The 86,547-nt window shown below is 65.9% G+C and carries 83 protein-coding genes and 1 pseudogene (1 of these 84 cut by a window edge); 35 read left to right on the top strand and 49 right to left on the bottom strand.

Annotated features, from left to right (window positions below; translation table 11 throughout):
- From AS031_RS12480 to AS031_RS12470, 3 genes are all read right to left on the bottom strand, one after another.
- Positions 1 to 256, bottom strand: a 256-nt coding sequence (locus AS031_RS12480; protein WP_141688815.1) for a DUF3618 domain-containing protein, incomplete at its 3' end; no start/stop codon positions are given.
- Entirely contained in the window at positions 253 to 681 is a 429-nt protein-coding gene (locus AS031_RS12475) for a phage holin family protein (RefSeq protein ID WP_058268461.1), read from the bottom strand. The genes AS031_RS12475 and AS031_RS12480, both read right to left, overlap by 4 nt.
- Positions 678 to 1,571 (bottom strand): hypothetical protein, encoded by an 894-nt coding sequence (locus AS031_RS12470; protein ID WP_058268460.1) that lies wholly within the window; start codon positions 1,569 to 1,571, stop codon positions 678 to 680. The genes AS031_RS12475 and AS031_RS12470 overlap by 4 nt, the downstream gene beginning before the upstream one ends.
- Positions 1,572 to 1,865: 294 nt before the next feature.
- Between AS031_RS12470 and AS031_RS12465 the strand changes: the two genes are divergently transcribed.
- The gene (locus tag AS031_RS12465; protein ID WP_058268459.1) at positions 1,866 to 2,444 is read left to right on the top strand and encodes a MarR family winged helix-turn-helix transcriptional regulator; all 579 of its coding nucleotides are present in this window, start codon (positions 1,866 to 1,868) and stop codon (positions 2,442 to 2,444) included.
- An 11-nt stretch (positions 2,445 to 2,455) separates the two neighbouring features.
- Here the strand turns inward: AS031_RS12465 and AS031_RS12460 are convergent, their stop codons facing one another.
- From AS031_RS12460 to AS031_RS12415, 10 genes are all read right to left on the bottom strand, one after another.
- Positions 2,456 to 2,791 carry a hypothetical protein gene (locus tag AS031_RS12460; protein ID WP_058268458.1) on the bottom strand — a complete coding sequence of 112 codons (336 nt, stop codon included), beginning with the start codon at positions 2,789 to 2,791 and terminating at the stop codon, positions 2,456 to 2,458.
- 41 nt (positions 2,792 to 2,832) lie between these two features.
- Entirely contained in the window at positions 2,833 to 4,089 is a 1,257-nt protein-coding gene (locus AS031_RS12455) for an FAD-binding protein (RefSeq protein ID WP_058268457.1), read from the bottom strand.
- 94 nt (positions 4,090 to 4,183) lie between these two features.
- Positions 4,184 to 5,074 (bottom strand): pentapeptide repeat-containing protein, encoded by an 891-nt coding sequence (locus tag AS031_RS12450; protein ID WP_058268456.1) that lies wholly within the window; start codon positions 5,072 to 5,074, stop codon positions 4,184 to 4,186.
- A gap of 202 nt (positions 5,075 to 5,276) precedes the next feature.
- Positions 5,277 to 7,010: an amidase gene (locus AS031_RS12445; protein WP_058268455.1), complete on the bottom strand. Its 1,734-nt coding sequence runs from the start codon at positions 7,008 to 7,010 to the stop codon at positions 5,277 to 5,279.
- Positions 7,007 to 8,110, bottom strand: coding sequence for an agmatine deiminase family protein (locus tag AS031_RS12440; RefSeq protein ID WP_058268454.1), 1,104 nt, complete (start codon positions 8,108 to 8,110; stop codon positions 7,007 to 7,009). Before AS031_RS12440 ends, AS031_RS12445 begins: the two co-directional genes overlap by 4 nt.
- Positions 8,111 to 8,222: 112 nt before the next feature.
- The gene (locus AS031_RS12435) at positions 8,223 to 8,930 is read right to left on the bottom strand and encodes an alpha/beta fold hydrolase (protein ID WP_058268453.1); all 708 of its coding nucleotides are present in this window, start codon (positions 8,928 to 8,930) and stop codon (positions 8,223 to 8,225) included.
- Between the two features lie 46 nt (positions 8,931 to 8,976).
- Positions 8,977 to 10,140 (bottom strand): ribosome small subunit-dependent GTPase A, encoded by a 1,164-nt coding sequence (gene rsgA, locus AS031_RS12430; protein ID WP_058268452.1) that lies wholly within the window; start codon positions 10,138 to 10,140, stop codon positions 8,977 to 8,979.
- Between the two features lie 293 nt (positions 10,141 to 10,433).
- Positions 10,434 to 11,474 (bottom strand): hemolysin family protein, encoded by a 1,041-nt coding sequence (locus tag AS031_RS12425; protein ID WP_058268451.1) that lies wholly within the window; start codon positions 11,472 to 11,474, stop codon positions 10,434 to 10,436.
- A complete protein-coding gene (locus tag AS031_RS12420) occupies positions 11,467 to 12,825 on the bottom strand; it encodes a hemolysin family protein (RefSeq protein ID WP_058268450.1) in 1,359 nt (452 codons plus the stop codon). Before AS031_RS12420 ends, AS031_RS12425 begins: the two co-directional genes overlap by 8 nt.
- 125 nt (positions 12,826 to 12,950) lie before the next feature.
- A complete protein-coding gene (locus AS031_RS12415; RefSeq protein WP_058268449.1) occupies positions 12,951 to 13,187 on the bottom strand; it encodes a zinc-ribbon domain-containing protein in 237 nt (78 codons plus the stop codon).
- Positions 13,188 to 13,349: 162 nt separating this feature from the next.
- On the opposite strand from AS031_RS12415, the gene AS031_RS12410 reads away from it, so the two are divergent.
- Complete coding sequence (locus tag AS031_RS12410; protein ID WP_058268448.1) at positions 13,350 to 14,501, top strand: GGDEF domain-containing protein; 1,152 nt, start codon at positions 13,350 to 13,352, stop codon at positions 14,499 to 14,501.
- On the opposite strand, the gene AS031_RS12405 is transcribed toward AS031_RS12410, so the two are convergent.
- From AS031_RS12405 to AS031_RS12395, 3 genes and pseudogenes are all read right to left on the bottom strand, one after another.
- Positions 14,498 to 15,619: a Gfo/Idh/MocA family protein gene (locus AS031_RS12405; RefSeq protein ID WP_058268447.1), complete on the bottom strand. Its 1,122-nt coding sequence runs from the start codon at positions 15,617 to 15,619 to the stop codon at positions 14,498 to 14,500. The two genes, AS031_RS12410 and AS031_RS12405, sit on opposite strands and share 4 nt — an antisense overlap.
- Positions 15,604 to 16,302, bottom strand: a complete 699-nt coding sequence (locus tag AS031_RS12400; RefSeq protein WP_058268446.1) for a ThuA domain-containing protein — start codon at positions 16,300 to 16,302, stop codon at positions 15,604 to 15,606. Before AS031_RS12400 ends, AS031_RS12405 begins: the two co-directional genes overlap by 16 nt.
- Positions 16,299 to 17,527 (bottom strand): annotated as a pseudogene (locus tag AS031_RS12395) (Gfo/Idh/MocA family protein). Before AS031_RS12395 ends, AS031_RS12400 begins: the two are co-directional and overlap by 4 nt.
- Positions 17,528 to 17,649: 122 nt before the next feature.
- Between AS031_RS12395 and AS031_RS12390 the strand changes: the two are divergent.
- Positions 17,650 to 18,678, top strand: coding sequence for a LacI family DNA-binding transcriptional regulator (locus AS031_RS12390; protein WP_058268445.1), 1,029 nt, complete (start codon positions 17,650 to 17,652; stop codon positions 18,676 to 18,678).
- Between the two features lie 925 nt (positions 18,679 to 19,603).
- Positions 19,604 to 20,020: a hypothetical protein gene (locus AS031_RS12385; protein WP_141688814.1), complete on the top strand. Its 417-nt coding sequence runs from the start codon at positions 19,604 to 19,606 to the stop codon at positions 20,018 to 20,020.
- A 42-nt stretch (positions 20,021 to 20,062) separates the two neighbouring features.
- Here the strand turns inward: AS031_RS12385 and AS031_RS12380 are convergent, their stop codons facing one another.
- Positions 20,063 to 21,562, bottom strand: coding sequence for a SulP family inorganic anion transporter (locus AS031_RS12380; protein ID WP_058268443.1), 1,500 nt, complete (start codon positions 21,560 to 21,562; stop codon positions 20,063 to 20,065).
- Between the two features lie 176 nt (positions 21,563 to 21,738).
- On the opposite strand from AS031_RS12380, the gene AS031_RS12375 reads away from it, so the two are divergent.
- Both AS031_RS12375 and mptB read left to right on the top strand, forming a co-directional pair.
- A complete protein-coding gene (locus tag AS031_RS12375; RefSeq protein WP_058268497.1) occupies positions 21,739 to 22,128 on the top strand; it encodes a MerR family transcriptional regulator in 390 nt (129 codons plus the stop codon).
- 114 nt (positions 22,129 to 22,242) lie between these two features.
- A complete protein-coding gene (gene mptB / locus AS031_RS12370; RefSeq protein WP_058268442.1) occupies positions 22,243 to 23,832 on the top strand; it encodes a polyprenol phosphomannose-dependent alpha 1,6 mannosyltransferase MptB in 1,590 nt (529 codons plus the stop codon).
- Here mptB and AS031_RS12365 read toward each other — a convergent pair.
- Both AS031_RS12365 and AS031_RS12360 read right to left on the bottom strand, forming a co-directional pair.
- Positions 23,829 to 25,106 (bottom strand): glycosyltransferase 87 family protein, encoded by a 1,278-nt coding sequence (locus tag AS031_RS12365; protein ID WP_058268441.1) that lies wholly within the window; start codon positions 25,104 to 25,106, stop codon positions 23,829 to 23,831. The two genes, mptB and AS031_RS12365, sit on opposite strands and share 4 nt — an antisense overlap.
- 7 nt (positions 25,107 to 25,113) lie before the next feature.
- Positions 25,114 to 26,457, bottom strand: coding sequence for a glycosyltransferase family 87 protein (locus AS031_RS12360; RefSeq protein ID WP_228379625.1), 1,344 nt, complete (start codon positions 26,455 to 26,457; stop codon positions 25,114 to 25,116).
- A 294-nt stretch (positions 26,458 to 26,751) separates the two neighbouring features.
- On the opposite strand from AS031_RS12360, the gene AS031_RS12355 reads away from it, so the two are divergent.
- On the top strand, positions 26,752 to 26,955 hold the full coding sequence (locus AS031_RS12355) for a hypothetical protein (protein WP_058268440.1): 204 nt from the start codon (positions 26,752 to 26,754) through the stop codon (positions 26,953 to 26,955).
- Between the two features lie 31 nt (positions 26,956 to 26,986).
- On the opposite strand, the gene AS031_RS12350 is transcribed toward AS031_RS12355, so the two are convergent.
- On the bottom strand, positions 26,987 to 27,250 hold the full coding sequence (locus AS031_RS12350; protein ID WP_058268439.1) for a DUF3072 domain-containing protein: 264 nt from the start codon (positions 27,248 to 27,250) through the stop codon (positions 26,987 to 26,989).
- A gap of 324 nt (positions 27,251 to 27,574) precedes the next feature.
- On the opposite strand from AS031_RS12350, the gene AS031_RS12345 reads away from it, so the two are divergent.
- From AS031_RS12345 to AS031_RS12335, 3 genes are all read left to right on the top strand, one after another.
- The gene (locus tag AS031_RS12345; RefSeq protein WP_058268438.1) at positions 27,575 to 28,774 is read left to right on the top strand and encodes a pyridoxal phosphate-dependent aminotransferase; all 1,200 of its coding nucleotides are present in this window, start codon (positions 27,575 to 27,577) and stop codon (positions 28,772 to 28,774) included.
- Positions 28,771 to 29,730 (top strand): 2-hydroxyacid dehydrogenase, encoded by a 960-nt coding sequence (locus AS031_RS12340; protein WP_058268437.1) that lies wholly within the window; start codon positions 28,771 to 28,773, stop codon positions 29,728 to 29,730. Before AS031_RS12345 ends, AS031_RS12340 begins: the two co-directional genes overlap by 4 nt.
- Positions 29,731 to 29,921: 191 nt before the next feature.
- On the top strand, positions 29,922 to 31,415 hold the full coding sequence (locus AS031_RS12335) for an FAD-dependent monooxygenase (RefSeq protein WP_058268436.1): 1,494 nt from the start codon (positions 29,922 to 29,924) through the stop codon (positions 31,413 to 31,415).
- Positions 31,416 to 31,547: 132 nt separating this feature from the next.
- On the opposite strand, the gene AS031_RS12330 is transcribed toward AS031_RS12335, so the two are convergent.
- Positions 31,548 to 32,348: an IclR family transcriptional regulator gene (locus AS031_RS12330; RefSeq protein WP_058268435.1), complete on the bottom strand. Its 801-nt coding sequence runs from the start codon at positions 32,346 to 32,348 to the stop codon at positions 31,548 to 31,550.
- Between the two features lie 120 nt (positions 32,349 to 32,468).
- Here AS031_RS12330 and AS031_RS12325 point away from each other — a divergent pair, with 120 nt between their 5' ends.
- The 8 genes from AS031_RS12325 to AS031_RS12290 all read left to right on the top strand — a co-directional run bounded on the left by AS031_RS12325 (position 32,469) and on the right by AS031_RS12290 (position 39,677).
- Positions 32,469 to 32,978, top strand: a complete 510-nt coding sequence (locus AS031_RS12325; RefSeq protein WP_058268434.1) for a tripartite tricarboxylate transporter TctB family protein — start codon at positions 32,469 to 32,471, stop codon at positions 32,976 to 32,978.
- Between the two features lie 2 nt (positions 32,979 to 32,980).
- Positions 32,981 to 34,483: a tripartite tricarboxylate transporter permease gene (locus AS031_RS12320; protein WP_058268433.1), complete on the top strand. Its 1,503-nt coding sequence runs from the start codon at positions 32,981 to 32,983 to the stop codon at positions 34,481 to 34,483.
- A 50-nt stretch (positions 34,484 to 34,533) separates the two neighbouring features.
- The gene (locus tag AS031_RS12315) at positions 34,534 to 35,544 is read left to right on the top strand and encodes a tripartite tricarboxylate transporter substrate binding protein (RefSeq protein ID WP_058268432.1); all 1,011 of its coding nucleotides are present in this window, start codon (positions 34,534 to 34,536) and stop codon (positions 35,542 to 35,544) included.
- A gap of 29 nt (positions 35,545 to 35,573) precedes the next feature.
- Positions 35,574 to 36,203: an RraA family protein gene (locus AS031_RS12310; RefSeq protein WP_058268431.1), complete on the top strand. Its 630-nt coding sequence runs from the start codon at positions 35,574 to 35,576 to the stop codon at positions 36,201 to 36,203.
- Positions 36,204 to 36,235: 32 nt separating this feature from the next.
- Positions 36,236 to 37,015, top strand: a complete 780-nt coding sequence (locus tag AS031_RS12305; RefSeq protein ID WP_058268430.1) for an NAD(P)-dependent oxidoreductase — start codon at positions 36,236 to 36,238, stop codon at positions 37,013 to 37,015.
- Between the two features lie 79 nt (positions 37,016 to 37,094).
- Positions 37,095 to 38,432 carry a TRAP transporter large permease subunit gene (locus AS031_RS12300; RefSeq protein ID WP_058268429.1) on the top strand — a complete coding sequence of 446 codons (1,338 nt, stop codon included), beginning with the start codon at positions 37,095 to 37,097 and terminating at the stop codon, positions 38,430 to 38,432.
- 10 nt (positions 38,433 to 38,442) lie between these two features.
- Complete coding sequence (locus AS031_RS12295) at positions 38,443 to 38,697, top strand: hypothetical protein (protein WP_058268428.1); 255 nt, start codon at positions 38,443 to 38,445, stop codon at positions 38,695 to 38,697.
- Entirely contained in the window at positions 38,694 to 39,677 is a 984-nt protein-coding gene (locus AS031_RS12290) for a cyclase family protein (RefSeq protein WP_058268427.1), read from the top strand. Before AS031_RS12295 ends, AS031_RS12290 begins: the two co-directional genes overlap by 4 nt.
- Positions 39,678 to 39,680: 3 nt before the next feature.
- Here the strand turns inward: AS031_RS12290 and AS031_RS12285 are convergent, their stop codons facing one another.
- Positions 39,681 to 40,628, bottom strand: coding sequence for an EamA family transporter (locus tag AS031_RS12285; RefSeq protein WP_058268426.1), 948 nt, complete (start codon positions 40,626 to 40,628; stop codon positions 39,681 to 39,683).
- 69 nt (positions 40,629 to 40,697) lie between these two features.
- Between AS031_RS12285 and AS031_RS12280 the strand changes: the two genes are divergently transcribed.
- The 4 genes from AS031_RS12280 to AS031_RS12265 all read left to right on the top strand — a co-directional run bounded on the left by AS031_RS12280 (position 40,698) and on the right by AS031_RS12265 (position 45,042).
- The gene (locus tag AS031_RS12280) at positions 40,698 to 41,555 is read left to right on the top strand and encodes a LysR family transcriptional regulator (protein ID WP_058268425.1); all 858 of its coding nucleotides are present in this window, start codon (positions 40,698 to 40,700) and stop codon (positions 41,553 to 41,555) included.
- Positions 41,556 to 41,658: 103 nt separating this feature from the next.
- Entirely contained in the window at positions 41,659 to 43,011 is a 1,353-nt protein-coding gene (locus AS031_RS12275; protein ID WP_058268424.1) for an MFS transporter, read from the top strand.
- A gap of 193 nt (positions 43,012 to 43,204) precedes the next feature.
- On the top strand, positions 43,205 to 43,870 hold the full coding sequence (locus AS031_RS12270) for a GntR family transcriptional regulator (RefSeq protein ID WP_058268495.1): 666 nt from the start codon (positions 43,205 to 43,207) through the stop codon (positions 43,868 to 43,870).
- Positions 43,867 to 45,042 carry an MFS transporter gene (locus AS031_RS12265; RefSeq protein WP_058268423.1) on the top strand — a complete coding sequence of 392 codons (1,176 nt, stop codon included), beginning with the start codon at positions 43,867 to 43,869 and terminating at the stop codon, positions 45,040 to 45,042. The genes AS031_RS12270 and AS031_RS12265 overlap by 4 nt, the downstream gene beginning before the upstream one ends.
- Positions 45,043 to 45,213: 171 nt before the next feature.
- On the opposite strand, the gene AS031_RS12260 is transcribed toward AS031_RS12265, so the two are convergent.
- Positions 45,214 to 46,197, bottom strand: coding sequence for a trypsin-like serine peptidase (locus AS031_RS12260; protein ID WP_058268422.1), 984 nt, complete (start codon positions 46,195 to 46,197; stop codon positions 45,214 to 45,216).
- 137 nt (positions 46,198 to 46,334) lie between these two features.
- Complete coding sequence (locus AS031_RS12255) at positions 46,335 to 46,907, bottom strand: MOSC domain-containing protein (RefSeq protein WP_058268421.1); 573 nt, start codon at positions 46,905 to 46,907, stop codon at positions 46,335 to 46,337.
- A gap of 60 nt (positions 46,908 to 46,967) precedes the next feature.
- Between AS031_RS12255 and AS031_RS12250 the strand changes: the two genes are divergently transcribed.
- Entirely contained in the window at positions 46,968 to 47,939 is a 972-nt protein-coding gene (locus AS031_RS12250; protein WP_058268420.1) for an alpha/beta hydrolase, read from the top strand.
- Here the strand turns inward: AS031_RS12250 and AS031_RS12245 are convergent.
- The 3 genes from AS031_RS12245 to AS031_RS12235 form a co-directional block, all read right to left on the bottom strand.
- Entirely contained in the window at positions 47,936 to 50,326 is a 2,391-nt protein-coding gene (locus AS031_RS12245; RefSeq protein ID WP_058268419.1) for an ATP-binding cassette domain-containing protein, read from the bottom strand. The genes AS031_RS12250 and AS031_RS12245 overlap by 4 nt on opposite strands.
- Before the next feature lie 81 nt (positions 50,327 to 50,407).
- Positions 50,408 to 50,827: a VOC family protein gene (locus AS031_RS12240; protein WP_058268418.1), complete on the bottom strand. Its 420-nt coding sequence runs from the start codon at positions 50,825 to 50,827 to the stop codon at positions 50,408 to 50,410.
- Entirely contained in the window at positions 50,824 to 51,273 is a 450-nt protein-coding gene (locus tag AS031_RS12235) for a helix-turn-helix transcriptional regulator (protein WP_058268417.1), read from the bottom strand. The genes AS031_RS12240 and AS031_RS12235 overlap by 4 nt, the downstream gene beginning before the upstream one ends.
- Positions 51,274 to 51,494: 221 nt before the next feature.
- On the opposite strand from AS031_RS12235, the gene AS031_RS12230 reads away from it, so the two are divergent.
- The 5 genes from AS031_RS12230 to AS031_RS12210 all read left to right on the top strand — a co-directional run bounded on the left by AS031_RS12230 (position 51,495) and on the right by AS031_RS12210 (position 58,143).
- Complete coding sequence (locus AS031_RS12230; RefSeq protein ID WP_058268416.1) at positions 51,495 to 51,890, top strand: CBU_0592 family membrane protein; 396 nt, start codon at positions 51,495 to 51,497, stop codon at positions 51,888 to 51,890.
- 141 nt (positions 51,891 to 52,031) lie between these two features.
- Positions 52,032 to 53,048: a sugar phosphate isomerase/epimerase family protein gene (locus AS031_RS12225; RefSeq protein ID WP_058268415.1), complete on the top strand. Its 1,017-nt coding sequence runs from the start codon at positions 52,032 to 52,034 to the stop codon at positions 53,046 to 53,048.
- Positions 53,049 to 53,239: 191 nt separating this feature from the next.
- Complete coding sequence (gene ppsA / locus AS031_RS12220; protein ID WP_058268414.1) at positions 53,240 to 55,648, top strand: phosphoenolpyruvate synthase; 2,409 nt, start codon at positions 53,240 to 53,242, stop codon at positions 55,646 to 55,648.
- Entirely contained in the window at positions 55,648 to 56,499 is an 852-nt protein-coding gene (locus AS031_RS12215) for a pyruvate, water dikinase regulatory protein (RefSeq protein ID WP_058268413.1), read from the top strand. The genes ppsA and AS031_RS12215 overlap by 1 nt, the downstream gene beginning before the upstream one ends.
- Positions 56,500 to 56,634: 135 nt before the next feature.
- The gene (locus AS031_RS12210; protein WP_058268412.1) at positions 56,635 to 58,143 is read left to right on the top strand and encodes an LCP family protein; all 1,509 of its coding nucleotides are present in this window, start codon (positions 56,635 to 56,637) and stop codon (positions 58,141 to 58,143) included.
- Positions 58,144 to 58,348: 205 nt separating this feature from the next.
- On the opposite strand, the gene AS031_RS12205 is transcribed toward AS031_RS12210, so the two are convergent.
- From AS031_RS12205 to AS031_RS12190, 4 genes are all read right to left on the bottom strand, one after another.
- Positions 58,349 to 58,582, bottom strand: a complete 234-nt coding sequence (locus tag AS031_RS12205) for a hypothetical protein (protein ID WP_058268411.1) — start codon at positions 58,580 to 58,582, stop codon at positions 58,349 to 58,351.
- Between the two features lie 309 nt (positions 58,583 to 58,891).
- On the bottom strand, positions 58,892 to 59,482 hold the full coding sequence (gene leuD / locus AS031_RS12200) for a 3-isopropylmalate dehydratase small subunit (RefSeq protein WP_058268410.1): 591 nt from the start codon (positions 59,480 to 59,482) through the stop codon (positions 58,892 to 58,894).
- A gap of 11 nt (positions 59,483 to 59,493) precedes the next feature.
- Positions 59,494 to 60,894 carry a 3-isopropylmalate dehydratase large subunit gene (leuC, locus tag AS031_RS12195; protein WP_058268409.1) on the bottom strand — a complete coding sequence of 467 codons (1,401 nt, stop codon included), beginning with the start codon at positions 60,892 to 60,894 and terminating at the stop codon, positions 59,494 to 59,496.
- Between the two features lie 83 nt (positions 60,895 to 60,977).
- A complete protein-coding gene (locus tag AS031_RS12190; protein ID WP_058268408.1) occupies positions 60,978 to 62,339 on the bottom strand; it encodes an SLC13 family permease in 1,362 nt (453 codons plus the stop codon).
- A 712-nt stretch (positions 62,340 to 63,051) separates the two neighbouring features.
- Between AS031_RS12190 and AS031_RS12185 the strand changes: the two genes are divergently transcribed.
- A complete protein-coding gene (locus AS031_RS12185; protein ID WP_058268407.1) occupies positions 63,052 to 63,867 on the top strand; it encodes an IclR family transcriptional regulator in 816 nt (271 codons plus the stop codon).
- Here the strand turns inward: AS031_RS12185 and AS031_RS12180 are convergent.
- The 8 genes from AS031_RS12180 to AS031_RS12145 all read right to left on the bottom strand — a co-directional run bounded on the left by AS031_RS12180 (position 63,854) and on the right by AS031_RS12145 (position 73,861).
- Positions 63,854 to 64,780, bottom strand: a complete 927-nt coding sequence (locus tag AS031_RS12180) for a hydroxymethylglutaryl-CoA lyase (protein WP_058268406.1) — start codon at positions 64,778 to 64,780, stop codon at positions 63,854 to 63,856. The two genes, AS031_RS12185 and AS031_RS12180, sit on opposite strands and share 14 nt — an antisense overlap.
- A complete protein-coding gene (locus AS031_RS12175) occupies positions 64,777 to 66,021 on the bottom strand; it encodes a CaiB/BaiF CoA transferase family protein (RefSeq protein ID WP_058268405.1) in 1,245 nt (414 codons plus the stop codon). Before AS031_RS12175 ends, AS031_RS12180 begins: the two co-directional genes overlap by 4 nt.
- Positions 66,022 to 66,036: 15 nt before the next feature.
- Positions 66,037 to 67,497: a GntP family permease gene (locus tag AS031_RS12170; RefSeq protein ID WP_323338470.1), complete on the bottom strand. Its 1,461-nt coding sequence runs from the start codon at positions 67,495 to 67,497 to the stop codon at positions 66,037 to 66,039.
- 248 nt (positions 67,498 to 67,745) lie between these two features.
- Entirely contained in the window at positions 67,746 to 68,873 is a 1,128-nt protein-coding gene (locus tag AS031_RS12165; protein ID WP_257122384.1) for an MFS transporter, read from the bottom strand.
- Positions 68,874 to 68,953: 80 nt separating this feature from the next.
- On the bottom strand, positions 68,954 to 70,966 hold the full coding sequence (locus AS031_RS12160) for an aconitate hydratase (protein WP_082642001.1): 2,013 nt from the start codon (positions 70,964 to 70,966) through the stop codon (positions 68,954 to 68,956).
- An 80-nt stretch (positions 70,967 to 71,046) separates the two neighbouring features.
- The gene (locus AS031_RS12155) at positions 71,047 to 72,126 is read right to left on the bottom strand and encodes an ABC transporter substrate-binding protein (RefSeq protein ID WP_058268402.1); all 1,080 of its coding nucleotides are present in this window, start codon (positions 72,124 to 72,126) and stop codon (positions 71,047 to 71,049) included.
- 29 nt (positions 72,127 to 72,155) lie between these two features.
- The gene (locus AS031_RS12150; protein WP_218918359.1) at positions 72,156 to 73,019 is read right to left on the bottom strand and encodes an ABC transporter permease; all 864 of its coding nucleotides are present in this window, start codon (positions 73,017 to 73,019) and stop codon (positions 72,156 to 72,158) included.
- The gene (locus AS031_RS12145) at positions 73,016 to 73,861 is read right to left on the bottom strand and encodes an ABC transporter ATP-binding protein (protein WP_058268401.1); all 846 of its coding nucleotides are present in this window, start codon (positions 73,859 to 73,861) and stop codon (positions 73,016 to 73,018) included. The genes AS031_RS12150 and AS031_RS12145 overlap by 4 nt, the downstream gene beginning before the upstream one ends.
- A gap of 169 nt (positions 73,862 to 74,030) precedes the next feature.
- Between AS031_RS12145 and AS031_RS12140 the strand changes: the two genes are divergently transcribed.
- Positions 74,031 to 74,663: a flavin reductase family protein gene (locus AS031_RS12140; protein ID WP_228379624.1), complete on the top strand. Its 633-nt coding sequence runs from the start codon at positions 74,031 to 74,033 to the stop codon at positions 74,661 to 74,663.
- Positions 74,664 to 75,028: 365 nt separating this feature from the next.
- On the opposite strand, the gene AS031_RS12135 is transcribed toward AS031_RS12140, so the two are convergent.
- The 3 genes from AS031_RS12135 to AS031_RS12120 all read right to left on the bottom strand — a co-directional run bounded on the left by AS031_RS12135 (position 75,029) and on the right by AS031_RS12120 (position 77,840).
- The gene (locus tag AS031_RS12135) at positions 75,029 to 75,745 is read right to left on the bottom strand and encodes a hypothetical protein (RefSeq protein WP_141688813.1); all 717 of its coding nucleotides are present in this window, start codon (positions 75,743 to 75,745) and stop codon (positions 75,029 to 75,031) included.
- A gap of 114 nt (positions 75,746 to 75,859) precedes the next feature.
- Positions 75,860 to 76,465, bottom strand: coding sequence for a hypothetical protein (locus AS031_RS12130; RefSeq protein WP_058268398.1), 606 nt, complete (start codon positions 76,463 to 76,465; stop codon positions 75,860 to 75,862).
- Positions 76,466 to 77,273: 808 nt separating this feature from the next.
- Positions 77,274 to 77,840, bottom strand: coding sequence for a recombinase family protein (locus tag AS031_RS12120; RefSeq protein ID WP_058268396.1), 567 nt, complete (start codon positions 77,838 to 77,840; stop codon positions 77,274 to 77,276).
- Positions 77,841 to 78,015: 175 nt separating this feature from the next.
- Here AS031_RS12120 and AS031_RS12115 point away from each other — a divergent pair, with 175 nt between their 5' ends.
- The 4 genes from AS031_RS12115 (at position 78,016) to AS031_RS12105 (ending at position 80,163) form a co-directional block, all read left to right on the top strand.
- Positions 78,016 to 78,324 carry a DUF4193 domain-containing protein gene (locus AS031_RS12115; RefSeq protein WP_058268395.1) on the top strand — a complete coding sequence of 103 codons (309 nt, stop codon included), beginning with the start codon at positions 78,016 to 78,018 and terminating at the stop codon, positions 78,322 to 78,324.
- Positions 78,325 to 78,620: 296 nt separating this feature from the next.
- Positions 78,621 to 79,577 carry a hypothetical protein gene (locus AS031_RS12110; protein ID WP_228379623.1) on the top strand — a complete coding sequence of 319 codons (957 nt, stop codon included), beginning with the start codon at positions 78,621 to 78,623 and terminating at the stop codon, positions 79,575 to 79,577.
- An 8-nt stretch (positions 79,578 to 79,585) separates the two neighbouring features.
- On the top strand, positions 79,586 to 79,717 hold the full coding sequence (locus AS031_RS20255; RefSeq protein WP_257122383.1) for a hypothetical protein: 132 nt from the start codon (positions 79,586 to 79,588) through the stop codon (positions 79,715 to 79,717).
- Positions 79,718 to 79,824: 107 nt separating this feature from the next.
- Entirely contained in the window at positions 79,825 to 80,163 is a 339-nt protein-coding gene (locus tag AS031_RS12105; protein ID WP_074446964.1) for a DMT family transporter, read from the top strand.
- A 67-nt stretch (positions 80,164 to 80,230) separates the two neighbouring features.
- Here AS031_RS12105 and aztD read toward each other — a convergent pair whose 3' ends face one another.
- The 4 genes from aztD to aztB are packed head-to-tail and all read right to left on the bottom strand — an operon-like array spanning position 80,231 to position 84,552.
- A complete protein-coding gene (aztD, locus tag AS031_RS12100) occupies positions 80,231 to 81,466 on the bottom strand; it encodes a zinc metallochaperone AztD (RefSeq protein ID WP_058268393.1) in 1,236 nt (411 codons plus the stop codon).
- 37 nt (positions 81,467 to 81,503) lie between these two features.
- A complete protein-coding gene (gene aztC / locus AS031_RS12095; RefSeq protein ID WP_058268392.1) occupies positions 81,504 to 82,415 on the bottom strand; it encodes a zinc ABC transporter substrate-binding protein AztC in 912 nt (303 codons plus the stop codon).
- The gene (locus tag AS031_RS12090; RefSeq protein WP_058268391.1) at positions 82,412 to 83,662 is read right to left on the bottom strand and encodes a hypothetical protein; all 1,251 of its coding nucleotides are present in this window, start codon (positions 83,660 to 83,662) and stop codon (positions 82,412 to 82,414) included. The genes aztC and AS031_RS12090 overlap by 4 nt, the downstream gene beginning before the upstream one ends.
- Positions 83,659 to 84,552, bottom strand: coding sequence for a zinc ABC transporter permease AztB (gene aztB / locus AS031_RS12085; RefSeq protein WP_058268390.1), 894 nt, complete (start codon positions 84,550 to 84,552; stop codon positions 83,659 to 83,661). The genes AS031_RS12090 and aztB overlap by 4 nt, the downstream gene beginning before the upstream one ends.
- 54 nt (positions 84,553 to 84,606) lie before the next feature.
- Between aztB and AS031_RS12080 the strand changes: the two genes are divergently transcribed.
- Positions 84,607 to 85,233: an ATP-binding cassette domain-containing protein gene (locus tag AS031_RS12080; protein ID WP_228379622.1), complete on the top strand. Its 627-nt coding sequence runs from the start codon at positions 84,607 to 84,609 to the stop codon at positions 85,231 to 85,233.
- A 408-nt stretch (positions 85,234 to 85,641) separates the two neighbouring features.
- On the opposite strand, the gene AS031_RS12075 is transcribed toward AS031_RS12080, so the two are convergent.
- From AS031_RS12075 to AS031_RS12065, 3 genes are all read right to left on the bottom strand, one after another.
- Positions 85,642 to 85,860: a YegP family protein gene (locus AS031_RS12075; protein ID WP_058268388.1), complete on the bottom strand. Its 219-nt coding sequence runs from the start codon at positions 85,858 to 85,860 to the stop codon at positions 85,642 to 85,644.
- Positions 85,844 to 86,104, bottom strand: coding sequence for a hypothetical protein (locus AS031_RS12070; protein ID WP_141688812.1), 261 nt, complete (start codon positions 86,102 to 86,104; stop codon positions 85,844 to 85,846). Before AS031_RS12070 ends, AS031_RS12075 begins: the two co-directional genes overlap by 17 nt.
- Before the next feature lie 264 nt (positions 86,105 to 86,368).
- Positions 86,369 to 86,547: the 3' portion of a hypothetical protein gene (locus AS031_RS12065; RefSeq protein WP_058268386.1), read on the bottom strand. The gene runs 49 nt beyond the window's last position; the window shows 179 of its 228 coding nt (coding positions 50-228); its start codon lies off the right edge, out of view; it ends in the stop codon at positions 86,369 to 86,371.

Raw genomic sequence — 86,547 nt, 5'->3', positions numbered from 1 at the left:
TGTCGCCGGTGTGGTGGAGGGCGTTGCCGGCGTGTCCGGTGCCGGTGCCGGCGGCGTTATGCACGCGGGTGGTGGTGTGGTCTGCTGCTCCCATGACTTTCTCCTTCACGCCGGTCACGGCGTCTTTGAGCTTGTCTGTTTGGCGGTGGACGATGTTGGACGGGGTGACTTTGTCCGCGACGGCGTCGACGTTGGTGCCCAGGCGTGCCCGGGTTGCTTCAATGTCTGCGCGGATTGCGTCCGGGTTCTCGCTCATCGGTTTACCTCACCTGGTTTGAGGGTTGGGGGGATTTCGGAGAGTGTTTCGCCGGTTTGGGGCAGTCCCTTGATCTGTTTGAGTTCCTTCCGGCCGATACTGGCCAGGATGGCGGCGATGATGCCCCAGATCGCGGCGACGATCACGGCGGCCCAGCCCAGGGGCATGAGGGCACCGAGGGCGAACATCAGGGCCAGGGACAGGAAGATCAGGACGAAGTGGCCTGCGACGCCGGCGCCGGCGAGCATGCCGCTGCCTTTGCCGGCGCGGGTGGCCGATTGCTTGAGTTCGGCTTTGGCCAGTTCCACTTCCTGCCGCATCAGGGTGGACAGGTCCCGGGTCACATCACCCAGGAGCTCGCCCAGCGAGGCGTTGTCCGCTTTCTGATGCGCCAGGTCCGGCGACTCAGGAATCTGGCTGCTCACAGCTGGCGTCCCTCCGTGGAGCGGTAATCGCCCTCCGTGGTCCGGTAGGAGCCGTCCTCGTCGCGGAAGGGATCGTCGTCGTAGCGCAGCGGTGTGTCCTCCGCCGTGCCGCCCGGCAGTGTGCTGGTGGATGACGGTGCCCCGCCGGCAACCGTGGGCTCGTTGAACAGGTCATCTGTTCCGGCGGCGTAGACGGTCTCCGGGTGGATCGGGGCGGCAGGAGCGGCGTGGCCCGCACGGTGGGCCGGGGCCGTTGCCTGGCCGGTGAGGCCGGACCGTCCGGTTGCGGTTCCCGTCGATTCAGGGGCGCCGGCGGCGAGGCTGCGGGTCAAGCGGCCCGCCAACAGCCCTGCTCCGGCCGCGAGCAGCAGGAAGGTGCCGGGCTTGTTGCGGGCGAACCGCTGGACCTCGCCGAGGAGGTCTCCCGGCTCACGGTTCTCCAGCCAGGAAGCCACGGACTCGCTGCGCTGTGCGGCTTCCCGGATGAGGTCGCTGGCCACGCCCTGCTGGTCCGGGGCGCTGGCCATGCTGTGCAGCTGGCCGGAGATGTTGCGGATTCCCTCGGCAGCTTTCTGCTGCTGGGTGCCTGCCTGGCTGGTCAACCCGGACTTGGCCTGGTGCAGGAGGTCCTGTGCACTGGACTTCGCCTCGGCAGCTACATTAGCGGCCTCTTCCTTGGCCGTGTGTGCAATATCCTGCGCAGCGGTTGCCGTTTGGCCGGCCACGTTGGACGCTTCCTGCTTGGCCGTCTCGGTCTTGGACGTGCCGCCGGCAGTGGTGCCGGCGGCAGATGCGGTGCCGGACGTCGCGGTGAAGTCATCCTGGACGGGTGCCGCGCCGTAGGGATCCGCGGGGGTGCCGGGAGTCTGGGGCCATTGGTTCTCTGTCATCGGGCTCTCTTTCCTCAAGTTCAGCTGTCGATCAAGAACCAGCAATGCTGGCGTTTAGTAAGCAAGGTTACTAATTAGATAGTAAGCACACTTTGCTTTTGGTTCGCAAGGGGTGGCTGGAATGGTTTTCGGTTGCGGTGAGGTGCTCCGACCGGTGCGCCTTTGGCGGAGGGGGGCTGGCGGCGAATGGATGATAAGGCTGCTTGCCATTATGATGCTAAGCATGCTTATTGTGGGACGGTAGCGACGCAGGGCGATCCCGAACTTTGCCACCTACAGGAAGGGCGCGGCCCGATGACCAGCAATCTTGACCCGGATGCCCGGAGCAGTTACCGCCTGATCACTTTGGCGGCCCGCATGGTCCAGCGGCGGCAGGACGATGCCCTGGCACCCCTTGGTTTAACACGTGCTGCAGTTATTGCACTGGAGGGCCTGTCCCAAGGCCCCCTCAACCAGGAACGCCTCGCGGATGCCATCCGCGTGCAAAGCCAGACGCTGGGGAGGGTGCTGACCCGGCTGGAGGGCGACGGATTCATTACCCGGACCCGGCAAACCGCGGACCGGCGCCAGTTAAAAGTGGAACTGACCCCGGAAGGGGAGGCGGCGCTGGAGGCCGCGCGCCAGGCGGAGATCGATGCTTATCCCGATGATCCCGACATCGGCTGGGGCGTTCTCCGCGAGGAGCTCGCCAAATTCGTCAAGGCCGCTCCGGCGGGCAGGAAACCGGACGTGGTGCCCTTTGTGGCGCCGGAACGCCGGACACACGGGCAGACAGGGCATGAAAGGCGCCATCATGACCGCGCCAAGCATGACCAGGCGGGACACCCGCAGCCTGGGAACGGTGGACTGCGCGGCCTGGATCAGTCCCAGTAAAGCCTCCGGCGCTATGCTGCGCAGGCGTCCTGGAGGGCCTTGACGGAGTCCGCCGGCACCTGGTCCCCGGCCTCGGCAATCTCACCCAGCGGCGTCGTGATGTCTTCAGGCACTCCGGCGGTGCGCGCTGCGGACACCAGGCCGGCCAGCACCTGCTTGTCCTCGAGGCTTACCAGTCCGTCCTGGACCACGGCGCAAATCTGCCGGTTTACTTCGTCTGCGGCCGCCGTGGCGACTTTGGATGCGGCGTCATTCGCCGCGCTGGTGGCGGCCTCTTCCACGGCTCCGCAGCCGGCGGTCAGGAACAGGGCAGGGACGGCGGCCAGGGCGGCGAGGCGGCGTTTCATCCTCCCAGCCTAGCGGCCCAAGTAGTCCCCCGCGGCGACTGTCAGCGGCCGCTGGCCGCCGGAACGCCGAGGACGCTGTCCAGCAACGCGTTCCTGAACTTGCCCTCCGGATCATGCGCGGCGGCAAGGGTGCGGAAGCCGGCAAAGCGCGGGTACAGCTGCTCCCAGTCGTAGCCCGCGGGCGTGAAGAGCTTGCCCCAGTGCGGGCGGGCCCCGAACGGGCGCAGCGCCTCCTCAAGCTCAGGCAGGAGGGCCTCCACCTCAGCCTGGCGACGCCGCCAGGTGAAGTGCAGGGCAACGCTGTCCTGCCGGTGGAACGGGCTCAGCCAGAATTCGTCGGCCGCGGCAGTGCGGATCTCGGAGACCAGCAGCAGCGGAGCCAGCCTGGCCGCCAGTCCGCGGACCGCATCGATGGCGGAGGGTGCATGGTCCAGGGGCAGGATGAACTCGCTCTGCAGTTCCTCGCCGTTGCTCGGGGTGAACTCGTGCCGGAAATGCGGCAGCCGGTCCAGCCACGGGCCGGCCTCATCCATCTGCGCGGTGCAGTTAACGGCGGACATGTCCGGCAGCGGGTGCCGGGGCCGGGTGGCTGCAGTCGCGCCGAAAAGATCCGCCAGGGGCGGCTCGTCGTCGAGCGCTTTCAGCCACACCTGGCTGACGTCCTGGTCAGCGTAGGTGGTGAAAAGGCTGACGCTGTAGGCGCTGGACATCAGCCGCCGGAAGTTGCCCAGCGCGGCGTCCCAGGGGAGGTCCTCCAGCACCCGCTGCCGCATCCGGAAGCTGGGCCGGACGGACAGTTCGACGGCGGTGACCACCCCCAGCGCCCCCAGGCCCACGACGCTGGCCAGGAAGTCGTCCCCGTCCGCGCGGGACAAGGCCACCACGTCCCCGGACGGGCGGACCAGCTCCACCGCCTGCACCTCCCCGGCGAGGGACTGGTTCCGGAGGCCCGAGCCGTGGGTTCCTGTCTGGATGGCGCCGGCCACGGAGATGTGCGGAAGTGACGCCAGGTTGTGGATGGCCAGCCCTGACTCCTCCAGGGTGCGGCACAGGGCGCCGTAGCTGACGCCACCACCCACCCGGACGGTGTGGCGGTCTCGGTCGATGTCGATGGTCTGCGGCAGCCCGTCCAGGAGGACGTGCACGCCGTCGGTGTCGCCTATGCGGTTGAAGGAGTGACGTGAACCAAGGGCTTTGACCCGTGCTGAGCCGGCAACCAGTTCCGCCAGTTCCGCCACAGATCCCGGCCGCTGGACCGCAGCGGAGGAGTAGTCGAGGTTTCCTGCCCAGTTCTTCATCGAGTCGGTTCTCTCCTGTGGGGTCCGGGTGCCTCTCCACTGTCAGCGCTCACAACCGGGGTGTCAAGGCACTTCCACGGGGTGGTCGTGACCTTTACTCCGTCCAGTGGGAGGGCCGGGACAGCGCGGGTGGAAGCCGCGTGCCCGCGCTGCCCAGGGCTGAGGTGACCTGCGCCTGGGTGAGGAAGAGGGCACCGGCCAGGTCGGCGTCGTCGAGCCTTGCATCCCGCAGGTCCGCGCCCAGCAAATCGGTGGCTGTCAGGTCGGCGCCCCGCAGGTCCGCCGCGATCAGTACAGCGCTGCGCAGGTTGGCCCCGCACAGCTGCCTTCCGCGGAGCCTGGCACCGGCGAGGTCGGCACCGGCATGCAACGGCGGGCTGTTCCCCGCGGAGGCTCCCCTCCCGGCGAAAGCTCCCCGGCCGCCGTCGTCCGCCCCGTAGCCGGCCCGGACTTCCTCGCTCACGGTCCACAGCAGGCGCGCGGTGCTCTCGTGGAGGCCGTCCAGGTCCAGGCCGAGGACGCTCCGGGTGCCCGACGCGGCCGCAGCCGCCAGCCGGGCCCGAAGGTCCTGCACTTCCCCAGCGAGCTCCGGGCTGTAGGTCAGGTCCTGTGCCTGCGCCAGGTGCCAGAGCATTTCATGCAGCTGCTTGACCGCCCTGAACGCGGCGAACATGGCTGGCTGCGAACCCGGCTCCTCGCGCCAGCTGACCCCGCCGAAGAGGCCCTGGCTGACGGCCTGGCCGGCTCCGAAGCAGTCGAAGACGCTGCAGCCGCGGAAGCCCCTGGTGCGGAGGCTGCCGTGGATGGTGCACGAAAAGTCGGCAGCCAGGTTGGGGCAGGCTGATGCGGGTGGCTTGTCGATGGCGAAATCCGCGGAGCGGCTGAAGCCGAACGCTGTGCAGCACAGTGCGAAGCAGTTGGAACAGTCAGGCCGCAGTGCGTCCTGGCCGGGGATGGAGGTGGGGTTGCCTGGTGGCGTGCTCATGGGGTCTCCCGGGGATGTTTCCGATATGGGTGCGGGGCGGAGGGGAACCCTTGGGCGGGTTCCCCTTCGCGGCACGCGGAATCACCGCTCCGGCGCGGAGCGACGGGCTGGAACTGCGGAAGCTGTGGATCACAGGCAGGTCATGAAAATCACTGCCACCAGAATATCCGCTTCCTGGCCCGCCGTCCCGGGGTGGAGTCGTTCAGCTCCGCACGTCCTCCGGGGACGTGGTGCGTGGCGGCGGAACGCGGCGGCAGCCGGTGGCCTCGAAGGCTGCCGCGAGGTGCAGCAGGTGGGTGTCGCTGTAGGCCTTGCCGGCGATGGTCAGCCCCACCGGCATGCCGATGTCCGCGGCCACGCCCATGGGGACCGTGACGGTGGGAATGCCGAGGTGCCGCGGGACCAGGTTGCCGTTGGACACCCAGACGCCGTTGCGCCAGGCGGCGTCGGCCGCGTCCCTGTTCGTGTCGGCATCCGCCGGCCCCACATCCGCGGCTGCGGGAAACACCACGGCGTCCAAACCCAGGCGGTCCATCCAGTCTTCAAGGTCCACGCGGCGGGTCTCCTCGAGCCCTTCCAGCCCGGCCCGCAGGTGCGGGATGTCGGGCAGGGAGGGTACGCCGTGTTCGCGGATCCAGTCCGGGTAGTCGCTGATGTCGTCGTCAAAGCCGTCATACCTGTCCGGCAGGGACCCGTTCGGCGCCGGGAAGATGTCCGCGCCTTTGACATCGGCGAGCCTGTTCAGGTGCGGGTCACCGTTGGCCTCGAGGAAGTCGTTCCAGGCCCAGGCGGACAGGTCCACGATCTCGCTCCGCAGGTATTCCGCCGGAACCAGGCCCCGGGTGGCAATGGTGGGCGCTCCGGGCCGGTCGCCTTCGTAGTTGGTGACTGCCGGGAAATCCACCTCCACCACTTCCGCGCCGGCGGCTTCCAGGTCCCGGCGGGCGGCGTTCCAGAGGTCGATGATGGAGCCGCGGGTGTGGATGCGGCGGCCGGTGGGTCCACCGATTCCGGGGTTGGCTGCGGTCCCGGCCTCGGGGTCGGCGTTGATGTACATGCGCGGGACGCCCAGCCGCTTGCCCGCGAGCACGCCCGCCGCGGCCGCCGCGCCGTCAACAGCCAGGGAAACGTACGACGCCGGGCGGACAGCGGATGCCTTGGGTACCTTGATCCAGGGCTGGACGCGCCAGAAATCGCCGCGGGTTTCCTCGTCATCCGCCACCACCACGTCCAGGACCTCCAACAGGTCCGCCATGGTGCGGGCGTGCGGCACCACCACGTCCATGGTGGGGACCAGGGGCCAGTTGCCGCGGACGGAGATGACGCCCCGCGAGGGGGTGTAGGCGCAGAGCGCATTGTTGGACGCCGGGGCCCGGCCCGAGGACCAGGTTTCCTCCGCCAGCCCGAACGCCGCAAAGCTGGCGGCGGTGGCGGTGCCTGATCCGTTGGAGGAACCGGATGCGAAGGCGGCCGTCAGGTAGTCAGCGCTGTAGGGGCTTTCCGCACGGCCATATACGCCGCGCTGCATACCTCCGTTGGCCATAGGCGGCATGTTGGTGAGGCCTATCAGGACGGCACCTCCCGCGCGCAGCCGCTCGATGGTGAAGGCGTCATCCTGGGCCACCAGGTCCTTGAAGGCGGGGCAGCCGGCGGCCACCGTCAGCCCCCGCGCACGGTAGCTGTCCTTCGCCGTGTAGGGTATGCCGTCCAGTGGGCCCAAGGTGTAGCCTGCCGTGCGGCGGCGGTCTGACGCCTGCGCCTCCGCGATGGCTTCTTGGTTCATCACCACGAGTGCGTTCAGGTGTATGCCCGAGGAGTCATACTTCTCAATCCGGTCCAGGTACAGGCGGACCAGTTCCTCGCTGGTGATCTCACCCGAGTCCAAGGCTGCACGCAGCCGGCCGATGCCGGCTTCCACCACGTTGAAGGGCTTCACCGGGGGCCGCCGTTGCGGGGTGCCGGCTGCTGCTGGGTGATGCAGTGGATGCCGCCGCCGAAAGCGAAGATGTCCCGGGCGTCCACCAGTTCCACGGTCCGGCCGGGGTAGGCGCGCTCCAGTATCCCTGCTGCGATGGAGTCGTTGGGATCATCGAAGCTGCACAGCACCACCACGTTGTTGGCCACGTAGTGGTTGATGTAGGACCAGTCCACGTAGCCTTCCCCATCGGTGAGGACCGTGGGGGCCGGAACATCGATGATGCGCAGCGGCCTTCCCTGCGCATCCACCTGGCCCTGGAGGACCGTCTTCAGCTGCAGGTAGACAGCGTGGTCGGGGTGGTCCGGGTTGTCCTGGCGGTGCAGCAGGACGGTGCCGGGGCCCGCGAAGGCCGCAACAATGTCCACGTGGCCGCGGGTCCCGAATTCGTCGTAATCGCGGGTCAGCCCGCGCGGCAGCCAGATGGCCTTGGTGGTGCCGAGTGCGGCGTGGATTTCGGCTTCCACGGATTCCTTGGTGGCCCCGGGGTTGCGGCCGGGATCCAGCTGGACCGTTTCCGTCAGCAGTACCGTTCCTTCGCCGTCCACGTGGAAGCCTCCGCCCTCATTGACCAGGGCACTGGCATGGACGGGGGCCGAGGTTGCCGAGGCCACTGCCCGTCCCACGTTCCGGTCGTTCTCCCAGGCGGCCCACTCCTGGGCGCCCCAGCCGTTGAAGATCCAGTCCACCGCGCCGAGCGAGCCGTCGGGCCGGTGCACAAAGGTGGGGCCGCTGTCACGGAGCCAGGCGTCATCCAGGGGAACTTCCACGATGGTGATGCCGCTGCCCAGCCATTCCCGGGCGGATGTGGCGTCCCGGGGATCGGCGAGGACGGTGACGGGTTCGTAGCGGGCAATGGTCTGCGCCACCCGGAACCAGGCGGCGCGGGCGCGCTCCAGCGTGGCGCTTCCCACGCTGCCAAAGGTGCCGTTGGCCGGGGGGAAGGCCATCCAGGTCCCCTCGTGGGTGTCCCACTCGGCGGGCATCCGGCCGGTGGCGCTGGAGGGTGCTTGAGCGGTGGCGGCATTGACTCCGTCAAGATCAGCAAAAATGAATGTCATTCATTTAGTATGCAAGTGGAGTGCCGGGTGCGCAAGGGATCCGCCCCGGATGACGCCGCAGCAGGCTGCGGGTGCCGCCGCGCCCGTGGCCTGGTTGCAGGGGAACTGCCCCCTACGTTCCAGTGCGGTCCACGGCGGCCAGGATGGCCCGGCCCAATTCGGCCGGTTTCGTGAACTGGGGCCAGTGGCCGGTGGGCAGGTCCACGTACTCGGCGTCCTTCATGCGGGCCAGTTCCGCCACGAAAGGGTGCCCGGCGGTGATCCAGTCCCGCAGCACGGCTGACGGGAATTCGCAGGCGATCACAGTTGCCGGGACGTCGAAGCGCCGCTCGTCATGCAGGTGTTGGGAGTCGTAGGCGACGCCCTTGGGTTGGGGTATGGCGCGGGCGCGGAACTCTTCCCGCAGGCTGTCATCGAGGTCAACCAGGTCCGCGTCCTCGAAACCTTCCCATGGCGGCAGCGGAATATCGTCGCCGTCAGCCTCGAGTTCGTTATTGATCACGCCGCCCTCGCCGAGGGGTCCGCTGTCCACATAGATGGCCCGTGTAACGCGGTCCGGCCGGGCATCAATGACACCGTGGATGATGGCGCCGCCGCCGGAATGGCCCACCAGCACCACCTTCCCGCCGTGCGCATCCACCTCCGCCACCACGGCATCAATGTGGTCCCGCAGGCCGATCCCTGCCCGGCTGGCGTCCTTCGACTCCAGGCCGGGCAGGGTGAGGGGGAGGCAGCGGTGCCCGGCGGCCTCAAGCGCCGGCGTCACCTTCTCCCAGGATGTTGCGTCCAACCAGAATCCGGGAACGAGGATGATGTCCATGACGGCACCCTACCGCGGCGGACTGACACGGCGGCAGGTTCCATGGTTACCGGGTCCGCCTGCGCCGTTTACCCCCGGCGCGGTCCTGCTTCTCGGCCACCTCCCGCTCCGCCCACCGCTGGGATTTGCCGACGGACACCACCTTCTGGTGCCACTCGCGGTAGTACGCCCGCTGGGCTGCAACGTCCGAGCGCCGCGCCAGCGCCGCCAGCTCACGCTGCATCTTCAGGTAGGACTTCCACCGCCGGTCGGTCAGCGCCCCGCCCTCGATGGCCTCCCGGACGGCGCAGCCCGGTTCGTTCCCGTGACCGCAGTCCGCGAACCGGCACCGGGCGGCCAACTCCTCCACATCGCCGAACATCTCACCCATGCCGTCCTCGGCGTCGAACAGGCCGAAGCCGCGGACGCCGGGGGTGTCCATGAGGACGGTGCCGTTGGCAAGCGGTACCAGTTCCCGGGAGGTGGTGGTGTGCTTGCCCTTGAAGTCACCGGCCCGGACCGGCCCGGTGTGCTGGACCTGCCGGCCCACCAGGGCGTTGATGAGTGTGGACTTGCCGGCTCCGGAAGGACCCAGCAACACGATGGTTCCGCCGGGCGGGATATGCGCCATCAGCTCGTCGATGCCGTCACCGTTTTCCGCGGACGTGGTGACCACCTCCACGCCCGCCGCCTGCAGGATGACTTTCCCGACGACGTCGTCCGCCACCTGCGCCAGGTCCGCCTTGGTGATGATCACCAGGGGAGTCGCGCCGGAGTCCCAGGCCGCCACGAGGGTGCGCTCGAGCCGGTTGTGGGTCAGTGGGCGGTCCACCGGCACCACCACGCCCACCGTGTCCATGTTCGCCGCCAGGACCTGCCCGGCGGACGAATCCTCGAACGCCCGTTTGCGGCTGAGCTCAGACCGGCGCGGAAGGACGGCCAGGATCTGCCGGTCACCGGCCCGGTTGGGTCCCAGCCAGACCCAGTCGCCGGTGGCGGCAACCTCACCGTCGAGCGGATAGGGCAGGTGCAGCAGCCCGTCCGCTGCCGCCACGAGCAGCCGGTTGCGGTCCACCCGGACCACCCGCCCGCATCCTGTGGCTTCCGGGCAGGGGTGGTCGTCGAAATACCGTGCCACCTCGGCCGTATACCCGTAGGAGGACGGGCCGTCAGGAGTCGCAGCGTTGTTGGTTGTTGTACTGTCCAGGGCGTTGCCTGAAGGAATGTTCACTGTTGATACCTCGGGGAATGTCCCCGTGCCCGGCGCGCGTCAGGCAGCGCAGGGGCAAACGGGGGAAAGGATGGGGTTGATGTAAGCGTGGCGCCCAGGGCGCGCGACAGCTGCAGTCATCAAAACCACCTCCATTCCCTCGACGGCCCCCGTCATCCTGCCGGGAACGGCAGTGCGGGGCCGGGACCCACTCTAGCGGCAGCCGCAGTTGGGGGCCATAGTCCGGAACGAAAAAGGGGTGCGGCCCCCTGATGGGAACCGCACCCCTGCCCGGATCAGCCGGACTGCTGTGGTCAGGCGCTGGTGGCGTCCTGCACCTCGCCCACCAGTTCCTCGATGATGTCCTCGAGGAAGAGCATCCCCGTGGTGGCGCCGTGCGCGTCGAACACCCGGGCCACGTGGGACCCGCTGCGGCGCATGGCCGCGAGGGCGTCCTCCAGCTCGGCGCCGGCAAACGAGGACGCCAGCCTGCGGATGCGCTTGGCCGGGACCGGCCGGGTGAACTTCGCCTCGGATGTCAGGTCCATGACGTCCTTGAGGTGGAGGTAGCCGGAAGGATCTCCCGCTCCGTTGGTGAGGATGTACCGGGAGTAGCCGTGCCTGGCCACCGCCTGCTGGATGTCCGCCGGAGTGGACGTCTCGGGCAGCAGCACCATGTCCGCCAGCGGGACCTGGACGTCCGCCACCGTCTTGGCGGTGAACTCGAAGGCGTTCGTCAGGGCACCGGTGGTGTCCTTGAGCATGCCGTCGCGGGTGGACTGCTCCACGATGTTGGCCACCTCGTCCAGGGTGTAGGCACTGGTGGCCTCGTCCTTCGGCTCCACCTTGAACAGGCGGAGGATGCCGTTGGCGATGCCGTTCAGGCTCCAGATCACCGGCTTGAAAATCCGGGCCACCAGGACCAGCGGCGGCGCCAGGATCAGCGCCGCCCGGGTGGGCACCGAGAACGAGATGTTCTTGGGAACCATCTCGCCCAGGACCACGTGCAGGAAGGTCACCAGCAGGAGCGCCACCGCGAACGCGATGATGCTGATGGCCTCATAGGACAGGGACGTCAGGCCCAGCGGGATTTCCAGCAGGTGGTGGATGGCCGGTTCGGAAACGTTCAGGATGATCAGCGAGCAGACCGTGATGCCCAGCTGGCTGGTGGCCAGCATGAGCGTGGCGTGTTCCATGGCCCACAACGTGGTCTTGGCGGCCTTGCTTCCGGCCTCCGCCTTGGGTTCAATCTGTGACCTGCGGGCGGAGATAACCGCGAACTCGGCGCCCACGAAGAAGCCGTTAACCACCAGGAGCACGGCCAGCCAGATAATGCCGGGAAGATATTCACTCATGGGTCAGCTCCCGGGTGAGGTTGTCAACGATCCTGTCGTGCGGGCTTTGCGGTGCGTCAGCGGTTTCGGCCGGCGTGAAGCGCAGCCGTTCCACGCGGGTTTCCGACGCCCGCTCCACCCGGAGCGTGCCGCCGTCGACCTTCACCTCGTCACCCAGCTCGGGAAGCCGGTCCAGCTGGTCCGTGACGAAGCCGCCCACGGTGTCGTATTCGCCGTCCGGCACCCGGATGCCGGTGCGGTCCAGGAGCTCGTCGGGGCGGAGGGCCGCGTCGAACGTGATGGAGCGGCCGGTACGGACCACGCCCACGCGGGCACGGTCGTGCTCGTCCTCCAGCTCACCCACGATTTCCTCCACGAGGTCTTCGAGGGTGACGATTCCGGCGGTGCCGCCGTGCTCATCGGAGACGATGGCCACCTGCAGGCCCTGCTTGCGGAGCAGGTTCAGGAGGGTGTCCACGCCCATGGATTCTGGCACGCGCAGCGGCTCGATCATCACGTCCCCGGCAGTGGTCCGGGAACGCTCTCCCAGGGCCACGGCGAACGCCTGCTTCACGTGCAGCACGCCTACCACGTCGTCCCGGTCCCGGCCGATCACCGGGAAGCGCGAGTAGCCCGTGGCGGTGGCCAGGCGGACAATGTCCTCCGCCGTTTCCGCGGTTCCCACCGCCGTCATCCGCACGCGCGGCGTCATGACGTCCGCTGCGCTGTGCTCAGAGAAGCGCAGCGTGCGGTGCAGCAGGGTGGCATGGTCCAGGTCCAGGACGCCTTCGACGGCGGAGCGGCGCACCAGGGAGCTGAGCTCCTCCGCGCTGCGGGCGCCGGAGAGTTCTTCCTTGGGCTCGATGCCGAACCCGCGGATGATCTTGTTGGCGGTGTTATTGAAGAGCAGGATCACGGGCTTGAACACGGTGGTGAACAGCGCCTGGAAGGGCACCACCACCTTGGCGGTTGCCAGGGGCAGGGCCAGGGCGAAGTTCTTGGGCACCAGTTCGCCGATCACCATGGAAAAGATGGTGGCCAGGAAGATGCCGGCCACGGAGCCGATGGCGGGAACCAGGGCCTCCGGCAGTCCCGCTGAGGTCAGGGGGCCGTTCAGCATCCGGCTGATGGCGGGTTCGAACGTGTAGCCCGTCAGCAGCGTGGTCAGGGTAATGCCCAGTTGCGCACCCGACAGGTGGGTGGACGTGATCTTGAGGGCTTTGATGGTGGGGCCGAGGCGTTTCTCGCCGCGGGCCTGGCGGGCTTCGAGATCATGCCGGTCCAGGTTCACCAGGGCGAACTCGGAAGCGACGAAGAAGCCGGTGCCGACAGTCAGGACAAGGCCGATGCCGAGCATGATCCATTCATACATTGGGGCGCCCCTCTCCGGTGTTGGCCGGATGTCCGGTCAGGTGGCAGAGGGGCCTGGGCATATGTGAAGGAGGGTCGTCCATAGTGGGTTCAACTTTACGGGACGGCGGAAAGTTCCCGGAAGCGTCAGCCCCGTTGTTCCAGTGCGCGCTTCTGGTGGCCCGAAATGGAAGAGACGCAGCCGCAGTTGGTGCAGGTGATGTGGAACTTCCTGGCCGTCGTGAGGACGGGAATGAAGAACAGGGTGAACTTGGTGGTCCGTTCAACCAGCGTGTGGTGGGCGTAGGCGTGGCAGCGCCAGCAGGTTGCGTGCTTGCCCGGGAGGGCCTTGTCTGACGTCTTGAAGCCGAAGAGCAGGAGCATTTTCGGGGCCTTTCTGGTGGCGTGTGCCGGCGGGCCGGTTCCCCAGTCCACAGTAGCCGGGCCCTGAGGGGTCCGTCATGGCCTGGACTGCTGGTGCGCGGTGCCGGATCCGGTGCGATACTTGGGCGGTCACGGTTCGGCGGTGGGGGGACTTCGGAAGAAATGGTTCTGGATACGACGACCCTTCGCATCGCCTTCGGGTTGATGGCGCTGGTGCTGGTGGTCCTGTTCTACTTTTCGGCCTACCGTGTTACGCGCTCGCCTTACAGCGGCTGGTGGTGCCTGGCGCTGATTTTTTTCCTGGGCGGTTCGGGGTGCTTCCTCCTGGACGGAACACCCCACCAGATCTGGGCCAACCCGCTGGGCAACGTGCTGCTGGTGCATGGCGGTGTCGCGGTGTGGGCCGGTGCCCGGTCATTGCGCACCATCCGGCCGCCGATGTGGGCATTTACGGGCTTGCCGCTGGCCACCCTGGTGGCCTCCATCCTGGACCACCCCGCTACGAACACCTGGTCCGGCGGCGCTGTGTTCCTTGCCGCGATGAGCATCAGCATCGGCCTGGCCTCACGGGAACTCTGGCGGTTGGAGCCCGGTTATTCACGGGTCCGCATTCCCATGGCGGTCTCGGCCGGGGGGCTCGCCGTCTACTACTTCTTCCGCTGGCTGGCTTTCGTGGTGGAGGGCCAGGACGGACGCATCTTCGTGACCGTGTTCGGGTCGGCGGTGACCACCCTGGTGACCATGGTCCTGCTGGTGGTGGTGTCCTTCAGCATGGCCGCCTTGAGCAGTGAGCAGCAGACGCGGGCGCTGCGCGTGGTGGCGACCCGGGACGACCTCACGGGCCTGCTGAACAGGAAGGCGTTCCTGGACCTGGCCGCCGAGCAGTTGGCGGACCGTGCCATTACCGGAGCTTCGGGCGCGCTCATCCTGGCCGACCTGGACCACTTCAAGGCGGTCAACGACACGTACGGCCACGCAGCGGGGGACGCTGCATTGCGGCGCTTCGCCGATTCCTGCACCGCCACGGTGCGGACCACTGACTTGGTGGGCCGCTACGGCGGCGAGGAGTTCGTCCTCCTTATGCCGGGGGCAAGCGCCGAGCGTGCCGAGCTTGTGGCCGGTGAAATCAGCAGGCGGTTGGCGGATGGTTCCGGTGCGGACGGCGTGGAGATGCCTACCGCCAGTTACGGCATCGCCACCTATGACGCCGGGACCTCCAACGTGGACAACCTCATCGCCGAGGCGGACGCTGCGCTGTACCTGGCCAAATCGCTCGGCAGGAACCGGAGTGCCCGCAGCGACGGGATGGTCTAGGCGGTTTCCTGCTGGCTGACGTCCCTCAGTGGAACGGGCGCCGGCCGGGGCGCCGTGCTGTGCACCGGCACCGAAACACCCGTTCGTGCGGATTCGAGCATGGATTCCATGATGTCCAGGATGTGGAAGGCCAGCGCGCCCCCGGCGCGCGGCTCGGTGCCGGGAAGGGTGGCCGCCAGGTCCGCAATCCCGAAGCCCCGTCCGGCGTCCAGGTACCCCGCCGAGACCGGCAGCACCTCCCACTGCGTGGCGCCGAGCGCGAAAAGCTCCACATCGCCGTCGAACCTGTTCGGATCCGGGACCACCAGGGAGCCCCGCTCGCCATGGATCTCCAGGTTGGGGCTCTTGGTGCGGACGGCGTCGAAACTCATCATCAGGGTGGACACCGCGCCGCCGGCGTGCGTGAGCGTTCCGGTGACGTGTGAGTCCACCTCCACGGGGATCACCTCCCCGGCGCGCCGGCCGGAGCCGATGGTGCGTTTGGTGCGTGTGTGGCTGGCAGTGCCGGTGACGGAGACCACCGGCCCCAGCAGGGTCACCAGCGCGGTGACGTAGTACGGGCCCATATCCAGCAGGGGGCCACCGCCGGGCTGGTAGTAGAAGTCCGGGTTGGGGTGCCACAGCTCGTGGCCAGGCGTGGCCATGACGGCGGTGGCGGCGATGGGCGTGCCGATCAGGCCGTCGTCGATCGCCTTTCGCGCGGTCTGGATTCCTGTGCCCAGGACCGTGTCCGGAGCGCATCCCAAGGCCACTCCGGCCGCCGTCGCAGCGTCCAGGACTTCCCGGGCCTCCTTGGTGCCCGCCGCCAGCGGCTTTTCGCCGTACACGGCCTTCCCGGCGGCAATGGCCTGGAGCGCGATGTCCGCGTGGGCCGCGGGGATGGTGAGGTTCACAACGAGGCCGACGGCGGGATCGGCCAGCAGTTCGTCCACCGTCACGGCGCGCACGCCGTCGCAGGAGTCCGCCACTGCCTGCGCGCGGGACGGGTCCAGGTCCGCGACGGCGGTGAGCCGGACGTTCGGCAGGCGGCGGAAGCTCGCCAGGTACTGGGCACTGATGGCGCCGCAGCCGATGATTCCGACGGTGATGGCGGTGCCTGCGGTCAGCGGCTGGCCCACAGCAGCCCCCTCTCGATGATGGTGCGGACGTTGCTGTCTTCCAGGATTTCCACCCGGTGTCCGGGCGTACAGACGAAGATCTTTCCCGCCCCCCACTGGCGGGTCCAGATGGCCGGTGAGGTGACCTCGCGGTGCCACGGATCCCAGGGCCGTACCTTCTGCGTGGTGGTGGCAAGGACATCGATGTAGTCATCGGCCAACACCCAGTACTGCTCGGTGACCAGCTCAAAGTCGGAAATGCCGCGGGTGATGGCGTGGTCTGCCGCGGCCGGGAGCATGTTCACCGTGTACGGAACGTAGTTGTCCGCCTGCTCCCCGAGGCGCTCGTCCGGGTGCTTGCCTGGGTGGCAGGCGAACTGCCCGCCGATCAGGTGCAGGTAGTCAGAGGTATTGCGGTACGAATCCGCAATCCCGCCGTGCCATCCGGCCAGGCCTGTGCCGTTTTCAACTGCGGCCCGAAGGCCCGCGAACTCGTCCTTTTCGATGGTGCTCATGGTCATGCATTGGAGAATGAGGTCCACGCCGGCCATGTAGTCCGCATCGGCATAGATCTTGGGAGACTCCTCGATCCATACGTCGTACCCGTGGTCCTTGAGGAATGGGATGAACAGGTCCGTTGCTTCGACGGGCTGGTGCCCGTCCCAGCCGCCGCGGACCACCAGGGCGCTTTTTGTGCCGGTCATACAGATATTCCTTCGTGTGCATACGAAGTGGAAGCCGGGGATGGGTGGAGGATCTCCTGCCAGTGGGACTCATTGCCCGCACTGGTCTCCACCGCTGCGAGGACGCGCTGCACCTGCAGGGCATCATCGAAGGACGGTTCGGGCTGGCGGCCGGCCGCGAGGGCTGTCACCGGTCCACGGCCTGGTGGATGAATCCATGCTCGTAGCCGAGGCCGTGCCCGGTGGGCCACCAGTTGCCCGCGTAGGGGTGCTCGGGTTCGGTGACGATGATCCTGCGGAAGCCGGCGTCGGGCACTTCCGCGGCGTCGTAGAAGGACAGGACGTTGTTGTCCTCGAAGTCGAAGGCGAGGGACCCCTCGCTGCCGTTGATCTCCAGGCGCATGGCGTTCCGCCGCCCCAGCGCATAGCGGGTGGCCTCGAAGACCCCCACCGGACCGCCGTCGAACCTTGCCGTGAAGATCGCCGTGTCGTCCACCGTGACCGTACCCCGGGGCGACCCGGCGTCGAGCTTTCCATGGCCGCCGAGGCCCACAAGGTTGCCGGCAAGGGGCCGTTCCCGGACGAAGGTCTCCATGAGCGCCGACACTCCGGAGACCTGCCTGCCGATGATCCACTGGGCGGCGTCGATGATGTGGGCGCCGATGTCGCCCAAAGCGCCGGAGCCGGACCGGGACTTGTCCAGGCGCCAGGTCATGGGCGTATTTTCATTGCTGAGCCAGTCCTGGAGGTATTGGGCGCGCACGTGGCGGATGGTTCCCAGCCTGCCGCCGTCCACCATCCGCTTGGCCAACGCCAGGGCCGGAGTGCGGCGGTAGCTGTAGCCGCACATGGCGAAGACGCCGCGCGTGGCGGCGGACCGTGCCGCGACGGCCATGCGTTCGGCCTCCTCCACCGTGTTGGCCAGGGGTTTTTCGCACAGGACGTGCTTGCCGGCTTCCAGGGCGGCAATGGCAATCTCGGCGTGCGTATCGCCGGGAGTGCAGATGTCGATGAGGTCGATGTCGTCCCGCTCGATGAGGGGGCGCCAGTCCGTTTCGGTGGAACTCCAGCCCAGCCTGGCGGCCGCTGCTGTCGTGGCGTCGGGATTCCTGCCGGCCAGCGCCGTGAGTTCAGGACGCAGCGGGAGGTCGAAGAATCGCGGGGCTGTCCGCCAGGCGTGAGAATGTGCGGCGCCCATGAAGGCGTAGCCCGCCATGCCGATGCGCAGCGGGGTGGAGTGAGCCATATGTGCCTCTATGCAAATCGAAACTTTTCGGTACTATTTCGGGATACATTGACGCTATTTGCGCTTCCCTTTGCGCGTCAAGGCTTTCAGTCAGCGAAAACTTTCGACGATAGGAAACCCGAATGCAAAATGGCAGGAGGCTGACGCTTTCGGCGGTGGCCCGGCAGGCCGGCGTCTCGGTTCCCACCGTCTCCAAGGTGATCAACGGCCGGACGGATGTAGCCGCTGAAACCCGGAAGCGGGTCCTGGCCATCCTGGAAGAGTCGGGCTACAGGTCGCCGGTGCAGCACCGCCGCTCCCTCGCTGCGGTTCCGGTGGTGGAGGTGGTGGTTGACTCCCTGAACTCCGGCTACACGGCGGAGGTGCTGGCCGGGATCATGGACTCGGCCACGGCCGGCGGCGTGGAGGTGCTGCTGAGCAGCACGGGCTCGCGCGGGGTAGCGCCCAACCCGGAGCAGCGTGCCCAGCGCCTCGTGGACCAAGGGCGGTGCGGAATGATCGTGGTGACCTCGGCCTTCGGCGATGCGCCGCTGGACGCCTTCCACCGCCGCGGCGTTCCCGTGGTGGTCATCGATCCCCTGAATCCGCCGTCGGAGGAGGTGGTGAGCGTCGGCTGCACCGACTGGGCCGGGGCCAAGGACGCCACGGCGCACCTCCTTGCGCTGGGGCACCGGCGCATAGCATTTTTGGGCGGTCCCGAGGCGGTGGAGTGCAGCCAGGCCAGGCTGCACGGCTACCTTGCGGCGCTGCGCTCGCAGGGAATCGCCGCGGAGGACCGGTACGTCCTGGCGGGGGAGTTCAGGTCCGACGACGGCGCGCGGCGGCTCCGCGACCTGCTGCTGCTCGATCCCCGGCCCACAGCGGTGGTTGCCGCCAGCGACACCATCGCCTTGGGTGTGATCGCCGAAGCTCTCCGGCAGCAGGTCCGGATTCCGCAGCAACTCAGCGTGGTGGGATTCGATGGCATCCGGCAGGCGGAGGAGTCCGTTCCGGCGCTGACCACCGTGGCACAGCCTCTGCGGGACATCGGCCGGGCGGCCCTCCGGATCATCCTGCGCCAGGTCGGGGGTGAGGTTCCGGACTCCCGTCGGGTTGAACTGGCCACGAAGCTGGTAGTCCGCGAATCGACGGCCGTACCTCCCGGAGAATAAGCTCCCCCTTCGCCATCCAATTTCCCGGAGCGCGAAAGGGCACCCATTGCCAATTAAACTAATGGGTGCCCTGGTTCGTGTTGCCTTATCCGTAAATTACACGGCACGAAACTCCCGTGGGAAAGAATGCCGTCCCACGTTCAGTTCCGGTATGAAAACCAAAAAGGTTGTAACGGTCAACATTGTAAAAAACGAAAGTTCCAGATGGGCGTGCGACGTAGAGCTGGTTATAGCCGAGGACCGGTGAAGTGCAAGAGACGGTATCGGAGACGGATACCGAATAGCTGAGACCCGCTTGTGCGCTGACAGCGCCCGCCGACAATCCGAACCCTCCCGACACTGTGGCTGACATGGTCACGGCGCGGGACAGGCTGCAGGTTGCGCCGGGATTCCTGCAGCTTGCGAGAATGTCCGGGGATTCGGTTCCGTACTGCTGGCCGGTTATTGAGACGCGGTATGTGTCCCCTACCGCATCTGTGCCCGCCACACTTCCCTTTGGCTGCAAGTGCTGCGTGGCAAGATTCGCGAAGTGATGATCCACAGCGGCTTGGACATCTTCACCCGACAGCGTGGACGGTCGGGTGTCAGATGCATGCGCAGGAAGCGCCAGGCCAAGGCTTAGGCCTGCGGAGAGTGTCGCTGCCAAAAGTGCTTTTCTGATATTCATGTTCCCCCATTTGATAAATCCATACAATTCCGATGGCGGACCGAGCGTAGCAAGAATATCCAACTAAATTTCAGAAATTTATGAATTGACTGCACCGATTTATGATGGTATTTGGGGCTTCTGGTCGTTTCTTATAACATCGAATTGCTTCGCAGATCAAGTCAAGTCGCTTTTGCGCAACCTGTTCTTCGGCAATATCGTTGCTAAGCAGATACTTTCTTTTGAGGTGGGGGAATTATGCCGGTCCGTGGCACTCTGGTGACGTCTGCCGTTGCAGCCCTGGCGATGCTGGCGCTGGTGTCATGTACCCAGGAGCCGGCGCAGCCGGACATGGCCATTCTTGACCGGGCAGCTTCAGCCGAAGACGAGGTCCCCGGATTCGTGGACCTCAAGGGCAAGGACCCTTCCACCGTGAGGCTGGCTGCGGATCACGGAGGTTTCCGGTTCTACCTTGCCCGCCCGGACCAGGGGGCGGGATTCTGCCTGATCCAGGTTGCTGAGGCAGGAAAGGAGCGGTGGGGTTCGGCGTGCACGACGGATGGCAAGCCGGTGCTGACCACCAATCTGCTGGGGTACGGGAGCGAGGCTGCCGTGGTGGCCGACGGCGGGAATACCGGGGACCTGGTGGGCCAGGGGTATGCGCTGATCCAGGACAACATCCTCGTCCGGCGCTGACACGTCGCCAAACGCCGGCCCGGCATCGAATGGCCGGAGGGTTCAGGAGCCGAGGTGCCCACTGAGGCGCCGGTGGAATCCGGTGCTGCGTTCATCGGGGCCCTCAATCGTCACCGTCGCCCCGTGGTCGCCGTACTTCGTTTCGATGGAGTCGAGGGCGGCGACCGTGGAGGCGTCCCAAATCTGGGCCCGGCTGAGGTTGATGGTCACTGACGCAGGATCCTCGGCGTACGCAAAGTGTTCCACCAGGTCGTTGCTGCTGCCGAAGAAGAGCGGTCCCACCACCTCGTAGCGGACGCTTTCGCCGTCGTCCGCCAGTTTTCTGTCCACGGTGATGACGTGGGCAACCCTGCGAGCGAACAGCACCATGGCAAGGACAACGCCCACCAGGACGCCGTAGGCAAGGTTCCCGGTGAACACCACGACGGTCACCGTGACGCCCATGACGAGCGTCTCCGGCAGCGGCATCCGCTTCAGGGTGGACGGCTTGACGCTGTGCCAGTCGACGGTGGTTACGGCCACAACCATCATCACCGCAGCGAGGGCCACCATGGGAATCTGGCCCATGATCGAGCTGAGCCCCGTGACCAGCGCGAGCAGGAACACCCCGGCCACGGTCGTGGAGATGCGGGTGCGTGCCTGGCCGGTCTTCACGTTGAGGACGGTCTGGCCAATCATCGCGCAACCGCCGATGCCACCGTAGAACCCGGCGAAAATGTTCGATACTCCCAACGCCCACGATTCACGGCCCTTGTGGGACGGGGTGTCGGTGATGCCGTCCACGAGTTTCGCGGTGAGGAGGGTTTCCATCAGTCCCACGAAGGCCACACTCAGGGCGGTGGGAAGGATCAGCTGGAACGTTTCGAGGCTCACCGGGAAGAGGAACGGGGTGAAGCCGGGCAGCTTGCCCGTCAGTGGGCCCTCATCGGACACGTTGGGAACGCTCAGGCCGGCAATGATGACGATCGCGGTGACGACGACGATGGCCACCAGCGGTGACGGGACCGCCTTGGTGAACCGCGGAAGGATAAAAATGATCGCGAACGTCAGGGCGAACAGGGCATAGGCGAGCCACGGAACGTTGAGGACGTGCGGCGCCTGCGCCATGAAGATCAGGACGCCCAGTGCATTGACGAACCCGATCATCACAGAGCGGGGAATGAACCGCATCAGGCGGGCGAGGCCGGCCAGGCCGAAGACCACCTGGATCACTCCTGCCAGGAGCACCGTCGGCAGGACGTACTCCACGCCGTGTTCATGCACCAGGGGAGCGATGACCAGCGCCACCGACCCCGCGGCGGCGGTGACCACTCCGGGGCGTCCACCCAGGATGGACATGGCAAGGGCCAGAACGATCGAGGCGACAAGGCTCACCATGGGATCTACCCCGGCAACAATCGAGAAGGAGATGACCTCCGGGACCAGCGCGAGCGTTGTGACCATCCCGGCGAGGACCTCGCGGGAGAGTTGCCGTGGAGAGCGCAGGGCGGTCAATACGGTGACGGGTTGCCGGAAAGGGCGGGGGTGGTCGGCGACGGCCAAGGAGCGGCTCCAGGGACTCGGCTCTTTGGGGAAGAGCGGTGGGGAACGTTTCTGCGCCACGCTGCGCACGGGTCCAGCCCGGTCTTGGAAGAAATGCACCGGCAACGTCCGGATGCGTGTGCAACACTACCCTAACGTGAGGGTTGAACAGGGTCGGTGACGTGATGGTGAAAGAAATGACCGCCGAAGAAGTAGTGGCGACGATGCACATCGGCGAGCTCGCGGACCGGTCGCAGATGTCATTGCGGACCATCCGGCACTACGACGAGGTGGGCCTGCTCAAACCGTCAGGCCGGACTGACGGTGGCTTCCGCCTGTACACCGAACGCGACTTCGCCCGACTGCTGGTAATCCGACGGATGAAGCCCCTGGGGTTCACCCTTGAGGCCATGGCCGAGCTGCTGCGGGTGGTTGACGCGCTGGAAGCTACCGAACCCGGCCAGGATGACACAGCCATCAGATCCGAGCTGGTCAATTTCATTGAAGAGGCCCAGCGGCGCCGTGCCAAGCTGGAGGAGCAACTCGCGATGGCCGACGAGTTCCTGGCGTTGCTCCGCGCGCAGTAGGGGCTGCTGCTCCGGGTCAGGGGAAGTCCGGCTGATAAAATAGCCGGGTTGCAGGGCGGCCATTCAATGCTGGCCGAGCCAGCGCCGCAACCAGGTAGGGGACCAGACACAATCATGACGGCAGGCGGGTCACACCTTCGGACTTCGGAAAGCCAGCCGGGCGCACCGGCCACGACTTCCGCGCCGGCCAAAGGGCGTGCGTACGTGGCCACGATCGAAGGCTTCGTCGGTTCCCTCATGATGTTCGTCGGGTCCATCGGAACAGGATGGATCGCCAACGGCTCGCCCATGATCCGCCAGCCCGTTGTCATCGCGCTCCGCACCGAAGGCTGGGGCGTCACAGTTTCCACGGTCCTCCTGACCGTTGGCGCCATGCTCCTGATACGATCCTGGCTCCGGCTGGGCCAACGGCTAGCGGACTGGGGACACCGGTCACTGCGATCAGTGGTGATCGCCGTCTCCGCATGGTCAGTGCCGCTGCTCTTCTGCGTGCCGGTGTTCTCCCGTGATGTGTATGCCTACACCGGCCAAGGCCGGCTGGTCCAGGAGGGACAGAACCCCTACGAGGTGGGCATCTCCACCCTGAACAACTGGTTCGCGCTCGGTGCCGACCCCGCATGGGCGGAAAACCGCACACCCTACGGCCCCTACTTCCTCTGGCTGGCACGCGGAGTGGTGGGACTCACCGGGGCGCAGCCCGATGCGTCCGTCCTGCTGTTCCGGCTCCTCGCCGGAGCCGGTGTCCTGCTCTGCGTCATCTATGTGCCCAAACTCGCGGAACTCCACGGCATCAACGGAGCGCGGGCGCTGTGGATCTCCGTCGCCAACCCGTTGTTCCTCATCAGCTTCATCGCCAGCGCACACAACGACGCACTCATGGTGGGACTGGCCGTCGCCGGCGTGTACTTCGCCGCCACGCGGCACTACTTCGCAGGGATCCTGCTGGTGACGGCGTCCATCGGCATCAAGCCCATCACCGTGCTCCTGCTGCCCTTCATCGGGGTCATGTGGGCCGGGCCCTCGGCGTCCTGGCTACGCAGGTTCCTCATCTGGGGCGCCACGGCGGGCATCAGCCTTGCCGTCCTGGTCATCAGCGGCATCCCCTACAACCTCGGCCTGGGCTGGACCTGGGCCATCATGGACCCCACCCCCGGATACACGGGCTACTCGCCGTCGGGCTTCCTTGGCCAGCAGGTGGAAATGCTGGCCAACGCCATTGGGCTTCCGGGCGGCACCTTGGCCACCTGGCTGCGGACCGGGATGAAGTGGACCGCCATCGGGCTGGTCCTGCTGCTGATGTTCCGGGGCGACTACCCGCGGGCGGTGCGCCGGATGGCGCTGGCGTTCACCGCCGTCGTCATGCTCTCGCCCATCATCCAGCCCTGGTACATCCTGTGGTTCCTGCCGTTCCTGGCCGTGACCGGCATCCGTGACGACTGGCAAATCCGCTCCCTGTACGTGGCGGTGACGTTCTTCGTGGTGTTCGGCGCCCAGGACCAGCTGTCGGTTTGGGGCTTCGTGGAACTGCCCATTCCAGCCTCGTCCCTGGCGTTCGTCACCGCGCTGGCCTTCACCTTCTACCTTCTATTCCTCGACGTGCATACACGCAAGCTGCTCATCGAGGGACGGCCCACCGACCTCGCCCGCAGGGGCTGGCAGTGGGTGGCAGAACGCCTGGCCGCACGCCGCGCCGAAAGCCGCTAAGCGCCGGCCGCCACAGGGGCGGCGTGCTTCCTCCCCAGTTCCGCAGTGCGTTTGACCGACCACCACAGCAGGACCACCAGCAGCACGTTGCGGGTGGTAAGGACGGCGGCCATCATCGGGTGCGCATGGATCAGCGGGGTGTAAAACAGCGGGTAGATCACGAACGTGGTCATGGCGATGCCCATCAGCAGGGCGGCCGGAACCTTCCAGCGGTTCCAGTCGTGCGTGAGGCCGGCAATGATCACCGGTGCCAGCCAGATGATGAACTGCGGTGAGCCCACCTTGTTGAACACGATAAAGGCCGTGACCATCATCAGCGACCCCTCCAGGAAGAGTTCCTCGCGTTCGGCACCGCGTTTCAGCGCGCGGACCAGCAGGACGGCGGCTACGACGGCGGCGAGAATCAGCAGCGGCTGCATCAGGAATGCTGCAGTGGAGGCGCCCGGCCCGTAAACCTCAGTGGAGTTGATGGCCGTGTTGTCCGCCATTTTGGAGCCGGCGATGTTGAAGACGCTCAGCCACACCCACGGAGTGGAGAACGTGGCCTCAAGCTGCATGCCCCGTTCGCCTTGGTTCAGGAGGAAGTCCATGATGTGGGCCAGTCCGCCGCTGAGCCACGTTCCCAGGGCGACGACAGCGGTCACCGCCACGCCGGCGAGCACCACCTGGATGCGCTTGCGGCTGGCGATCACGATGGGTGCCAGCACAGCCGCCGGCCACACCTTGATCCAGGTGGCGATGCTGAGGAGCACGCCTGCCACCACAGGACGCTCGGCCGCGTAGAGCAGGGCGATCAACACGATCGGAGCCGTGATGCCTTCCACCCGGGCGAAGCTGAGATATCCCATGAAAATCGTGAAGAACAGCCACCACCAGGCCGGGGCGATGCCGGTAACCTTCCGCGGGCCGCGCGTCAGGTACAGCAGTCCCACGGCGTTGAGGGCCGTGATGATCAGGAACCAGGCCAGGAGGTACAGGCCGGGACCGGCAATGTTGGCCAGGAAGATGGGAAGCTGCGCCAGCACGGGGTAGACCCAGGGGCTGATTTTGCCGTCCAGGTCCTGCGGGTTGTAGCCCATCGTGGCCCACTGCCGGTACTGCTCGGTGTCGCTGAAGGTGTCGCCGTGCAGGAAGAAGGACGCCATCCAGCCCAGGAAGTAGAGATGGACGACGGCGAAACCCCACCACACGCTGGAGGGGCGGGCAAACCAGTCCACCACCTTGGCCGGGAGCAGTTTGCCGCGGACGCTGACCAGGCGGTCGAAGAATGTCATGGAAATGTCAGGACTCCTTGAGCGCAGGAGCGGGCGCCGGGGTCTTCCGGCCCAGCAGGTAGAGCCGCCGGACGCTCCAGAGGAACAGCACCACCAGGAGGACATTGCGGATGGTCAGCACCAGCGCCATCCAGGGGTTGTTGTGGCTGAGGGCGTCGTAAAACAGCGGGTAGATGAAGAAGGTGGCCACGGCGATGGCGATCAGCATCGCCGCCGGGACGCGCCATTCCCGCCAGCTGTGCGCCAGGCCCACGGCCACCGCCGGGCCCAGCCAGACCATGAACTGCGGCGAGCCCACCTTGTTGAAGACCACGAAGGCGGTGGCAAGCGTCAGGGCGCCCGCCAGGAGCAGTTCCGTGCGGTCCACGCCGCCGGCCACCTTGTGCTGCTTGCCGTTGTGCAGCGCCCAGAAGGTCAGCCCCGCCACCAGCAGGGCTGCCAGGATCAGCAGCGGCTGCATCAGGACCGACATGGTGGCCGTGCCGGGACCATCCACCTGCATGGAGTTGATGGCCGTGTTCATGTACATGCGGGAATCGCCGACGTTGAGCACTGACAGCCACAGCCAGGGGGTGGTGAAGGTCGCTTCGAGCTGCATGCCGCGGTCACCCTGCTGGGTGAGGAAGTTCAGCAGCTTGGGGACGCTGCCCAGGGCCGCCGCCAGCGCCACGACGGCCGCCGTCGTCGCGATTCCCGCCAGGACCACCGTGAGCCGGTTCTTGACGACGGCGAACAGGGCCAGCATGACGGCCGCGGGCCACACCTTCACCCAGGTTCCGACGGCGAGCAGGACCGAGGCCACGAAGGGCCGGCCCACGCCGTATGCGAGGGCAACGAGGACCAGCGGGGCGGTGAGGCCGTCCACGCGGGCGAATCCCAGCCAGCCCATCAGGAACGTGAAGGCGAGCCACCACCAGCCTGCAGGGATGGCGGCCCTGTTGGTGCCGCGCTCTGTCAGTTTGAGCAGCGCCCAGCCGTTGAGCAGGGTGGTCATGAGCACCCAGAGGAAGAAGAAGGGCCCGGGGCCGGCAGCGCCGGCGATCGCCATGGGGATCAGTGCCAGTATCGGGTAAACCCAAGGGCTCGGGCCACCGGAGAGGTTGGCGTCGCTGAAGCCTGCCACCGCCCAATCGCGGTAGATGAAGGTGTCGCTGAAGGCTTCCCCGCGCAGGGACAGCGACGCCGCGAACACCAGGAAGACGAGGTGCACCAGGATGAATCCACCCAGGAGGCCGCGCGGGCTGTTGAGCGCTGCGCGTGCCCCGGAGGGGAGGATGACGTTGCGGATCCGGGTGAGATGGCCGAAGAAAGCGTCCGTGGAAATGGCGGGATCCTTGTCAGGTCGTGGCACACGTATATTGTTGCGCGGGTGGCAGGACGCTGCCGCGGGGCAGTGGAACAGCGGCGTCTTTCGGGGACAGCGAAGGGCCGGGAACCAGCTTCCGCCCGGATTCAACTCTAATTCACGGGCCCTCGGGGTCCGTAATTGCCTCTATGCTGGAAAGCGCTATCCCCGCATTGGCCTGCGGTATTTTTCTAAAGTTGCTGGGCTGGAGTCCGTCATGCACCATTGTCCCCAGGCACTGCCGCCTGGGGGAGCGCAGGTGTTTCCGTCCCTCCCGCACCACCCCGTAAGGCACAACCGATGAACTTTCCCCTGACCTTCACCGTCACTGACCGCCAGAGCATGGACAGCCAGCTGGATGCCGCCGTCTCCGTGGCCAGGAAGCACGCCATGGCAGGACGGCAGCACGGCATCCTGGTGACCCGCCACGGAGCCGACAAGTTCACGGTCGCCTTGAGCGATGCCGTTCCCTTCGGCGTGACGCGCGAACACCAGGCCTGGTAAAGCCCGCCGAGGTCCGCCGGGCCGGCTGGACCTAGCCGGCCGGATCCTGTTCTCCGCCGGCGTCGCCGGAGACGCGGCCGCTCTTCTGCTGCAGCCGGTCAATGTGCTGTGACGCTTCCGCCTTGCTGAGGTCTGCAGGCAGTTCCTCGCCCGCCTCGCGTGCCAGCGTATCCAGGTAGCTGCGCTGCGCTGCCGTCATGGGTTCGTCGCCCGTCACCCAGTCCTCAGGATCGCGGTTCAGGCCGGCATCCGGTTCCGGGGTGGGACTGCCCAGGGTTTCCTTGTTTTCACTCATGCCCCGAGTCTAGGCCTGGCCCCTGACAAAGCGCGGGTCCCCGCCGGCTGATTCTCTTGGCGGGCAGCCCGCCCCATATGGGCCGTGAGGTGCGCCGGCGCCTGGCCCCGCTTCTCTTCCAGCAGGTAAATCACCCGCCACCTATTGTGGCTTGGCTCGCATCGCCCTAATATATTAGTTAGTAAGCACAGTTATATTAGACCGAATTCCTCCGATGCCTGGAGGGTCGGCCTGATGGACCTTGCCGCTTCCGCACCCCGCCTCCGCCCCTTCCGGATGGAGTGCGGAGTGGATGATCGTCATCTCGATGAGGAGTAGAACAGCATGCAGCAACTCGCGCACCGTCTTGAACGGCTGGGCACGGAAACTGCTTTCAGCGTCGCGCAGGCCGCGGCGTCCTGGAAGGCGCAGGGGAACCTCGTGTACCCCTTCCACCTGGGCGACATCAACATTCCAACCGCCCCGCACATCGTGGAGGCCATGAACAAGGCGATCGCCGACGGTTACACGGGCTACTGCCCCGGCCCCGGCATCCCGCAGCTGCGCGAAGCCCTCGCCGAGGACCTCGGCTCGCGCCGCGGCATGACGTTCTCCCCTGACAACGTGGTGGTGATGACCGGCGGCAAGCCCGTGATCACCAAGTTCCTCCAGGCAGTCATGAACCCCGGCCAGGACGTGCTCTACCCGAACCCTGGTTTTCCCATCTACGAATCCCAGATCGAGTACCTGGGCGGCAACGCGGTGCCCTATCGCTACGTGCCCACCGAGTCCGGCTTCGCGATCGACCTCGACCAGGTGCGCGCCTCCATCACCGATCAGACCGTGGCCATCATCTACAACGACCTGCAGAACCCGATCTCGGCAGAGTCGACCGCCGCGGAACGGGAGGCCATCGCGCAGATCGCCCAGGAACACGATCTCTGGGTCCTCTCTGACGAGGCCTACTTCGAGACGCGCTATGAAGGCGTTTCGCAGTCGATCGCGTCCCTGCCCGGCATGGCCGAACGCACCGTTATCCTCTACACCTTCAGCAAGAAGTTCGCCATGACCGGTTCGCGCCTCGGCTGCGCCGTCGCGCCGCTGGAAATCGCCAAGGTGCTCAGCACGCTCAACACCAACGACGAATCCTGCACCACCCACTATGTCCAGTGGGCCGGCATCGAGGCGCTCCGCGGCCCCCAGGAGCCGGTGCAGCAGATGCTGGACATCCTGAAGCAACGCCGGGACGCAGCCTGCGATCTTGTGAACGCCATCCCGGGCATGCACGTCGCCGTGCCGCAGTCCACCTTCTACCTGTTCCCGGACGTCACGGAAGCCATGGACCGGATGGGCTTCACGGCAGTCGGCGATTTTGCCACCGAAGCGCTGTACAAGACCGGCGTCTCCTTCTGCACGCGTGAACACTTCGGCCGCCGGCTGCCCGGCGAGGAGCGCCAGTACATCCGGCTCGCCTACTCCGGCATTGACGTCGCCAACATCCGTGAAGGCCTCGGCCGCCTGCGCCAGTGGATCGAGACGGCGTGAGCCGCGTCGTCGTCACGGGGCGTATTCCCGAAGCAGCCGTTGAAAAGCTTCGTGCCGAGCATGAGGTGGACGCCTGGGCCGGTCCGGAATCGATCAGCCGTGAGGAGCTCCTGCGCCGGGTAGCCGGGGCAGACGGCATCGTCAGCCTGCTCACCGAGCGCGTCGACGCCGAACTGCTGGACGCCGCAGGCCCGCAGCTCAAGGTCGTCGCGAACGTCGCGGTCGGCTACGACAACATCGACGTGCCGGCCTGCGCCGAACGCGGCGTCATCGCCACCAATACCCCCGGCGTGCTCACCGACGCCACGGCGGACATCGCCCTGAGCCTCATCCTGATGGCCACCCGCCGGCTCGGCGAGGGCGAGCGGCTCATCCGTTCCGGCGAAGCGTGGAAGTGGGGCATGTTCTTCCTGCTCGGCTCCAGCCTGCAGGGCAAGACCCTGGGCGTGGTGGGCATGGGCGGCATCGGCCAGGCCACAGCACGCCGCGCAAAGGCCTTCGGCATGGAAATCGTCTACCAGTCCCGCAGCGAAATCGACCCCGCCATCGCCGAAGAACTCAGCGCCCGCAGGGTTGACCTCGACGAGCTGCTGGCCATTTCCGACGTCGTTTCCCTGCACTGCCCGTACGGGCCTGCGACGCACCACCTGATCGGCGCCGAGCAACTGGCCGCCATGAAGGACACCGCGTATCTGGTCAACACCGCGCGCGGACCCATCGTCGACGAAGCAGCCCTCGCGGCCGCGCTTCGAGACGGCGGAATCGCCGGAGCCGGCCTGGACGTCTACGAGAAGGAGCCCCAGGTCCACCCCGGACTGCTCGGGCTCGACAACGTGGCCTTGCTGCCGCACCTCGGCTCCGCAACGGTGGAAACGCGCACCGCGATGGCGATGCTTGCCGCCGACAATGCCCTCGCCGTGCTGAGCGGGGAACGGCCGGCCACGCCGATCCGCTAGGAAAATGACCAGGGCCTGGACGGGGAGATTGCAGCTCTCCGTCCAGGCCCTTTTTCATTGCCCTGACGGGCACCTCCTGTATTTCCACTGTATCCCCCGTGGTGGGGCTTGCGGCAAGGCCCCGGAAGGCGCGGATAATCGTTCGCCGGAGGCCGCAGCATCGGCGCGGTTGCGGGAGAACGGGGAGCCGGATGAAGCAGCAGGCAGTGATTGTGGGTAGCGGGCCCACCGGGCTCATGCTGGCGGGGGAGCTGGGACTTGCCGGGGTGGATGTGGCAGTGGTGGAGCGGCGTCCCAGCCAGGAGCTCGCGGGGGCGCGGGCAGGCGGCCTCCATGCCCGCACCATCGAGGTGCTGGACCAGCGGGGCATTGCGGAGCGGTTCCTCGCCGAAGGGCAGGTGGCCCAGGTGGCGGGGTTTGCCGGCGCCCGCTTCGACCTCACCGGATTTCCCACCCGCCACCCGTACGGGCTCGGGCTGTGGCAGAACCACATCGAGCGCATCCTGGCCGGCTGGGTGGAGGAGCTGCCCGTGGCCTTCCACCGCGGTGCCGAGGTGACGGGCGTTGCGCAGGACGGCGCCGGCGTCGAGGTCTCCCTTGCGGACGGCCGGACGCTGCAGGCGGACTTCGTTGTAGGGTGCGACGGCGGCCGCAGCCTTGTGCGGAAGGCTGCGGGCATCGAATTTCCCGGCTGGGATCCCACCACCAGCGCGCTGATCGCCGAAGTGGAGATGACCGGGCAGCCGGAGTTCGGCGTCCATAAGAATCCGTTCGGCATCCACTCCTTCGGCCGGCGTGAGTACACCATCCAGGACGACAGGGTGGTGTACGCGGACAGCGGCCCGGTGGCGGTCATGGTCACAGAGGAGCAGGTGGGCGCCGGAGATCCCACCCTGGCGGACCTGAGCGCGGCCCTCACCGCCGTGTGCGGAACCGACTACGGCGCCCACAGCCCTACCTGGATTACCCGGTTCACGGACGCCACCCGGCAAGCCGCCACCTACCGCAGGAGCCGCATCCTCCTGGCCGGGGACGCGGCGCACATCCATGCGCCCGACGGTGGCCAGGGCCTGAACATCGGCGTCCAGGACGCCGTGAACCTGGGCTGGAAGCTGGCGCAGGTGCTCCAGGGGACGTCACCGGAGAGCCTCCTGGACACGTATCACGCCGAGCGCCATCCCGTGGCGGCCCGGGTCCTGCGCAACACCATGGCCCAGTCGGTGCTGCGCCGCCCGGACCCCAGGATCGCCGCCGCGGGCGAGGTGCTGGCCGAGCTGCTGGGCATGGAGGAGCCGCGCCGCCGGTTCGCCGGCATGCAGTCAGGCCTGGACGTCCACTACCACCTCGGCGAGGGCCACCCGCTGCTGGGACGCCGGATGCCGGACCTGGACCTGGAGACTCCGGCCGGACGCCTGCGGATGTACACGCTGCTGCACACCGCACGGCCGGTCCTGCTGAATCTCGGCGCCGCGGGCACCTTTGACTCCCTACCCCTTCCGCCGGCGGTCCAGCTGGTGGACGCAGTGTACGGCGGGGAGTGGGAGCTGCCGGTCCTCGGAACCGTTGCTCCGCCGTCGGCCGTCCTGGTCCGCCCGGACGGCTACGTGGCGTGGGTGGGGGAGGGAACCGCGTCTGGTCTCGCCGAGGCGCTCCGCACCTGGTTCGGGCCTTTGGCGGCGCGGTAGCGTCACGCCGGGCACGCTTTCAGGGGACGGCCGACGGCGGAGGACCGGGTTTCCGCGGTTTCCCCGCCGGCGGCGAGGCGAAAGTGTGCCGTGCGTGACGCCGTCGTACATTTTGCGGCGGCGCCACTCTGCTCAGTAGACGGAGCCCTCGAGCAGTTCGGAGAGCCGGCTTGCGGCGCGGCGCAGTTCGGGGACGTTGGCCTTGATTTTCTCCTCGGTCGTCGCCTCCGCCGGGCAGTTCAGTGCCATTGATTCGTTGGCGCGGCCCTCCCGGTTCGTTAGGGCCACCCCTACGGAGAGCACGCCAATCACGCGCTCATTCGCAGAATAGGCGTAGTCACAGCCGGGTTCGGGCAACCGTGACCGAAGTTCCTGGACCGTGAATCCCTGGTCCTCGTGACCGGAGGCGATTGCTGCAGCCACTACCTGTTCAAGTTCAGCGTCAGGGGCGCCCGCAATCAGGATCTTTCCCGCAGCACCGCGGGTCAGGGGCAGGCGTTTACCCAGCGGCAAGTCGTACTGCATGGGCGCTTCGCCTTGGACGCGCGCCACCAGGATGCGCTCAAACCCCAGCCTGGTATGCAGCGAAACCGACATGCCCGTCTGGGTGGCCAGCTGCTGCAGAACCGGCCGGCCCGCCACCGCCAGGGGATCGTTCTCCAGGAAACTCTTGGCTGCCGGGAGCACAGCGGGGCCGATCCGGTAGGACTTGTCCTTCTGGCTGACCATGCCGAAATCCTGCAGCACCCGGAGGATCCTCAGCGTAGTGGGCAGGCTCATGCCGCAGTTCCGCGCCAGGTCGCTGAGCCGCTGCGGCCGTTCTGCCCGCTGCAGTTCAGCAAAGACCTCCATGGCCCTGGACAGTGAACGCATGTTGGAGGACTTGGGGCCCTCTTCTGCCGGGCCGGCCGTGGGGGAAGTCGTCGTCGCCATTCTTTCATTCTATGTAAGTTCCTTGCGCTTGACAGTGCGTGTGTCTCCTGTCACTATTTCTCAGTACGCAATATAGTTTCATTCTGTGAAAAGCAATGACGCGCAGTGAAAAGGAATTCCATGACAACGGAGTCAGTGACCTCCCCACCCGGGACCGGAAAAACGGCACGGGTAGCCCCCACCGTGCTGGCGGGCATCGGCGCTTTTGCCGCCGTGGGCGTCTACGTCCTGGTCAGCTCCATCAGCCTCGGGCTGTGGACTTCCCTCGGCCCGGGTCCGGGCCTCTTCCCCTTCGCCATGGGCGCCGTCCTCGCCGCCATGGCCCTCCTCTGGCTGCTCCAGGAACTCCGCAACCCCAGCGAAACGGCCGCCGGCGTTGACCGCGGACTGGTGATCGCCGTCGTCGTCAGCCTGGTGCTCCTCGCGGCTGTCATGGACCTGATCGGCTTCCAGCTGAGCATGTTCGCGTTTCTGCTGTACCACCTCAAGGTGCGCGGCCGCCGGACCTGGGTGTCCTCGCTGATCATCGCGGTGGCCGGCAGCTTCGGAGCGTTCTACGCCTTCAACTACGGCCTGAACGTCGCCCTGCCTGTCTCCACCATTCCCTTCCTGAACGCGATCGGACTCTAGACGTGGATACCCTCAACGAACTCCTCAACGGCTTCGCGGCCGCCATGACCTGGCAGAACCTGCTGTTCGCCTTCCTGGGCTGCCTGCTGGGCACCATCATCGGCGTGCTGCCGGGCATCGGCCCTGTGGCCGGCGTGGCCCTGCTCATCCCGCTCACCCTGAACATGGATGCCACCGGGGCGATCATCATGCTCTGTGCTATCTTCTACGGCACCGCCTACGGGGGAACCATCACCAGCGTGCTGCTGAACACCCCCGGAGAAGCGGCCTCCGCCATCACCACCATCGACGGCTATGCCATGACCAAGATCGGCAAGGCCGGCGCTGCCCTGACCATCGCCGCCGTTGGGTCCTTCGTGGGCGGCACCATCGCCACGCTCGGCCTGGTGGCAGCCGCCAAACCACTCGGTGAACTCGGCCTGCTGGTCGGTCCGCCGGAATTCTTCGCCCTGATGGTGGTGGGCATCTCGCTCCTGGTGGCCCTGGCCGGCAAATCCATGGTCAAGGCCGTCATCTCCGGCGCCTTGGGCCTGCTGATCTCCATGGTGGGCATCGACCCCGTGGCCGGTGCCCCGCGCTTCACTTTCGGCATGGACCGGCTCCTGGACGGCGTCAGCTTCGTCGCCGTGATTGTGGGCGTCTTCGGCCTCTCCGAACTCCTGTCCTACCGCAAGGGCGACCAGCCCGCCGCGGTGCACGCACCCAACCTGCGCTCGCTGCTGCCCACCGGCAAGGAATGGCTCCGCAGTGCTCCGGCGATGGCCCGCGGCACAGGCATCGGGTTCGGCCTGGGCCTCATCCCCGGCATGACCGGCTCCGTCTCCTCCCTGCTGTCCTACGGCGCGGAAAAGAAGTTCTCCCGCAACCGCCACCAACTGGGCAAGGGCGCCATCGAAGGCGTCGCCGGCCCCGAAACGGCCAACAACGCCCACGCCAACGCGGCCCTCATCCCGCTGTTCACCCTGGGCATCCCGGCCTCACCAACCATCGCTGTGCTGATGGGCGCCTTCCTGCAGCAGGGCCTCACCCCGGGTCCCACCCTTTTCACGGAGAACTCCGAGATTGCCTGGGCCATCATCGCCAGCCTCTTCATCGGCAACCTGATCCTGCTCCTGCTCAACGTCCCGCTCGTGGGGCTCTGGACGTCCATCCTCCGCGTCCCGTCGTCGATCCTCACCGCCCTGATCCTGCTGTTCATGGTGATCGGCGCCTACACCATCAACTTCAGCGTTTTCGATGTTTTCGTGATGATCGGCTTCGGCCTTCTGGGCCTGGCCCTCCGGCACCTGGACATCCCGCTGGCGCCCATGGTGCTGACGCTGGTCCTCGGCCCGCTGATGGAACGGTCACTGCGCGAATCCCTCGAAATCTCCCAGGGTGACTTCAGCATCTTCACCAGCCGTCCCATCTCCGCGGTCCTGATCGGACTGGGCCTGCTGATCGTCTTCAGCCCGCTGCTCAAGCTCCGCAAGCCCAAGGCCCTGAACGAAGACCCCGAAACGTAATCCGCCCGCACCCCAAGCACTTCCATCCCCACCTTCAAAGGAGAAGAACCATGAAAACCCGTTTGCGCCTCGCCGCCGCCCTCGCCGCGGCTTCCCTGATCGGACTCACCGGCTGCGGTGCCAACCCCGGAGCCACCGGCGCCGCCGGTGCAGCCAGCGACTTCCCGAAGAAGGGCAAGTCCATCGACCTCATCGTCGCCTTCGGTTCCGGCGGAGCCGTGGACACGGCCGCGCGGCTCATCCAGCCGGTCCTCGAAAAGGAACTCGGCACCAACGTCGAGGTCATCAACAAGCCCGGCGCCGGCGGCCAGATCGGCTACACGCAGCTCACCAGCGCCAAGCCGGACGGCTACACCATCGGCGCCACCGGATCACCGTCCGTGGTGGTGTCACCCCTGGACCCGTCCCGCGGCGCCAAGTACACCCGTGAAAGCTTCCAGCCGCTGGGCCGCCAGGTCATTGACCCCACCGTCATCGCCGTCCAGCCGGACAGCCCGTACAAGACCATCAAGGACCTGCTGGACGCCGCCAAGGCCAACCCCAAGTCCATGACCGCCAGCACCACCGGCCTCCAGACCGGCGAGCACTTTGCCCTGGCGCAGCTGCAGGAAAACACGGGCGCGGAATTCGCCCCGGTCCACTTCTCGGAGGGCGCCTCGCAGGCCACCACCGCGTTCCTCGGCAGGCATGTGGACGTCCTCGTGGCCAACGTCAGCGACGTGAACGACCTCAGCAAGCAGGGCAAGGCCCGCGTCCTCGGCGTCATGTCCGCAGAACGCGCACCCTCGCTGCCGGACATCCCCACGTTCAAGGAATCCGGCTACGACCTGACCGCCGGCACCGCCCGCGGCTACTCCGCCCCCGCCGGCCTGCCCGAGGACGTTGCCAAGAAGCTCGAAGCCGCCATCGAGAAGGCCATTGAGGATCCCGCCGTCGTCCAGAAGATGAAGGACCTGGGCCTGCAGACCAGCTACCTCAACGGCGCCGACTACAAGACGTTCTGGGCCGGCCAGGAAGAGGACTTCAAGGAAGTCCTGCCTCTGGTCCAGAAAAAAGACTGACCCCGCACGCCTGAACGGAAAGATCCATCATGACAACTCCAGCCATTGACGCCACCGACGCAGACTTTGCCCGCCCCGACCGGGCCACCATTGAACGGCTCGCCAAGCTGCCCGCAGCCAACATCGGCGATGCCATGGACCGCCTCGGCGTCGCGGATTCGGCCATCCAGGCCGTCTGGCCCGGCGCCAAGCTGGCCGGGCCGGCCTTCACCGTGTGGACCCGCCCCGGCGACAACAAGGGCATCCACCAGGCCTTGCAGCAGGCCCGTCCCGGAGACGTCATTGTGGTGGCCGGCGGCGGCGACGAATCGCGTGCCCTCCTGGGTGAGCTGATCGGTGAGCGCGCCATCAACCTTGGCGTGGCGGGCTTCGCCCTCGACGGAGCAGCGCGCGACGCCGAGGCGCTGGGTGAGATTGGCATGCCCGTCTTCGCCAGGGCTACTTCGCCCGCCGGCCCCTACAAGGACGGCCCGTTCCGGCTGGGCTCCGCCGTCGCCTTCGGCGGCGTACCCGTCCTGCCCGGCGACGTGATCGTCGGCGACTCCGACGGCGTGGTGGTCATCCCGCGTGACCAGGCTGCCGCCGTCGCCGATGCCGCTGAAGCGGTCTTCGCGGACGAGACGAACCGCCGCCAGGCCATCGTCGCAGCCCGCAACTGAAAACCAACACCACCAGAAGGAACAGAGCAACCATGACAGCGTGCACCGTCATCGGCCTCGGCGAAGCCGGAGCCACCTACGCCGCGGCACTGACCGCGGCCGGCCACACCGTCACCGGCTTCGACCCGGTGGCCCCCACCACCCCGGCAGGCGTCATCCGGGCCACCACCGCGGCCGAAGCGTGCACCGGGGCGGACATCGTCCTGGTGATGACCGGCGCCGCCGCGGCACGCGCCGTAGCGCAGGAGTGCCTGCCGGTGCTCGACGCCGGCAGTGTCTACGCGGACTTTACGTCCTCGTCGCCGGGCGTGATGCAGGAGCTGGGCCAACTGCCCAGCAAAGCCTGCTTCGCCGACGTCGCCATCCTCGGCCCGGTCTCGGCACTCGGTGAAAAGACCCCGCTGATGGTGAGCGGTCCCGGCGCCCAGGCCGTTGCCGACCTGCTGGTCCCGTTGGGCGTGCAGGTGGAAATCGCGGACGGGGAGCCCGGGGCGGCGATGGCCCACAAATTGCTGCGCAGCGTCCTCATGAAGGGCCTGGCATCCGTGGTGGTGGAAGCCGTTACTGCCGGAAGGGCAGCGGGCCTGGAGGACTGGATCCGCGGCCAAATCGCGGGGCAGTTGGCCGGGGACGGCCAGGCCGTCATCGACAGGTTCCTCACCGGCACCGCCAAACACGCCGTCCGCCGGTCGAAGGAAATGCAGGACACTGCCAGTTACCTGTCGGACCTTGGCGTCCCTGCAGAGATGACCACCGCCTCGGCCACCGCGCTGGCCCGCATGGCGCAGGCCACGGAACCGGCCTTGCGCTGACCGCGCAGTCGGGCACAATCAGGAACAGGTAACACGTGATTTCCACCCCAACCGGCATCCGGCCGTCAGGAGCAGCAACATGATCGGCATCTGGGCACTCGGCGCCTACCTTGCCGTCATCCTGCTCTGGACCACCGTGGTCAAGCGAAGCGTGGGCGAGGCCATGATCCTCGGCTTCCTGGCCGTCCTCCCCTTCACCGGAACCGCGGCGGCGGCGATTGGCTGGGATGCCCTGTACGACGCCATCACCGACGAAATTGTCTACGCCACCATGGCGTTCGTCTTCATGGGATACCTGCTGGACAAGGCCGGCGTCCTGGACCGGCTCATCGACCTGCTGAACTCGCTCATCGGCGGGGTCAAGGGCGGTCCGGCCTGGGTTTCCACGGTGGCCTCGGCGGGGCTCGGCGGGGTGGTGCACAACCAGGCCGCCATCGCCGCCACGGTTGGCTCGGTGACCATTCCCTGGATGGAGAAGTCCAAGCTGGACAAGCCGTCCGCTGCAACGCTGGTTGCCGGCAACGCCGGCATGGGCATCACGTTCCCCTTCAGCGCCTCGATGTTCGTCCTGGTGGGTTCAGCCACCGTGGGGCCGCTGCTGGACATCAATGCACTGGTCCTGCCCCTGCTCTTCGGCGGCCTCTGGTGCTTCCTGCACCGGCTGGTGGTCACCTGGCTGCTGGTCCGCAAGAGCGGGATGGCCCCGCTCGACGCGGCACACCGGCTGACCGTCCGCACGGCGTTCGGCCGCGGCTGGGCCACCCTGCTGCTGTTCGTGGTGGTGGCCATCCCCCTGGTGATCACCACAGGGGCCCTGGCGAAGAGCCTCTCGGACTGGACCGGCGGGGACGTCACCAAATCCGTCAGCGTCATCGTCTGGATCCCCGTGGTCCTGATCATCACCGGCCTCCTGCTGGGCCGGAAGAACCTCCCAGGGACCGGCCGGGGCTGGTGGACCCTGCTGCAGGAGTCCGCGCCGCGGTTCGGCATTGTTGGCGTGACAGTGGTGTTCGCCTTCGCAGGGGCCAACGCGCTGGCCGCCACTGGGCTGCCCAAGCAGATGACCACACTCCTTACCGGGATGAACCTGCCGCTGTGGCTGCTGGCCATCCTGATCGGCCTGATCATCATTGCGGTGGCGGCACCGCTGTCGGCCACCGCCACCATGGCCGCCGTCGGAACCGTGGGTGTCGCCACGCTCGTCGCCGCCGGTGTCCCCGCCACCACAGCTGCCGTGGCCGTCCTGGTGTTCTCGTCCTGCGAAGCCGCGGTCCCGCCCGGCGGCGCACCCTTATATGTCGCGTGCGGCATCGCGGACGTGGACCCGCTCAAGACCTTTGCCCGATTGCTGACCCACTACGCCCTGCCGCTGCTGGGCATCGGCGTCCTGATCATCCTCGGCATCCTGCCAATCTAGGGAACACTTCATGCATAGCTTCCGAAGGGCCATCGAAGTCCTCTTCGTCCTCACACTGGCTGTACTGCTGGCTGGCGGCATCGTCTTTGTCCTCGGCCAGGCCATCAGCCTGGTAGCGGGGCAGAGCCAGTGGCTCACGGCGCTCAACGACGCCATCAAGACTCCGATCTGCATCACCGCATCGGTCTGCGCCGTGGCGGGCTTCCTTCTCAGCTACAAGCGCCGGCAGGCATTAGAGCAGCCCCAGAAAGCGGGTGCCCGATGAGTTCCTTTAACGGCATGTATCCGGACTTCGCCGGGCTCCTGCAACGCGAGGGCAGCCTGGCCGGGACCTCCTGGGGCCTGTTTCCGCACCCAACCCGCGGGACGCCGTCGTTCATTACCCCTGACACCCTGCTTCATGCCCGGGAGTGCATACATACGGGTACTATCTTTGGCCTCGACTACCCGGCAGACGCGTTCCATCCCGGAATGTCCCTGAAACGCGGCGCACCCAAGCACACCATCTACTCCTCGCACCCGGCACACCGCGATGACTTCCTGGATGGCTACTACCTCCAGGGGTCCAGCCAGGTGGACGGGCTGCGGCACCGCCGGGCGGACGACGTCGGCTTTTATAACGGCACCCCGGATGAACGGGTGGTCGAGGGGACCCCGGACCTGGGCATCCAGGAATGGGCCGATGAGCCGATTGTTGGCCGCGCGGTGCTGGTGGACCTGGACGGCTACCGAACCACCCAAGGCAGCCCGATTGACCATACGGCAGGGGAGCCGCTGGGCCTCGAGCTCATCGAAGCGGCCCTCGCCGCACAGCACTCCACCCTCCGCCAGGGTGACATCCTGCTCCTCCACACCGGCTGGTGCGAATGGTTCCTGAACCTGCCGACGGCGGAAAAACAGCGGGTGCGCGACAGCAGGAAGGCCACCGGCATCGCCCAGTCGCGGAAGTTCGTTGCGTGGGCCTGGGACCAGCGCTTGGCGCTGCTCGCTGCGGACAACTTCGCCCTGGAATGCCTGCCCGCGGTGCCGGACAGCCCGTACCGGGACTCGGCGTTCAATGACCACGGCATGATGCACCAGCAGCTGCTCGCCAAACTCGGAATGCCGCTGGGCGAACTGTGGCGCCTCGGCCCGCTGGCCCGGCACATGCGCAGCGCGGGCCGCTGGGACGCCTTCATCAGCATCAAACCGCTCAACATCACCGGCGGAACAGGCTCCCCCGCCAACGCCACGGCCATCCTGTGAGCGTCAGCTCCGCGGTGAACTGACCAGCTGTCCGGTCCGCCCGGGAATCCGCCGCCGTCCCGCAATCCAGATCGCCGTGGCATTTGCCGAGACAATCAGCGCGATACCCAGCCATTCGTGGAGCACCAGCACTTGCCTCAGCACCACTATTCCGGACAGTGCCGCGAGGATCGGGTTGATGCTCATGTACACCCCGAAGAAGCCGGCGGGAACGAACCTGAGGGCCACCAGGTCGGCTGCGTACGGAACAACCGAGCACAGGATTCCGGCGGCCGCGGCGTACAGCATGGCGGGCCCGGTGAAGCTGCCGTTGGCGAGCAGATGAATGGCCACCGGCACGTAAAGCACCAGTGAAACGAGGCTGGCGGCCGCCGGGGCCTGCAGGCCGTGGAGACGCTGACCGGCCACGCGGTTCAAAAGGATATAGGCCGCCCAGCCCGCCGCGCCGCCCAGGCCAATAAGGATCCCGGCCAGGTCGCTCGCCGGCCCGGGCATCACCAGGATGTACACGCCCACGCCGGCGCCAATCCCGCACAGCAGGTCCCACCGGCTCCTCGAGGACAGCAGCGCTACCGCCAGCGGACCCAGGAACTCCAGCGTGACCGCCAGCCCCAGTCCGATCCGGTCGATGGCAACGTACAGGCAGATGTTCATCAGGGCCGTGGCCGCGCCCAGCAGGAGGACCGGCCACCACTGCCGCCACGTAAAGCGGTGGAACGGCGGCCGCGCCGCCGGAAGCAGCACCACGGCCGCCACCAGCTGCCGCACGGCCACTACCCCTGCCGGCCCGATCACCGGGAAGGCGTGCGCGCCGATTCCGGCGCCGATTTGGTTGCTGAGTCCTGCTCCGGTCATGGTCAGCACGCCGCGGAACAAGAACGACGACGGGCGGCGCGGGGTGCCCGTCCCACCGCGGGTCGTCCCCGCGCCCTGCAGCAAAGAAGCGTCCATCCCCACAGTGTCCGGCCGACCGCTGGCCGGCAGGAAATGCGAATGCCGCGTGTTCTATACGATGACCGTATGAATGTTGAGCTGCGCTACCTCCGCGCTCTCGTCGCCGTCGTGGATGCCGAAACGTTTACCGACGCAGCCATCGAGCTGGGGACGTCCCAGGCCGCCGTCTCCCGGTCTATTGCAGCGCTCGAACAGGCCCTGGGACTCCGCATCCTGCAGCGGACCACCCGCAGTTTCACACCTACCCCGGTGGGGGAGCGGATCATCGCCCATGCCCGCAGGGTGCTCGACGAGTTGGCCCTCCTGGAACGCGTTGCCGGGGACCATGGCAGCGAGTTGAGGGTGGGCTACGCCTGGTCCGCGTTGGGCCGGCGCACCATCGCGCTGCAGCGGCAGTGGGAGGAACTCCACCCGGACGTGTCGTTGGTGTGGGTGCAGTCCAACGCGCCTTCCGGGGGCCTGGCCGACGGCTCGGCGGACGTCGCAGTACGACGGCGGCCGCTCACCGAGGGCCGGTTCACCTCCACACCCATCGGGGCGGAGGCGCGCTTTGCGGCGCTCGCCGCGAGCGACACCCTTGCCCGCCGGCGGGTCCTGAGGATGGCCGACTTCGCAGGCCGAACCATCGCCGTCGACCGCCGGACGGGAACCACCAGTGAGGAGTTGTGGCCCGAAGAGTCGCGGCCCGCCGGGTTCCGTCCGGTGCAGGGCGTCGATGAATGGCTGACGCTGATTTCCACAGGCCAGGCGTTGGGAATGTCCTCCGAAGCGACCGCAGCCCAGAATCCGCGCCCAGGGGTGGCCTACCGGCCGGTGCGGGATGCCCCGCCCATCGAGGTTTTCCTTGCATGCTGGCGGGACGATCCTTCACCGCTCGTGGCCGACTTCATCCGCCTGGCCCGTGCCGCCTATCTTCCGGGATAGCGCTTGCCCATTGACGTAACCGGCGTCACGTCCTAAGATTGTGAATCGATTCAAAGTGCCGGTTGGTACCGGTTCTTTGCCAATGGAGTCGAAGGACAAGCACATGAGCACTACCAACACCAGCGTCCGCCCCAGCGGGGTGGCAGGGTCCGGATCGCGGGATCCCCGGAAGGCCGCCATGAGCGGCTGGATCGGAAGCGCCCTGGAGTACTACGACTTCGCCCTGTACTCGCTTGCTGCAACGCTGATTTTCCCCACGATCTTCTTCCCGTCGGAAAACCCCACCGTCGGCATTATTGCGTCGCTGGCCACCTACGCGGTGGGCTACGTATCCCGGCCCGTCGGCGCCGTCGTCCTCGGTGCCTATGGTGACCGGAAGGGCCGCAAGAGCGTCCTCGTCTTCGCCATGCTGCTGATGGGCTTCGCCACCTTCGCCGTGGGGCTGCTGCCCACCTACGGGCAGGTGGGACTGCTGGCGCCGGCCTTGCTGGTGCTCCTCCGCCTGGTCCAGGGCTTCGCGGTGGCCGGTGAACTCGGCGGGGCCAGCGCCATGATCGTCGAGCACTCACCGGACGCCCGCCGCGGTTTCTTTGCAAGCTTCAGCCTGCAGGGCACCCAGGTGGGTTCCATCCTGGCCACCGCCGTCCTGCTGCCCCTGTCCGCGGCCCTTCCCGCGGAACAGTTTGCCGCGTGGGGCTGGCGCATCCCGTTCCTGCTGAGCGCCGTTGTGATCCTGGCCGGCTACTTCATCCGCCGCCGGGTACAGGAGCCGCCCGCCTACAAGGCGCAGTCCGGGGCAGTCGAGGCCAAGCGCCGGTTCCCGCTGGTGGAGCTGCTCCGCACCCACCCCGCCGCCCTGCTGCGCTGCGTGGCCATGACGTTTGCCAACGTGGTGGGCATGGCCACCCTGATCTTCGGAGTCTCCTTCGCCACCCAGAAGGGCTACGGCAACGGCTTCTCCAGCAGCGAGTTCCTCTGGGTGACGCTGGTGGCCAACATTGCGGCCGTCGTAACCATCCCGCTGTTCGGCGCGCTCTCCGACAGGATCGGCCGGCGGACCCTGATGGCCACCGGTGGACTGGCGGGCGGCCTGCTGGTGGCCGGTTACCTCTGGGCCATCGAGTTGGGCAGCCTGCCGCTGGTGTTCGTCTGCGTGGTGATTGTCCAGGGCATTTTCTTCCAGATGTGGAACGCCACGTTCGCCACGTTCTTCCAGGAGCAGTTCCCCATGCGGATCCGCGTGACCGGTTTCGCCGTGTCGCAGAACGTCGGCCTGATGATCGCGTCCTTCTTCCCGAGCATTTTTACGGCCATCGCGCCGCCGGGTTCGGCAAACATACCCCTGACCATCGGCCTGGCCACCTTCGGGATCTGCCTGGTCGCCACCGTGGCTACCCTGATGTCCTCGGATACCAGGGGCAAGTCGCTCGAAGACCTCGAGGCCCGCAAGGCCTAATCTCCAGCAAACACGCACCGGGCCAGTGTCCATGCCCTGTCAGCCACCTTCGCCATCCGGCGAAGGTGGCTGACTCGTTTTGTCCCCCCCTCCATTTTTCCGATTCCGTACCTCCGGCCGGCCTCTGCGCAGTGCCCGCGCGACCTGACAGGCATATTTGTATACAAGTATGCTGGAGCCGGAGGTCGCACCCATGCCAATCACATCCGCCCGGAATACGGGCGCCCACGTTGTCTACGCGGAACTGAAACGCCAGATCCTGACCCTGGAACTCAAACCGGGGGAGCGCCTGAAGGAACCGGCCATGGCCGCGGCCCTGCAGGTCAGCCGGACGCCGCTCCGGGAAGCTATCCGGAGGCTCATCTCGGAGGACCTGCTGGAGCAGCAACCCACCGGCGGGGTGGTGGTGCCGGTGCTCGACGAGGCCGTCATCTCCGAACTCTACGAAGTCCGGGCGGCTGTGGAGTCGTTGATGGCGCGGAACGCCTGCGTGAAGGCGACACCCGAGGACATCGAGGATCTCCGCGGGATCCTGGCCAGGAACGCCGCCCTGGTGGAGTTCGCCGACGACGCCATGCAACAGGGCATGGCCCTGCACGCCAAAATCGCCGCGATCGCCGGCAATTCCTGGGCACGCCGCTTCCACGGCCAGATCTCCAGCCAGATGGAGCGTTACCGGCACTACACCAACAGCACCCAGGAACGCCGGGACCAGGCCCTGGAGCAGCACCGCGAACTGGTGGACGCCATTGCCTCCGGAAACCCTGAAGCCGCCGCCGGGATGGCTTTCGACCACGTCCTCGGCGCCCGGGACGCTGCCGTGCGGGCCATCTCCGGCGCCAGCGGAGCGGCGTCATGATCGGCGAACTCGGCCGGCGCTCGGCCACCGCCCTGCTCCTGCACTCGGCCCTCATCCAGGCCGTCACCTTCCTGGTGCGGCCCGCAGCCACCTACCGCGCCCTGGAACTGGACGTCCCGGGCTATGCCCTCGGGGTCCTGGCCGCCAGCTACGCCGTCTTTCCGTTGCTCCTTGCGGTGCCCACGGGCGGCCTGGTGGACCGCCTGGGTGAGCGCAGGCTCATGGCGATCGGGGCCGGCGTCGTCCTTGCCTGTTCAACGTTCCTGCTGTTCTGGGGCTCGTCCATCGTGGCGCTGATCATGGGGACGGCCCTGCTGGGCGCCGGGCAGTTGGCATGTGTGGTGGGCCAGCAGGCGGTGGTGGCGAACAACGCCGCCTCCACCCGGATGGATTCCGCTTTCGGATACCTCACTTTCGCCGCCTCCCTGGGGCAAGCGCTGGGCCCGCTGGCGATTTCCCTGGTGGGTGGCGCGTCCATCCACCCCGACACCCGGGCCATCTTCCTCCTGGCCGTCTGCATGAGCGCTGTGCTTTTCGCTGACACCTTCTTGGTCTCGGCCGAGGTCAGCGGCGGCCGGAAGAAGACCGGCGATGCCGGCGCAGCCATGGGAAGCGCCATTTCACTCCTCAAGACCCCCGGCGTCGCCCGCGCCCTGGCCACCAGCGCAACGGTCCTCGCCGTGGTGGACCTGACCATGGTCTACCTCCCCGCACTGGGAACGGACCGCGGCCTCACCGCGGCCACCGTGGGGGCCATGCTGACCGTCCGTGCTGTGTTCTCCATGGTGTCCCGGCTTCTGCTGGGACGCGTGTCCCGGCGGATCGGGCGCATGCGGCTCCTGGTCATCAGCCTCGCACTGTCCACCGCCGCCCTGGCCGCCGCGGCGGTGCCCATGCCGGCGTGGCTTCTGTTCGTGGTGATGGCTGTGCTCGGGCTTGGCCTTGGCATCGGCCAGCCGCTCACCATGTCATGGCTGTCCGCGCAGGCCCCCGCGGGCCAGCGCGGCCGTGCACTGGCCCTCCGCCTCGCCGGGAACCGGGTGGGGCAGGTGGTGCTGCCCAGCGCCATCGGCGTGGTCGCGGCCGGGCTGGGCGCAGCGGGGGTCTTCCTCGCCTCAGCCGTGGTGGTGGGCGGAACCATGGTCCTGCTCCGTGGGGTCGAACTCGACTGAGTGTCCAGAGCGTCACGCCGGGCACGGTTTGGATGAACGGCCGACGGCGGATCCCCGGTCTTCCAGGGCATCCCCGCCGTGGGTGCGCTGAAAGTATGCCCAGCGTGACGCCGTCGTCGTACAAAAAACAGCGGGCCCCGGCGCAAGCCGGGACCCGCCGTCGTGGGTCTTCTAAGAGGCCGAGGACGCGGTGTTGTACGCCTGCTGGATCACTGAACCCCAGTACGGGCCGTACATCGTGGTGGACTTGCTGCCGTAGCCATAGCTGTTGACTGAGTTCTGGTAACCACTGGAGCTGGTGCCGATGAACCACGGTCCGCCCGAGGAGCCGCCCGTCATGTTGCAGGGAATACCCTGGCTGTTGAACTGGGGGTTGTACGGATCGTTGGTGGCGGTGCCGGAACAGCTCTTCAGGGATTCGCCGTTGAACGGTGAGGCTGCCGGGTAGCCGAAGGCCTTGTAGGCCAGGCCACGGGCGGCGTTGAAGCTCACGCCGGAGGCCCCGACGACGTCCGCCAGGTTCTGGCCGTTGAGCTGGCTCATCACGGCAAAGCCCGTGTCGTATTCCATGCTGCCTGACGAGCTCCACTGGGTGGGGGCGTACAGTGCCTTCGCAGTCCACTTTCCGTAGGGTGCGGCGCCGTTCAGGTAGGCGGGAACGAACGTGAACTTGGTGGCGAAGGCACCGGGGCCTTCATTGAGGCAGTGGCCGGCGGTGGAGACGGTGTTCCGGTTGGTGGACACCACCGAGTTTGCCGAGCAGACGTAGTTGGTGCCGCCGAGGGTGAAGAACACCTTGCCGATGTGGGACACCGGGGTTTCGCTGGCGTTGGCCTTGGCCTGGACCTGGGGTGCGGAGCCCTGGATTTTGGTCTCCGGGCCCTTGGCCTGCTCCGGGAGGACTGCCGGGTTGGACTTCTGCCGTTCCACGGCCTTCTTGGCCAGGACGTCCGCCGGGATGGCCGAACGCATGCGTTCCGGCGTCCAGTAGTCGGCGCCGCTGGTGTCGGTGACGGCCGCGCTGCTGACGCCGGCAACGTCCTTGGTGTCCGGCGATGCGGGGGCTGCCGTCGCCTGCCCGGCAGAGCAGAGAGCGAACAGTGCTGCGGTGGTGAGGCTCATGAGGCTTGTGGCCAGAGTCCTGGTTGATGTCATAACTGTCCTCGGTAGGTTCGAAGTGAAGCGGACCTGTTGGGTGGTTCGCTGGAGAGAACCTATCTCGGTATGACAAACTTGTAAATAAGATTCTTCAATCGGTTAATGAATTAACGACCTTGTCTCATGGCCCGAAGCTACGGCAGCCGCGTTGGCCGCAGCAGGCTTGCCGCCCCAGCCTTGGCCGGGTCCAGCGGCACCGGACTGACCAGCACGGCCGGACCCCGGTGCAGGAAGCCGCCGGTGACCGCACGGCAACGAATACCGCCGCGGCCGCGCATCGCGGGGTGCGCACCCGGTGCCAGCATCTCGTTCATCCACGCGCACGGCTGGGCATGCCGGCCGCCGTGGAAATCCACCCGGGATCCGCCCGATTCCAGCGTGAAGTCCTGCCCCAGCAGAGGTGGCAGCTGCGCCCCGCGCAGGATCACGTTGCGCCGCGTCAGGAGGGGATTGAAGGGTCCGGCTCCCAGCTCCGCGGCGATGGCCTCCAGGGATTCGACGGCGAACAGGGTCACCGCCGCGTCCATGTGGGCGGCCTTGCCGTAGAACCGGTCACCCACGATGCCTTTGCCGGCCACCACCTCCGCCTCGTCCGCGTCAGTGGTCTGGACGTCGGCGGCGCCGTCGCGTGCCCGGCCGAAGTAGGCGTGCGCAGGGGACACCAGCAGGTGCAGGATTTCGACGTCGTACCGGAACTTTTCGGCCATACGGCCAGCGTAGGCCAGCCCTGCCGCGAAAACAGGCCACCAGTGGAATGATCGGGAACCATGGACACCTCTTCAGCCCCGGTCGCCGCCACGGCCCAACGCCCCCGCCGCCGGACCGCGCTCTACTGGGTATCGGCAGTCTGCGCCGCCGCCCTGATCCTGGTTCCCGTCTGGATGCTGGTGGCGAATCCGGCTGTCCTGGGCGGGCACCCGCTGCTGCCGGGCCTCCTGATCGCGGCCGCCGCCGTCGGGATTTACTGGGGCGTCCTTCTGTGGCGGCGCGGAGACGCGGCCCGTCCCCGCGGGCTGCCCCGGGCCATTGGCGCGTGGGCCGGGCTCATCGCCGTCCTGGCGCTCGTGGCAGCGCTGGCCTGGCTCAATCCCTTCGCCTACCAGCCGGGCGCGCCGGCGGAGGCCGGTCCAAAATCGGACCTCATTGTCACCGAAACGAACACCAGCATCACCATGACGCCCGACGGCGGCCGCGCCCCTACCAAGGGCCTGGTCTTCTACCCGGGCGCGCGGGTGGACGCCCGGGCCTACCAGGACATCCTCGCCCCGGCCGTCGGGGCCGGCTACCGGGTGGTCATCCTGAAGGAACCGCTCGGCCTCAGCCTGCTGGATCCGGACCAGGCACGCGGCGCCATCACGGAAAACCCGGACATTACCACGTGGGCGGTGGGCGGCCACTCGCTGGGCGGAGTGGCCGCATCCTCCTTCGCGCAGGACAATGACGACGTCAGCGGCCTGGTCCTGTACGCTTCCTACCCGCTGGGCTCACTCCGCGACCGCGCCGGCCTGTCCGTCCTGTCGGTTTCCGGGACCAGGGACGTGCTCAGCACGCCGGCGAAAATCGATGCCTCCACCGCGCTCCTGCCCGCGGACACGGAATTCACCGCCGTCCAGGGCGGCGTTCACGCCTACTTCGGCGACTACGGACCGCAGCCCGGCGACGGCGAACCCGGCATCAGCCGCGAGGACGCCCAGGAGCAGATCGCCGCCGCCACCGTCACCTTCCTCGGCAGGCTCTAGGCACCCACATAGGTGGCCAGGTGCTGCCCGGTGAGCGTCGACTTCGCCGCTACCAGGTCGGCCGGAGTGCCTTCGAAAACGACCGTGCCGCCGTCGTGCCCTGCGCCCGGACCGATGTCGATGATCCAGTCCGCATGCGCCATGACCGCCTGGTGGTGCTCGATGACGATCACCGACTTCCCGGACTTCACCAGCCGGTCCAGCAGGCCCAGGAGCTGTTCGACGTCAGCCAGGTGCAGGCCGGTGGTGGGCTCGTCCAGGATGTAGACATCGCCCTTCTCCGCCATCTGCGTGGCCAGTTTCAGCCGCTGGCGCTCACCGCCGGAGAGGGTGGTGAGCGGCTGGCCGAGGGTGATGTAGCCGAGCCCCACGTCTGCGAGGCGTTCCAGGATCTTGTGCGCGGCGGGCGTCTTGGCCTCGCCCTCGGCGAAGTACTGCAGCGCGGCGTCCACGGACATGTCGAAGACATCGGCGATGCTGCTGCCGCCCAGCGTGTACTCGAGCACCGCGGCCTGAAACCGGCGGCCTTCACAGTCCTCGCAGGTGGACTCCACCGTGGCCATGACGCCGAGCTCGGTGAAGATCACGCCGGCGCCGTTGCAGGTGGGGCAGGCACCTTCCGAATTGGCGCTGAACAGTGCGGGCTTGACGCCGTTGGCCTTGGCGAACGCCTTGCGCACCGGCTCCAGCAGCCCGGTGTAGGTGGCGGGGTTGCTGCGCCGGGACCCCTTGATGGCACCCTGGTCGATGACAATCACGCCCTCGCGCTTGGCCAGCGACCCGTGGATCAGCGAACTCTTGCCGGACCCGGCCACGCCCGTCACCACGCACAGCACGCCCAGCGGCACGTCAACGTCCACGCTCTTCAGGTTGTTGGTGGAAGCGCCGCGGATCTCCAGCGCCCCCGTGGCGGGGCGGACGGATTCCTTGAGCCGGGCCCGGTAGCCGATGTGCCGGCCGGTGACGGTATCGCTGGAACGCAGCCCGTCGACGTCGCCTTCGTAGACAATCTCGCCGCCGCCGGTGCCGGCCAGGGGGCCGAGGTCGACGACGTGGTCGGCAATGGCGATCGTCTCCGGTTTGTGCTCCACCACCAGGACGGTGTTGCCTTTGTCGCGCAGCTGCAGCAGGAGGTTGTTCATCCGCTCGATGTCGTGCGGGTGCAGGCCGATGGTGGGCTCGTCGAAGACGTAAGTGACATCCGTCAGCGAGGAACCCAGGTGCCGGATCATCTTGGTGCGCTGCGCCTCGCCGCCGGAGAGGGTTCCGGCCGGGCGGTCCAGGGACAGGTAGCCCAGGCCGATTTCGGTAAAGGAGTCCAGCAGGTCCCGGAGCCCGGCCAGCAGGGGCCGGACGGAGGGCTCGTCCAGGTTCCGGATCCACCCGGCGAGGTCGCTGATCTGCATGGTGCACAGGTCCGCGATGCTCTTGCCGTTGATCTTCGAGCCCAGGGCCTCTGGCGTGAGCCGCGTGCCGTTGCACTCCGGGCAGGTGGCGAACGTGACGGCGCGTTCCACGAAGCGGCGCACGTGCGGCTGCATGGCCTCGACGTCCTTGGACAGCATGGACTTCTGGATCTTGGGGATGATCCCCTCGAAGGTGAGGTTGACGCCCTCCACCTTGATCTTGGTGGGTTCGGCATAGAGCATGGTGTCCAGCTGCTTGGCGGTGAACTTGGCGATCGCCTTGTCCATCGGCAGGCCCATCCCCTCGAACAGGCGGCCGTACCAGCCGTCCATGGAATAGCCCGGAACGGTCAGGGCGCCTTCGGCCAGGGTCTTCGAATCGTCATACAGGGCGGTCCGGTCGATGTCGCTGACGTTGCCCATGCCTTCGCACCGGGGGCACATGCCGCCCAGGTACGTGACCTGCCGGACCACGTTCTTCTCCACCCGGCCGCCCTTTTCGGTGCTCATGATGCCGCTGGCCTTGCGGGTGGGCACGTTGAAGGAAAAGGCGGTGGGCGGCCCCACGTACGGCTGGCCCAGGCGGCTGAACAGGATCCGCAGCATGGCATTGGCATCGGTGGCGGTGCCTACGGTGGAGCGCGGGTTGGCGCCCATCCGTTCCTGGTCCACGATGATCGCCGTGGTCAGGCCCTCCAGCCGGTCCACGTCCGGGCGGGCCAGGCTGGGCATGAACCCCTGCACGAACGCGCTGTAGGTTTCATTGATCATGCGCTGGGATTCGGCCGCGATGGTGGCGAACACCAGGGAGCTTTTTCCCGAGCCGGAGACGCCGGTAAACACAGTCAGTCGGCGCTTGGGCAGGTCCAGGCTGACGTCCTTGAGGTTGTTCTCGCGGGCGCCCTGGACTCTGATCAGGTCGTGGCTGTCGGCGACGTGCAGTCCGTCCGCGCGGGTGTCCGTACTCGTGTCCGTACTCATCGGGTCTCCATCTGTCGGGTCCTGCGTCGGTGCGGGAGGCTGCGCTCGCGGCCTCCCGCCGTCGTCGTTCTTCTTGTGTGGTCAGGGCTGCTGGTTGATGCGAACAGTGTTTCCGGCGGGATCCCGGAAGGCGCAGTCGCGGATGCCGTACGGCTGGTCGATGGGTTCCTGCACGACGTCCGCCCCGGTTGCCTCGACCTTGGCGAACGCGGCGTCCACATCGGGGGAGGACAGGACGATGGTGGCGTAGGTGCCCTTGGCCATCATCTCGGCGATGGTGCGGCGCTCGTCTTCGGTGATGCCGGGGTCCACCGCGGGCGGGCAGAGGACGATGGAAACGTCCTTCTGGCCGGCGGGGCCAACGGTGATCCAGCGCATGGTGCCGCGGCCCACGTCGTTGCGGATTTCGAAGCCGAGCGCGTCGCGGTAGAAGGCCAGGGACGCGTCCGGATCGGTGGCGGGAAGGAAGGTTGAGGAAATGTTGATGTCCATGCCAGTCATGCTAGTAACGCCTCAGGAGCGGGCGCTTCTCGATTCCTGACCGGTCTGGTGACCTGCTTTTCTACGCACGCGGGGATGCCCGCCGTCGAACGCTCCGCCTCCTGCCTATAGACGCTGGGTGGCATGCCCACCAGTTCGCTGAAGCGGGTGCTGAAGGTTCCCAGCGAGGAACAGCCGACGGCGAAACACACCTCGGTCACGCTCAGGTCGCCTTTGCGGAGGAGCGCCATGGCGCGTTCGATCCGCCGCGTCATGAGGTAGCTGTAGGGCGATTCGCCGTAGGCGAGCTTGAAGCGGCGGCTGAAGTGGCCGGCGGACATATGGATGTCCCTGGCGAGCGACTCGACATCCAGCGGTTGGGCATACTCCCGGTCCATGCGGTCCTTGGCGCGCCGCAGCTGGGTGAGTTCACGCAGGTACGGATCGGCGGGAGGGCTGCTGCTCACAGCTTGATCGTGCTACGCGGCGGGAGGGTTGTCCAGACGTGTGCGAGATCACTGCCTCCCGCGCAAGATCCGCATCTTAAGGAGGGATATGATTATCCCGCCAGCTGGTAGTCCTCGCCCGAACAGGGCTCGAGTAAACGCAGTCTCCGGCCAAAAACAACCTTCACCAGTATTGAATACCCCTGCCCGAAAACTGTGCGGGGCACCCTTGAAAGGACGCCATGGAACTGCTGTGGGAAATCGCCGGCTGGGCAGGCGCTGTGGCGATTCTTAGTGCCTACCTCTCCGTGTCCATGGGCTGGCTGAAAGCCGGGAAGGGCTTCCAGATGGCCAACCTGTTTGGGTCGGTGGCGTTCATCATCAACGGGACGCTTCACGGGGCCTGGCCGTCCGTGGTCACCAACGTCGCCTGGTTCCTCATTTCAGCGGTTGCCCTGGTCCGGATGCAGGCCAGCGAAACGGTGGCCGAACCCGCCGAGCCGGCCCACGTCCAGTACCCCGGCGTTCCGGATTCCACCGGGCAGATGGCTGTCATTGAAGCGGTCGAGGCGCTCACCGGCTCGCTGCCTGTGGTCCCGGCCGCCCCCTCTGCGGCGGATACCCGCCTCGCGGCATAGAACACCCGGCGGCACGCGCGACGGCGGTCGTGCGGGCGGCGTCGATCTTGAATTGATCCTATTGACAGGACAAAGTCCGGCTCTTACCGTTGTTGGAGCGCTCCACTTTTCCCGCGGGGCTTTTCACAGGAGAGATCCCGCATGAAACTCGGCGTCTACAACGCAATCCTGCACGACCGTCCGCTTCCGGAGGCGCTCAAGGTCATCGCCAACTTGGGCCTGACCGGAATCGAACTCAACACCGGCGGCTTCCTGCCCGCGGTCCACGTTCCGAACATTGACGAAATCCTGGAAAGCGACGCTGCCCGGGACGAGTACCTCGCACTGTTTGAAGGCTCGGGCGTCTCCATCGCCGGCCTGAACTGCAACGGCAACCCGCTGCACCCCAACCCGGAGATCGGCCGGAAGCACGCCGAGGACATCCGCCGCTCCATCCGCCTTGCGCACCGCCTGGGGCAGGACCGCGTGGTCACCATGTCCGGACTGCCCGGAGGAGAGCCCGGCGCAACGGTGCCCAACTGGATCGTGAACGCCTGGAACTCGGCAGCCCTGGACGTCCTGGACTACCAGTGGGAGATCGCGGCGGAATTCTGGAAGGACATCGACCAGCTGGCCCGTGAGCTTGACGTCAAGGTGGCCCTGGAGCTGCACCCGCAAAACCTGGTCTTCAACACCGCCGACGTCCGCAAGCTGATCGCCCTGACCGGCGCCACCCATGTGGGCGTGGAACTGGACGCCTCGCACCTGTTCTGGCAGCAGATGGATCCCGTGGCCGTGGTCCGTGAGCTCGGCCCGCTGGTCTTCCAGGCGGCCGCCAAGGACGTCCGCATCAACAAGGAGCACGCCGCGCTGTACGGCGTGCTGGACAACAGCTTCCGCCGGCTCTCCCCGGACGAAGACCGCACCAACCTCGGCGGCGACGAGTGGGCCAACGAATGGCCCAAGGACTCCGCCTGGGACTTCGTGGCCCTCGGACGCGGGCACGACACCGCCTACTGGACCGAGTTCCTGCGCGCCCTGCATGAGGTGGACCCCGACATGTTGGTGAACATCGAACACGAGGACGTTTCGCTGGGCCGCATCGAGGGACTCCAGGTGGCGGCGAAAGTCCTGCGCGACGCCGACGCAGCCCTGCGGGAATCCCTCGTGGGTCAGTAAACGGCAATACCGCAACAGGCCGGCATTCCACAGGGGTGCCGGCCTGATTTGTTGGGTGTGACTCTTCATTACTTCGCCGTGGTGTTGTATGGGTCACATCCATTTGCTTCTGCGGGTCACACCTGACAAACCTTGCATCACATCTTTTGCTTAGCGCTTGTCAGCGCGTGCCCAATGGAGGGACACCACTTATGACTGACGTTCTCTGGTTTTCTGACCTTGGCCTGTCCGACCTTGACCAGGTAGGCGGCAAGAACGCATCGCTTGGAGAAATGGTCCGCAACCTTGCCTCAGCAGGCGTGAAGGTGCCGGACGGGTTCGCCACCACCGCGGACGCTTACCGGACGTTCCTGGCTGAATCCGGGCTTGATTCCCGTATTGAAAGCATTCTCAAGGACCTGGACAGCGGTGACGTGACCGCGTTGACGGTCGCCGGGAAGCAGATCCGGGACCTGATCCGTGAAACCCCGTTCCAGCCCGGTTTCGAAGAGCAGATCCGGTCCGCGTATGAGCGCCTGACCGGCAGCCACGGCGCAGACGTTTCCTGGGCCGTCCGGTCCAGCGCCACCGCCGAGGACCTGCCGGACGCGTCGTTCGCCGGGCAGCAGGAGACCTTCCTGAACATCCGCGGCGTGGACAACATCCTGCTGGCCATCAAGGACGTCTTCGCCTCCCTCTACAACGACCGCGCCATCGCCTACCGGGTGCACCACGGGTTCACCCACTCCGAGGTGGCACTCTCCGCCGGCATCCAGCGCATGGTGCGTTCCGACGTCGGCGCTTCCGGCGTGATGTTCACGATGGACACCGAGTCCGGCTTCAACGATGCCGTGTTCATCACCTCCTCCTACGGCCTCGGCGAAGCCGTGGTCCAGGGCGCCGTGAACCCGGACGAGTTCTACGTCCACAAGCCCGCCCTGGCCGCAGGACGTCCTGCGGTCCTGAAGCGCGGGCTCGGTGAAAAGGCCGTCCAGATGACCTACACGGACTCCGACGAGGTGGGCCGCACCGTGGACTTCGTCCCCGTGCCGCAGGACCTGCGACGCCGCTTCAGCCTCACCGACGACGAGGTCCAGCAGTTGGCCCGCTACGCCCTGGCCATCGAAGCCCACTACGGCCGCCCGATGGACATCGAGTGGGGCAAGGACGGCGTGGACGGTGAGCTCTACATCCTGCAGGCCCGCCCGGAGACCGTAGAGTCCCGCAAGGCCTCTGGCACGATCTCCCGCTACACGCTCTCCGAGCGTTCCGCCGTCCTGGCCGAGGGCCGCGCCATCGGCCAGCGCATCGGCGCCGGCCAGGTCCGCGTGCTCACCTCCATCGACCAGATGGCCTCGTTCCAGGCCGGGGACGTCCTGGTGGCCAACATGACGGACCCGGACTGGGAACCGATCATGAAGAAGGCCGCCGCCATCGTCACCGACCGTGGCGGACGCACCTGCCACGCGGCCATCATCGCCCGCGAACTCGGGATCCCCGCCGTCGTCGGAACCGGGAAGGCCTCGCAGGTCCTCAAGGACGGCGCCCCCGTCACCGTGTCCTGCGCCGAGGGGGAGGCTGGCTTCGTCTACGAAGGCCTGCTGGACTACACGCTGCAGGAAACCAGCCTGGACACCATGCCCGAGGCGCCGGTCAAGATCATGATGAACGTGGGCACCCCGGAGCAGGCCTTCAGCTTCTCCAAGCTTCCCAACCACGGCGTGGGCCTGGCCCGGCTGGAATTCATCATCAACCGCCAGATTGGCATCCACCCCAACGCCCTGCTGGCCGTGGCCGGCGAGGTGGAGCGGCCGGCGTCGCTCTCCGACTACACCGTGCGGCAGATCCGTGAGAAGACCGCTGCCTACGACGGCCCGCGCGACTACTACGTGCGCCGCCTGGCCGAGGGAATCTCCACGATCGCCGCGGCCTTCGCACCGGAACCGGTGATCATCCGGCTCTCCGACTTCAAGTCCAACGAGTACGCCAACCTGCTGGGCGGCCCGGCGTTCGAGCCGTCGGAAGAGAACCCAATGATCGGCTACCGCGGCGCGTCCCGGTACCTCTCGGACTCGTTCCGGCAGGCATTCGAGCTGGAATGCGAAGCGCTGAAGTTCGTGCGCAACGAGATGGGCCTGACCAACATCAAGATCATGGTCCCGTTCGTCCGCACCCTCGACGAGGCCCGCGGCGTCACCGAACTGCTCGCCGAAAACGGGCTGCGCCGGGGCGAGAACGGCCTGGAGATCGTCATGATGTGCGAGCTGCCCGCCAACGCGCTGCTGGCCGACGAGTTCCTGGAGTACTTCGACGGGTTCTCCATCGGCTCCAACGACCTGACCCAGCTCACCCTGGGCCTGGACCGCGACTCGGCGCTGGTGGCAGAGGGCTTCGATGAGCGGAACCCCGCCGTCACCAAGCTCTTGGAAATGGCCATCTCCGCATGCCGGGCTAAAGGCCGGTACGTGGGCATCTGCGGCCAGGGCCCCAGCGACCACCCGGACTTCGCCGAATGGCTGCTGGCCCAGGGAATCAGCTCCATCTCGCTGAACCCGGATGCCGTGACGGAAACCTGGCTGCGCCTGGCGCGGACCGGTTCCGGCGCCCGCTCGGCGGTCTAATGCCGGACGCCTCCTGGCGGGAGACTGCGGGGGCGGGCAGCACGTCCGCCCCCGTGGTGTTCTTTCTTTCGGACAGCACGGGCATCACTGCCGAGACGCTGGGCAACACCCTGCTGACCCAGTTCCCGGCCCAGCACCTGGAACGCCGAAGCATCCCGTTCATCACCACCGTGGACCAGGCGGAGGAGGTGGTGGCGGTCATCGATAAGCTGGCCGCGGCAGGCCCCCGGCCCATCGTCTTCTCCACTACGGTCAGTCTTGATGTCCGGGCCGTCCTGGCCCGCAGCCGCGGCCACTTCTTTGACCTGATCGGTGCGCACATCGGCCAGCTGGAGGAGGCCCTCCATGAGTCGGCCAGCGGCCAGCCGGGGAAGGCCCACGGGGTGGGTGACGCCGTGCGCTACCAGTCGCGGATGGCGGCGGTGGAGTACGCGATAGAGCACGACGACGGCCAGTCGCTGCGCGCGCTGGAGCGCGCCGAACTGATCCTCATCGCGCCGTCGCGCTGCGGCAAGACCCCCACCACCATGTACCTGGCGCTGCAGCACGGCATCCTTGCGGCCAACTTCCCGCTGGTGGAGGAGGATTTCGAAAGCCTTGCGCTGCCGAAGCCGCTGCAGCCGTTCGCGCGCAAGTGCTTCGGGCTGACGTCCTTGCCGGTGCGGCTGAGCCAGATCCGCCAGGAACGCCGGCCGGGGAGCAATTACGCCTCGCTGAACCAGTGCAGTTTTGAGCTGCGCAACGCGGAGGACATGTACCGGGTCAACCGGATCCCGTTCGTGAACTCGGCCTCCATGTCCGTGGAGGAAATCTCTGCCACGGTCCTGCAGAAGATGGAGCTGCACCACTGAGTCGCCGGGGGCGGCTCCTGCCGTTCCACTGAGGTAACCATTCGGCAACGGATCCCGGCTTGCTGGGCCAAGGGCGTGGCCGGCGCGGGCACGCCTTGTAGCGTGGGGCGCGGCCAAACCCAAAAGGTTCTTCTGTTGGACAGCACGCCCCGCCCAAAAAACACCGACCATGATGCCCGGTCCTACCCGGGCCAGGGAACGCTGGTGGAGGGGAGTTACCGGCTGCCCCGGCGGCGGGCGCCGCGGTGGCTGGTGATTGCCGGTGCTTTCGTTGCTGTGCTCCTGGTGGCGGCCGTGGCGTTCGGCGGGTACTGGGCGTTCCGGCTGCAGTCCAATATCAAGTCCGCGGCGCTGGGCGCCGGCGGGCAGCGGTCCGAAGGCCCGGTGGATGACCGGACGGACCGGCTCCAGGTGCTGATCCTGGGCACGGACACCCGGGACGGGAAGAACTCGGCCTACGGGACGGCGGACCAGTCCTCCGGGTACGGGCAGTCCGATGTCATGATGCTGCTGGACATCTCCGCCAACAACCAGGACGTGAACGTCATCAGCTTTCCCCGGGACTTGCTGGTGGATGTGCCGTCCTGCGTTGACCAGGACAGCGGGCGGCAGTTTCCCGCGCGTGCCGGGGCGATGATCAACAGCGCCATGGCGGAGGCGGGGATCGGCTGTGCCGTCGACACTGTCAACGAGGTGACCGGCTTCGAGATCGACCACTTCATGATGGCGGACTTCAACTCGGTGACGGAGCTTTCCAAAGCCGTGGGCGGCGTGGACGTCTGCGTGGACGCCGCGGTGTTCGATCCGGATTCGGGCCTGCGCCTGCCGGAGGGGACCTCCAGCGTGCAGGGGGACCAGGCGCTGGCGTTCCTGCGGACCCGCTACGCGTTTGCGGACGGCGGCGACCTGGGCCGGATCCAGGCGCAGCAGGCGTTCCTGGGGTCGTTGACCCGCAAGCTCAAGGACGAGGGGACTCTGCGGAATCCGCAGAAGGTCTTGAGCATCGCCGACACCGTGACGCGGAACCTGACCGTGGACCAGGGGCTGGCGTCGATTCCGGCGCTGCTGACCATCGCGGACCGGCTCAAAAACATTGACCCCGCGCGGGTGAACTTCATTACCGTGCCCACTGTCCCTGCCGCCGATCCGAACCGGCTGCAGCTCTCTGAACCCGAGGCGAGGAACCTCTTTGCAGCGCTGCGGCAGAGTGCCGACCTTGCCGGGCCGGCGCCTGCCCCGTCCGAGGCTCCGCCGGCAGAGGCGCCTTCGCCCGGGTACGACAAGACGCTGCAGCCGGTACTCATTGCCAACGGCACCACCGTTCCGGGCCGCAGCCACGACCTGACCCCCATCCTCACCGATGCGGGGTTCACGAACCTCAGCCGGATCGAGGCGCAGCCCGCGGACGAGACCACCATCTACTACGGGCCGGAGTTCGACGACGTGGCCGCGGATGTGGCGGCGCTCTTCGGCCTGCCTGCATCCAAAGTCCAGCAGGACCCGTCCGTCTACGGAGTGCAGCTGTACCTGGGCATCGACTTCACGTCCGGGACCAAGCCTTCCGTTGCTGCACCCAGCGCCCGGGACGTGGTAGCCCAGACGGCGGAGGACCAGAAGTGCCAGGCTGTGAACAGCTTGCGGTGACGTGATTGGTGGGCTGCCTGCTGCGCCCGATCTGTCAGGTTGAGGTCTGAGACCTTCCGCTTGGGGTGTCAGATAAAGCTCTGACGGGCCCTGATCCGACGCTCATTTGTCCACTTCCTGACGTCAGGTTGGGGTGTGCTCCATGTGTACAGGCCCCATTCTGTTTACTCAGGTAGCTGCGGTGCGGAATGGTGGATACAGATGTTCAGGTGCTCGCAGCGATTTTGCCTGTGAGCTGTTGGGGTTCGACGTAGACCAAGAACCCTTCTGCTTTCTCATAGATACGGCGTGACTGCCTGCTGTCGGAAATAACCCAGATGGCGGACCCATCGGGCATAGCCTCGTCGACAATCCCGGCGCGGACGATCTTCCCGTTGTGGCGGACCTCGACTGGGGCCCCGATCAGGTCCTCCCAATGGGTGTGTTTGTGTTTCGTCACGTGGTTTGGCTTTCTTCCTTTAAGGCTGGGCGGCCGCCACCTGTGACGGTGGCGGCCAACCTGGGTTTAGTGGCTTGAGCGGGTTTGGCTGCCGCTCGACGGCTTCCTGTAGGGGAAGTCGATGTGCATCTAGGACATGTTGTTGGGACGCTGGCCACGATGTTCTTTGTCAGTAATGACACTCCGATGTCCCTACTGAATACCCAGCCTGATGGAACGTATCTGGGAAGTAGGCTAGAGCTCCACCGACGGCCGAATCCGCCTTGACCGAAGGGTCCCTGCCTTCATTCTTTTAAGCGTCGAGGGCAATTAGACGTGGCAGCGGGGCATGAATGCCGGGCGGGCGGCTTCATGCCGGGCGATGGCTTCAAGGTGGCGTTCGGTGAGGCTGATGTCGTCGTAGCCCATCGTGAGCCGCCACTTTACGTACGGGTCGATGTCAAAGTTAATGACGGTTTCAGCTGTGGTGATTGTCTGGTTGGGCAGGTCCACGGACAGTTTGGTTGCTGGTTCCTGTTCGAGCAGGTTCCACAGGTATTCGACGTCCCGTTCAGTCACCTGCGCGGTTAAGAGGCCTGCTTTGCCGGAGTTGCCCCGAAAGATGTCGGCGAATCGGGAGGAAACGATGACACGGAAGCCGTAGTCGAGAAGGCCCCAGACGGCGTGTTCCCGCGAGGATCCGATGCCGAAGTCGCTGCCGGCAATGAGGATGGATCCGCTCTGGTAAGGCGTGGTGTTAAGGATAAAGTCCGGGTCTTTGCGCCATTCGGCGAAGAGGGCGTCGTCGAAGCCGGCGCGGCTGACGCGCTTCAGGAAGCGTGAGGGGATGATTTGGTCGGTGTCGATGTTGCTGCGGCGCAGGGGAACGCCGGTTCCGGTGTGGGTGGTGAACTGTTGCATGTTTTGTCCTTCTAGTTCAGGTCAGCGGGAGTGGAAATGGTTCCGCGGACAGCCGTTGCTGCTGCCACCGCAGGGGAGACCAAGTGGGTGCGCGCGCCCTGGCCCTGCCGTCCTTCGAAATTGCGGTTGGATGTGGAAGCGCAGCGGTCTCCTGCCCCGACTTGGTCGGGGTTCATGCCCAGGCACATGGAACAGCCGGCAAAGCGCCATTCAGCCCCAGCGGCCTTAAAAACTTCGTCGAGACCTTCCTCCTCAGCCTGGGCCTTGACCTTCATCGATCCTGGCACCACCAGCATGCGCATCCCTGCCTTCACCTTCCGGCCTTGGAGTACTTGGGCCGCGATGCGCAGGTCCTCGATCCGCCCGTTCGTGCAGGAGCCTAGGAAAACGGTGTCGACTTCAACAGATTTCATCGGTGTTCCGGCCTTCAGGCCCATGTATTCCAAGGCCCGTTCGGCTGCGGCCTTGTCACGCTCGTCATCGAAATCCTCAGGGGAGGGGACGCTGCCGGAGATGGGCACGCCTTGTCCGGGGTTGGTTCCCCACGTGACAAATGGGGTGATGGTTGCAGCGTCGAGGGTGACTTCGGCGTCAAAGACCGCGTCCTCGTCGGTGGCAAGGGCCAGCCAGTAGGCGGCTGCGGTGTCCCACTCCTGGCCTTGGGGTGCCCGGGGCCGGCCTTTCAGGTAGTCCAGGGTTACTTGGTCCGGGGCGATGAGTCCGGCCCGGGCACCGGCCTCGATGGACATGTTGCACATGGTCATCCGTGCTTCCATGGTCATTTTTTCGACGGCGGGGCCGCGGTACTCCAGCACGTAGCCTTGACCCCCGCCCGTGCCGATCTGGGCAATCAGTGCGAGGATCACATCTTTAGAGCTGGTGCCTTGGGGCAGGTCCCCCTCGATGGTGACGGACATCGTCTTGAAGGGTTGGGCCGGCAGAGTCTGGGTGGCCAGAACGTGTTCGGCTTCGCTCGTGCCGATGCCAAAGGCAAGGGCACCGAAAGCACCGTGGGTGGATGTGTGGGAATCACCGCACACAATGGTCATGCCCGGTTGGGTCAGTCCGAGTTGGGGTCCAACGACGTGAACAATGCCCTGCTCTATCCCGCCCATGTGGAAGAGTTCAATTCCGAAATCGGTGCAGTTGCGGCGCAGGGTCTGGACCTGCAGCGCGGAAAGCGGATCGGCGATGGGGCGGTCAATGCCGGTTGTGGGCACGTTGTGGTCCTCCATGCCGAGCGTCAGTTCCGGACGTCGGACAGAACGGCCCGCGGTGCGCAGTCCATCGAAAGCCTGCGGGCTGGTGACCTCGTTGATGAGGTGGAGATCGACGTACAGGAGGTCGGGCTCACCGGCCTGTTGGTGGACGACGTGACTGTTCCAGATTTTTTCGGCAAGGGTGTATCCCATGGATGTCTCCTTCTCACGTGCGACCGGTCTGCCGTAGCTGGCCGGTCGCATCCTAAATTTGTGTGCTGGGTGGTGTCGGCGGGTTAGAGCCAGCCGGGAACCAGGATGGCCAGCCAGGCGACGCCTGGCCCGGCGGCGACGACGATGCCGGCGTAGACCAGCATCTGGCGGTAGAACTTGTCCCGGTCGGCTTCATCAACGTTCGCCAGGACCAGGGCCCCGTTGGTGGAGAACGGGCTGACATCCACTACCGTTGCGGCGATGGCCAGGGCGATCACGAATCCGATTGGATCGATGGCTCCGGAGTGCAGGAAGGGCACGGCCAGGGCAAGAGCAACGCTGATGATGCCTACCGAGGAGGCCATGGCTGACGTGATCCCGGCCAGGTAGCACAGCAGCAGGGCTGCTACGAGCGGGATGCCGATCGCGGCGATGCCAGAGCTGACGTAGTCGATGGTGCCGGCCGTTTGCAGGACATTGACGTAGGTCAGTACGCCGGCAATGAGGATGACAGTGGGCCAGCTGACCTTGGTCATGGCTTCCTTGGCAGACTTTGGTGAGACGATGGCGAGCACTGAGGCGATCGTCAGCGACAAGATGCCGACGTCGAGGCCGAACCCGGCGGTGCCAATGGCCAGGGCAGCCAGTCCGGCGAGGGTCAGTTTTTGAAAGGGAGTAGCCCGGTGGGTTGCGGTCAGCTCAGGGAGGGGTGTGAGCACGGCTGTGCCACCAGCCGGGGGAGTAGTCCCATCGGAGGTCACGGTTCCGCGTGACCGAGCCGGCTGCAGCGGTGAACCGCCTGCCAGGGTTGCTTCAGATTGGGAACCGTCCGCGCTGATCTGAACGCCCTTCAGTAGGCGCCCGCCCATGGTCATGTAGACGATCGCGGCGATTAGAAGGTTGAAGGCCAGGGGTACGAGGAACAGCGCAACGGGGTCAACGGGCAGTCCCTCTTTTTCCAGGTATCCATTGATAAAAGCTCCGTAGACGCTGATCGGCGAAAACGCTCCCGCCAGGGCGCCGTGTACCACCATCATGCCCATCATGAGCTGATTGATGCGGTAGCGACGGGCAAAGGGGATGGCCAGCGGGGCCACCACTGCGACGGCGAAGAGGGCTCCTACGGACACCAGGAGGGCGGAGAGTGCGAAGAAGATCCATGGCGCGGCGGCAACTTTGCCTTTGACGGCCTTCAGACTCCATTGCACCAATAGGTCGATGCTTCCGTTTTGCTGAGCGAAGCCGAACAGGAAGGTCAGGCCCATCAGGACGAGGAAAAGTTCGCCGGGAAATCCGGCTACGACCTCGTCGGTGGTCATGCCGGCGAACCCGACGCCGACACCAAAGGCGGCGACAAAAGCCAGTACGCCCATGTTCACCGACCGGACTGTGGCCACAAGGAAGAGAAGGGCTAAGACGATGATGGAGATTAGTTCAGGGGTCATTAGTTGTTTCCCTTAGAAATAACGGGAGTGGGATGCATGGATGCGTTTCCCACCACGGCGGTGTGGTGATGTCGTGCCGGATTCCCAGCACCCGGCTTTCGGGCTGTTGTTGCGTGACACGCTGGGAATCCGGCCGACGTTTCGGGATCTTCCTGGCGATGATGGCGCAGGAAAATGGAGTGGCATCCACCGGGCGATGGACGGCCTTCTCTCGGCACTGGCAAGTCATTTTGACGTTTCGTGGAACAGGGCGGCCGGAGACTAGTTCTCCGGATCTTTCGCTGTCTCCTTAGCGGGCGCCAGTTGCGCAAAGTCTTTGTTCCATAAGCCGGATCCTTTGAAATTGATCCGGTGCAACCCTGATTTCATAACCGGAAGCTTTGTCTATGAGAACCCTCTCCCAGGGGCCTTCCTGGGCCAGCCACACCATGGTTCCATCGGCTGTGGCAGCGTCGACGAACCCGCCCCTTACAAAGGCACCATCACGGAGGACTTCGACCGTTGACCCTTCGAGCCTTGACCAGTCGTGGTACGGATAGGTTCTGAGCGGGCCGACATGCGGCATATCTGTCATGACGCGCCCCCTGGTGAATCATTTCCGGCCCTGGTGTCGGCGGGCCGCCTTCCGTTGGCTTCCGGGAACGCGGCCTTTACGGGCGGGTTGGGCTTGGCGGTCAGCTGTCGTACCCGGTCGAGACCATAGAATTGCTGCATGGCTGTCGAGAACATGCAGGGACCCGCACCTCTTCTGGTTTTAGCGAAGATTAGTGACATTCTGGATTCCTTTTCGTTGGCGCGACCCGAGCTGACTCTTGCTCAGGTTCGGGAGTCAACTGGCCTTCCCACGTCGACTGTCCAGCGGTTGGTGGGAAACCTTGTTGCTCAGGGCTTTCTTGACCGGGTTGATGACAAGTACAGGGTCGGCGTGAAGATGTCCTACTGGGCCGCCCCGGCATCTCATGGGGTCGAACTGATCGAGATCATCAAGCCGGTCCTTCAGGAGTTACGGGACAGGTTGGGCGAAACCGTCTGCTTTTTCCAGACGTCCATGGAGTACAGGGTGTGCGTCGCCATGGCTGAAACGCGACATATGCTTCGGCGTGATATGGCTGTAGGGCGGATCCTCCCCTTACATGCCGGGTCCGCCGGCCGGGTTCTGCTGGCCTGGGACCCTGAAGTGGCCGACAGGGTTCTGTCTACCCGGTTGGACCAGCTCACGGAAAGCACCATCACCGACACGGAGTCGCTGAAGGCTGCGATTCATCAGACGCGTTCGGACGGGTACGCGCTGACGACAGGGGAACGCGAGTCGGGTGCGAGCGGGTTGTCCGCTCCTGTTTTTAACCCGCAGGCAGACCTCGTCGGTGCACTGACGATCATGGGTCCCACTCTCCGGATGCCGCTGGAGGTGTGCGAGCAGTGGGTGGAGGATCTGCTGGAGGGAGCAGAGCGGATCACCCGGATGATCGGCGGGCGCCTGCCGTCGACAGGCGCCCTTCCTGCCGCCCGGAAGCTTAGCTCGGCATAACCCACTGGAAGGCGGACGCTTTCGAGCGGGCCCCAAGGGCTGACTTGGACCTGTTGTCCTCGTGCAGTTCGCTGGTGATTGATTCGCCCAGCCGGACCAGGTCAGCGAAGTTCTTCGGATTCAACCAGTCCGGGCGAAGGCCGAAGAGCAGGTCTTCTGTGGAGGTGTTTCCCGAGGCGCCCGGGGCGAACGGGCAGCCGCCCAGCCCTCCTAGTGCACCGTCGATGGTCGTCGCTCCAGCGTCAAGGGCGGCGATCGCGTTGGCGACCCCCATGCCCCAGGTGTCGTGTCCGTGGAACACTACTCCGAGGCCAGGGGCAGCGGCCCGCACTTTGCCTATCAGGTCGCTCACTTGTTCCGGGACTGCATGCCCGAGAGTGTCGCAGATGACGACGTCGCTGACACCGTCAGCCCTGGGGTCTTCCACGAGCTTCAAGACCCGGCCTGGGTCGATGTCGCCTTCAAAAGGACAGGTGAACGAGGTGGCGAGGCACAACTGCAGGGCCACATCTGCTGCGCGGGCGTACTCCAACGCCTGAGGCAGAGCTGCCATGCTCGCCTCTGTGGTCCGGCCGATGTTGGCTTGGTTGTGGGCGTCGGAGACGCTGAGGCAGTACTGCATGTTCACCGCTCCGGCAGCTGCCGCTTTCTCGACGTGCCGGGGGGTGGCCACCCATATCCAGCACTTCTCCAGTTCTTCGGGAGTCAGGGCACTGATCAGCTCCAGAGTATTGGCCATCGGTGGCACCAGGTCGGGTCGTGCCATGGAACCAATTTCTATTGCCGGCACGCCCGCGGCCAGCAGCGAGCGGACAATCTCCGCTTTACGTTCGGTGGAGAGCATTCCCCCGGTGAGTTGCAGCCCGTCGCGCAGGGTCACGTCCCTGAGCTGAAAATCAATCCTCGTGTTCATACCGTTTCCATTTCCATTTTGACTATCAGCGCTTCGGCCTGCTCGGCGGTTTTTCCCAGTACCCGTTCAAGGACGTCTTTGGTGTCCGCGCCGAGGTCCGGGCCGAGGTTCCTGATCGGTAGTGATTGCCCATCGATGACTGGGATGACCCCGGGGAACGCGACATTGGAGACAGTTTCCTCGCCGGTTGAGACGTCAAACCTTTGGATCATGTTCCGTGCCGCGTACTGCTCATCGGCGACGATGTCGGCGGCGGTGTAGATGGGACCGGCAGGGACACCTGCGGCGTCAAGAGCGGCAAGAGCTTCCTTAGTGGTCAGGTGTCGTGTCCACTCGCCAATGGCCGCGTCGAGCTCGTCCCGCCGCTCCCAGCGGTCGGCGTTGGTTTGCAGCCCCGGGTCGTTGCCCAGGTCCGGCCGGCCGATGACGTCCATGTAGCGCTTGAAGATACCATCGCCGTTGCCGGCGACGACGATGCTGCCGTCCAGGCACAAGTAGGCGTTCGAGGGGGCGATTCCTTCCATGCGTCCACCCGTGCGCTGGCGTTTGATGCCAAAGGCCGTGTGGTCGGGAATCAAGGACTCCGTGACCGAGAGCATTGCCTCGTTCAGGGCAATGTCCATCATCCGGTGGGTCAGGGGAATAGGAGTCTTCCCGCGCTTGATCTCACGCTCGAACAGTGCCATGACGGACCCGAATGCCGCGTAGAGGCCCGCGATCGTGTCGCCGATGGAAACTCCGACCCTCACTGGGGGACGGTCGGGGTCGCCGACAAGCTCACGGAAGCCGCCGAAGGCTTCGGCGACGGCGGCGAATCCTGGACGTGATGCCATGGGTCCTGTCTGGCCGAATGCCGAGATCCTGGTGAGGATCAGGTCAGGATTGGCTTCATTCAGCACCTCCGGCCCGAGGCCCCATTTTTCCAAGGTGCCGGGGCGGAAGTTTTCCAGCACGATGTCTGAGGCTGCGGCGAGTTCCAGGACCAGCTGACGTCCTTCCTCGGTCCGCAGGTCGATAACAACGGATTTCTTGTTCCGGTTAATGGTCCGGTAAAGCATCGACGTGTCGCCGGCGTAGAGCCGCCAGTTTCGGAGTTCATCCCCGGTACGGGGGCGTTCGACCTTGATGACTTCTGCCCCGAAGTCGGCGAGCATGCGCCCGGCTGTGGGGGCGGCGATGTAGTTACCCAGTTCCAGAACGCGGACACCCTGAAGCGGGGCCACGGTGGTGTTGATAGTCATTGGTGGTCTTCCTTCTTAGATGAAGATGCTGAGGACGAGGGTGAATCCGAGGGCGATGACGGATGCCACGGAGACGCCCAAGGTGCAGCTCTTCAGGGTTCCGCGGGTTGTCTGGCCGAGCATGGATTGCAGCAGCCAGAAGGTGTTGGACGTGACGTGAACGACGAACAGCGATCCTGCCCCTGCGGCCAGCGCCAGCAGGACTGGGTTGATGCCCAGTGCGGGGGCGATGGGGGCAAGCAAACCGGCAGCCGTGATGGCTGAAATTGATACTGAACCGACGGCGATGTGCAGGACTGCAGCGATGACCCAGACGACCAGGAGCGGGGCAACGGAGGATGCAGTGAAGTACTTGCCGAGGATGTCTCCCATTCCGCTTGTTGCGACCATTGCGGCAAGCGAACCGCCCGCGCCGGTGAGGATCAGAATCTGTCCGGATTCTTTGAAGCCGTTGGCAACGGCAGCCTCGACCCGCTTCGTGCCGATGGTCAGCCGCGCTACGAGGCTGGTCCCCAGGAGGCCGATAAGCAGGGCCACCACGGGCGTTGACAGGAAGCCTGCGATGTCGTTGGTGATGCCGGCCATTTTGAGGAAGGCGCCGGAAGCAATGAGCACGAGGGAAAGGAGCATGGGACCGAACATGACCAACAGTCCCGGCTCACGGGAGGTCTTGGTTCCCGGGGTGCGGACGTCGTGAGGCAGCAGGCCGACGCGGCTGGACGTTGGGCCGGACGCCGGAGCAGCACCCGGGGTAGCGGCGGTTGTTGATTTCCCGTGCTCTGGGGATCCGCTGTGATCGTGTGCGTGGGTGTGAGTGTGGACGACCATCCCGTCGCTGTCTTCCAAGGCGGGGGATTCCTCTACAACCGGTTCTTCGTCCGTCTCGGTCTTCCACAGTCCCCGGTGGATGAAGAAGTTCATGATCATGATCGAGACGATGATCGTGGGAATGATGACCAGGAGGCCGAAGATGAGCATTTCGCCCAGAGGTACCTGCAGGAGGCCGGCCAGCGCAACGGTGGCGACGCCGGGGACCATGAGAACAATGCCGCACTCCAGGCTGATTGCCATGGCGGTCGCCATTTTCGCAGTGCCGAACTTGCCCAGCTTCGGCGCGATCCGGCGTGCCAGAGGTGCGCTCATTACCAGAAGGACGTCCAGGAAAATCGACTGCAGCAAGGTGCCGATGGTCAGACCGAGAGCATAGGGCACTCCCTTGGGTCCGAAGACGCGCAGCAACTTATCCACGAGTTTCGAGATCGCGCCCATTTCGTTAAGGATCGCGCCCATCAGGACGCCCCACGCGATGAGCAAGCCGACCTTTGTCATGATGTCGCCGAAGCCAGTCATCGCAGTCTTCGTAGTTTCGGCCGCGCCTAAACCGGTCAGCAGGCCCAACGCCAAGGCACCAATAACCAGCGACATTGCCGGATTAAGGCGGAAGCGAAGGATCATCACGACGATCCCGACGATCACCGCCCCCGTGATGCCAAGTATTTGCCAATCTTCCATGAAAAATCCTCCATTGGATCCATGCTCAAAGTCGTAATGTGAATCACACTCCTACAATATGAGCATAAACCCACCATGTGAGTCAATCGTCAGTTACTGGAAGACTGTCTATGAGTTCTGGATGAGTGGCGAGAGGTTGGATGGCAGGCCGGCTAAGGGCTTTTGCGTCCGGGCCGTCCGGATAGCAGTTCTGTCGCGTGTGTTTTAAGCAGCTAACTGGCGCGCAAACGCTTCTCCAACCGGAAGGCAACCAGCGAGGCTCCCGCGCCGGCTGCCGCGGCCACCGCGGCCAGGGTCCAGCCAACGCCGGGCGGGAACCGGGAGAAAACGATCCCGAACAGCAAAGGCCCCAGCGTTCCACCGATGTATGTGCCGCTCTGGGTGATCCCGGTGGCCTGGACGGTGAACCGGTGGGCCGTGCGCGACACCACGTAGTGGGCCAGGCCGTTCCACCCCCAGCCCAGCCCGAACGCAACTACGGCTCCGGCCGCGTAGGCTGTCGGGGCTCCAGACGCCATACCGAGCAGTCCCAGGCTCCCGGCCGCCATCATCAGGGCCACCGTGGCCATCGAACCGCCGACGCCGCGGTCCGCCGCGATCCCTACCAGCGGGCGCGCCAGGATCCCGGCCACGCTCGCCGCACCGAGCAGCAGGCCCGCGCCGGCGGCATCAAACCCCGCCTGCACGGCCATGGACACGGTGAACGCCCCCACCACGTTGGCCTGCCCGGCTCCCAGGGCGCTGGCCACCGCCGTCGCGAACAGGAACTGCTTCAGCTTCCGCGGCAGGGGTTCTCGGGCAGCTTCACCCAAACGCCGGGGGCCAGGGGCGCCGCGGGGCAGGGTGCGCAGCAGCACCGGGACCAAGGCCGCCGCGAGCAGCGCGGCCAGCGCAAACGTCCAACTCCACCCGACGGTGAGCGCAAACACCGGGACGGACAGGCCGGCGGTGAGAGTCGCCGTCGGAATCGCGGCCTGCTTAAGGCCGAACGAGAAGGCGCGGTTGCGCACCGACACCTGGTCCACGATCAGGCCGTTGGACAGCGGATGGATCAGGGCGTTCGCCGCGCCGGCAACACCCAGCCAGGCGATCAGCCACGCCCAGTGCGGCGTGACAAACGCGATCCCGGCCAGCGCCACAAACCCCAGCCCGACGGCGAGCGGCACCCCGCGGCGGAGCCCCAGTCCGCCCGCCACAAAGCCGGCCGGGGCGGACAGCAGTGCCGAGACCGCCCAGAACGTGGCCACCGCGGCACCCAGCGCCGACGGCGTCATGCCCAGGTCCTGCTCGAGCTGGACTGCCAGTCCGCCGACCAGAAACACCGGCAGCACCGCCACCACGGTGGTTAGCGCGGCGATCGCAGTGGCCCGCTGCCCCGGCCGGCGCGTCGAATTTCGGACAGGTTCGACGGCGGCCCGCCTCACCGCGCGGAGCCCGGCGTCACGCCCGCCGCGTCGTCCTGGACGACGGCGTCACCGGCCAGCATTGTCCGGCCGCCGGTCCGCACCTGGGCCAGCAGGCCGCCGGCAGCGAGGACGGCACGCTCGGCCGGCGAGAAGTCGAGCCCCAGCACCAGTTCCGCGTCCCCGTCCACCCGGGCGGTGACAGAAGGAGCGCCGGACGCCACGGCATCGGCAAGCCCTTCGATCACCCACCGCTGCCCGGTTGAACTGTGCTGCCCGGTTGAGCTGTGCGCACCGGCAGGCAGGACCAGCGGCACAATCCCCGCCGCGATGAGGTTGCGGCGGTGGATCCGGGCGTAGCTGCCGGCGGCGACCACCCGGACGCCCAGATACAGCGGGATCAGCGCGGCATGCTCCCGCGATGACCCCTGCCCGTAGTTCTCCCCGCCCACAATGATCCCGCCGCCCCACTCGAGCGCGCGGTCATGGAATCCGGGGTCCAGGCGGCGGAACATAAACCGCGCGCAGACGGCGATGTTGGACCACACCGACATCGCGATCGCACCGTCCGGGGCCATGTCACCGGTGGAGATGTCGTCCCCGACGGCGATCAGCACCCGCGCGTCCAGGTCCGCCGGCAGCGGGGCGGGCTGCGGCGGCGGGACCAGGTTGCTGCCCCGCTCGATCTCAATGGTCCGCCGACTCTCCAGCGGCAGGACGCCGGCGATGTGCAGGTCATGGACCTCCGGATGCGGAGGCGCGGCGGGGCGGAGTTCGCCGCGGCTGACTGTGGAGGCGTCCACGATGGCGCCTTCCAGCGCACTCGCGGCAGCGGTCGACGGCGAACACAGGTACACGGCGTCCTCCGCCGTTCCGCTGCGGCCGGGGAAGTTGCGGTTGAACGTGCGCAGCGACGGCGTACCCTCCGTCGGTGCCTGGCCGATGCCCACGCAGGGGCCGCACACCGGCTCGAGCATCCGCGCCCCGGCCTGCATCAGGTCTTCATAGACCCCGGACGCGATGATCGTCTGCAGGATCTGCCGTGACCCAGGTGTCACCGTGAGCTGGACGGCTGGATGGACGGTGTGCCCCTTGAGGATGGCCGCCACGGTGGCCAGGTCCTCGTAGGAACTGTTCACGGAGGAACCGACGCAGACCTGCACCACCTCGGTGCGCGGCAGTTCGGACACCGGACGGACGTTGCCGGGTGAATGCGGGAGCGCCACGAGCGGAACGAGCGCTGAGAGATCAAGCCGCTCGCCGTCGTCGTACGTTGCTCCGGCGTCCGCCGCCAGCGGGACGAACTGGTCCTCGCGGCCGTGGGTCCGGAGCCAGGCGCCGGTCTGGTCGTCGGAGGGGAAGACGGCCGTGGCGGCACCGGTTTCTATGATCATGTTGCAGATGGTGGCGCGCGCGGAGACGGACAAGGATGCCAGGCCCTCGCCGTAGAACTCGAATACCTTCCCGCGGCCGCCGCGCACGCCGTGGCGGCGCAGGAGTTCCAGCACCACGTCCTTGGCCTCGGCATTGGGTCCCAGCGTTCCCGTCAGTTCAACGCCCACGACGGCGGGGCACACGAAGTCGAAGCCGTAGCCCGCCATCGCCACGGCCACCTCCAGCCCGCCGGCGCCGAGCGCGAACATGCCCAGGGCGCCCGCCGTAGAGGTATGTGAATCCGCGCCCACCAGCACTTGGCCCGGCCGGGAGAAATGCTCCAGGTGGATGTAGTGGGAGATGCCGTGCCCGGCGGGGGAGTAGCGCAGCCCGTAGCGGGCGGAGAAGGTGCGGAGGTAGTGGTGGTCCTGCATGTTCTTGTCGTCGATCTGCAGGACGTTGTGGTCCACGTACATGACTGCCAGCGGCACCGCGATGGAGTCCACGCCGAGCATCTCGAACTGCATGGCGGCCATGGTTCCGGTGGCGTCCTCGATGAGGATCTGGTCCACGGCGATGGTGATGTCCGCGCCGGGCTTCAGCTCGCCGGACGCGAGATGGCGGGCCAGGATCTTGTGGGTGAGTGTCTGGGACATGGCGGCTGGTCTCCTCAAGCAAAGCGCCTTAACGTGCCAGGCACGCCATCCGCACCGGATGGCGTGCCTGCGGGTTGGGGCTACTCTACGAATTCGTTGGTGTAGGTGTCCTCGAGCTTGATGTCCTTGTCCCCGACCTCCGGGTTGGCCACCCGCTGGGTCTTCAGGACCGCCTCGACGCCATTCTCCGTAAAGGACCCGTCCTTGCTCAGCGTTTTCTTCAGGTCCTCGATGACCTTGGCGTAGAGCTCCTTGTCACCGCCGGCGAACTTCTCCGGCATTTCCGCGGCGATCTCCTCGCCGGAGTGGCTGTCGATGAACTCCAGCGTGCGCTTGATCGCCTTGGCGAGCTTGCCCGCGGTGTCCTTGTTCTGCTCCAGCCAGTCGGTCTTGGCGTAAAGGGACGCTGACGGCCAGGCGTCGGTGTCGAAGACTTCCTTCAGCCCTTCCTCGGTCCGGACGTCTTCCAGAATGACCGGATCGTGGCCGATCCGCTTGGTGAGCACAGAGATGTCCGGCTCCAGCATCACCGCGGCATCCACCTGGTTCTGCTCCATGGCCGCCACGGCGGAGGATCCGGCGCCAATGGCCGACACCGCGGCATCGGTCTGCTGCATGCCGCTCTCTACCAGCAAGAACTTCACGAACATGTCGGTGGAGGACCCAGGCGAGGTCACGCCGACGTTCTTGCCCTTGAGGTCCGCGATCGACTTGATCTGGCCCTCGTTCTTGGGCGCCACCAGGAGGGCGAGGCCCGAGGACCGGCCCATGTCCACGAACGCCTTGATGGGCTGGTTTTTGGCCTGCATCTGGATGGTGTGCTCGTAGTAGCCGCTGGTGACGTGCGTGCTGCCGCCGATCATCGCGGTAAGCGCCTTCGAGCCGCCCTGCAGGTCCTGCAGTTCGACGTTCACGCCCTCCTCCTCGTAGTAGCCCAGTTCCTGGGCCAGCGTGGTGGGAAGGTAGGTCAGCAGCGTTTGGCCGCCGACGCCGATAATTACCTTGGAGCCATCGCCGCCGCCGGCGGCACCGGTGCCGCCCTGGCCGGGCGGTGCCGAGGCGGGGGCGCCGCAGGCGGAGAGGGCGAGGGCCACGGAGGCGAGGACAGTCAGCGGGCGGAAGAGGCCCCGGCGCCGGTGCCGGGTTTCGTTCGAAGTCATGGGGATTCCCTTTCAGGAGGTGGATGGGGTTAGGAGGAGCGGACCGGGCGCCACCTGAGGAGGTGCCGTTCGAGGCGGTTGACCAGGAGGTCGATGATGAGGACCACGAACATCAGAATGAACATGCCGGCGAAGACGCCCTTGGTGTCGAAGACACCCTGGGCCTGGGCGATGGCGTAGCCCACGCCGGCGGACGCCCCGAGGTATTCACCCACCACCGCGCCGGTGATGGCGAAGCCCACGCTGATGTGCAGACTGGAGAAAATCCACGTCAGGGCGCTGGGGATGAAGACGTGGCGGAGGAGCTGCTTCTCGCTGGCTCCAAGCATCTTGGCGTTGTCTACCAGGACCCGGTCCACGCTCTTGACGCCTTCAAGGGTGTTGAAGAAGACGATGAAGAACACCAGGGTGAAGCCGAAGGCCACCTTGGACCAGATGCCCAGGCCGAACCACAGCAGGAAGATCGGGGCCAGCACCACGCGGGGCAGGGCGTTGAACATCTGCAGGAACGGGTCCAGGAGCCGCTCAAGGAACCGGACCCTGGCCAGCAGGAAGCCCAGCACCAGGCCGGCCGCCGCGCCGGTGAGGAAGGCGAGGATCGATTCCTGCAGGGTGATCCACAGGTGCGGGAAGACGAAGCCGCTGGAGATCCAGACCCAGACGGTCATGAGGATGTCGGAGGGGAGCGGGAAGAAGAACGGGTCGATAACGCCGACTCGTCCCAGCAGTTCCCACGCGCCGAGGACGATGGCGGCGAGGGCCAGTTGCCCCATCCTGATGGAGAAGTTCGAGGCTTCGGACCGCTTGCGCTTGGGGCGCTGGGCCACCGCCGCATCCCGGTCCTTCCGGAGGGGAAAGCGTTGTGTGTTCTTGGAAGCTGGTGCCACTGTCATGCTGCGTCGCTCTCTTCTTCTTCCCGAGCTGATTCATAGGTTTTGGATACCTCGACCTTGAGGCGTCCCCAGATTTCCCTGTGGAGCTCCACGAACTTGGGATCGTCCCGAATGTCCAGGAGGTCGCGGGGGCGGGGGATGTCGATCTCGTAGCTGCCGACGACGGTGCTGCCCGGACCGGCACCAAGGATGACCACCTCGTCGGAGAGGGCAATGGCCTCGTCCAGGTCGTGCGTGATGAAGACGACGGCTTTGTCCGATTCCTGCCAGAGCTGGAGGAGTTCGTTCTCCATGATCTGCCGGGTCTGGACGTCCAGCGCAGAGAACGGCTCGTCCATCAGCAGGATGTCCGGGTTCACGATCCAGGCCTGGGCGACGGCCGTGCGCTTGCGCATGCCGCCGGAGAGCTGATGCGGGTAGCGGTCAGCGAAGTTCTTCAGACCCACCTTCTCCAGCCATCGGCGTGACTCGTCGTAGGCCTCAGCCTTGGAAACCCCGGCCATGGTGAGCCCGAGGCTGACGTTGTCGATCACCGACTTCCAGGGCAGTAGGGCGTCCTGCTGGAACATGTAGGAGGCGCGGCGGTTGACCCCATGGACGGGCTCACTGAAGCTATGGACAGTGCCCGAAGAAGGATTCAGGAGGCCCGCTGCCATGTTGAGGATCGTGGACTTACCCGATCCCGTTGGCCCGACGATGGAGACGAATCGTCCGGGTTCAACCTTGAGGTCAATATCCCGGACAGCGAAGTATGATCCGCCGCCGGGAGTTGCAAACTCCTTGGTGCATCCGTTCAGTTCAACCGCGTAGTTCGATGATCCTGGCTGTGAGGGTTGCGTCATTGCTAATCTCCCGACTAACCACATTGTGAGTTGATGGTCATATAATGGTTGGTAGGCTAACAGTAACGTGCGTCACACTACAAGGGTGAGTTGAACCCAACTGCTGCACCTCGGTCACACATCCCGGTTCTGATCTGCGGCAGTAAGGATGGAGAGAGCAGGAGGCTACGTGGCGCGGAAAGATTTTGATCCGGCGCAGATGTCGGCGAGGGATTTTTATCAGTTGTTGACTTCGGTGGTTGTTCCGAGACCGATTGCCTGGGTGTCAACTACATCGGCAGAGGGGGTGGACAATCTTGCGCCGCACTCTTTTTACACCGTAGCGTCCGTTGACCCGCCGGTTATTCAGTTCACTTCAGTGGGTGAGAAGGACTCGTTGCGCAATATCCAGGCCCTGGGTGAGTTCGTCGTTAATCTCACCCCGGCGTTTCTGTTTGAGGAGGTCAGTGCAACAGGGACTGACTTTCCGGCGGCTACGAGCGAGTTCGATGCAGTGGGGCTGCCCCGGGAATTGAGCACCATGGTGCGTCCTCCACGGGTAAAGGATTCGCCCGTGGCACTGGAGTGCCAATTGCATAGCACCCTAGAGCTGGGTAACTGCACCCTCGTGTTTGGCAGGGTCGTCTACGCAGTCGTATCTACAAGCGTGCTCGACGGTGACCATCCGCAGATCGACCTCTTGGAACCCCTGTCACGGTTGGGAGGTAATGAGTGGGGGACACTGGGTCCGATTCAGGAGCTCCGCCGCATCCGAGCCAAGGACTGGCCCGGGCACTTCGGCGCCCCCGGCCAGGGCGAGTGATCGTGGATCAGCATGGACGCTTAAATCGCCACATCGCCACATCGCCACATCACCGCGGGCTCCGGCGCTGTGCCTCGAAACGTTCTCCCCCAGCCATTCTCAAACGCCGATAATTGATATTCTGTAAAGCTGCTCGAGTTCACCAAGTTGAGCACAGGTCAAGGGCAAGGGCTCAAGCCAGGTCCTCCAGTGCGGGGTGCTAATCACCTCGGTAGGCCATCGCAGGCTCCTCGGGAGCTGGAGGACTAACGTCAACAGTGGGCGCGGGCGTTCACTGCAGAAGGCGTTCGAGAGCTCCGCCTGCCATGCCTGGGTGCCCCACCGGGATAAATATCGCGACTGCAGGGCCTATTAGGGCGGCTTTCTTACTTGTTCATTGATCCCATGTAATTGCTGATTTTCTCTTGCTCGAGACGCGTTATGAGACCGAACTTGCGGTAAAGCGTGACGACGAGATCAGTCTGGTCGGTGCACTTATCCATAAACCGCACCATCTTCACTGCGTCGGAGGGCCGGACTTCCGATACTTTGAAGGAAGCGGAGGCGGTGGCCGACACCGGCCCGATGGCCTGTACCCGAAACGTGAATGTCTGGTCGGGCATTTCACGCCGAAGCCGCTGACTAATGTCTGGCACGCGACTCAAAAGAGCCCGGAACGACGAGGCTTCATCATCCGATAGTCCGGCACCATCATCTTGGGTACGTGCGGCCAACTCGACAATGACGGAGGGCCGATATGGATTGAGCACCCGCTGTTCCCATAGTCTTTTCAGTTGCCGCCACTTGTGGCGAATCTTGGCCACTCTGGCCAACACGACCGACGCTGCCCCCGCCAGAAACTCCCAATGATCCTGCACCCAGAGCAAGACTTCAAAAAACTCTGGACCACCAGACGTCGCACCGCGACCTGCATAAAAGCAACGGCGGCAAGAAAAACCAAATTCCGTCAAGTATTGCTCGATGAGATCCATCACATGGTCACCGACCGCCTTCCCGTCATAAACAGCAGGCCCCTGAAGGAACGCGGTGAAGTCGACACCGATAAAGTTGATGGGAGATTTCGGGTCCACCGGGAACATCATGACTTGACTATAACTACAAAACCGCTAGGGACACTGCGGTATCCGGCTTGATAAACGTGTTGGCATCGGGCGGCGGCGATTGTTGGCATGAACGCGAGCAGGGCATTCAGGAATTCATTCCGTATAAGTCACTTTCACACGAGTCATAGTCAGGCCACCTTTGGTCTGGCTACAAGTGCACTCGTATCGTTTCCCTTTGGAGCCGGCCAGAATGATTCTTGCGGCCTGTGTGTCGTCCAGCTCAACCTCGAGGACATGAAGTTGATCTTGCCCTTCGCCGTAACCAAGGCTAATACGCCATTTGACATACCTTACCGCCGCGTCTTGGTCGGTGAACCCAGATGTTTGCCTACGACGTCTGGTGCGGGTGAGGAGCTGGTCAAGGGCTGCCCCCACTATTACCGGAATGGTCTCATCGGCGATGCTGCTGGCGACCTGAAGGATGATTTCGAGTCCACCCCCGGAAGCGCCCCAATTCACCTCCGTGCTTCGCTCCTTCAAAACATAGTTCTGGATGGGCGCCTTGTTGGCCGTCTCACGGAGGTGCTGCCGGATTTCGCCGGGGTACCAGCCCTGAGCAGGGAGGTCGTAGAAGACGGCTTCGGTGTCGTCTACGTCGCGCTCTGGTGTTGACGGAACTAGTCTTACGACCAAGCTGTCGTAGTAGTCGGTTTGTGGGGCAAATCCGTGTTCTCGCGCGTCGGCGTTAGCGGTATTCATGTGGTCATTATTTCCAAAGACGCCCACGCTTCTCCAAGGTAAGCCGTCGGTGGCATGAGGAACTACTCAAACTTTTCGTCAGGGTGAAGTAGCTTAGGGTGTCAACGTGGTTCGGTAATACTTCGGAATCCCGATGCCCGACCTCCCTATTAACGACGATGATTGAGGACCAGATGGGCTTGCGGGAAAAGTGGGCAGAACAGGAACAAGAACGTCAGGCCGCTAATCAGCAGCGCGCTCGAGTACGTGAAGCAGAACGGGCCAAGGAAGCGTACAGAAACAGTCCCTTGGGCATGGCGGAGAGTGCATACAAAAATGGAGACGAGTTCTTCCAGGTCGAGATGGAAGTAAGCTCCCTGGCGGGATCGCACTCGTCATTCGGTTCCTCCGAGAATGTACTAGTCCAGGCATCCTCCACTGCTGTTACGTTGGGGCAGATCGAAGCCGTTGGCTGGCATCTCGAGCACACTGGTTACGTCTTCGTAGAAACGGGGTCAACGTCCACTAACCGTGTGCTGGCAACCGGGCAGGGTGTAGTCACCAGAGGACATGTCGCCGGGATTTACCTATTCAGACGTACGGGGCAGTAGAAGCTCAGAGTCACCGCCGCTGACGGATGGTTATGATGCCGGCGACGGCCGAAGGCCGTGGAAGTGGCGAAACTCCGGCCAAATAGCGGTTGGCCGAAGTTCCGGAGTCAACTCTGCGGGGCGAACCTTGAGATTGTCTGGGAACTAGACCGTCATCGGGCCATGTCATGTCGGAACGGCCGACGGGAGAAGGTCTTGGGCCGGGGGAGTAGACGGGGTCATTCCAGTGTGGCGTGGCGGAGGTACTGATAGACCGTTTCCCTGCTGATGCCGTAGTCACGGGCGAGGACGACTTTCGGGATGCCGCTGCCGGCGCGCTGGACCAGTTCGGCGGCACGTTCCGGTGTTAGGGTCTTTTTCCGTCCCCTGTAGGCGCCGCGCTGCTGAGCCAGAGCGATACCTTCGCGCTGGCGTTCCCTGATCAGGGACCGTTCGAATTCAGCGAAGGCGCCCATGACCGACAGCATGAGGTTGGCCATGGGGGAGTCCTCACCGGTGAACACGAGCTGTTCTTTGAGGAACTCCACCCGCACTCCACGCCGGGTGAGGCCCTGAACCAGGGCACGTAGATCATCCAGATTCCTGGCGAGCCTGTCCATGCTGTGCACGACTACGGCGTCACCCTCGCGGACAAAGCGGAGCAGCTCGGTGAGCTGCGGCCGTGTCATGTCCTTGCCGGAGGCCTTGTCCGTGAAGACCCGGTCCAGGACCTGGCCTTCGAGCTGTCGCAGCTCGTTCTGATCGACCGTGCTTACCCGTACGTATCCGATGCGCTGACCATTCACGGCGGCCTCCCGTTCGTCGGTATGTGTCAACGAGTGTCGGCGCGTGCCCGGGACACGTCAAGACCCGCCGCGCCGGGAACCGGTGCTAAGTCAAAGGGGCGGGAGTGGTATCCATGCCGGGAGCAACCTCCCAGTGTGCTGTAGGTTGCTCACTGGTCAGAAAACAAGCGACAGATTGCAGAAACGAGGACCACCAACAGTTGCTGCCGATTACGACGAAGTCCGTTCCGAAGTCAAGGAATCCCAGGAACGCTCCCTGGAGGCCCTGAAGTCCGCCAGCGCCCCGGACGCCCGCAGCGTCGTCACCGAACTCGACGAAGGGCTGACCCCGGGCGGGGAAATCGTCTCCGAGGAACTCATCGTCCAGGTCGTCCCGCAGGCCGCGGACGAGTTCACCTGCTCGTCCTGCTTCCTGGTCCGGCACCGGTCCCAGCTCGTACGCGAACGCAACGGCCAGTCCTACTGCATCGAGTGCCAAGGCTGACCGCCCAAAACACGCCGTAGGCTGCGCGATGTGGGGCAGGCAGATAGGCCGCAAATGATGCATCTGATGCAGTACGCAGGGTTCAGCTTTACATAACGCCGGTTATCGGCGTCATATCGGCGGGAGTAGACATAAACGAGTGGGCTAGTCGGTCCCACCGACTTCTCCCAGAGGCTGGTCAAATCTGCCGGGCTAGCATAAATGCCGTATCCGCATTGCACCGCTCATGACCGTGCAGGTACACGTGGGTGTCCGCTAAGTGGCTTTCGGATCCCGGGTGCATCACGATTGGTCGAGTGACTCATGAACCTTTCAAATCCTCCGCCGAAGCGCCCGGGTTGCAGCAGGACCCGGAACTACTGATTGGCCTGTTGATCTCACCGCCGCTCATGGAGGTACTGGGTGGGGACTTCCCCTCCGCGGTGCAGGAAGCCCTCATGTGGCAGCACCCGCGGGCCGGGGTGCGCTGGGCTGTGACGTCGGCTGAAGACAGGCTTGGGGATCCCACTGCTGAAACCTTGGACCTGCTGGATGCCGCCCGGGAGCGGATGCTCAGCAAGGAGTGGGACCTGGCCGTTGTGCTGACCGAGATACCACTGAAAGATGGCCGGCGCCCAGTGCTCACCCAGCTCAGCCCGCTGCATGGTGTGGGGCTGGTCGCCGTCCCCGCCCTCGGAGCCAGGCACCCGCGGCGCAAAGCGCAGGAAGTCACCGTGCAGGTGGTCGGGCAGTTATTGGGCTACGACGCGGACGATGCTCACGGCCAGCAAACCCTCGCCGTAAAAGCCCGCCAATTATCGACCGACGTGGAAGAGCGCCCGGACGATAACTCCGTGCAATTCACTGCCCGGGTGGTCACCGGAAATATACGTTTGCTGCTTGGCATGATCCGGGCAAACCGCCCCTGGGCATTCATCGTCAGGCTGTCGCGGGCCCTGGTCGTGGCGGCCGCTACCGGTGTACTGACGCTGGTGGCTTCGGACCTGTGGCTATTGGCGACGGCATACGGGCCAGGCCGTTTAATGCTGCTGGCTGTCATGGCCATCGTTACCGTGAGCGCAACGGTCATCCTGGGAGGCGGACTGTGGGAACGCCCGAGGTCCCGGTCTGAGCGTGAGCAGGTCACCTTATTTAACATGGCCACGTCAGGGACTGTGATGATCGGCGTCTGGTGTTCTTTGTGGCCCTTTTCCTGCTGTCCCTTCTTGGAGCATTCCTCCTCATCGACCAAGGAGTGCTTGCTGCGGTCGTAGGGCATCAAGTGAACGCGGTCGATTACGTGAAGATCAGCTGGCTCACCGCCAGCCTCGCCACCGTTGGAGGAGCTTTAGGTGCAGGACTCGAAGACGACGATGTAGTCCGGGCCGCCGCCTACACCCGATCCAACGCCTAACAACCGGAATCCTCGAAGCAGCGCACCTAGGATGAGAACCGGCCGGGAAATCGGAGCTCGCCGGCGGGTTAACGGTTTGGCGCCTTTGCCGACCCGCGCTCCGGCGCATGGAAGGGCGGTTCGTTGTGGGGTATGTCTATTTGGCGTTGGCAATCGCCGTGGAGGTTCTGGGCACCAGCCTGCTCAAATCCACGGAAGGATTCACCAAGCTGTGGCCGAGCGTCTTGTGCCTGGCCTCCTACGGGGTGGCCTTCGCCCTGTTGTCGCAGGTGGTCAAGAGTGTCCCGGTGGGGGTCGCCTACGCGCTGTGGTCGGGCCTGGGAACCGTCGCCATCGTGGCGATCGGCGCCATGTTCCTTGGGGAGGAACTGACGCTGACGAAAGTCCTCGGCATCGCCCTGGTGGTGGCCGGCGTCGTGGTCCTCAACGTCGGCGGAGCACACTGACGGGCAGCCGGAAGGCCGCGCGGGTCCCGTGAACGGTGCCCGCGCGGCCCACGCTTCAATGGCCGGGTCAGTGCGCTCCGAGGGTGACAGCGATTTCGTTGGGAACGACGTCGAGTTCCGCGGAGGCAGTGATCTTGCCGCTGGTGAGATCAACCGAGTGCACGGTGTTTGCCGCGGGTTCAGTGACGTAGGCAGTATCGCCGTTGACGGTGATGGCTGGGTGGGCGTCCTGCCACTCGGCGGGACCTTCCCACGCCTTGATCACAGGGAATTCGTTGACGATCTTGCCGGTGGCAGGGTCCAGGACGTGGATGGACCCGTCTGTGGAGAGGATGTAAGCCAGGTCGCCGGGGCCCCGGGCAATGTCCCGGAAGGTGTACTGCACGCTCTCGGGGAGTTTGACCACATTGTAGGTGTGCTTTTCGGTGTCGATGAGGGCTACGGAATTCAGCAGGTAGCCCTCGGCGTCGGGATCGTTCTTGTAGTCGCCCACCACGATGGGGCTGGTCTCCGAAACAAACGCGTTGCCCATGCGGCCGTACGTGTCCGGTGCGGTGAACTTCTCGAACTTGCCGTGATGGAAAAGGAGTGCGCCGTCCTCGCAGCCGAAGATCACCGCTTCGCCTGCGGCGGTCCCCTCGCCGTGGATGCCCGGGCATTCCTTGCTCTCCGCGACCTTGTCCCAGTGACCATCATGGGCTTCAAGGGCCACCGCTCCGTTGCGGGAGGTCTTGTCTCCCACGGTGGTCAGGAGTTTACCGTCCTCCAGGACGATGGAGACGCCGTGATGAGCCGATTCGGCGGTGTAGGTTTCCGCCTCCGGCAGTGCGCCGTCGATGCCCGCGAGGTCATCGGTCTTCAGGATGGTGGTGGTGCCCGTTCCGTCATCGAACAGGACCGTGTTGCCCGCGTGCCGGACCACATGCCCTGCGGCCGTTGCATCGACCACGAGGTCGGTGAGCTTGGGTTCAACCGTGTCCAGCAACTGGAAGCCGGCCTTGGTGGTGACGAAGACGTGCCGGCCGTCGCCTGCCGCATTGAGCCGGGTGAACTCTTCGGAATCGAACTTCTGCACGACGTCCAGGGTTTTTCCGTCCAGGACACTGATGCCTCCGGCGTAGGAAACGGCGATCCGTCCGTGCTCGTCAGCCGAAGTCGTGGCGGCGGTGTCGGGAGCTGCGGCCGTGCCGGCCGGGGTGGCCTGGCCAGTGGCGCATGCGGAGACCAGGAGGGTGATGCCGGCGATGGCGGCGATGCCTCCCAGCCGGGAGGTTCGTTGGCGGAGCATGTGGTGGTTCCTCATTTTCTCTTGGGTTGCGGGTGCAACGCGGTGTAAGTGGTCAGGGTGCGAGCCCCTGGACGATGCGGTCCGTGTTGGCGCGCATCATCTCCAGGTACGTTGGCGCTCCGCCGTCGGGGCGGGTCAGTGATTCGGTGAAGAGCTCGCGGACCTGAACGTTGATCCCGGCCTCGCTGGCGAGGACCTGGACCAGCCGGTCAGGCTGGGAGGACTCCGCGAAAATCGTCGGCACTGCCGCGGAGTTGATCGCCTGGCTCAAGTGGCGGAGGTCAGCGGCGCTGGGGGCCGCGAGTGTTGTCCCGCCGGGAATGACCGCGCCGATGACCCGGAAGTCATACCGCTCCGCGAGGTAGCCAAAGACGTGGTGGTTGGTGACCAGGGCCCGGTGTTCCTGGGGCAGGGCGGCGAAGGCGGCTGCCATATCGGCATCCAGTTGGGTCAACCGGTCCCGGTAGGCGGCCGCACTGGCGGCCAGCTTTCCGGCGTCGATTCCGTCGATGGTCCGTGCGGCGGCTTCGAGCGCATTCACGACGTCGATCATGGCTGCCGGGTCCGTCCAAAAGTGCGGGTCCGGCGCCCCTTCCGCCTCTCCTGAACTGTAGGGGACAACGTCGACGACGTCACCGGCCACCAGCATGGGAGCACCGGCTGCCGATGCCCGGTCCAGGTGCTGCTGGAGCCCTTCTTCCAGGCCGAGGCCGTTGGAGACCACCAGGTCTGCGGAGCCCAGGAGGGCAGCTTCCTGGGCAGAAATTTCGAATGAATGCGGATCGGCGTCGGGCTGCATGAGCGTTGTCACGGTTGCCTGGTCACCAAGGACCTGGCGGGTAACGTCACCGAGGATATTGGTGGTGACCACGATCTGTGGTTCCTGTGACGCAGCCGGCGCTGAGCACCCCGGCACCATCAGCGCCACCGCCGCTGCCAGGACCAGCAGCACCGCGCGCCTCATCGGCCGGTCTCCGTGAGGTGGACCGGCCGGGTGGGCAGCTGGAGGGTGCGGGCCACCCGCGCGTTGTCGGCGTAGTCGATCTCATACACCACGCCTTCCGCGGGCGCGTTGACGTAGGCGCGCTGGCCGTCGACGGCGAGTTCGACCTTCGCGGCCGAGGCAGGGTCGGCCAGGGTGCGAGGCAGCAGGGGTTCTGTCGTGGCGATGCGCTTTTTGGTGCCTTCGTCATAGACCTGGACAGTGCCGTCGTCGCCAACGACGACGACGTGCCCGTCAGAATCGTCGACGGCGGCGGCGGCAAGTACCGGGGTGGGGGTTGGCAGCCAGTCCCACGCCCGCTGGCGGGTGTCCAGCAGCCATACCCCGGAATCGGTCCCGGTCCCGGCCACGGTGGGCCGGCCCTTCCGCCCGTTGAACGTGGTTGCCGGTGCTGCGGCACCCGCGGGGTAGGGGACGTGCTCAAGAACGGGCGTATCGCCGTCGTCCGTGGCAATTACCGCGCCATCAGCGCAGCCGATGACAAGGCCCACCCGGGTGGTGATGGTGCCCGAAGCGCGGGGACAATCAATTGATGCCTTCTCGCTGGCTCCTGCGTCGATGGCCCGCAACCGCGTAGCCACGCCGCTCCCGTCCGGTTCAGTGACCACCGCGCCGTCCCCCAGTGGGGCGATGATGCCGGCGTGCGGTCCGACGTCCAGGCGGAGGGCCTCGGAGATGACGCCGTCAGAGAGGGCGGAGTTGTCGAGCAGGACGGCGGTGCCGGAGGACGGGAAGAACACGCCCGTGGTCCCGGCCGTTGAGAGCATTCCCGTGGCCACGGTCGCCGTCCCTTCGCCGGGGATCCTGCCGATCGTCCTGGGCTCGGCACGGTAGTAGTGGAAGTGGTCCTTGTGGTCCCACGTCCACACGCCGGTGTCGAGGACGTCCACCCCGGAGGCATTTGCTGCGAAAATGTACCGCCCGTCTGTGGTGACGTTGACCGGCGCTGCCACCTGCCCCAGGCGGGACTCCTTGCCGCTGAGGAGGTCCAGCATGGAAGCGTTGCCGGCGGCATCGACGCCAACCAGGTGCAGTTGCGGTTCGGCCACCTCTGCCACTCCGGGAATCGCGCCGTGGCCGTCACCCGCGGTGGCGGAATCGTTCGTTGGCGGTGGTGACGCCGGCTGCTGGGCGGGTGCGTTGCTGCATCCTGCGAGGGCGATCAGAACAAGGGCGGCCAGTGCCGCCGGTGGCTTTCGGAGGTTCATTGCTGCTTTCCAGAGGGTGACGCGGAAACGGGAAGGGGTGCCGGACCCCGGGGTGTGGATGCTGCAGGCCTGCGCAGCCGAGCCGCCATGCGGGCCGCCGCGTTTGAGAGGACCGCAAGGGCAATGGCGATCGCGGCAATGGACGCCCCCGCAGCCGTGCCGGCGTACCAGGAGCACAAAAGTCCGAGGCCCACGGCTGCGGTGCCGAACGCGCAGGCCACGATCATGCGGTGGGGGATCCTGGCGGTCCACGGCGCGGCCGCGACGGCGGGAGCCAGCAGCAGGCCGACCACCAGCAACGAGCCGACAGCCTGATAGGAAGAAACGACTGCCAAAGTGACCAGACCCACCAGGGCCACCTGGGCCGCGTGGGGCCGGAGCCCCAGGGTCGCGGCAATGCGCGAATCGAAGGCGGCGGCGACGAAGCTGCGGTGCAGTGCCGCCGCGATCAGCACAGTGACGACGGCGGCAATCAGCAGGCCGGTCAGGTCACCGTCACGCATCGCCAGGATGTCGCCGAAGAGCATGGCGGTGGCGTCGGTGGCGAAAGAGCGCGAGTGCGACACGATGATCACCCCGAGGGACAGCATCGCCACGAACAGCATGCCGATGCTCGTGTCATAGGACAGCCTGCCACGGCGCTGGAGCGCGCCGATCAGCGCACTCATGACGATGGCGCTCAGGGCGCCGCCCACCACGGCCGGGGCTCCGGCGATCGTCGCAAGGGCGACCCCGGGCAGCATGCCGTGGCCTATCGCCTCGCCGAGGAACGCCATTCCCCGGATCACCACCCAGGTGCCGACGACGCCGCAAATGACCGCCACGAGGGCGCCGCCGAGGAGGGCCCTGAGGAAGAAGTCAGCGGTGAAGGGGTCTGTAAGCCAGTGCACCGCATCACTCTAAACGCTATTGAGAATAATTATCAAAAGCGTTTAGAGTGGGATGTGCTTACATCCAGTCCTGCGGTCCGCGCGCAAAACATTTCCTACAGCTTTGACGGCCTTTCCGTTCTCCACAGCGTCAATCTCGAGCTGCGATGGGGCGCTGTCAGCGTCATTGCGGGGCCCAACGGCGCCGGCAAATCAACGCTTATCGAAATCCTGGCGGGCGTGCGGACGCCGCAGGCGGGGACGGTGGAACGCGTGGAGGATGTCGCGTTGGTGGTTCAACGGGTATCGACACCCGACGCGTTGCCCCTCACCGTCCAGGACGTGGTGACGATGGGTACCTGGGGTGGCCCCGGAATGACTGCATCGGAACGCCGGCGCCGCGTGGCGGAAGCCCTGGACCGCGTCCACCTCGCCCAGCTGGCCGGTTCGCCGTTCAACAGCCTTTCCGGCGGGCAACGCCAACGCGCGCTGCTGGCCCAAGGCATCGCCCGTCAAGCCCGCATCTTCCTCCTGGACGAGCCCGCAGCGGGACTCGACGCCGACAGCCGGGCGCGCACCCGCGCGATGCTCGCCGAAGAAGCGCGGCGCGGCGCGGCCGTCGCCTGCGTCAGCCACGACGACGAGTCCATCGCCGCCGCCGACTGCGTCATCACCCTCAGCGGCGGTCGGGTCCTCTCCTAGGCAACATCGCTGCTGCGGGGAGCTCAAGATTGGAGCAATTTGTTCCGTCCGTGCCCCGGAACCGTATCCGCAGGAGACCAACGGCTTCTAGGGTGTCCCTACCGGCCCTGGTGCTGAGAGCCTGGCTGGATAACGTCAAGGGGGACGTCAGATGGAACCAGGAAAGACAACAACTTCACCCGGGAACGCAGGGCAGGCCGGCGGTAGCCGGACTCCCGTCCCGACGCCACCCGCGGTACGGCTCCGGCGCGCCGCTGAACCACGACGGACGCCAGTGGGGAGAGGCCGGGAACACGAGGTGCGCCGGCTTATCCTCGACCTCGCGGCGCTCGCTGCCGCCCGCCGCCCCGGGGCTTCTGCCGCCGCACAGGCATGGGGCTGACATCACCGAGGAGCGCGGCGCTGCAGCTACTGACGTGGTTTGCGGGTCCGCGGTCCTGGGGCTGCACCAGTGTTGTCCCTGATGGGCGCGACGGCCGCCATGCTGCGGAACGCGCTAATGGCAGCCACTGCTGCAGTGCTGTCTTCGAACGGGATCGAGGTGGCTATGACATTGCCCCGTCCGTCCACCAGTTCGACCCTGAACTCCTTGTTGGGTTCGGGAACGAGTTCAAAATGACCGGCCATCGCGCGGAACCTCCTGCTCGTCTGCGGGTGAAGGGGTGCTCTTCCCGGCCTGCAGGCGGCGCCGGGACAGCTCGGCGGTGACCAGGTCCAGCAGGGCCAGTGCGGGTTCGGTGAGCTTGCCTGCGTTTCCCGGGTGCTGGACCTGTTGGCAGTGAATGAGCGCGCGGTGGATGCGGTCAAGTTCGCGGGTTGGCACATGGGGCCACCGGCGAAGCAGTTCCTGGACCGCGCTCGACCGATACACGGGGTCGCTGTAAACGTGAGCGGAAGGACCCGGTGAACGCCCACCGGCCCGTTTCGGTCCCTGTGGCGCGGGTGCAATGGCGGAAGTGACAGTCACGGGGCCTCCCTCGAACGGCTGGTGGAAGCCCCCTGCATGACTTGTTGCTCTAGATCAAAGAACGCCCCGGTCCACGTGTCAACCACCAGGCAGCCGTTTGAGCCGCAGATTAGGGGTTGAAACGGGGGTTAGGGGATTTCACCAGTCGGTACTGAAGCGCCGCGCTGGCTAAGGTTCGGTCAACCTCGTGTCCATCAGGTGCAGCAGCAGGGCTCGTGCCGGGCGGTTGGGGTTTTGGGCGAGATGGCCGCATAAAAACTCACGGACATCCGCCAGCTCCGGATCCGGATCGGACAGCACGTCATCGATGATGCGTAGGGCCTGCACCTGAACCGGATGGACGCTGG

Origin of the sequence: Pseudarthrobacter enclensis, assembly GCF_001457025.1 — a bacterium.
Classification (GTDB): Bacteria; Actinomycetota; Actinomycetes; order Actinomycetales; family Micrococcaceae; genus Arthrobacter; species Arthrobacter enclensis.
This window is presented reverse-complemented; position numbering and strand designations above follow the sequence as displayed.

Coding starts and splice junctions, on each gene's coding strand:
- AS031_RS12075 (WP_058268388.1), bottom strand. CDS start 85,860: ATGGCCGGTCATTTTGAACTCGTTCCCGAACCCAACAAGGAGTTCAGG.
- AS031_RS12225 (WP_058268415.1), top strand. CDS start 52,032: ATGAAACTCGGCGTCTACAACGCAATCCTGCACGACCGTCCGCTTCCG.
- AS031_RS12145 (WP_058268401.1), bottom strand. CDS start 73,861: ATGACGCAACCCTCACAGCCAGGATCATCGAACTACGCGGTTGAACTG.
- AS031_RS12280 (WP_058268425.1), top strand. CDS start 40,698: ATGAATGTTGAGCTGCGCTACCTCCGCGCTCTCGTCGCCGTCGTGGAT.
- AS031_RS12270 (WP_058268495.1), top strand. CDS start 43,205: ATGCCAATCACATCCGCCCGGAATACGGGCGCCCACGTTGTCTACGCG.
- AS031_RS12330 (WP_058268435.1), bottom strand. CDS start 32,348: ATGGCGACGACGACTTCCCCCACGGCCGGCCCGGCAGAAGAGGGCCCC.
- AS031_RS12410 (WP_058268448.1), top strand. CDS start 13,350: ATGGTTCTGGATACGACGACCCTTCGCATCGCCTTCGGGTTGATGGCG.
- AS031_RS12250 (WP_058268420.1), top strand. CDS start 46,968: ATGGACACCTCTTCAGCCCCGGTCGCCGCCACGGCCCAACGCCCCCGC.
- AS031_RS12245 (WP_058268419.1), bottom strand. CDS start 50,326: ATGAGTACGGACACGAGTACGGACACCCGCGCGGACGGACTGCACGTC.
- AS031_RS12135 (WP_141688813.1), bottom strand. CDS start 75,745: ATGATGTTCCCGGTGGACCCGAAATCTCCCATCAACTTTATCGGTGTC.
- AS031_RS12400 (WP_058268446.1), bottom strand. CDS start 16,302: ATGACCGGCACAAAAAGCGCCCTGGTGGTCCGCGGCGGCTGGGACGGG.
- aztC (WP_058268392.1), bottom strand. CDS start 82,415: ATGAGGCGCGCGGTGCTGCTGGTCCTGGCAGCGGCGGTGGCGCTGATG.
- AS031_RS12315 (WP_058268432.1), top strand. CDS start 34,534: ATGAAAACCCGTTTGCGCCTCGCCGCCGCCCTCGCCGCGGCTTCCCTG.
- AS031_RS12470 (WP_058268460.1), bottom strand. CDS start 1,571: ATGACAGAGAACCAATGGCCCCAGACTCCCGGCACCCCCGCGGATCCC.
- AS031_RS12160 (WP_082642001.1), bottom strand. CDS start 70,966: ATGTCCCAGACACTCACCCACAAGATCCTGGCCCGCCATCTCGCGTCC.
- AS031_RS12435 (WP_058268453.1), bottom strand. CDS start 8,930: ATGGACATCATCCTCGTTCCCGGATTCTGGTTGGACGCAACATCCTGG.
- AS031_RS12255 (WP_058268421.1), bottom strand. CDS start 46,907: ATGGCCGAAAAGTTCCGGTACGACGTCGAAATCCTGCACCTGCTGGTG.
- AS031_RS12420 (WP_058268450.1), bottom strand. CDS start 12,825: ATGTATGAATGGATCATGCTCGGCATCGGCCTTGTCCTGACTGTCGGC.
- AS031_RS12345 (WP_058268438.1), top strand. CDS start 27,575: ATGCAGCAACTCGCGCACCGTCTTGAACGGCTGGGCACGGAAACTGCT.
- AS031_RS12130 (WP_058268398.1), bottom strand. CDS start 76,465: ATGAATACCGCTAACGCCGACGCGCGAGAACACGGATTTGCCCCACAA.
- AS031_RS12325 (WP_058268434.1), top strand. CDS start 32,469: ATGACAACGGAGTCAGTGACCTCCCCACCCGGGACCGGAAAAACGGCA.
- AS031_RS12350 (WP_058268439.1), bottom strand. CDS start 27,250: ATGAGTGAAAACAAGGAAACCCTGGGCAGTCCCACCCCGGAACCGGAT.
- AS031_RS12310 (WP_058268431.1), top strand. CDS start 35,574: ATGACAACTCCAGCCATTGACGCCACCGACGCAGACTTTGCCCGCCCC.
- leuD (WP_058268410.1), bottom strand. CDS start 59,482: ATGCAACAGTTCACCACCCACACCGGAACCGGCGTTCCCCTGCGCCGC.
- AS031_RS12390 (WP_058268445.1), top strand. CDS start 17,650: ATGCAAAATGGCAGGAGGCTGACGCTTTCGGCGGTGGCCCGGCAGGCC.
- AS031_RS12230 (WP_058268416.1), top strand. CDS start 51,495: ATGGAACTGCTGTGGGAAATCGCCGGCTGGGCAGGCGCTGTGGCGATT.
- AS031_RS12240 (WP_058268418.1), bottom strand. CDS start 50,827: ATGACTGGCATGGACATCAACATTTCCTCAACCTTCCTTCCCGCCACC.
- AS031_RS12465 (WP_058268459.1), top strand. CDS start 1,866: ATGACCAGCAATCTTGACCCGGATGCCCGGAGCAGTTACCGCCTGATC.
- AS031_RS12460 (WP_058268458.1), bottom strand. CDS start 2,791: ATGAAACGCCGCCTCGCCGCCCTGGCCGCCGTCCCTGCCCTGTTCCTG.
- ppsA (WP_058268414.1), top strand. CDS start 53,240: ATGACTGACGTTCTCTGGTTTTCTGACCTTGGCCTGTCCGACCTTGAC.
- AS031_RS12105 (WP_074446964.1), top strand. CDS start 79,825: ATGGAAGGGCGGTTCGTTGTGGGGTATGTCTATTTGGCGTTGGCAATC.
- AS031_RS12175 (WP_058268405.1), bottom strand. CDS start 66,021: ATGACTATCAACACCACCGTGGCCCCGCTTCAGGGTGTCCGCGTTCTG.
- mptB (WP_058268442.1), top strand. CDS start 22,243: ATGACGGCAGGCGGGTCACACCTTCGGACTTCGGAAAGCCAGCCGGGC.
- AS031_RS12265 (WP_058268423.1), top strand. CDS start 43,867: ATGATCGGCGAACTCGGCCGGCGCTCGGCCACCGCCCTGCTCCTGCAC.
- AS031_RS12300 (WP_058268429.1), top strand. CDS start 37,095: ATGATCGGCATCTGGGCACTCGGCGCCTACCTTGCCGTCATCCTGCTC.
- AS031_RS12180 (WP_058268406.1), bottom strand. CDS start 64,780: ATGAACACGAGGATTGATTTTCAGCTCAGGGACGTGACCCTGCGCGAC.
- AS031_RS12190 (WP_058268408.1), bottom strand. CDS start 62,339: ATGACCCCTGAACTAATCTCCATCATCGTCTTAGCCCTTCTCTTCCTT.
- AS031_RS12375 (WP_058268497.1), top strand. CDS start 21,739: ATGACCGCCGAAGAAGTAGTGGCGACGATGCACATCGGCGAGCTCGCG.
- AS031_RS12150 (WP_218918359.1), bottom strand. CDS start 73,019: ATGACAGTGGCACCAGCTTCCAAGAACACACAACGCTTTCCCCTCCGG.
- AS031_RS12305 (WP_058268430.1), top strand. CDS start 36,236: ATGACAGCGTGCACCGTCATCGGCCTCGGCGAAGCCGGAGCCACCTAC.
- AS031_RS12440 (WP_058268454.1), bottom strand. CDS start 8,110: ATGACATTCATTTTTGCTGATCTTGACGGAGTCAATGCCGCCACCGCT.
- AS031_RS12365 (WP_058268441.1), bottom strand. CDS start 25,106: ATGACATTCTTCGACCGCCTGGTCAGCGTCCGCGGCAAACTGCTCCCG.
- AS031_RS12090 (WP_058268391.1), bottom strand. CDS start 83,662: ATGAACCTCCGAAAGCCACCGGCGGCACTGGCCGCCCTTGTTCTGATC.
- AS031_RS12455 (WP_058268457.1), bottom strand. CDS start 4,089: ATGAAGAACTGGGCAGGAAACCTCGACTACTCCTCCGCTGCGGTCCAG.
- AS031_RS12275 (WP_058268424.1), top strand. CDS start 41,659: ATGAGCACTACCAACACCAGCGTCCGCCCCAGCGGGGTGGCAGGGTCC.
- leuC (WP_058268409.1), bottom strand. CDS start 60,894: ATGGGATACACCCTTGCCGAAAAAATCTGGAACAGTCACGTCGTCCAC.
- AS031_RS12285 (WP_058268426.1), bottom strand. CDS start 40,628: ATGGACGCTTCTTTGCTGCAGGGCGCGGGGACGACCCGCGGTGGGACG.
- AS031_RS12335 (WP_058268436.1), top strand. CDS start 29,922: ATGAAGCAGCAGGCAGTGATTGTGGGTAGCGGGCCCACCGGGCTCATG.
- AS031_RS12215 (WP_058268413.1), top strand. CDS start 55,648: ATGCCGGACGCCTCCTGGCGGGAGACTGCGGGGGCGGGCAGCACGTCC.
- AS031_RS12155 (WP_058268402.1), bottom strand. CDS start 72,126: ATGACTTCGAACGAAACCCGGCACCGGCGCCGGGGCCTCTTCCGCCCG.
- AS031_RS12425 (WP_058268451.1), bottom strand. CDS start 11,474: ATGAGTGAATATCTTCCCGGCATTATCTGGCTGGCCGTGCTCCTGGTG.
- AS031_RS12355 (WP_058268440.1), top strand. CDS start 26,752: ATGAACTTTCCCCTGACCTTCACCGTCACTGACCGCCAGAGCATGGAC.
- AS031_RS12260 (WP_058268422.1), bottom strand. CDS start 46,197: ATGACATCAACCAGGACTCTGGCCACAAGCCTCATGAGCCTCACCACC.
- aztD (WP_058268393.1), bottom strand. CDS start 81,466: ATGAGGAACCACCACATGCTCCGCCAACGAACCTCCCGGCTGGGAGGC.
- AS031_RS12295 (WP_058268428.1), top strand. CDS start 38,443: ATGCATAGCTTCCGAAGGGCCATCGAAGTCCTCTTCGTCCTCACACTG.
- AS031_RS12415 (WP_058268449.1), bottom strand. CDS start 13,187: ATGCTCCTGCTCTTCGGCTTCAAGACGTCAGACAAGGCCCTCCCGGGC.
- AS031_RS12450 (WP_058268456.1), bottom strand. CDS start 5,074: ATGAGCACGCCACCAGGCAACCCCACCTCCATCCCCGGCCAGGACGCA.
- AS031_RS12290 (WP_058268427.1), top strand. CDS start 38,694: ATGAGTTCCTTTAACGGCATGTATCCGGACTTCGCCGGGCTCCTGCAA.
- AS031_RS12185 (WP_058268407.1), top strand. CDS start 63,052: ATGGCTGTCGAGAACATGCAGGGACCCGCACCTCTTCTGGTTTTAGCG.